The 111,992-nt window shown below is 73.2% G+C and carries 104 protein-coding genes, 2 pseudogenes and 1 riboswitch; of the genes and pseudogenes, 74 read left to right on the top strand and 32 right to left on the bottom strand.

Features of this window, described 5'->3' with window-relative positions:
* Positions 1 to 135: 135 nt before the first annotated feature.
* On the bottom strand, positions 136 to 1,365 hold the full coding sequence (locus tag ACFWP2_RS20640; RefSeq protein WP_380453319.1) for a DUF349 domain-containing protein: 1,230 nt from the start codon (positions 1,363 to 1,365) through the stop codon (positions 136 to 138).
* A 265-nt stretch (positions 1,366 to 1,630) separates the two neighbouring features.
* The gene (locus tag ACFWP2_RS20645) at positions 1,631 to 2,470 is read right to left on the bottom strand and encodes a peptidylprolyl isomerase (protein WP_380453321.1); all 840 of its coding nucleotides are present in this window, start codon (positions 2,468 to 2,470) and stop codon (positions 1,631 to 1,633) included.
* Positions 2,471 to 2,720: 250 nt separating this feature from the next.
* On the opposite strand from ACFWP2_RS20645, the gene ACFWP2_RS20650 reads away from it, so the two are divergent.
* The 8 genes from ACFWP2_RS20650 to rpsD all read left to right on the top strand — a co-directional run bounded on the left by ACFWP2_RS20650 (position 2,721) and on the right by rpsD (position 11,405).
* Entirely contained in the window at positions 2,721 to 3,428 is a 708-nt protein-coding gene (locus ACFWP2_RS20650; RefSeq protein ID WP_380453323.1) for an MBL fold metallo-hydrolase, read from the top strand.
* A gap of 11 nt (positions 3,429 to 3,439) precedes the next feature.
* Positions 3,440 to 4,702: a histidine--tRNA ligase gene (hisS, locus tag ACFWP2_RS20655; protein ID WP_380453325.1), complete on the top strand. Its 1,263-nt coding sequence runs from the start codon at positions 3,440 to 3,442 to the stop codon at positions 4,700 to 4,702.
* The gene (gene aspS / locus ACFWP2_RS20660) at positions 4,699 to 6,489 is read left to right on the top strand and encodes an aspartate--tRNA ligase (protein WP_380453327.1); all 1,791 of its coding nucleotides are present in this window, start codon (positions 4,699 to 4,701) and stop codon (positions 6,487 to 6,489) included. The genes hisS and aspS overlap by 4 nt, the downstream gene beginning before the upstream one ends.
* A 96-nt stretch (positions 6,490 to 6,585) precedes the next feature.
* A complete protein-coding gene (locus tag ACFWP2_RS20665; protein ID WP_380453329.1) occupies positions 6,586 to 7,092 on the top strand; it encodes a GNAT family N-acetyltransferase in 507 nt (168 codons plus the stop codon).
* Between the two features lie 169 nt (positions 7,093 to 7,261).
* Positions 7,262 to 8,080, top strand: a complete 819-nt coding sequence (gene ppk2 / locus ACFWP2_RS20670; protein WP_380453331.1) for a polyphosphate kinase 2 — start codon at positions 7,262 to 7,264, stop codon at positions 8,078 to 8,080.
* Between the two features lie 201 nt (positions 8,081 to 8,281).
* Entirely contained in the window at positions 8,282 to 8,896 is a 615-nt protein-coding gene (locus ACFWP2_RS20675; protein ID WP_380453333.1) for a hypothetical protein, read from the top strand.
* A 126-nt stretch (positions 8,897 to 9,022) separates the two neighbouring features.
* The gene (locus ACFWP2_RS20680) at positions 9,023 to 10,480 is read left to right on the top strand and encodes a replication-associated recombination protein A (protein ID WP_380453335.1); all 1,458 of its coding nucleotides are present in this window, start codon (positions 9,023 to 9,025) and stop codon (positions 10,478 to 10,480) included.
* Between the two features lie 310 nt (positions 10,481 to 10,790).
* Positions 10,791 to 11,405: a 30S ribosomal protein S4 gene (gene rpsD / locus ACFWP2_RS20685; RefSeq protein ID WP_196952100.1), complete on the top strand. Its 615-nt coding sequence runs from the start codon at positions 10,791 to 10,793 to the stop codon at positions 11,403 to 11,405.
* A gap of 97 nt (positions 11,406 to 11,502) precedes the next feature.
* On the opposite strand, the gene ACFWP2_RS20690 is transcribed toward rpsD, so the two are convergent.
* Both ACFWP2_RS20690 and ACFWP2_RS20695 read right to left on the bottom strand, forming a co-directional pair.
* Positions 11,503 to 11,829 carry a tetratricopeptide repeat protein gene (locus ACFWP2_RS20690; RefSeq protein ID WP_380453338.1) on the bottom strand — a complete coding sequence of 109 codons (327 nt, stop codon included), beginning with the start codon at positions 11,827 to 11,829 and terminating at the stop codon, positions 11,503 to 11,505.
* A 49-nt stretch (positions 11,830 to 11,878) separates the two neighbouring features.
* Positions 11,879 to 14,131 carry an ATP-binding protein gene (locus ACFWP2_RS20695; protein WP_380453340.1) on the bottom strand — a complete coding sequence of 751 codons (2,253 nt, stop codon included), beginning with the start codon at positions 14,129 to 14,131 and terminating at the stop codon, positions 11,879 to 11,881.
* A 221-nt stretch (positions 14,132 to 14,352) separates the two neighbouring features.
* Here ACFWP2_RS20695 and ACFWP2_RS20700 point away from each other — a divergent pair, with 221 nt between their 5' ends.
* The 15 genes from ACFWP2_RS20700 to ACFWP2_RS20770 all read left to right on the top strand — a co-directional run bounded on the left by ACFWP2_RS20700 (position 14,353) and on the right by ACFWP2_RS20770 (position 30,756).
* On the top strand, positions 14,353 to 14,832 hold the full coding sequence (locus tag ACFWP2_RS20700; protein ID WP_380453342.1) for a DUF948 domain-containing protein: 480 nt from the start codon (positions 14,353 to 14,355) through the stop codon (positions 14,830 to 14,832).
* Positions 14,833 to 14,836: 4 nt separating this feature from the next.
* Positions 14,837 to 15,259: a DUF6167 family protein gene (locus ACFWP2_RS20705; RefSeq protein WP_380453344.1), complete on the top strand. Its 423-nt coding sequence runs from the start codon at positions 14,837 to 14,839 to the stop codon at positions 15,257 to 15,259.
* Positions 15,259 to 17,928 (top strand): alanine--tRNA ligase, encoded by a 2,670-nt coding sequence (gene alaS / locus ACFWP2_RS20710; protein ID WP_380453346.1) that lies wholly within the window; start codon positions 15,259 to 15,261, stop codon positions 17,926 to 17,928. The genes ACFWP2_RS20705 and alaS overlap by 1 nt, the downstream gene beginning before the upstream one ends.
* Positions 17,928 to 18,407 (top strand): Holliday junction resolvase RuvX, encoded by a 480-nt coding sequence (gene ruvX / locus ACFWP2_RS20715; RefSeq protein ID WP_380453348.1) that lies wholly within the window; start codon positions 17,928 to 17,930, stop codon positions 18,405 to 18,407. Before alaS ends, ruvX begins: the two co-directional genes overlap by 1 nt.
* Positions 18,408 to 18,544: 137 nt before the next feature.
* A complete protein-coding gene (gene mltG, locus ACFWP2_RS20720; RefSeq protein WP_380453350.1) occupies positions 18,545 to 19,813 on the top strand; it encodes an endolytic transglycosylase MltG in 1,269 nt (422 codons plus the stop codon).
* A gap of 208 nt (positions 19,814 to 20,021) precedes the next feature.
* Positions 20,022 to 21,917: an endolytic transglycosylase MltG gene (gene mltG / locus ACFWP2_RS20725; protein ID WP_380453352.1), complete on the top strand. Its 1,896-nt coding sequence runs from the start codon at positions 20,022 to 20,024 to the stop codon at positions 21,915 to 21,917.
* Positions 21,918 to 21,951: 34 nt separating this feature from the next.
* Positions 21,952 to 22,782, top strand: coding sequence for a shikimate dehydrogenase (locus ACFWP2_RS20730; RefSeq protein WP_380453354.1), 831 nt, complete (start codon positions 21,952 to 21,954; stop codon positions 22,780 to 22,782).
* A gap of 248 nt (positions 22,783 to 23,030) precedes the next feature.
* On the top strand, positions 23,031 to 24,215 hold the full coding sequence (gene aroC / locus ACFWP2_RS20735) for a chorismate synthase (protein WP_380453357.1): 1,185 nt from the start codon (positions 23,031 to 23,033) through the stop codon (positions 24,213 to 24,215).
* Entirely contained in the window at positions 24,212 to 24,733 is a 522-nt protein-coding gene (locus ACFWP2_RS20740; RefSeq protein ID WP_380453359.1) for a shikimate kinase, read from the top strand. Before aroC ends, ACFWP2_RS20740 begins: the two co-directional genes overlap by 4 nt.
* Entirely contained in the window at positions 24,726 to 25,817 is a 1,092-nt protein-coding gene (gene aroB, locus ACFWP2_RS20745; RefSeq protein WP_380453361.1) for a 3-dehydroquinate synthase, read from the top strand. The genes ACFWP2_RS20740 and aroB overlap by 8 nt, the downstream gene beginning before the upstream one ends.
* 8 nt (positions 25,818 to 25,825) lie before the next feature.
* Positions 25,826 to 26,254: a type II 3-dehydroquinate dehydratase gene (aroQ, locus tag ACFWP2_RS20750; protein ID WP_049653999.1), complete on the top strand. Its 429-nt coding sequence runs from the start codon at positions 25,826 to 25,828 to the stop codon at positions 26,252 to 26,254.
* Positions 26,255 to 26,393: 139 nt separating this feature from the next.
* Positions 26,394 to 27,275 (top strand): AAA family ATPase, encoded by an 882-nt coding sequence (locus tag ACFWP2_RS20755; protein ID WP_380453625.1) that lies wholly within the window; start codon positions 26,394 to 26,396, stop codon positions 27,273 to 27,275.
* 124 nt (positions 27,276 to 27,399) lie between these two features.
* Positions 27,400 to 28,209 carry an Fpg/Nei family DNA glycosylase gene (locus ACFWP2_RS20760; RefSeq protein WP_380453363.1) on the top strand — a complete coding sequence of 270 codons (810 nt, stop codon included), beginning with the start codon at positions 27,400 to 27,402 and terminating at the stop codon, positions 28,207 to 28,209.
* A gap of 139 nt (positions 28,210 to 28,348) precedes the next feature.
* Positions 28,349 to 28,675, top strand: a complete 327-nt coding sequence (locus ACFWP2_RS20765) for a putative quinol monooxygenase (protein ID WP_360345515.1) — start codon at positions 28,349 to 28,351, stop codon at positions 28,673 to 28,675.
* Positions 28,676 to 28,746: 71 nt separating this feature from the next.
* Entirely contained in the window at positions 28,747 to 30,756 is a 2,010-nt protein-coding gene (locus tag ACFWP2_RS20770) for a hypothetical protein (protein ID WP_380453366.1), read from the top strand.
* On the opposite strand, the gene ACFWP2_RS20775 is transcribed toward ACFWP2_RS20770, so the two are convergent.
* Together ACFWP2_RS20775 and ACFWP2_RS20780 are read right to left on the bottom strand one after the other, a co-directional pair.
* On the bottom strand, positions 30,753 to 32,426 hold the full coding sequence (locus ACFWP2_RS20775) for a hypothetical protein (protein ID WP_380453368.1): 1,674 nt from the start codon (positions 32,424 to 32,426) through the stop codon (positions 30,753 to 30,755). The two genes, ACFWP2_RS20770 and ACFWP2_RS20775, sit on opposite strands and share 4 nt — an antisense overlap.
* A 124-nt stretch (positions 32,427 to 32,550) precedes the next feature.
* Positions 32,551 to 32,934, bottom strand: a complete 384-nt coding sequence (locus ACFWP2_RS20780) for an ArsR/SmtB family transcription factor (RefSeq protein WP_380453370.1) — start codon at positions 32,932 to 32,934, stop codon at positions 32,551 to 32,553.
* 82 nt (positions 32,935 to 33,016) lie between these two features.
* Positions 33,017 to 33,230, top strand: a riboswitch (cobalamin riboswitch).
* Positions 33,231 to 33,260: 30 nt separating this feature from the next.
* Here ACFWP2_RS20780 and ACFWP2_RS20785 point away from each other — a divergent pair.
* Positions 33,261 to 34,379, top strand: coding sequence for a HoxN/HupN/NixA family nickel/cobalt transporter (locus ACFWP2_RS20785; RefSeq protein WP_380453372.1), 1,119 nt, complete (start codon positions 33,261 to 33,263; stop codon positions 34,377 to 34,379).
* 97 nt (positions 34,380 to 34,476) lie between these two features.
* Here ACFWP2_RS20785 and rpmG read toward each other — a convergent pair whose 3' ends face one another.
* Positions 34,477 to 34,641: a 50S ribosomal protein L33 gene (rpmG, locus tag ACFWP2_RS20790; protein WP_380453374.1), complete on the bottom strand. Its 165-nt coding sequence runs from the start codon at positions 34,639 to 34,641 to the stop codon at positions 34,477 to 34,479.
* A gap of 301 nt (positions 34,642 to 34,942) precedes the next feature.
* On the opposite strand from rpmG, the gene ACFWP2_RS20795 reads away from it, so the two are divergent.
* From ACFWP2_RS20795 to ACFWP2_RS20815, 5 genes are all read left to right on the top strand, one after another.
* A complete protein-coding gene (locus ACFWP2_RS20795; RefSeq protein WP_380453376.1) occupies positions 34,943 to 36,049 on the top strand; it encodes a M24 family metallopeptidase in 1,107 nt (368 codons plus the stop codon).
* A 78-nt stretch (positions 36,050 to 36,127) separates the two neighbouring features.
* A complete protein-coding gene (gene efp, locus ACFWP2_RS20800; protein ID WP_380453378.1) occupies positions 36,128 to 36,691 on the top strand; it encodes an elongation factor P in 564 nt (187 codons plus the stop codon).
* A gap of 4 nt (positions 36,692 to 36,695) precedes the next feature.
* Positions 36,696 to 37,133: a transcription antitermination factor NusB gene (gene nusB, locus ACFWP2_RS20805; protein WP_030290257.1), complete on the top strand. Its 438-nt coding sequence runs from the start codon at positions 36,696 to 36,698 to the stop codon at positions 37,131 to 37,133.
* Between the two features lie 140 nt (positions 37,134 to 37,273).
* Positions 37,274 to 38,110 carry a thioesterase family protein gene (locus ACFWP2_RS20810; RefSeq protein ID WP_380453381.1) on the top strand — a complete coding sequence of 279 codons (837 nt, stop codon included), beginning with the start codon at positions 37,274 to 37,276 and terminating at the stop codon, positions 38,108 to 38,110.
* Between the two features lie 133 nt (positions 38,111 to 38,243).
* On the top strand, positions 38,244 to 39,161 hold the full coding sequence (locus tag ACFWP2_RS20815; protein WP_380453383.1) for a hypothetical protein: 918 nt from the start codon (positions 38,244 to 38,246) through the stop codon (positions 39,159 to 39,161).
* A gap of 149 nt (positions 39,162 to 39,310) precedes the next feature.
* On the opposite strand, the gene ACFWP2_RS20820 is transcribed toward ACFWP2_RS20815, so the two are convergent.
* Positions 39,311 to 39,814, bottom strand: coding sequence for a transcriptional regulator (locus tag ACFWP2_RS20820; protein WP_030056198.1), 504 nt, complete (start codon positions 39,812 to 39,814; stop codon positions 39,311 to 39,313).
* Between the two features lie 330 nt (positions 39,815 to 40,144).
* Here ACFWP2_RS20820 and pyrR point away from each other — a divergent pair, with 330 nt between their 5' ends.
* The 14 genes from pyrR (at position 40,145) to ACFWP2_RS20890 (ending at position 56,724) form a co-directional block, all read left to right on the top strand.
* Positions 40,145 to 40,768, top strand: coding sequence for a bifunctional pyr operon transcriptional regulator/uracil phosphoribosyltransferase PyrR (gene pyrR, locus ACFWP2_RS20825; protein ID WP_380453385.1), 624 nt, complete (start codon positions 40,145 to 40,147; stop codon positions 40,766 to 40,768).
* Positions 40,769 to 40,773: 5 nt separating this feature from the next.
* A complete protein-coding gene (locus tag ACFWP2_RS20830) occupies positions 40,774 to 41,751 on the top strand; it encodes an aspartate carbamoyltransferase catalytic subunit (RefSeq protein ID WP_380453387.1) in 978 nt (325 codons plus the stop codon).
* A complete protein-coding gene (locus ACFWP2_RS20835; RefSeq protein WP_380453389.1) occupies positions 41,748 to 43,052 on the top strand; it encodes a dihydroorotase in 1,305 nt (434 codons plus the stop codon). The genes ACFWP2_RS20830 and ACFWP2_RS20835 overlap by 4 nt, the downstream gene beginning before the upstream one ends.
* Positions 43,052 to 43,645: a hypothetical protein gene (locus ACFWP2_RS20840; RefSeq protein WP_380453627.1), complete on the top strand. Its 594-nt coding sequence runs from the start codon at positions 43,052 to 43,054 to the stop codon at positions 43,643 to 43,645. The genes ACFWP2_RS20835 and ACFWP2_RS20840 overlap by 1 nt, the downstream gene beginning before the upstream one ends.
* On the top strand, positions 43,642 to 44,799 hold the full coding sequence (carA, locus tag ACFWP2_RS20845) for a glutamine-hydrolyzing carbamoyl-phosphate synthase small subunit (RefSeq protein ID WP_380453391.1): 1,158 nt from the start codon (positions 43,642 to 43,644) through the stop codon (positions 44,797 to 44,799). Before ACFWP2_RS20840 ends, carA begins: the two co-directional genes overlap by 4 nt.
* Positions 44,792 to 48,100, top strand: coding sequence for a carbamoyl-phosphate synthase large subunit (gene carB / locus ACFWP2_RS20850; protein WP_380453393.1), 3,309 nt, complete (start codon positions 44,792 to 44,794; stop codon positions 48,098 to 48,100). Before carA ends, carB begins: the two co-directional genes overlap by 8 nt.
* 89 nt (positions 48,101 to 48,189) lie before the next feature.
* A complete protein-coding gene (locus ACFWP2_RS20855; RefSeq protein WP_380453395.1) occupies positions 48,190 to 49,293 on the top strand; it encodes a quinone-dependent dihydroorotate dehydrogenase in 1,104 nt (367 codons plus the stop codon).
* A gap of 31 nt (positions 49,294 to 49,324) precedes the next feature.
* The gene (gene pyrF, locus ACFWP2_RS20860; protein WP_380453397.1) at positions 49,325 to 50,158 is read left to right on the top strand and encodes an orotidine-5'-phosphate decarboxylase; all 834 of its coding nucleotides are present in this window, start codon (positions 49,325 to 49,327) and stop codon (positions 50,156 to 50,158) included.
* 350 nt (positions 50,159 to 50,508) lie between these two features.
* Positions 50,509 to 50,835 (top strand): integration host factor, actinobacterial type, encoded by a 327-nt coding sequence (gene mihF / locus ACFWP2_RS20865; RefSeq protein ID WP_030056187.1) that lies wholly within the window; start codon positions 50,509 to 50,511, stop codon positions 50,833 to 50,835.
* A 49-nt stretch (positions 50,836 to 50,884) separates the two neighbouring features.
* Positions 50,885 to 51,442: a guanylate kinase gene (gene gmk / locus ACFWP2_RS20870; RefSeq protein WP_380453399.1), complete on the top strand. Its 558-nt coding sequence runs from the start codon at positions 50,885 to 50,887 to the stop codon at positions 51,440 to 51,442.
* Positions 51,443 to 51,479: 37 nt separating this feature from the next.
* The gene (gene rpoZ / locus ACFWP2_RS20875; RefSeq protein ID WP_030240625.1) at positions 51,480 to 51,746 is read left to right on the top strand and encodes a DNA-directed RNA polymerase subunit omega; all 267 of its coding nucleotides are present in this window, start codon (positions 51,480 to 51,482) and stop codon (positions 51,744 to 51,746) included.
* Positions 51,747 to 51,929: 183 nt separating this feature from the next.
* Positions 51,930 to 53,159: a bifunctional phosphopantothenoylcysteine decarboxylase/phosphopantothenate--cysteine ligase CoaBC gene (coaBC, locus tag ACFWP2_RS20880; RefSeq protein ID WP_380453401.1), complete on the top strand. Its 1,230-nt coding sequence runs from the start codon at positions 51,930 to 51,932 to the stop codon at positions 53,157 to 53,159.
* A gap of 152 nt (positions 53,160 to 53,311) precedes the next feature.
* On the top strand, positions 53,312 to 54,520 hold the full coding sequence (gene metK, locus ACFWP2_RS20885; protein WP_189916754.1) for a methionine adenosyltransferase: 1,209 nt from the start codon (positions 53,312 to 53,314) through the stop codon (positions 54,518 to 54,520).
* A gap of 119 nt (positions 54,521 to 54,639) precedes the next feature.
* On the top strand, positions 54,640 to 56,724 hold the full coding sequence (locus ACFWP2_RS20890; protein ID WP_380453404.1) for a primosomal protein N': 2,085 nt from the start codon (positions 54,640 to 54,642) through the stop codon (positions 56,722 to 56,724).
* 503 nt (positions 56,725 to 57,227) lie between these two features.
* Here ACFWP2_RS20890 and ACFWP2_RS20895 read toward each other — a convergent pair.
* Positions 57,228 to 57,573, bottom strand: a pseudogene (locus ACFWP2_RS20895) (hypothetical protein); the annotation flags it as partial.
* Positions 57,574 to 57,827: 254 nt separating this feature from the next.
* Between ACFWP2_RS20895 and def the strand changes: the two are divergent.
* The 5 genes from def to ACFWP2_RS20920 all read left to right on the top strand — a co-directional run bounded on the left by def (position 57,828) and on the right by ACFWP2_RS20920 (position 62,626).
* On the top strand, positions 57,828 to 58,373 hold the full coding sequence (def, locus tag ACFWP2_RS20900; RefSeq protein WP_380453406.1) for a peptide deformylase: 546 nt from the start codon (positions 57,828 to 57,830) through the stop codon (positions 58,371 to 58,373).
* 87 nt (positions 58,374 to 58,460) lie between these two features.
* Complete coding sequence (gene fmt, locus ACFWP2_RS20905) at positions 58,461 to 59,399, top strand: methionyl-tRNA formyltransferase (protein ID WP_380453409.1); 939 nt, start codon at positions 58,461 to 58,463, stop codon at positions 59,397 to 59,399.
* 104 nt (positions 59,400 to 59,503) lie between these two features.
* Positions 59,504 to 60,937, top strand: a complete 1,434-nt coding sequence (locus tag ACFWP2_RS20910; protein ID WP_380453412.1) for an RsmB/NOP family class I SAM-dependent RNA methyltransferase — start codon at positions 59,504 to 59,506, stop codon at positions 60,935 to 60,937.
* A gap of 334 nt (positions 60,938 to 61,271) precedes the next feature.
* Complete coding sequence (locus tag ACFWP2_RS20915; protein ID WP_380453416.1) at positions 61,272 to 61,544, top strand: hypothetical protein; 273 nt, start codon at positions 61,272 to 61,274, stop codon at positions 61,542 to 61,544.
* An 83-nt stretch (positions 61,545 to 61,627) separates the two neighbouring features.
* Positions 61,628 to 62,626 carry a MerR family transcriptional regulator gene (locus tag ACFWP2_RS20920; RefSeq protein WP_380453419.1) on the top strand — a complete coding sequence of 333 codons (999 nt, stop codon included), beginning with the start codon at positions 61,628 to 61,630 and terminating at the stop codon, positions 62,624 to 62,626.
* Positions 62,627 to 62,636: 10 nt separating this feature from the next.
* On the opposite strand, the gene ACFWP2_RS20925 is transcribed toward ACFWP2_RS20920, so the two are convergent.
* From ACFWP2_RS20925 to ACFWP2_RS20970, 10 genes are all read right to left on the bottom strand, one after another.
* Entirely contained in the window at positions 62,637 to 63,086 is a 450-nt protein-coding gene (locus tag ACFWP2_RS20925) for a hypothetical protein (RefSeq protein ID WP_380453422.1), read from the bottom strand.
* Positions 63,087 to 63,127: 41 nt separating this feature from the next.
* On the bottom strand, positions 63,128 to 64,183 hold the full coding sequence (locus tag ACFWP2_RS20930) for a ChbG/HpnK family deacetylase (protein WP_380453425.1): 1,056 nt from the start codon (positions 64,181 to 64,183) through the stop codon (positions 63,128 to 63,130).
* Positions 64,184 to 64,293: 110 nt separating this feature from the next.
* Positions 64,294 to 64,641, bottom strand: a complete 348-nt coding sequence (locus ACFWP2_RS20935; RefSeq protein WP_380453428.1) for a sulfurtransferase TusA family protein — start codon at positions 64,639 to 64,641, stop codon at positions 64,294 to 64,296.
* Positions 64,638 to 65,324: a class I SAM-dependent methyltransferase gene (locus ACFWP2_RS20940; RefSeq protein ID WP_380453430.1), complete on the bottom strand. Its 687-nt coding sequence runs from the start codon at positions 65,322 to 65,324 to the stop codon at positions 64,638 to 64,640. Before ACFWP2_RS20940 ends, ACFWP2_RS20935 begins: the two co-directional genes overlap by 4 nt.
* A 114-nt stretch (positions 65,325 to 65,438) precedes the next feature.
* Entirely contained in the window at positions 65,439 to 65,984 is a 546-nt protein-coding gene (locus ACFWP2_RS20945; RefSeq protein ID WP_380453433.1) for a MarR family winged helix-turn-helix transcriptional regulator, read from the bottom strand.
* A gap of 75 nt (positions 65,985 to 66,059) precedes the next feature.
* A complete protein-coding gene (locus tag ACFWP2_RS20950) occupies positions 66,060 to 66,416 on the bottom strand; it encodes a DUF6204 family protein (RefSeq protein ID WP_380453436.1) in 357 nt (118 codons plus the stop codon).
* A 74-nt stretch (positions 66,417 to 66,490) separates the two neighbouring features.
* Entirely contained in the window at positions 66,491 to 67,420 is a 930-nt protein-coding gene (locus ACFWP2_RS20955; RefSeq protein ID WP_380453439.1) for an aminoglycoside phosphotransferase family protein, read from the bottom strand.
* Positions 67,421 to 67,502: 82 nt separating this feature from the next.
* A complete protein-coding gene (locus ACFWP2_RS20960) occupies positions 67,503 to 68,705 on the bottom strand; it encodes a serine hydrolase domain-containing protein (protein WP_380453442.1) in 1,203 nt (400 codons plus the stop codon).
* Positions 68,706 to 69,016: 311 nt separating this feature from the next.
* A complete protein-coding gene (locus ACFWP2_RS20965) occupies positions 69,017 to 69,706 on the bottom strand; it encodes an alpha/beta hydrolase (protein ID WP_380453444.1) in 690 nt (229 codons plus the stop codon).
* Between the two features lie 32 nt (positions 69,707 to 69,738).
* Entirely contained in the window at positions 69,739 to 70,068 is a 330-nt protein-coding gene (locus ACFWP2_RS20970; protein ID WP_380453447.1) for a hypothetical protein, read from the bottom strand.
* Between the two features lie 333 nt (positions 70,069 to 70,401).
* Here ACFWP2_RS20970 and ACFWP2_RS20975 point away from each other — a divergent pair, with 333 nt between their 5' ends.
* Both ACFWP2_RS20975 and ACFWP2_RS20980 read left to right on the top strand, forming a co-directional pair.
* Entirely contained in the window at positions 70,402 to 71,037 is a 636-nt protein-coding gene (locus ACFWP2_RS20975) for a TetR/AcrR family transcriptional regulator (RefSeq protein ID WP_380453450.1), read from the top strand.
* On the top strand, positions 71,034 to 72,437 hold the full coding sequence (locus ACFWP2_RS20980) for a carotenoid oxygenase family protein (RefSeq protein ID WP_380453452.1): 1,404 nt from the start codon (positions 71,034 to 71,036) through the stop codon (positions 72,435 to 72,437). The genes ACFWP2_RS20975 and ACFWP2_RS20980 overlap by 4 nt, the downstream gene beginning before the upstream one ends.
* 110 nt (positions 72,438 to 72,547) lie before the next feature.
* On the opposite strand, the gene ACFWP2_RS20985 is transcribed toward ACFWP2_RS20980, so the two are convergent.
* Positions 72,548 to 73,336 carry a class I SAM-dependent methyltransferase gene (locus ACFWP2_RS20985; RefSeq protein ID WP_380453454.1) on the bottom strand — a complete coding sequence of 263 codons (789 nt, stop codon included), beginning with the start codon at positions 73,334 to 73,336 and terminating at the stop codon, positions 72,548 to 72,550.
* A 265-nt stretch (positions 73,337 to 73,601) separates the two neighbouring features.
* Here ACFWP2_RS20985 and ACFWP2_RS20990 point away from each other — a divergent pair, with 265 nt between their 5' ends.
* From ACFWP2_RS20990 to ACFWP2_RS21000, 3 genes are all read left to right on the top strand, one after another.
* A complete protein-coding gene (locus ACFWP2_RS20990) occupies positions 73,602 to 75,113 on the top strand; it encodes a PQQ-binding-like beta-propeller repeat protein (RefSeq protein WP_380453457.1) in 1,512 nt (503 codons plus the stop codon).
* Positions 75,114 to 75,411: 298 nt separating this feature from the next.
* Positions 75,412 to 76,221 (top strand): alpha/beta fold hydrolase, encoded by an 810-nt coding sequence (locus ACFWP2_RS20995; protein WP_380453459.1) that lies wholly within the window; start codon positions 75,412 to 75,414, stop codon positions 76,219 to 76,221.
* A 37-nt stretch (positions 76,222 to 76,258) separates the two neighbouring features.
* Positions 76,259 to 76,672 (top strand): alpha/beta hydrolase, encoded by a 414-nt coding sequence (locus ACFWP2_RS21000; RefSeq protein ID WP_380453629.1) that lies wholly within the window; start codon positions 76,259 to 76,261, stop codon positions 76,670 to 76,672.
* 120 nt (positions 76,673 to 76,792) lie between these two features.
* Here ACFWP2_RS21000 and ACFWP2_RS21005 read toward each other — a convergent pair whose 3' ends face one another.
* Together ACFWP2_RS21005 and ACFWP2_RS21010 are read right to left on the bottom strand one after the other, a co-directional pair.
* Positions 76,793 to 77,359 (bottom strand): hypothetical protein, encoded by a 567-nt coding sequence (locus ACFWP2_RS21005; RefSeq protein ID WP_380453462.1) that lies wholly within the window; start codon positions 77,357 to 77,359, stop codon positions 76,793 to 76,795.
* On the bottom strand, positions 77,347 to 78,489 hold the full coding sequence (locus ACFWP2_RS21010; RefSeq protein WP_380453465.1) for a serine hydrolase domain-containing protein: 1,143 nt from the start codon (positions 78,487 to 78,489) through the stop codon (positions 77,347 to 77,349). Before ACFWP2_RS21010 ends, ACFWP2_RS21005 begins: the two co-directional genes overlap by 13 nt.
* A 190-nt stretch (positions 78,490 to 78,679) precedes the next feature.
* Here ACFWP2_RS21010 and ACFWP2_RS21015 point away from each other — a divergent pair, with 190 nt between their 5' ends.
* The 5 genes from ACFWP2_RS21015 (at position 78,680) to ACFWP2_RS21035 (ending at position 83,841) form a co-directional block, all read left to right on the top strand.
* Complete coding sequence (locus ACFWP2_RS21015; RefSeq protein ID WP_380453468.1) at positions 78,680 to 79,240, top strand: hypothetical protein; 561 nt, start codon at positions 78,680 to 78,682, stop codon at positions 79,238 to 79,240.
* Between the two features lie 124 nt (positions 79,241 to 79,364).
* On the top strand, positions 79,365 to 80,204 hold the full coding sequence (locus ACFWP2_RS21020; protein WP_380453470.1) for a VWA domain-containing protein: 840 nt from the start codon (positions 79,365 to 79,367) through the stop codon (positions 80,202 to 80,204).
* Between the two features lie 268 nt (positions 80,205 to 80,472).
* Positions 80,473 to 81,015, top strand: coding sequence for a hypothetical protein (locus tag ACFWP2_RS21025; RefSeq protein WP_380453473.1), 543 nt, complete (start codon positions 80,473 to 80,475; stop codon positions 81,013 to 81,015).
* 67 nt (positions 81,016 to 81,082) lie between these two features.
* A complete protein-coding gene (locus ACFWP2_RS21030; RefSeq protein WP_380453475.1) occupies positions 81,083 to 82,330 on the top strand; it encodes a histidine kinase in 1,248 nt (415 codons plus the stop codon).
* A 119-nt stretch (positions 82,331 to 82,449) separates the two neighbouring features.
* Positions 82,450 to 83,841 carry a pyridoxal-phosphate dependent enzyme gene (locus ACFWP2_RS21035; protein WP_380453477.1) on the top strand — a complete coding sequence of 464 codons (1,392 nt, stop codon included), beginning with the start codon at positions 82,450 to 82,452 and terminating at the stop codon, positions 83,839 to 83,841.
* Positions 83,842 to 83,955: 114 nt separating this feature from the next.
* On the opposite strand, the gene ACFWP2_RS21040 is transcribed toward ACFWP2_RS21035, so the two are convergent.
* Positions 83,956 to 84,723 (bottom strand): TetR/AcrR family transcriptional regulator, encoded by a 768-nt coding sequence (locus ACFWP2_RS21040; RefSeq protein ID WP_380453479.1) that lies wholly within the window; start codon positions 84,721 to 84,723, stop codon positions 83,956 to 83,958.
* 104 nt (positions 84,724 to 84,827) lie between these two features.
* On the opposite strand from ACFWP2_RS21040, the gene ACFWP2_RS21045 reads away from it, so the two are divergent.
* The 5 genes and pseudogenes from ACFWP2_RS21045 to ACFWP2_RS21065 all read left to right on the top strand — a co-directional run bounded on the left by ACFWP2_RS21045 (position 84,828) and on the right by ACFWP2_RS21065 (position 89,489).
* Positions 84,828 to 85,943: an ATP-binding cassette domain-containing protein gene (locus ACFWP2_RS21045; RefSeq protein ID WP_380453481.1), complete on the top strand. Its 1,116-nt coding sequence runs from the start codon at positions 84,828 to 84,830 to the stop codon at positions 85,941 to 85,943.
* A complete protein-coding gene (locus tag ACFWP2_RS21050) occupies positions 85,940 to 86,761 on the top strand; it encodes an ABC transporter permease (protein ID WP_380453483.1) in 822 nt (273 codons plus the stop codon). The genes ACFWP2_RS21045 and ACFWP2_RS21050 overlap by 4 nt, the downstream gene beginning before the upstream one ends.
* A 136-nt stretch (positions 86,762 to 86,897) precedes the next feature.
* Positions 86,898 to 87,884 (top strand): aldo/keto reductase, encoded by a 987-nt coding sequence (locus ACFWP2_RS21055; RefSeq protein ID WP_380453485.1) that lies wholly within the window; start codon positions 86,898 to 86,900, stop codon positions 87,882 to 87,884.
* A gap of 200 nt (positions 87,885 to 88,084) precedes the next feature.
* Positions 88,085 to 88,585: pseudogene (locus ACFWP2_RS21060) on the top strand (DUF4188 domain-containing protein); the annotation flags it as partial.
* A 229-nt stretch (positions 88,586 to 88,814) separates the two neighbouring features.
* A complete protein-coding gene (locus ACFWP2_RS21065; RefSeq protein WP_380453488.1) occupies positions 88,815 to 89,489 on the top strand; it encodes a C39 family peptidase in 675 nt (224 codons plus the stop codon).
* Positions 89,490 to 89,526: 37 nt separating this feature from the next.
* Here ACFWP2_RS21065 and ACFWP2_RS21070 read toward each other — a convergent pair whose 3' ends face one another.
* On the bottom strand, positions 89,527 to 90,378 hold the full coding sequence (locus ACFWP2_RS21070; RefSeq protein ID WP_380453491.1) for a hypothetical protein: 852 nt from the start codon (positions 90,376 to 90,378) through the stop codon (positions 89,527 to 89,529).
* 289 nt (positions 90,379 to 90,667) lie between these two features.
* On the opposite strand from ACFWP2_RS21070, the gene rpe reads away from it, so the two are divergent.
* Complete coding sequence (gene rpe / locus ACFWP2_RS21075) at positions 90,668 to 91,351, top strand: ribulose-phosphate 3-epimerase (RefSeq protein ID WP_380453493.1); 684 nt, start codon at positions 90,668 to 90,670, stop codon at positions 91,349 to 91,351.
* 154 nt (positions 91,352 to 91,505) lie between these two features.
* Entirely contained in the window at positions 91,506 to 92,465 is a 960-nt protein-coding gene (locus ACFWP2_RS21080; RefSeq protein ID WP_380453495.1) for a pirin family protein, read from the top strand.
* A gap of 53 nt (positions 92,466 to 92,518) precedes the next feature.
* Here ACFWP2_RS21080 and ACFWP2_RS21085 read toward each other — a convergent pair whose 3' ends face one another.
* Entirely contained in the window at positions 92,519 to 93,277 is a 759-nt protein-coding gene (locus ACFWP2_RS21085) for a response regulator transcription factor (protein WP_380453498.1), read from the bottom strand.
* A gap of 613 nt (positions 93,278 to 93,890) precedes the next feature.
* Between ACFWP2_RS21085 and ACFWP2_RS21090 the strand changes: the two genes are divergently transcribed.
* On the top strand, positions 93,891 to 94,748 hold the full coding sequence (locus tag ACFWP2_RS21090) for a LuxR C-terminal-related transcriptional regulator (RefSeq protein WP_380453500.1): 858 nt from the start codon (positions 93,891 to 93,893) through the stop codon (positions 94,746 to 94,748).
* Between the two features lie 50 nt (positions 94,749 to 94,798).
* Here the strand turns inward: ACFWP2_RS21090 and ACFWP2_RS21095 are convergent, their stop codons facing one another.
* From ACFWP2_RS21095 to ACFWP2_RS21105, 3 genes are read right to left on the bottom strand one after another with little or no spacing between them, the layout of a single operon-like run.
* On the bottom strand, positions 94,799 to 96,016 hold the full coding sequence (locus ACFWP2_RS21095; protein WP_380453502.1) for an MFS transporter: 1,218 nt from the start codon (positions 96,014 to 96,016) through the stop codon (positions 94,799 to 94,801).
* A gap of 1 nt (position 96,017) precedes the next feature.
* Entirely contained in the window at positions 96,018 to 97,580 is a 1,563-nt protein-coding gene (locus tag ACFWP2_RS21100; protein ID WP_380453505.1) for a class I adenylate-forming enzyme family protein, read from the bottom strand.
* Positions 97,577 to 98,041 carry an acyl-CoA thioesterase gene (locus ACFWP2_RS21105; protein ID WP_380453507.1) on the bottom strand — a complete coding sequence of 155 codons (465 nt, stop codon included), beginning with the start codon at positions 98,039 to 98,041 and terminating at the stop codon, positions 97,577 to 97,579. The genes ACFWP2_RS21100 and ACFWP2_RS21105 overlap by 4 nt, the downstream gene beginning before the upstream one ends.
* Before the next feature lie 180 nt (positions 98,042 to 98,221).
* Here ACFWP2_RS21105 and ACFWP2_RS21110 point away from each other — a divergent pair, with 180 nt between their 5' ends.
* Positions 98,222 to 99,853, top strand: coding sequence for an AMP-binding protein (locus ACFWP2_RS21110; protein WP_380453509.1), 1,632 nt, complete (start codon positions 98,222 to 98,224; stop codon positions 99,851 to 99,853).
* A 274-nt stretch (positions 99,854 to 100,127) separates the two neighbouring features.
* On the opposite strand, the gene ACFWP2_RS21115 is transcribed toward ACFWP2_RS21110, so the two are convergent.
* Positions 100,128 to 100,583, bottom strand: a complete 456-nt coding sequence (locus ACFWP2_RS21115; protein WP_380453513.1) for an SsgA family sporulation/cell division regulator — start codon at positions 100,581 to 100,583, stop codon at positions 100,128 to 100,130.
* Positions 100,584 to 101,103: 520 nt separating this feature from the next.
* On the opposite strand from ACFWP2_RS21115, the gene ACFWP2_RS21120 reads away from it, so the two are divergent.
* The 6 genes from ACFWP2_RS21120 to ACFWP2_RS21145 all read left to right on the top strand — a co-directional run bounded on the left by ACFWP2_RS21120 (position 101,104) and on the right by ACFWP2_RS21145 (position 107,455).
* On the top strand, positions 101,104 to 102,354 hold the full coding sequence (locus tag ACFWP2_RS21120) for a PucR family transcriptional regulator (protein ID WP_380453516.1): 1,251 nt from the start codon (positions 101,104 to 101,106) through the stop codon (positions 102,352 to 102,354).
* Positions 102,355 to 102,581: 227 nt separating this feature from the next.
* On the top strand, positions 102,582 to 103,412 hold the full coding sequence (locus ACFWP2_RS21125) for an alpha/beta fold hydrolase (protein WP_380453518.1): 831 nt from the start codon (positions 102,582 to 102,584) through the stop codon (positions 103,410 to 103,412).
* Between the two features lie 175 nt (positions 103,413 to 103,587).
* Positions 103,588 to 104,451: a helix-turn-helix domain-containing protein gene (locus ACFWP2_RS21130; RefSeq protein ID WP_380453521.1), complete on the top strand. Its 864-nt coding sequence runs from the start codon at positions 103,588 to 103,590 to the stop codon at positions 104,449 to 104,451.
* Positions 104,452 to 104,564: 113 nt separating this feature from the next.
* The gene (locus tag ACFWP2_RS21135) at positions 104,565 to 105,359 is read left to right on the top strand and encodes an alpha/beta fold hydrolase (RefSeq protein ID WP_380453525.1); all 795 of its coding nucleotides are present in this window, start codon (positions 104,565 to 104,567) and stop codon (positions 105,357 to 105,359) included.
* Between the two features lie 80 nt (positions 105,360 to 105,439).
* Entirely contained in the window at positions 105,440 to 106,432 is a 993-nt protein-coding gene (locus tag ACFWP2_RS21140) for an alpha/beta hydrolase (protein WP_380453527.1), read from the top strand.
* Between the two features lie 297 nt (positions 106,433 to 106,729).
* Positions 106,730 to 107,455 carry an alpha/beta fold hydrolase gene (locus ACFWP2_RS21145; protein ID WP_380453529.1) on the top strand — a complete coding sequence of 242 codons (726 nt, stop codon included), beginning with the start codon at positions 106,730 to 106,732 and terminating at the stop codon, positions 107,453 to 107,455.
* Between the two features lie 115 nt (positions 107,456 to 107,570).
* On the opposite strand, the gene ACFWP2_RS21150 is transcribed toward ACFWP2_RS21145, so the two are convergent.
* From ACFWP2_RS21150 to ACFWP2_RS21160, 3 genes are all read right to left on the bottom strand, one after another.
* A complete protein-coding gene (locus ACFWP2_RS21150) occupies positions 107,571 to 108,323 on the bottom strand; it encodes a hypothetical protein (RefSeq protein ID WP_380453531.1) in 753 nt (250 codons plus the stop codon).
* A 172-nt stretch (positions 108,324 to 108,495) separates the two neighbouring features.
* Positions 108,496 to 110,112: an MFS transporter gene (locus ACFWP2_RS21155; protein WP_380453534.1), complete on the bottom strand. Its 1,617-nt coding sequence runs from the start codon at positions 110,110 to 110,112 to the stop codon at positions 108,496 to 108,498.
* A gap of 236 nt (positions 110,113 to 110,348) precedes the next feature.
* Complete coding sequence (locus tag ACFWP2_RS21160; RefSeq protein WP_380453536.1) at positions 110,349 to 111,161, bottom strand: class I SAM-dependent methyltransferase; 813 nt, start codon at positions 111,159 to 111,161, stop codon at positions 110,349 to 110,351.
* Positions 111,162 to 111,479: 318 nt separating this feature from the next.
* Here ACFWP2_RS21160 and ACFWP2_RS21165 point away from each other — a divergent pair, with 318 nt between their 5' ends.
* A complete protein-coding gene (locus ACFWP2_RS21165; protein ID WP_380453630.1) occupies positions 111,480 to 111,938 on the top strand; it encodes a DinB family protein in 459 nt (152 codons plus the stop codon).
* Positions 111,939 to 111,992: the final 54 nt, after the last annotated feature.

Here is a 111,992-nt window from a genome sequence, read left to right on the forward strand (position 1 = left end):
CAAGACGCTCGGCTGGGATACCCCAGCCGAGCGTCTACGTGATCTACTCACCGTCTGAAACCAAGCGGTGTTGCGACGACCCCTTGAACCCAAGAGCGATCCCGGGGGCCTTCGTCGTTCCAGCGCGCCGAGCGATCAGCCGCTGAACTCCTCCTGGCTCCTGTGCGCCTGCTCCAGCAGGGTCTGCACGCCGGCCAGCTCGGACTCCAGCTTGGCGGTCCTGGAGGCGTTGCCGGCCGCGCGGGCCTTGTCCAGGTCGGCCTGGAGCTTGTCGGCCTTCGCCTGGAACAGGCCCACCATGCCGGCCGCGCGGGCCTTGGCCTCCGGGTTGGAGCGCTTCCACTCGGCCTCCTCGGCCTCGCGGATGGCCCGCTCGACCGTGTTCAGCCGGCCGTCCAGCTTCGGACGGATCTCGCGCGGCACGTGCCCGATGGCCTCCCAGCGCTCGTTGACCTCGCGCAGCGCGGCCTTGGCGGCCTTGAGGTCGGTGATCGGCAGGATCGCCTCGGCCTCGGCGGCCAGCGCCTCCTTGAGCTTCTGGTTCTCCACCTGCTCGGCGTCCCGCTCGCTGAACACGGCGGAACGGGCCTGGAAGAAGACGTCCTGGGCGCCGCGGAACCGCGCCCACAGCTCGTCCTCGATGTCCCGCTGGGCCCGGCCGGCGGCCTTCCAGCGCGCCATCAGGTCGCGGTAGGAGGCCGCGGTGCTGCCCCACTCCGTGGACGAGGACAGCGCCTCGGCCTCGGTGACCAGCGCCTCCTTGGTCTGCCGGGCCCTCTCGCGCTCGGCGTCCAGGGTGGCGAAGTGCGCCTTGCGGTGCTTGGAGAAGACCGAGCGGGCGTGCGAGAAGCGGTGCCACAGCTCGTCGTCGCTCTTGCGGTCCAGCCGCGGCAGGCCCTTCCAGGTGTCCACCAGGGCGCGCAGCCGGTCCCCGGCCTCCCGCCACTGGGTGGACTCGGCGAGCTGCTCGGCCTCGGAGACCAGGGCCTCCTTGGCCGCGCGGGCCTCGTCCTGGGCCTTGGCGCGAGCGGCCTTGCGCTCCTCGCGCCGGCTCTCGATCTCGCCGGTGAGCGTGTCCAGCCGCTTGGCCAGGCCCTCCAGGTCTCCGACCGCGTGCCCCTCGACGACCTGGGCGCGCAGGTGCTCCAGCGCGGTCAGGGCGTCCTTGGCGGCCAGGTCGGTGGTGCGCACCCGCTTCTCCAGCAGGCCGATCTCCACCTCGATGCCCTGGTACTTGCGCTCGAAGTAGGCGAGGGCCTCCTCGGGCGAGCCGGCCTGCCAGGAACCGACGACGCGTTCGCCGTCGGCCGTCCTGACGTAGACCGTGCCCTGCTCGTCCACACGGCCCCACGGGTCGCTGCTCATAGCGCGTCCTCCACATGACGTCGCGCCCGCGCCGGGGCGGCGCGCGTCCGTCGTCCACAGTTGATGTGCGACGGACCGAAAGAGTCCGCCGTCCCCGTCCGCCGTGCCTTGCTGCCGAGGGTGACGGCTAGGCGGGTGCGGGCACCCTATACAACGCCAACATAGGCGACCAGGACCGGTGCTGTCCGCATCCGGGCCGGGCGATTTCGGTCCGGGGCCCTGCGGGGGTGGCGCGCACGCCGCCCCCACAGGGCCCCGGGATTGGTCAACCCTTGGCCACCGTAACGGAGTTGAAGGTGACGTCGGCCATCGGGTGGCCGTCCGACGAGCCCTCCAGGGTGCCCGCGGCGGCGATCTTCTGCACCACGTCCAGGCCGTCGGTGATCTTGCCGAAGGGGGTGTAGTTCGGCGGCAGCTTGGTGTCCTTGTAGACCAGGAAGAACTGGCTGCCGTTGGTGCCCGGGCCGGAGTTGGCCATCGCCACGGTGCCGGCCGGGTAGGTCGCGCCGGCCAGGTTCTCGTCCGCGAACTTGTAGCCGGGGCCGCCGGTGCCGCCCGGGACGGTCGCGCTGGCGGTCGGGTCGCCGCACTGGAGCACGAAGATGCCGTCGGTGGTGAGGCGGTGGCACTTGGTGTGGTCGAAGTACTTCTCGCCGGCCAGGAAGGCGAAGGAGTTCACCGTGTGCGGGGCCTTGGCCGCGTCCAGCGCGACCGTCACCTTGCCGCAGTTGCTGTCCAGCGTCATGGCGTACGAGCCGCCCGCGTCGATCGCCATGGCCGGCTCGGCCTGCCACTGCTTGCCGTTGGGCGCGCCCGGCGCCGGGGCGGCGCAGCCCTCGACCGGCTTGCGGGTCGGGGTGCTCGGCTCCTCCGTGCTGGTCGGAGCGGCCTGGGCGCTGTTCGCCTTCTTGTCGGCCTTGTCGTCCGAGCTGAACGCGCCGGTGGCGATCAGGGTGCCACCGCCGGCCAGTACCACGACGGCGAGCGAGGTGCCCAGGATCGTGTTGCGCCGCCTGCGCGCGGCCTCGGCCGCGACCCGGCGCTCCAACTGGCGCTCGTACTTGTCTCGGGCGAGCTGCCGCCGCCGCTGTTCGCTGCTGACCACCGGCCGTGTCTCCTACGGATGTGCGGGAAAAGTGGATGGATTCCGGAGCGGATCATCGCATCCCTCGGCGGCCAAGTGTAGGGACCGGGCCTGTAAGAACCCGGTGAACCTGCCGGGCCGCGGCGCTCCGTCACCCCTATCTGGTTCGCAACCGGACCCGGGGCGCCGGTAGGCTGCACCTACATCACCACTGGCAGCGATCACCACTGGTAGCCGCCGCAGCCGCCCGCCGCACACCCGAAGGACGCGCGTGTTCATCGCCGGATTCCCCGCTGGAGCCTGGGGCACCAACTGCTACCTGGTCGCTCCGGCGGCGGGTGAGGAGTGCGTCATCGTCGATCCCGGCCACCAGGCGGCCCGCGGCGTCGAGGAACTGGTCCGTGAGCACCGGCTGAAGCCCGTCGCCGTGCTGCTCACCCACGGCCACATCGACCACGTGGCCTCGGTGGTCCCGGTCTGCGGAGCCCGCGGCGTCCCGGCCTGGATCCACCCCGAGGACCGGTACATGATGTCCGACCCGGAGAAGGCGCTCGGCCGCGCCCTGGGCACCCAGCTGATGGGCGAGCTCACCGTCGGCGAACCCGACGACGTGCGCGAGCTCACCGACGGCAGCGTGCTGGAGCTGGCCGGCCTGCAGCTCACCGTGGACCACGCCCCGGGCCATACCGGGGGGTCGGTGACCTTCCGGACGCCCGGTGCCGAGGACCTCCCCCCGGTGCTGTTCTCGGGCGACCTGCTGTTCGCCGGCTCCATCGGGCGTACCGACCTCCCGGGCGGGGACAGCGAGGCGATCATGAACTCGCTGGCCCGGGTGTGCCTGCCCCTCGACGACTCCACCGTGGTCCTCTCCGGCCACGGCGGTCAGACCACCATCGGCCGCGAGCGCGCCACCAACCCCTACCTCCGACAGGCAGCGGGGGCGGCCGGCGCCCCGGCTTTCCCGCGACGAGGAATGTGACGGAAGAGAAGTTGAGCACCTTCACCGCCCCCAAGGGCACCTACGACCTGCTGCCCCCCAGCTCCGCGACCTTCCTGGCGATCCGCGAGCGCATCGCCGCGCCCGCCCGCCGGGCCGGTTACGGCTACGTCGAGACCCCGGTCTTCGAGGACGTGAAGCTGTTCTCCCGCGGCGTCGGCGAGTCCACCGACATCGTCTCCAAGGAGATGTACACCCTCACCACCAAGGGCGGCGACGAGCTGGCGCTGCGCCCCGAGGGCACCGCCTCCGTGCTGCGCGCCGCCCTCCAGGCCAACCTGCACAAGCAGGGCAACCTGCCGGTCAAGCTCTGGTACTCCGGCTCGTACTACCGCTACGAGCGCGCCCAGAAGGGCCGCTACCGCCAGTTCTCCCAGGTCGGTGCCGAGGCGATCGGCGCCGAGGACCCGGCCCTGGACGCCGAGCTGATCATCCTGGCCGACGACGCCTTCCGCTCGCTGGGCCTGAGCGACTACTCGCTGCTGCTCAACAGCCTCGGCGACAAGCAGTGCCGCCCGGTCTACCGCGCCGCCCTGATCGAGTTCCTCTCGGGCCTGGACCTGGACGAGGACACCCGCCGCCGCGCCGAGATCAACCCGCTGCGCGTCCTGGACGACAAGCGCGAGGCGGTGCAGGCCCAGCTCACCGACGCCCCGATGCTGCGCGACTTCCTCTGCGAGGAGTGCAAGGCGTACGACGAGAAGGTCCGCGAGCTGCTCACCGCCAACGGTGTCGCCTTCGTCGACGACCCCAAGCTGGTCCGCGGCCTGGACTACTACACCCGCACCACCTTCGAGTTCGTGCACAACGGCCTCGGCGCCCAGTCCGCGATCGGTGGCGGCGGCCGTTACGACGGCCTGTCCGAGATGATCGGCGGCCCCGCGCTGCCGTCCGTCGGCTGGGCCCTCGGCGTGGACCGCACCTACCTGGCCCTGGAGGCCGAGGGCGTGGACCTCGACCTGCCGGCCGCCACCTCCGTCTACGCCGTCGCGCTCGGCGAGGAGGCCAAGAACACCCTGTTCGCCAAGGTGGTCGAGCTGCGCCGGGCCGGCGTGGCCACCGACCTCGCCTTCGGCGTCAAGAGCATCAAGAACGCCATGAAGTCCGCCGACCGGTCCGGCGCCCGCTTCGCCCTGATCGCCGGGGACCGGGACCTCGCCGAGGGCGTCGTCCAGCTCAAGGACATGAGCACCGGCGAGCAGACCCCCGTCGCCCTCGACGCACTCGTCACCACCCTGAAGGAGAAGCAGCTGTGATCCGCACGCACGACGCGGGCACGCTCCGCCCGGAGCACGCAGGCACCACCGTCACCCTGGCCGGCTGGGTCGCCCGCCGCCGCGACCACGGCGGCGTCGCCTTCATCGACCTGCGCGACGCCTCCGGCACCGTGCAGATCGTGGTCCGCGACCTCGACTCGGTGCACGGCCTTCGCGCCGAGTACTGCGTCAAGGTCGTCGGCGACGTCCGGGTCCGCCCCGAGGGCAACGAGAACCCGGACATCCCGACCGGCGCGGTCGAGGTCGTCGTCAGCGAGATCGAGGTGCTCTCCGAGGCCGCCCCGCTGCCCTTCCCGGTCGCCGAGTACGAGCCGGGCACGGTCAACGAGGAGGTCCGGCTGCGCTACCGCTACCTGGACCTGCGCCGCGAGGGCCCGGCCAAGGGCCTGCGCCTGCGCTCCAAGGTCAACAACATCATCCGCCGGGTGATGGAGGAGAACGACTACCTCGACATCGAGACGCCGTACCTCACCCGCTCCACCCCCGAGGGCGCCCGCGACTTCCTGGTCCCGGTCCGCCTCCAGCCCGGCCACTGGTACGCCCTGCCGCAGTCGCCCCAGCTGTTCAAGCAGCTGCTGATGGTGGCCGGCATGGAGCGCTACTACCAGATCGCCCGCTGCTTCCGCGACGAGGACTTCCGCGCCGACCGCCAGCCGGAGTTCACCCAGCTGGACATCGAGGCCTCGTTCGTCGACCAGGAGGACATCCTGGCCCTCGGCGAGAAGATCATCGGCGCCGTCTGGCGCGAGGTCCACGGCTACGAGATCCCGAACCCGCTGCCGCGGATGACCTACGCGGACGCCATGGGCCGCTACGGCTCGGACAAGCCGGACGTCCGCTTCGGCCAGGAGCTCACCGACCTGACCGAGTACTTCAAGGGCACCGAGTTCCGCGTCTTCCAGGCCCCGTACGTCGGTGCCGTGGTCATGCCCGGCGGCGCCTCGCAGCCGCGCAAGCAGCTGGACGCCTGGCAGGACTGGGCCAAGGCGCGCGGCGCCAAGGGCCTCGCCTACGTCCTCATCGACGCCGAGACCGGCGAGCTGCGCGGCCCGGTCGCCAAGAACCTCTCCGAGGAGCACCTGGCCGGCCTCGCCGCCGCCGCCGGCGCCAAGAACGGCGACGCGGTCTTCTTCGCTGCCGGCAAGGAGCGCGCCTCGCAGGAGCTGCTCGGCGCCGCCCGCCTGGAGATCGGCCGCCGCTGCGAGCTGATCGACGAGTCGAAGTGGGCCTTCCTCTGGGTCGTCGACTTCCCGATGTTCGAGCCGATCGAGGACGACAAGGGCCAGTTCCAGGGCTGGCACGCGGTGCACCACCCGTTCACCGCCCCGACCGCGGAGTCGCTGGCCACCTTCGACACCGACCCGGGCTCGGCCCTGTCCAACGCCTACGACCTGGTCCTCAACGGCTCGGAGCTGGGCGGCGGTTCGATCCGTATCCACCAGCGCGACGTGCAGAAGCGGGCGTTCGACGCGATCGGCCTCTCCGAGGAGGAGGCGGCCTCGCAGTTCGGCTTCCTGCTGGACGCCTTCAACTACGGCCCGCCGCCGCACGGTGGTGTCGCCTTCGGCCTGGACCGCATCGTCACGCTGCTGGGCGGGTACGACACCATCCGGGACGTCATCGCCTTCCCGAAGACGTCCACCGGTGGCGACCCGCTGACCGGCGCCCCGACCCCGATCACCCCGGCACAGCGCCGCGAGGCCGGCGTGGACGCCCAGCCGAAGGTCCGCGAGGACGCCAAGGGCGAGGCTCAGCCCAAGTCCTGACGTCGCGTCATCCGCTAACCTGCAACGGCCCCGGACGGCTCACCCGCCGTCCGGGGCCGGTCCACAACGATGTGTGACACAGGGAGGGTTGACTCAATGAAGGTCACAACCAGGGTCGAATGTCCGGACGATGCCCCGGCGACCAGACGCGTCCACATGGCCGCGTTCCCCGGCCCGGACGAGGCCGACCTGGTGGACGCGCTGCGCCGCGATCCCGCCTGGCTGCCCGGGCTGTCCGTGGTGGCGGTCGACGGGGCCGGGCTGGTGATCGGCCACGCGCTGCTGACCCGGCTGCGGGTCGGCGACGGCAGAGGGCTGGCGCTCGCGCCGGTCGCGGTGGCGCCCGAGTGGCAGCGCCGGGGCGTCGGCGAGCTGGTCGTCCGGGCCGCGCTGGCGGCGGCCGAGGAGGCGGGCGAGAAGCTCGTGGTCGTCCTCGGCGATCCGGAGTACTACGGCCGGTTCGGCTTCGCGCCGGCCGGGCGGCACGAGGTCACCGGCCCGTTCGAGGTGCCGGAGGAGTACTTCCAGGCGCTGCCGCTGGCGGCGTACGACGGTGCCCCGCGCGGGCTCTGCCGCTACCCCGAGCCCTTCGTCTCCGTCTAGTCGGTACCCCGAGTACCCCGAGTACCCCGAGTGCCTCCCCCTCGGGCGCCTCTCCCGGGGCCGGTCCACGAGACCGGCCCGGTCGCCACGGCCCCGCCGACCTGCGGATCCGGCCCCCGGCGCCTACGGTGAGTGCTCATCAGCATTCGACCGAACGGAGGACCCGAGGGTGGCCGAGCAGCAGCGGACCAGGCAACCGGAGAAACTGGCCAGGAAGCCGTACGAGCGGGAGCTGCTGCGGCTCCAGCAGGAGCTGGTGAAGCTCCAGGAGTGGGTGCGGGTCGAGGGCGCCCGGCTGGTGGTGGTCTTCGAGGGGCGCGACGCCGCGGGGAAGGGCGGAGCGATCCAGCGGGTGACGGAGTACCTGAACCCGCGCATCGCCCGGGTCGCGGCACTGCCCACGCCGACCGAACGGCAGAAGACCCAGTGGTACTTCCAGCGGTACGTCGAGCACCTGCCGGCCGCCGGGGAGATCGTGCTGTTCGACCGCAGCTGGTACAACCGCGCGGGCGTCGAGCGCGTGATGGGCTTCTGCACCGACGAGGAGTACTGGCAGTTCCTGCACCAGTGCCCGACCTTCGAGCGGATGCTGATCGAGTCGGGCATCCTGCTGCGCAAGTACTGGTTCTCGGTGAGCGACACCGAGCAGGAGCGGCGCTTCCGGGGCCGGTTGGAGGACCCGATGAAGCGCTGGAAGCTCTCCCCGATGGACGTCGAGTCGATCACCCGCTGGGAGGACTACTCGAGGGCCAAGGACGAGATGTTCCTCCACACCGACATCCCGGACTCGCCCTGGCACGTGGTGGAGAGCGACGACAAGCGCCGGGCCCGGATCAACATGATCGCCCACCTGCTGAGCACGGTGCCCTACCAGGAGATCAAGGTGCCGCAGATCAAGCTGCCGCCCCGCCCAGCGTCGAGCGGCTACCAGCGGTCCCCGCGCGACCTGCAGAAGTTCGTCCCGGACCACGCTGCCGGGCTCGGCTAGCCGGTCGACGGGCCGACGGGCCGACGGGCCGTCGGGCTCTCGGGCTCTCGGGCCGTCGGGCCGGACAGCGGGGCGGAGCCTCGGCGGGTCGTCCGAACGGACGCGTGGCGTTGCCGCCGTCCGGACCGGGCCGTGCGATGGACGTGCCACCCCGGCGCGGGCGCCCGACCCGGCGCCCGCCGGACGTCAGGAGACCCGCCCATGTACGTGCGCACCGGCTACTTCACCGGCGACCCGGCCCGCCTCGGCCGAACCCTCGACGGCTTCGTCGCGGAGGCCGTCGGCCTGCTCTCCGCCGAGCCCGGATACCGGGGCTACGGGCTCTTCGCCAACCGCGAGCTGGGGGTCTTCACCATGGGCTCGTGGTGGGACACCGCCCAGGCCGAGCGCGACAGCGACGCGAAGCTGGGCGCGCGGCGCGGCGAGCTGCTGACCCCGTTCGCCGGCACGGCGGCCGTCGACGTCTGGGAGGCGGCGGTCTTCGCACCGCCCGGCGAGGGTGGGCCGGGGGCCCGGTTCCGGCTGGTCCGGGCCGACTTCGACCCCGCCTCGGCCGACCGGCTGGTCGAGCTGTTCCGGGAGCAGGCCCTGCCCAACCTGGAGCGGATGGACGGCTTCGTGGGCGGCGCCCTGCTGATCCAGCGGGACCGGGGCCGGGCCTCGGTGGGGACGATCTTCCGGGACCAGGCCACCTCCGCGGCCTCCCGCACCGCGCAGGCCGAGGCGCGGGCCAGGGTCACCGCGGCGGCCGGCGTGTCGGTGCGGTCGCTGGAGGAGTTCGACGTCGTCCAGCTGGACCGGCGCCCGCCGAGGTAGCCGCGAGCCGCGGGAGCCGGGCGCCCCGGCCGCCGTCGCGCCCCGGCCGCCGTGCGCCCCGCCGCCGCGCGGCCGTGGCCGCCCGCCGAGGAACGGGCTGTCCGACGCCTCGCATAGGCTTCCGGTGTGGACGAACCGGACCTCTTCACCGCCGCAGCCGAGGAACGCCAGGCCAGGGAGCCCGGCCGGGCGCCCCTGGCCGTACGGATGCGTCCGCGCACCCTGGACGAGGTGGCCGGGCAGCGGCAGCTGCTGAAGCCCGGCTCGCCGCTGCGCCGGCTGGTCGCGGGCTCGCGCGGCCCGGCGGCGACCAGCTCGGTGATCCTCTGGGGGCCGCCCGGCACCGGCAAGACCACCCTGGCGCACGTGATCAGCCAGGCGGTCGAGGGCCGCTTCGTCGAGCTGTCCGCGATCACCGCCGGGGTCAAGGAGGTCCGGGCGGTGATCGACGGCGCCCGGCGGGCGGTCGGGATGTCCGGCCGCGAGACGGTGCTCTTCCTGGACGAGATCCACCGCTTCTCCAAGGCCCAGCAGGACTCGCTGCTGCCGGCCGTGGAGAACCGCTGGGTCACCCTGATCGCGGCGACGACGGAGAACCCGTACTTCTCGGTGATCTCCCCGCTGCTGTCCCGCTCGCTGCTGCTCACCCTGGAGTCGCTGACCGACGAGGACATCCGGGCGCTGCTGCGCCGCGCGGTGGCCGACGAGCGCGGCCTGGAGGGCGCGCTGGAGCTGTCCGCGGAGGCCGAGGACCACCTGGTGCGGCTGGCCGGCGGGGACGCCCGGCGGGCGCTCACCACCCTGGAGGCGGCGGCCGGGGCGGCGCTGGAGAAGGGCGAGTCGAGCATCACGCTGGCCACCACCGAGACGGCGGTCAACCAGGCGGCGGTGCGCTACGACAAGGACGGCGACCAGCACTACGACGTGGCGAGCGCGCTGATCAAGTCGATCCGCGGCAGCGACGTGGACGCCACCCTGCACTACCTGGCCCGGATGATCGAGGCGGGGGAGGACCCGCGGTTCATCGCCCGCCGGCTGATGATCTCGGCCAGCGAGGACGTCGGCCTGGCCGACCCGACGGCCCTGCAGACGGCGGTGGCGGCGGCCCAGGCGGTGGCCCTGATCGGCTTCCCGGAGGCCCGGATCATCCTCTCCCAGGCGGCCATCGCACTGGCCCTGGCGCCCAAGTCCAACGCCGCCTACCTGGCGATCGACGCGGCGCTGGCGGACGTCCGGCAGGGCCTGGCGGGCGCCGTCCCGTCCCACCTGCGGGACGCGCACTACGGCGGCGCGGGCAAGCTCGGCCACGGCAAGGGCTACCAGTACCCGCACGACCTGCCGGAGGGCATCGCCACCCAGCAGTACGCGCCGGACGCCGTGCACGGCCGGGAGTACTACCAGCCGACCAGGCGCGGCGGCGAGGCCCGGTACGCGGACGTGGTGGAGTGGACGCGCGGGCGGCTGCGGGGGGAGCGCAGGAGCGAGAAGCAGGCCGACCGCAAGCCCGACCCGAAGCCGGACCCGAAGGCCGACCGCAAGCCCGACTCGAAGCCCGACCGGAAGCCCGGGGAAGAAGCCGACTGATCGACGGCTATACTCGATCGGAGTGCCATGTCCCGGGACGGCGGCGGGGGAGACCCCACCGACCGGCCGCACCAGCGGGGCATCGGCGGTAGGCCTCCCCCGGGAGGCCCGCACCAGGAGCGTCGCGCACCGTTTCGGTGTCGCGGACGGCCCGGCTTCCGGGCCCTTCGTGTGACCAGCACATCTCGTGCCCGGCTCCGGAGAGCGGCTGATCCCATCGCGCAGGCGGCGGGGTTTTCTCCGGGTCGCGACATGCGACCTCCGTCAACACCTGGTGAAGCCGTATTCGTAAGCAAGGAAGGTTTGGTTCATGGCGAACCAGAAGCGTCCCAAGGTCAAGATCGCGCGCGCGCTCGGTGTGCCGCTGACCCCGAAGTCCGTCAAGTACTTCGAGGCCCGCCCGTACCCGCCCGGCCAGCACGGCCGTGGCCGCAAGCAGAACTCGGACTACAAGGTCCGTCTGCTCGAGAAGCAGCGTCTTCGCGCCCAGTACGACCTGAGCGAGAAGCAGCTGTCGCGTGCGTTCGACCGCGCGAAGAAGGCCGAGGGCAAGACCGGTGAGGCGCTCGTCGCCGAGCTGGAGACCCGTCTGGACTCGCTGGTGCTGCGTTCGGGCATCGCCCGCACCATCTACCAGGCCCGCCAGATGGTCGTCCACGGCCACATCGAGGTCAACGGTGGCAAGGTCAACAAGCCGTCGTTCCAGATGAAGCCGGGCTTCGTGGTGACCGTCCGCGAGCGCTCCAAGGAGAAGGTCCCCTTCCAGGTCGCCCGTGAGGGTGGCTACGCGGGTGAGGGCCAGACCCCGAAGTACCTCGAGGTCAACCTGAAGGCCCTGGCCTTCCGCCTGGACCGTGCGCCGCAGCGCAAGGAGGTCCCGGTGATCTGTGACGAGCAGCTGGTCGTCGAGTACTACTCGCGCTGACCCGGCTTCGCTCTTCGCGAACACCAGCGAGCCCCCGTCGCCTTTCGAGGCGGCGGGGGCTCGTCCCGTTCTTCCCCGGTGTCGCCGTGCGCCGCCGTCAGACGCTCTCGCCGGTCATCGCGGCGGCCAGCCGCAGGTGCGGGCGGGCCTCCTCGGCGCGGCCCTGGCGCTCCAGGGTGCGGCCGAGCATCAGCCGGGCGTAGTCCTCGGCCGGGTCGGCCTCCAGGATCCGCAGCAGTTCGGCCTCGGCGCGGCGGAGCTGGGCCGAGTGGAAGTAGCTGCGGGCCAGCAGCATCCGGACGGAGAGGTTGGTCGGCTCCTCGGCCAGCACGCCTTCGAGCGTGCGGGCGGCGTCGGTGTACGCCTTGGAGTCGAAGTAGAACTTCGCCATGCGGTACTCGTCGGCGGTGTTGTAGAGGGCCATCGTATTTCCTTCCGGGCAGTTCCTTGCCTCCTCAAGCAATCGGCAAGTTTCAACTATTCCGCACCCGCGAGGAGGCCGGCGCGGGCGGCGCCGCGCGGGGGCCCGGCGCCGGTTCCGGGCCCTCCGTCGAGCCCCCGCCGCCGAGCGCCCTGGTGACCGCCGCGTCCAGGTCCAGCCGGGCGCCGGCCTCGTAGCACTCCTCGTACTCCCGGGTGGTCAGCCCGGCCCGGGCCCGCTCGGAGCACTCCCGGTGCGGGCCGAAGAAGTTCCGCGAGCCCAGGAACGGGTTGCCGACCGTGCGCCAGATCCGGTGCGCGGCCCCCTGCAGCACCCGGGCCTCGCGCAGGTCGCCCGGCCGGCCCGGTCTGCTCGGCTCGGTCTCCAGCAGCGCCAGCAGGTCGATGCCCAGCACGATGCCGAGCAGGTCGCGGAAGAGGTGGTTCAGCCGCACGCACTCCCGGGCCAGCGCCCGGGCGGGCTGCACGGCGCCGTCCAGCCAGTGCGAGTACGCCATCGCGTAGAGCACGTACCCGTAGGCCCACTGCTCGCCGTGCTCCTCGCACAGCTCGCGGGCCTGGCCGAACCAGAGCTCGCCGCTGTCCAGGTCGCCCTGGAAGAGGTGGGCCAGGCCCAGCTCCAGCATGGCCATCACCACGTTGCTGTTGAGCTCGCCGATGGTCCGGTAGTGCCAGAGCGCCTCCTCGAACAGTTCGGCGGCCCGGTCGGGGTCGTCGCCGACCAGGGCGACGCAGCCCTGGCGGTGGACGGCGTAGGCCAGCGCGCGGTCGTCGCCGGTGTCCAGGGCCTGCCGGCGGCACTCCTCCAGGGCCGGGCGGGCGAAGCCGAGGTCGCCCTGGAGGGTGGCCGTGTAGCCGGTCACCCAGAGGGCCTTGGCCCGGGCCTCGGTGGGTTCGCGGTCCAGCGCGAGCGCGCGGTCCAGCCAGTGCCGGCCCTCGCCGAGGTGGCCGCAGCCGATCCAGTAGAACCAGAGCGTGCCGGCCAGCAGCAGGGCGACCTGTTCCTCGCCGGGCTCGGAGAGGCAGAACTCCAGCGCCGCGCGCAGGTCGGCGTGGGCGAGCGCGGTGCGCTCGGCGGTCTCCGCCTGCCGGGGGCCGAACCACTCGACCTCGCCCCAGGCGGCGACGCCCAGGTACCAGTCCCGGTGGCGGCGCAGCAGCCGCGGCTCCTCGCCGGCGGCGCGCAGCCACTGACCGCCGTACTCGCTCAGGGTGTCCAGCAGCCGGAAGCGCACGCCGAAGGAGCTGTCCTCGCTCAGCACCACGGACTTGGCGACCAGCTCGTCGAGCAGGTCGAGGACCTCCTCGGCCTCGATGCCCTCGCCGGCGCAGACGTACTCGGCGGCCTCCAGGTCGAAACCGCCGGCGAAGACCGACAGGCGGGCCCAGAGTAAACGTTCCTGCACGGTGCACAGCTCATGGCTCCAGCCGATCGTGGTGCGCAGCGTCTGGTGCCTGGGCAGAGCCGTCCGGGAGCCGCCGGTGAGCAGCCGGAAGCGGTCGTCCAGCCGGGCGGTGACCTGCTCCACCGACAGCGCGCGGAGCCGGCCGGCGGCCAGTTCCAGGGCCAGCGGGATGCCGTCCAGCCGGCGGCAGAGCAGCGCGACCGCCTCCGCGTTGGCCTCCGTCACCGCGAAGGAGGGAAGCACCGCCCGGGCCCGCTCGGCGAACAGCCGTACCGCGTCCGGCAGCGCGTCCGGCAGCGCTTGCGGCAGCGCGCCCGGCCGCACCGGGCCGACCGGCAGCGGCGCGAGCGGCAGCAGGTGCTCGCCGGAGGCCCGCAGCGCGGTGCGGCTGGTGGTCAGCAGCCGCAGGCCGGGGAGCGCCCGCAGCAGCGCGTCGGCCAGCTCGGCGCACGCCTCCACCAGGTGCTCGCAGCCGTCCAGCACCAGCAGCGGGCGCCGCCCCGCCAGCCGCTCGGTCAGGACGTCCAGCGGCGGACGGGCGGTGTCGTCGGTGAGGTGCAGCGCCTCCAGGACGGCGTGGCCGAGCAGCAGCCGGTCCTGCACCGGGGCCACGTCCACCAGCCACGTGCCGTCCGGGAAGGCGCCGGCCGCCCGGGCCGCGGCGCGCAGGGCCAGCCGGCTCTTGCCCACGCCGCCCGGCCCGGTGACGGTCACCAGCCGGGCCGAGGACAGCAGCGCGGCCAGGGCGGCCAGCTCCTCCTGCCGCCCGACGAAGCCGGTCAGCTCGGCCGGCAGCCGGCCGGGCCCCGGCTCGTGCGGCCGCGGCTCGTGCGGCCCGGCCGCGGGCCCCCCGGGTCGCGCTCTCCAGTCCCCGGCCAAAGGCTGCTCCCCGTGCTCCAGGCCGGACCGGTCGAGGTCCGGACGTGCGTCGGGCCGTACGGGCGACGGCCTGCCAGGCAGAACGAGGTGACCGATCGGTAGGTTACGCGCGCGGATCGCACACCCGACCGGATCGCCGGGGAAAGAACCCGGTCCGGAAACGGAGCCCGGGCGCGATAGGGTTCCCTTCGAAGAACTGCAAGGCGAGGGAGCGCGCAAAGGTGTCCGTGGGAGAGCTGGCCGGATTGCTCGTCGCCGTGTTCTGGGCGGTCCTGGTCACCCTGCTCGCCGTGGTGCTGGTCCGCCTCTCCCGGGTGCTCAAGGAAGCCGCGGTCCTGGTCTCCGCGGTCACCGAACAGGCCGTTCCGCTGCTGACCGACGCGGGCGCCGCGGTGCGCAGCGCCAACGAGCAGCTGGAGCGGGTGGACGAGATCACCGCCAACGTGCAGGACGCCGCCGCCAACGCCAACGCGCTCTCCTCCACCGTGGCCGCCACCCTGGGCGGACCGCTGGTGAAGGTCGCGGCGTTCAGCTACGGCGTGCGCAAGGCCGTCGCCCGGCAGCAGGGCGGTCCGCCGCCGGTGCCGGCGCAGGCCGGCGAGCGCGAGGAGCTGGCCCGGCTGATCCGGGCCGAGGTGCGCGCCGCGACCGCGCCCAGGAGCGGCCTGTTCTCCCGGGTCCGGCGCGCGGTGAGGGGCTGACGGCATGGCACGCATCTTCTGGATGGCGGTCGGCGCCGGCGCCACCGTCTGGGCCATGAAGAAGGCCAACGAGGCGGCGCAGCGGCTCACCCCCGAGAGCCTCTCCGGCACCGCGGCCCGCGGTGCGCTGCACCTGGGCGACCTGGCCAAGCAGTTCGCCCAGGACGTACGGGCCGGCATGGCCGAGCGCGAGGAGCAGCTGAAGGACGACCTCGGGCTGCACGGCACCGCCGTGGCGGAGCCCCGCGGTGCCCGCCGCGTCCTGCGCGGCGAGCCGCAGTACCGAGCTATCTCGGCGGCGCCCGGTAGCCCGGCCGCCGCCCTGCCCCCGTCCCGCAGCTCCCGTACCACCCCCCAGACCACTGAAGAAACGCCCCGCCGTGCCCTGCCGCCGCGGGGCGGCACCCCGAACCGGAAGGACCACTAATGGAGTCGGCTGAGATCCGCCGCCGCTGGCTGCGCTTCTTCGAGGAGCGCGGCCACACCGTCGTTCCGTCGGCGTCCCTGGTCGCCGACGACCCCACCCTGCTGCTCGTCAACGCCGGCATGGTGCCGTTCAAGCCCTACTTCCTGGGCGAGGTCAAGCCGCAGTTCTCGCGCGCCACCAGCGTCCAGAAGTGCGTGCGCACCCTGGACATCGAGGAGGTCGGGAAGACCACCCGGCACGGCTCCTTCTTCCAGATGTGCGGCAACTTCTCCTTCGGCGACTACTTCAAGGAAGGAGCCATCAAGTTCGCGTGGGAGCTGCTCACCACGCCCGTCGCGGACGGTGGCTACGGCCTGGAGAAGGAGAAGCTCTGGATCACCGTCTACAAGGACGACGACGAGGCCGAGCAGATCTGGCGTGACGTCATCGGCGTGCCCTCGGAGCGCATCCAGCGCCTGGGCATGAAGGACAACTTCTGGTCGATGGGCGTCCCCGGCCCGTGCGGCCCGTGCTCGGAGATCAACTACGACCGCGGCCCCGCGTACGGCGAGGAGGGCGGCCCGGCCGTCAACGGCGAGCGCTACCTGGAGATCTGGAACCTGGTCTTCATGCAGTACGAGCGCGGCCACGGCGACGGGAAGGACGGCTTCGAGATCCTCGGCGACCTGCCGAGCAAGAACATCGACACCGGCCTCGGGCTGGAGCGCCTGGCCGCCATCCTGCAGGACGTCGACAACCTCTTCGAGATCGACACCAGCCGGATGATCCTCGACCGCGCCGCCGAGCTGACGGGCCACACCTACGGCGCCGACCACAAGTCGGACGTCTCGCTGCGCGTGGTCACCGACCACATCCGCACCGCGCTGATGCTCGTCGGCGACGGCGTGACCCCCGGCAACGAGGGCCGCGGCTACGTGCTGCGCCGCATCCTGCGCCGCGCCATCCGCAACATGCGCCTGCTGGGCGCCACCGAGCCGGTGGCCAAGGAGCTGATCGACGTCGCCATCAAGGCGATGGCCCCGCAGTACCCGGAGCTGGAGTCCGACCGCAAGCGCATCGAGACGGTCGTCGTCGGCGAGGAGGTGGCCTTCCTGCAGACGCTGAAGGCGGGCACCAACCTGCTGGACGTCGCGGTCACCGAGACCAAGCAGGCCGGCGGCGCCGTCCTCTCGGGCGAGCAGGCGTTCAAGCTGCACGACACCTACGGCTTCCCGATCGACCTCACCCTGGAGATGGCCGAGGAGCAGGGCCTCCAGGTGGACGAGGCCGGCTTCCGCCGGCTGATGCAGGAGCAGCGCGACCGCGCCAAGGCGGACGCCAAGGCCAAGAAGATGGGCCACGCCGACGTCGCCGCGTACCGCGAGGTCGCCGACAAGTCCGGCGCCAGCGTCTTCACCGGCTACGCCCTGACCGAGGGCGAGGCCACCGTGGTCGGCCTGCTGGTGGACGGCGTTCCGTCGCCGGCCGCCTCCGAGGGCGACGAGGTCGAGATCATCCTCGACCGCACCCCGTTCTACGCCGAGGGCGGCGGCCAGCTCGCCGACCAGGGCCGGATCCGGCTGGAGTCCGGCGCGGTGGTGGAGATCCGCGACGTGCAGCAGCCCGTCCCGGGCGTCATCGTGCACTCCGGCGGGGTGCTGTTCGGCGAGGTCGTGCTGGGCGCCTCGGCGTACGCCACGATCGACATCGAGCGCCGCCGGGCGATCGCCCGCGCCCACTCGGCCACCCACCTGACCCACCAGGCGCTGCGCGACGCGCTCGGCCCGACGGCCGCCCAGGCCGGCTCCGAGAACGCCCCCGGCCGCTTCCGCTTCGACTTCGGCTCGCCCGCCGCCGTTCCCGGCAGCGTGCTGGTCGACGTCGAGCAGAAGATCAACGACGTGCTGGGCCGCGAGCTGGAGGTCACCGCCGAGGTCATGACGATGGACCAGGCCCGCAAGGCCGGCGCCATCGCGATGTTCGGCGAGAAGTACGGCGACGAGGTCCGGGTCGTCACCATCGGCGACTTCTCCAAGGAGCTGTGCGGTGGCACCCACGTCGGCAACACGGCCCAGCTGGGCCTGGTGAAGCTGCTCGGCGAGTCCTCGATCGGCTCCGGCGTGCGCCGCGTGGAGGCGCTGGTCGGCTCCGACGCGTACCGCTTCCTGGCCCGCGAGCACACCGTGGTCTCCCAGCTCACCGAGCTGGTCAAGGGCCGCCCGGAGGAGCTGCCGGAGAAGATCTCGGGCATGCTCGCCAAGCTCAAGGACGCCGAGAAGGAGATCGAGCGCTTCCGCGCCGAGAAGGTGCTGGCCGCCGCGGCGGGCCTGGCCGACTCGGCCGAGGACGTGCACGGCATCGCCGTGGTCGCCGCGCAGGTCGCCGACGGTGTGGGCGCGGACGAGCTGCGCAAGCTGGTCCTGGACGTGCGCGGCCGCCTGGGCTCGCGCCCGGCCGTGGTCGCCGCCTTCACCGTGGCGAACGACCGTCCGCTGACCGTGATCGCCACCAACGAGGACGCCCGCGGCCGTGGCATCAAGGCCGGCGAGCTGGTCCGGACCGCCGCCAAGACCCTCGGCGGCGGCGGTGGCGGCAAGGACGACGTCGCCCAGGGCGGCGGCTCCAACCCGGCCGCGGTCGGCGAGGCCATCGCCGCGGTGCGCGGCCTGGTCGCGGAGCGCGCCAGCTGATGGAGCAGGAGGAGAGGCCCTTCCGGCGTGGGCGGCGGATCGCCGTCGACGTCGGGGACGCCCGGATCGGGGTCGCGTCCTGCGACCCCGACGGGGTGCTCGCCACGCCCGTGGAGACCGTCCCGGCCGGGGTGAAGTCGCAGGCCAGGATCGCCGCCATCGTCGACGAGTACGGCGCGATGGAGGTGATCGTCGGGCTGCCGCGCTCGCTCAGCGGCAAGGAGGGCCCGGCGGCGGAGAAGGTCCGGGCGTACGCGGCCCGGCTGGCCGACCGGCTCTACCCGGTGCCGGTGCGGCTGGTGGACGAGCGGATGTCGACCGTCACCGCGACCCACGGGCTGCGTGCCTCGGGGGTCAAGGCGAAGAAGGGCCGCTCGGTGGTGGACCAGGCCGCCGCGGTGGTGATCCTCCAGACCGCCCTTGAGTCCGAACGGGTGAGCGGACGCCCGCCCGGTGAGAGCGTCGAGGCGGCCGGTTGACCGGTCTGATCTAACGTCCCGTTGAGGGGTCCGTGCGGACGCGTCCGCACGGACCCCTTTTCGTTCGCTTCCGTATCCGTTTTGGATCGATTCATGTCGATCCGGATCGATCTGGGACCGCCGAGGGGGCGCGAGCCATGACCGACCAGGACTTCTATCCGGGGCTCACGCCCGGCCATCTGGGCGCGCCGGTGCTCGAACCGGAGGGCCGTCCGCCGGGCGCGCCCCGTCCGCGCTTCGATGCGCCGGATCCGCACCGACGGCGCAACGGACTGGCCTGCGGGCTCACCGCGCTCGCGCTGATCGCGGTCTTCGGCGGGATCGGGCTGACCGGCTACACCTGGTTCCAGGCGCAGCGCAGGCCCCCGGCCGCCGCCGACTTCGCCGGGCAGGGCACCGGCAGCGTGCAGGTCTCGGTCCCGGAGGGCGCGGGCCTGTCCCAGATCGCCTCCGCGCTGGTCCGCAACGGGGTGGTGGCCAGCTCGCTCGCCTTCACCCGGGCCGCGAAGGGCAGCGCCGCGGCGGCCGGACGGATCCAGCCCGGGACGTACACGCTGAAGCAGAAGATGTCGGCCGCGGCGGCGCTCGCCATCCTGATCGACCCGGCCAACGCCAACGGCCTGACCATCCCCGAGGGCTGGCGCGGCTACCAGATCTACGCGGCCATCGACCGGAAGCTGAACCTGCCCGCGGGCACCGCCCAGAAGACCGCCCAGGAGCAGGGCGCCGAGCTCGGCCTGCCCGAGTTCACCAACGGCAGCCCGGAGGGCTACCTGTTCCCGGCGACGTACAGCGTCACCGACGCCACCACCGCCTTCGACCTGCTGAAGCAGATGGTGGACCGGGCCGGCAAGGAGTTCGGCCGGGACGACGCCGCCGTGGTCGCGCAGAACCTCGGGCAGAGCGTGTACGGGCTGATCACCGTGGCCTCCATGGTCCAGGGCGAGGCCGACAACACCGAGGACATGGGCAAGGTGGCCCGGGTGATCTACAACCGGCTGGCCAAGGGCATGCCCCTGCAACTGGACTCCACCATCAACTACGCGCTCGGCCGGTCCACCCTGAACACCTCGGTGACCGACACCAGGCTGGACTCCCCGTACAACACCTACCTGCACGCCGGGCTGCCGCCGGGCCCGATCTCCAACCCCGGGCGGCAGGCGATCCTGGCGGCGCTGGACCCGACCCCGGGGGACTGGCTGTACTTCGTCACCGTGAAACCGGGGGACACCCGCTTCACCGACAGCTTCGACGTGCAGCAACGCAACGTGGCCGAGTTCAACGCCAACCGGGCGGCGGCCAAGCCGAGCGCCCCGGCCACCGGCCCGGCTTCCCCGGCGGCCTCCGGTCCGGGGGCCGCGGGCGGGGCCGGTGCGCCTTCCGGCCCCGGTGCGGGGACGCCGTGACGGTGTCGGGGGCGCCGTAACGGTGTCGTGTGCCGACGGTGAGATCGCTCACTGACGGTGCGTCCGCCCGGGCGGGGGTAAGGCTGCGGTACGGTAACGTCTCCCTCCAGGCGCTGCGCTAGCACGCCGGTTCGAGAATCAGCCGGGACGACGCCGTCCCGGGCGGCCGGTTCGATCCTCCGGTCGTCACCGTCGGTTAAGGGGATCGATGACCGATCTGGGTGGGGGCTACGGCCCCCAGGGCGAGCCGTGGCACCCCGGTGATCCCGGGTACGACGGCCGGCAACCGGTCCCCGGCCAGCACGACGGCCAGTGGCAGCAGCAGTACCCGCAGCAGGGCCAGGCGGCCCCGCAGCAGCCGTACGGGGACGTGCAGCAGGGGTACGCGCAGCAGTCGGCGGCGCCGCAGATGCAGCAGCAGATGATGGCGCAGCAGGGCTACCCGCAGCAGCAGATGCCCCAGCAGCACGCCCAGCAGCACACGCCGCAGCAGGCGTCGATGCAGCAGCAGGGCTACCCGGGCGGTCAGCAGGGCTACCCGCAGCAGATGCCGCAGCAGGGCTACCCCCAGCAGGGGTACGCGCAGCCGCAGCAGCCGATGCAGCAGGGGTACGGGCAGCAGCAGATGCCCCAGCAGCACGCGCCGCAGCACGCCCAGCAGCAGACGTCGATGCAGCAGCAGGGCTACCCGCAGCAGCAGGCACCCCAGCAGCCGGCCCAGCCGCAGGCACCCCAGCAGCAGGCCCGGCCGCAGCAGCCGGCCCCGGCGCCCGCGCCCGCCTCCGGCCCCGGCCCGGACGGGATCGACTGGGAGGCCGAGGCGGCCGCGCTGGAGGCCGGCACCGACCCGGTCGGCGCCGCGCGCGAGGGCGGGACGGACGAGTGGGACGGCCACGAGGACGTCCGCCACGAGGACGACGGCTACCTCGACGAGCACGCCGAGGCGGGGGAGGCCGGCTTCCTCGGGGAGCAGGACGACTCCCGCGAGGCCCAGAAGAAGCGCAAGGAGAAGGGCAAGAAGTCGGGCCGCCGCAACGGCGGCGCCTGCCTGCTGGTCGCCCTGGTGCTGCTCGGCGCCATGGGCGGGGCCGGCTGGTGGGGCTACGGCTTCTACCAGAGCCACTTCGGCCCGCCGCCGGACTTCACCGGCGAGGGCAGCGCCCCCGTCCAGGTGGAGATCAAGAAGGGCGCGGTCGGCGGCCAGATCGGCAAGGCCCTGAAGGACGCCGGCGTGGTCAAGAGTGTCGACGCGTTCACCAAGGCCTGCAACGCCGAGCCCAAGTGCGGCACCATCCAGTACGGCTACTACGGGCTGAAGAAGGAGATGCCGGCCGCCGCCGCGCTCAAGGAGCTGCTCGAACAGGCGGGCGGCGCGGCGATCGTGGTCCCGGAGGGCAAGAACTCCACCGAGATCTACGCCCTCGTCGACACCAAGCTGAAGCTGCAGCCGGGCACCACGGCGGGCGTCGCCAAGGCCCAGGTCAACGACCTCGGCCTGCCGCCGTACGCGAACGGCAACATCGAGGGCTTCCTCTGGCCGACCCGCTACAACATCGCCGACGGCATGAAGCCCGAGGACCTGCTCAAGCAGATGGTGAAGAACGCCACCGAGAAGTACGCCGGCCTGGACGCCCAGGCCGCCTCGGTGGGGCTGAAGACCGGCTACGAGGTGCTCATCGAGGCGAGCATCCTCCAGCGCGAGGGCAACAACAAGGAGGACTTCGCCAAGATGGCGAAGACCATCCAGAACCGGCTGGCGGCCGGCGGCGAGATCAACCACCGGCTCGGCATGGACACCACCCTCCAGTACTCGCTGAACCGCAAGGACCTCGACAAGAAGGACATGGACGACGCGTCCAACAAGTACAACACCTACATCAACCCGGGCCTGCCGCCCGGGCCGATCTCCAACCCGGGCGACGACGCGCTCACCGCGGTGCTGCACCCGGCGGACGGCAAGTGGCTGTACTTCATCGCGATGTCCCCGACCAACACCCGGTTCGCCGAGACGAGCAAGGAGCACTACGCCAACGTCAAGGAGTACTGCCAGTCGGCCGGGCAGAACTTCGACGAGGTGCGCGGCCACTGCACCACCAAGAAGTGACCACGGCCGCAGGACAGTTCGCGGAGAGGCAGCGTTGACCAGCAAGCACCGTGCGGCCGTACTCGGCTCGCCGATCGCCCATTCGCTCTCGCCGGACCTGCACCGCGCCGCCTTCGCGGCGCTCGGGCTGGACGGCTGGCGCTACGACCGCTTCGAGGTCGACGAGGCCGGGCTGCCCGGGTTCGTCGCCGCGCTGGACGAGGCCGAGTGGGCCGGGCTGTCGCTGACCATGCCGCTGAAGCGGGCGGTCCTCCCGCTGCTCGACGAGGTCAGCGCGACGGCCCGCGCGGTGGACGCGGTGAACACCGTGGTGTTCACCGCCGACGGCCGGCGCACCGGGGACAACACCGACGTGCCCGGGCTGGTCAACGCGCTGCGCGAGCGCGGGATCGCCGAGGTGCCCGAGGCGGCCGTCCTGGGGGCCGGGGCCACCGCCTCCTCGGCGCTGGCCGCGCTCGCCCGGATCTGCACCGGCGAGGTGACGGTCTTCGTGCGCAGCGCCGAGCGGGCCCGGGAGATGCACGAGCTGGGCGAGCGGCTGGGCGTGGCCGTCCGCACCGCCGACTGGGCGCGGGGCGCCGAGGCGCTGGCCCGGCCGCTGACCGTCTCCACCACGCCGGTCGGCGCGACCGACGTCTTCGCCGACGCGCTGCCCGCCGAGCCGGGCGCGCTGTTCGACGTGCTGTACCACCCGTGGCCGACGGCGCTGGCCGCCGCCTGCGCCGGGCGGGGGGCGACCGTCCTGGGCGGGCTGGACCTGCTGGTGCACCAGGCGGTGCTGCAGAGCGAGGCCTTCACCGGGCAGCGGCCCGGGCCGCTGGCGGCGATGCGCGAGGCGGGGGAGAAGGCGCTCGCCGGGCGCTGAGCCCCGGCACCGGGCGCCGGGGGCCGACAAGGCCCGGGTTCCGACGGCAGGCCCGGGGTTCCGGGCGTGGCCCCGGGGCGTGGGCCCCGTGTTGCCGGGTGGTTCCCGGCCGGATCGTGGCCGGTTGCTGTCCGTCACGCGGACTGTGCTCCCGGGTGCTGCTGGGGCATGAAAGGATTCAGGCACAAGGCACGCCCGGGGCGGGCCCCGGCGGTGCCGAGGTCCGGTCCGCTGATGAAGGAGCTCCGTTGGGTACGTTGCGCTGGCTGACGGCGGGGGAGTCGCACGGCCCCGCACTCGTCGCGACGCTGGAAGGCCTGCCCGCCGGTGTACCGGTCACCACCGCTGTGGTGGCCGACGCGCTGGCGCGCCGCCGGCTCGGTTACGGCCGCGGGGCGCGGATGAAGTTCGAGCAGGACGAGGTGACCTTCCTCGGCGGCGTCCGGCACGGTCTGACCATGGGCAGCCCGGTCGCGATCATGGTCGGCAACACCGAGTGGCCGAAGTGGGAGCAGGTCATGTCGGCCGACCCGGTCGACCCCGAGGTGCTGGCGGGCCTGGCCCGCAACGAGGCGCTCACCCGCCCCCGGCCCGGCCACGCCGACCTGGCCGGCATGCAGAAGTACTCGATCGACGAGGCCCGGCCGATCCTGGAGCGCGCCAGCGCCCGGGAGACGGCCGCCCGGGTCGCGCTGGGCGCCGTGGCCCGCGCGTACCTGCGCGAGGTGGCCGGGATCGAGATCGTCAGCCACGTGGTCGAGCTGGCCGCCGCCAAGGCGCCGGCCGGCGTGCTGCCGCTGCCCTCGGACGAGGCCAGGCTGGACGCCGACCCGGTGCGCTGCCTGGACGCCGATGCCTCGAAGGCGATGGTCGCCGAGATCGACCAGGCCCACAAGGACGGCGACACCCTGGGCGGCGTGGTCGAGGTGCTGGCGTACGGCGTGCCGGTGGGCCTCGGCTCGCACGTGCACTGGGACCGCCGCCTCGACGCGCGGCTGGCCGCCGCGCTGATGGGCATCCAGGCGATCAAGGGCGTCGAGGTCGGCGACGGCTTCGAGCTGGCCCGGGTGCCGGGCTCCAAGGCGCACGACGAGATCGTCCCGACCCCCGAGGGCGTCAAGCGCACCTCCGGCCGCTCCGGCGGCACCGAGGGCGGCCTGTCCACCGGCGAGGTGCTGCGGGTGCGCGCCGCGATGAAGCCGATCGCCACCGTGCCGCGGGCGCTCCAGACCCTGGACGTGCGCACCGGCGAGCCGGCCAAGGCGCACCACCAGCGCTCCGACGTCTGCGCGGTGCCGGCCGCGGGCATCGTCGCCGAGGCGATGGTCGCGCTGGTGCTGGCGGACGCGGTGAACGAGAAGTTCGGGGGCGACAACGTCTCCGAGACCCGCCGCAACGTGCAGGGCTACCTCGACCACCTGATCATCCGATGACGAAGCCGGTCATCGTGCTGGTCGGCCCGCCCGGCAGTGGCAAGTCCACCGTCGGGCGGGTGCTGGCCGAGCGCCTGGGCGTCGGCTTCCGGGACACCGACGCCGACGTCGAGGCGACGGCCGGCAAGCCCATCCCGGACATCTTCGTCGACGAGGGCGAGCCGCACTTCCGCGCGCTGGAGGCGGCGGCCGTGCGCGCGGCCGCCGAGGGGCACGACGGGGTCCTGGCGCTCGGCGGCGGCGCGGTGATGGCCGAGGCCACCCGCGCGCTGCTGCGCGAGCTGCCGGTGGTCTTCCTGGAGGTCCCGCTCGGCGACGCCGTCAAGCGGGTCGGCCTGGACGCCCCGCGCCCGCTGCTGGCCGTCAACCCGCGGGCCCGCTGGCGCGAACTGATGGAGGCCCGCCGCCCCCTGTACCTGGAGGTGGCCACCGCCGCGGTCGACACCGCCGGGCGCACCCCGGAGCAGGTCGCGGACGCCGTACTGGAAGCACTGGAGCTGAAGACCCCCCATGACTGACACCACCGTCAGGATCCACGTCGGCGGCAGCGCCGGCCACGACCCGTACGACGTGCTGATCGGGCACCAGCTGCTCGGCGAGCTGACGCCGCTGATCGGCACCCGGGCCAAGCGGGTCGCGATCATCCACCCGGAGGCGCTGACCGCCACCGCCGACGCGATCCGCGAGGACCTGGCCGGCGAGGGCTACGAGGCCATCGTGCTCCAGGTGCCCAACGCCGAGGACGCCAAGAGCGTCGAGGTCGCCGCGTACTGCTGGTCGGTGCTCGGGCAGACCGGCTTCACCCGCAGTGACGTCGTCGTCGGCCTCGGCGGCGGCGCCACCACCGACCTGGCCGGCTTCGTCGCCGCCACCTGGCTGCGCGGGGTGCGCTGGGTCTCGATGCCCACCACGCTGCTCGGCATGGTGGACGCGGCCGTCGGCGGCAAGACCGGCATCAACATCGCCGAGGGCAAGAACATGGTCGGCGCCTTCCACCCGCCGGTGGGTGTGCTGGCCGACCTCGACACCCTGGAGACCGTGCCCCGGCACGACTACGTCTCCGGCCTGGCCGAGGTCATCAAGTGCGGCTTCATCGCCGACCCGGCCATCCTCGACCTGATCGAGGCCGACCCGGAGGGCGCGAAGACCCCGGCCGGGCCGCACACCGTCGAGCTGATCCGCCGGGCCATCCAGGTCAAGGCCGACGTGGTCTCCGGGGACCTCAAGGAGTCCGGCCGCCGCGAGATCCTCAACTACGGCCACACCCTCGGCCACGCCATCGAGCGCAACGAGCGGTACAAGTGGCGGCACGGCGCCGCGATCTCCATCGGCATGGTCTTCGCCGCCGAACTCGGCCGCCTGGCCGGGCGGTTGGACGACGAGACGGCCGACCGGCACCGCACCGTGCTGGCCTCGGTCGGCCTGCCGCTGAGCTACCGGGCGGACGCCTGGCCGAAGCTGCTGGACGCGATGAAGATCGACAAGAAGTCGCGCGGCGACCTGATCCGCTTCATCGTCCTGGACGGCCTGGGCAAGACCTCCGTGCTGGAGGGCCCCGACCCGTCGCTGCTGGTCGCCGCGTACGCGGAGGTCTCGGCGTGACCAGGGTGATGGTGCTCAACGGCCCCAACCTGGGCCGGCTGGGCAGCCGCGAGCCGGACGTCTACGGCGCCACCTCGTACGCCGGGCTGGTCGAGCGCTGCACCGCGCTGGGCAAGGAGTTCGGCTTCGAGGTCGAGGTGCACGAGACCAACTCCGAGCAGCAGATGGTGGAGTGGCTGCACGAGGCGGCCGACGGGCAGGTGCCGGTGGTGATCAACCCCGGCGCGTTCACCCACTACTCGTACGCGATGCGGGACGCCGCCGCCCAGCGCACCGCGCCGCTGATCGAGGTGCACATCTCCAACCCGTACGCCCGGGAGACCTTCCGGCACACCTCGGTGATCGCCGCGGTGGCCTCCGGCACCATCGCCGGCTTCGGGCTCGGCTCCTACGAGCTGGCGCTGCGCGCGCTGGCCGAGCGGCTCACCACCCGCTGAGGGTACGGGCGGTGGCCCGGCGGCGGACTGTGCCCGCCGCCGGGCCACCGTGTAGTGTCCCTGCCGAGAGGTGTCGGGAGGTGCCGTGACGCAGTACGCCGGAGGCGGGCAGGTCCCGCCGCGTCCCGTCGCTCCACCGGTGCCGCCGGGGAGCGGGACACGGGGGACGATATCGGGGGCGCCGCTCTCCCCTCCCTCCGCGCCGCCGGTCCGGCCGGCGCCCACCGCCCCCGCGGCTCCCGTCGCTCCCGGGCCCGCCCCCGCGGCTCCCGTCGCTCCCGGGCCCGCCCCTGCGGCCCCCGTCACTTCGGGGCCCGTCGCTCCCGGGCCCGTCGCGCACCAGGCCCCCGCGTCCGCTCCCGTGCCGAGCGCCCCGGTGCCCGCCGGCGGCACCGGACACTTCGTGCTGCCGTCCGGCGCGCCCGTCCAACTGCCCGCCCACCCGCCGCGGCAGCACGCGCCCACCGGGCCGATCGCCGTCCTGCTGATCGGACCGGCCGGGGCCGGCAAGACCACCGTCGCCCGCCACTGGGCCGAGCGGCGGCCCACCCCGACCGCGCACATCAGCCTGGACGACGTCCGGGAGTGGGTGCAGTCCGGCTTCGCCAACCCGCAGTCCGGCTGGAACAACGCCTCCGAGGCGCAGTACCGGCTGGCCCGTCGCACCTGCGGCTTCGCCTGCCGCAACTACCTGGCCAACGGCATCTCCTGCATCATCGACGACGCCGTCTTCCCGGACCGCCCGGCGATCGGCCTCGGCGGCTGGAAGCGGCACATCGGCCCCGGCATGATCCCGGTCGTCCTGCTGCCCAGCCTGGACTCCGTGCTGCACCGCAACGCCCGGCGCAGCGGCAACCGCCGCCTCGGGGACGAGGAGGTGGCCCGCATCCACGGGCGGATGGCCGGCTGGTACAACTCCGGGCTGCCGATCATCGACAACTCCTACCTGGACGTCGCCGGGACGGCCGCCGAGCTGGACCGCGTCATCCTGGCCCGGCTGATGGGCATCCCGGTCCGCTGAACCGCCGCTCGCCGGCCCGCCGGTCTGCCGCTCCCGGCCCGCTGACCTGCGGCGGCGCGGAACTGTCGGCGCCGGCTGCGATGATGGACGGGTCCTGTCGCAGCGCCCGGAGGAGCTGACGCCCGTGCCCGAAGGCCACATCATCCACCGCCTCGCCACCGAGAACCGGAAGGCCTTCGGCGGCCGCCCGGTACGGGTCTCCAGCCCGCAGGGCCGGTTCGCCGACGAGGCCAAGGTGATCGACGGGCAGCTGCTCACCGGCGCGGAGGCCACCGGCAAGCACCTCTTCCTCGGCTTCGAGGAGGGCGCCTGGGTGCACGTCCACCTCGGCCTCTACGGCGGCTTCACCTTCGGCACCGGCCCGGCGCCCGAGCCGGTGGGGCTGGTCCGGCTGCGGCTGGAGAACGAGGACGGCTACGCCGACCTGCGCGGCCCCAACACCTGCGCGCTGGTCACCGAGGCCCAGAAGGCCGCCGTCGCCGCCCGCCTGGGCCCCGACCCGCTGCGCGCCGACGCCGACCCGGAGGCCGCCTGGCGCCGGATATCGGGCAGCCGCACGACCGTCGCGGCCCTGCTGATGGACCAGAAGGTGCTGGCCGGGGTGGGCAACGTCTACCGGGCCGAGGTGCTGTTCCGCCACGGCATCGCCCCGCACCGGGCCGGGCGCGACCTCACCCGCCGGGAGTGGGACGCGCTCTGGGCCGACCTGGTCGCCCTGATGCGCGAGGGCGTCACCGCCGGCCGGATCGACACCGTCCGTCCCGAGCACACCCCCGAGGCGATGGGCCGTCCGCCCCGGGTGGACGACCACGGCGGCGAGGTGTACGTCTACCGGCGGGCCGCCATGCCCTGCCTGGTCTGCGGCACCGACGTGCGGACGGAGGAGCACGCCGCCCGCAACCTCTTCTGGTGCCCGGGCTGCCAGGCGGCGTGAGCGGGAGCCGATCGGCGGCGCGTGCCGCCCCGGTGTCCCGGACAGCCCTTCTGACCTGCGACGATGGACGGGGTGCGCGCCGATCCGCGCGCCCCCTGTCCGCACGGCCACGTGTGAGCGTGGAGCGAAAGGAAGTCCCATGATCTTCATCACGGTCAAGTTCCCGGTCCGCCCCGAGCGCGCCGACGAGTGGCTGAGCCTGGTCGACGAGTTCACCCGGGCCACCCGCGAGGAGCCCGGCAACCTCTTCTTCGAGTGGTCCCGCAGCGTCGAGGACCCCAACGAGTTCGTCCTGGTCGAGGCGTTCCGCGACGGCGAGGCCGGCCGGGAGCACGTGGAGTCGGCGCACTTCGTCAAGGCCATGGAGGACCTGTCGTACGCGGTGGCCGCCAAGCCGCGGATCGTCTCGACCGAGATCCCGGGCATGGACGGCTGGGCGGAGATGGGTGAGATCACCCCCCGGTGACCTCCGAGTGCCCCTCCGGCCGGGTGCCCAGCCCGTAGGCTGGGGCCCGGGCGGCCGGAGGGAGCAGGCGGATGGAGCGGCGCGAGGTGGCCAACACCGTGTCAGGCACCACGGTGGGCGGCCACGTGGTGCAGGCCGGGAGCATCGGGTCGCTGCACCTCCACCAGCCGCCGGAGGTGGCGACGCCCCATCAGACCAGGCCGCCGCGGGAGACCTTCGTCAACCGCGAGCCGGAGACCGCCGTGCTCACCGCCGCGTTGCGGCGGGTCGACGAGGGCGGGCTCGCCGTCGTGGCCTTCACCGGACTGGGCGGGGTCGGAAAGACCGAGCTGGTGGTGAAGTTCGCCACCGAGCGTGCGGCGCACTTTCCGGGCGGCGTGCTGTACGCCGACCTCAAGGCCTACCGGCACCGGGCCGGGGTGGACCTCGCCGGGGTGCTGGAGATGTTCCTGCGCGCGCTCGGGAAGGAGCCGCCGCGGGAGGAGGCGGCGCGTTTCGCCGAGTTCCGCACGGCGACCGCCGAGAAGCGCTGCCTGATCTTCCTGGACAACGCCGAGCATGCCGCCGAGGTCCGCGCCCTGTACCCGTCGACGGGGCTGATGGTGGCCGCGAGCCGGGAACGCCGGCTGAGCGCGCTGCGCCTGGACGGGGCCGAGGTGCGGGAGTTGGACCGGCTCAGCGCGGCGGCCGGTGCGGCGCTGGTGCGTGGCTGGCTGGGGCCCGAGCGGGGCGCGGACGGAGAGATCGCCGCACTGGTCGAGCGCTGTGCGGGACTGCCGCTCGCGCTGAACGCGGTAGGGGGTCAGCTGCTGGGCCGCTCCCGTCTGAAGGTCGGCCAGGTGGTGGCCGAACTGCGGGACCAGGAGCGGAGGTTGACCGTGCTGGACAACGAGGAGGGAAACCTCCGGCTGACCTACGACCCGGTGTACGAACGGCTCTCGCCGCAGGCCCGCGCGCTGTACCACCTGATCGGCGTGCATCCCGGTCCCTTCGTGTCGGCGGAACTCGCGGAAGCGGTGGGCGTCGAACGGGCGGAGGAAGCCCTGGACGAGCTGCACCTCGTGCACCTGCTGGACGAGGTGGTGGACGCGGCCCCGGGGGACCGCTTGCAGGCCCACGACGTGGTGCGGACGCACGCGTACGCCTGTGCACGCGAACTGCCGGACCGGGACGGGCTCCTGGAACGGGACGTGGCGTACTTCCGGAGCCGGGCGTCGCTCGCCGACCGCGCGATCGGCAGGAACAGGCTCCGGTTGCAGGACCCGAGCGGTGACGACCTGCCCGGCTTCGCGTCGGACGCCGCCGCCCTGGAGTGGCTGCACGCCGAGCGCGCCAACCTGCGCGCGGTGGTGGAGGCGGCGGCCGAGAGGGGCTGGCACGGGGAGGTGTGGCGGCTCTGCGAGTCGCTCTGGCCGCTGTACCACGGGCGCAAGCTCTACGACGACTGGATCGCCACCCACCGGCTCGGCGTCGATTCGGCGCAGTGGGACAGCCGGCCGGACGCGGTGGTCAGGATGCGCAACCAGCTGGCCCGCGCCCACCACGAGCGCGGGGAGTACCGGTCGGCCGCCGAGCAGTTGGCGCTCGCCACCGAGCAGGTCCCGCTGGTGACCGACCGCCAGGTGGTGGGCGTGCTCTACGAGACGGACGGTCTGCTCTGCCTGGCCGACGGCCGCCCGGGCGACGCGGTGGAGCGGTTCACCCTGGCCCTGGCGGAGAACCGGGGCGACGACCACGGCGAGATCGTCCAGAGCTACAACCTGGCACAGGCGCTGATCGCCGACGGCCGGGCGCAGGAGGCGCTGGCCGTGCTGGCCGGGGCTACCGCCCACGCCGAGCGGACGGAGGACGGTGACATGCTGATGAAGCTGCCGCTGGTCCGCGCCCGGGCCCACCGGGCGCTCGGGCAGCCGGACCTCGCCGTCGCCCACGCGCGGGACTGCGCCCGGCGGGCCGAGGCGCGGAGCCAGTACGCGAAGGAGGCGCAGGCCCACACCCTGCTGCTCGCCCTCGCCGAGGAGCTGGACGACGCGGAGCTGGCGGAGAGCAGCCGCGCGCGGCTGCGGGAGCTGTCGGACTAGCCGGTACGGAACGACACCCGGGTGCGGTGCCCGCCGGTGCGGACGGTGAGCCCGTGCTCGGGGAGGCCGGCCGGGTCGCCGCCGTCGGCGAGCCAGCAGGCGACGGCGGAGCCGAGCAGCAGCGGGTCGAGGCCGGGGTCGGGCCGGCCCCAGTCCGGTTCGGCGCGGGCCTCCAGCAGCGGGCCGGTGCGCAGCCGGAGCAGGTGGCGGGCCGGGCCGAGGGCGGCCACCGCGACGGCGAGGCCGGGCAGTTCGGCGGCGGTGTCGGCGAGCCAGCGGGCGGCGGGGCGTTCGGCGTGGGCCTCGGTGCGGGCGAGCACTTCGGCGGTGTAGCGCAGGGCGTCGCCCGGGTGCTCGTCGGTGAGGGCGTGGAAGCCGCGCGGGGTGTGGTCGTGCGGGTCGAAGGGGTAGCGCCGCAGGCTCACCTCCGTGCCGTCGGTGCTGCCCTGGACGTCGTACGCGGTGGGCCGTTCGGTGCCCCCGGGGCAGGGGACGGGCCGGGGATAGGGCGGCAGGGCCGGTTCGCCCCGGGGTTCGTCCAGGTCGTCCAGGAAGGAGTAGAGCAGCGGACGCAGCACCCGGGCGGATTCGCCGCGGTGGGCGAGGGAGCGGTCGGTGATCTCGCGCAGGCCGGCCGGGTCCTGGGCGGCGAGGGCCGGTTCCAGCTGGGCGGCGAGGTCCGCGTCCGGGTCGAGGGCGGGTGCGGCCTGGCCGAAGGCGTAGCCGGGGGAGTGCGGGTCGAGTTCGGCGGCGCCGGTGGCGACGAGCAGGGTGCGGTGCTCCAGGGCGGCGCCGTAGACGGTGACCGAGCCGTGGTCGCCGATCACGCAGTCGGCGGCGACCAGCGCGGCCTGCCAGCCCTGGTGGGGCGGGATCAGGCGCAGGCCCATCCGGCGGGCGTCGTCGAGCAGTGCCTCGGGGTCGTGGCGGCTCCACACGTTGGGGTGCAGGACGACGGCCACCGTGTACTCGTCGGCGGGCAGTTGGCGGACCAGCCGCTGGGGCAGGTCGGGGTGGCGGCCGAATAAGGAGTGCTCGCTCCAGGTGGAGCTGACGACGACGAGCCGTCGGCCGTCGACGGCGCCGAGCGCGGTGCGGTAGGCGTCCCGGGAGCGCCGGCTGGCGAGCATCCGGTCGAAGCACGGGTCGCCGACCACCCGGGCGACGTCCAGCGCCTCGGGGCAGGAGGTCCGCAGCCGGTCCAGCTGTTCGGGGTGGGAGAGCCCGAGGACGTCCACGAACACCCTTCCGCGGTGGGTGAGTTCGTTGCGGGACAGGCCGGCCGAGCTGACCGTGTCGCCGGTGGACTCGGTGACCAGGCGGTTGTAGCCGGCGCCGTGCGGGAGGACGACGAGGCGGGCGTCCAGCCGGTGCATGGAGGAGTGGACGGCGCAGGCGACGGCCAGGTCGAAGCGGCGGCGGACGGCGTCCTCCCAGTCCAGCACGGTGAAGCCGGGCAGGCCGTGCAGGTACTCGTCCAGGGCGCGGTCGGCGAAGGCGGAGCCGGGGTTGACGGTGAAGTAGCGCTCGACGCCGTCCGGGCTCAGCAGGGTGAGGACGTCCAGGACCCGGGTGGCCGAGGTGAGGGTGCGGGCGACCGCCAGCACGCGGGCCCTGACCGGTCGGGTGTTCCACCGGTCGGCGGGCCAGGCGTGGGGGTGGGACGGCACACCATGATCGTACTCATCCGCTCCGCTCGCGGCGCGGTTCCGAGTGCCGGTCAGGGGATCGGGGGGTCAGCGGGTCGGTCCGTGGCCGCGGGTCGGCGGGTCGGCGGGTCGGCGGGTCGGCGGGTCAGCCGGTGGCCGCGGTGGGCTCGTGGTGTTCGGCGGCGGCGCACTCGTCGAGGAGGGGGCGCATGGCCTCGTCCACGAGCCGGTAGCGCACCACCCGTCCGTCCCGGTCGCCGGTGACCACGCCCGCCGTGCGGAGCAGCCGCAGGGCCTGGGAGACGGCGGGGTCGCGCATGCCGGTGGCGACCGCGAGGTCGGAGACGGCGAGCGGGCCGGCCCGGTGGAGGGCGAGCAGCAGGGCGAGCCGGCCGGGGTCGGCGAGCAGGGAGAACCGCTCGGCCCAGGACCGGACGTGGGCCGGGTCGCCGATCGCGGCGATGGCCTCGCAGACCCGGTGTCCGTCGATGGTGCGGTGGCCCGCGCGGTCGGCCGGTACGAGATGCATGGGGGCATTCTCGCAGGCGGCGGCCTGTGATCCTGGACACCTGCGCAGGTGCGCAGCCTTGCACGGGTCGGGGCGCGGCCCCTACGGTGTTCCCCGCCGTGGTGCTCGGGAAGACCGGTGACGGACCCTCAGGGGTCCCAGCCCGGAGCGGCCCTCGCCACTGTGATCGGGTCGTTCCTTCGTCCGCGGAGGAGCGTCGTCCGTACCCATCGAGCCACTGGGCGCCTCCCGCGCCTGGGAAGGCGGGTGCGGGCGTCCCGTAAGCCAGGAGACCGGCCACGGCATCTCACGAGGTTTTCCACGAGGTGCTGGAGCGTGATCCGCAGATGACCCTGCCCGAAACCGTTGCCGCCGGGGCGAAGCCGGCCCCCTCCGTGCTGCCCAGCTTCAAGTGGCGGCGCGAGGACACCGTCCGAACGGCCGGGCTGATGGCCGTGATCGTGGCCATGCACGTGGTGGCCTTCGGCACGCTGATCTTCCTGGTCGCACCCGAGAAGTACGCGGTCGGTACCCAGGTCTTCGGGGTGGGCCTGGGTATCACCGCGTACACCCTCGGCATGCGGCACGCCTTCGACGCCGACCACATCGCGGTGATCGACAACACCACCCGCAAGCTGATGGCGGACGGCAAGCGGCCGGTCTCGGTGGGCTTCTGGTTCGCCCTCGGGCATTCCTCGATGGTGGTGCTGATGGCCGCCCTGGTGGCGGGCGGGGCCCAGCTGGCGAACACGCTGATGGACGACGAGTCGGCCACCCACAAGTGGCTCGGCGTGATCGGGACGACCACCTCCGGCGTGTTCCTCTACCTGATCGGCGCGCTCAACCTGGCCGCGCTGCTCGGCATCGTCAAGGTGTTCCGTTCGATGCGGGCCGGGCAGTTCGACGAGAAGGAGCTGGAGACGCACCTCGACTCGCGCGGCTTCATGGCCCGGGTGCTGAACCGGGCGACCCGTTCGATCACCCGGCCGGGGCAGATGTTCCCGGTGGGCATGGTGCTGGGCCTGGGCTTCGACACCGCGACCGAGGTCACCCTGATGGTGATGGCCGGCTCGGGCGCGGCCTCCGGGCTGCCCTGGTACGCGATCGCCTGCCTGCCGCTGCTGTTCGCGGCCGGGATGAGCCTGTTCGACACCCTGGACGGGACGTTCATGAACTTCGCGTACCAGTGGGCCTTCGCCAACCCGGTGCGCAAGGTGTACTACAACCTGACCATCACCGGGCTGTCGATCGCGGTGGCCTTCGTCATCGGCACCATCGAGCTGGTCGGGGTGCTGCACGAGAAGCTCGATCTGACCGACCCGGTCAGCGGGTTCATCGCCGACATCTCGCTGGACAACGTCGGCTACGCCATCGCCGGGCTGTTCGTGGTGGTCTGGGCGGTGGCGATCGGCTACTGGAAGCTCGCCCGGGTCGAGCAGCGCTGGACGCCGGACCAGCAGGCCTGAGCACGCGCGACGCGCCGAACGGCGCCTCCCCGGGGTTCGGGGAGGCGCCGTCGTCCGTTCTCCGGGACTCCGCGGAGGAGTCCTCCCGGGTCGGGGTTCAGCGCTCCTCACGGAAGTCGACGTGCCGGCCGGCGGCCGGGTCGTACTTGCGCAGGACCAGCCGGTCCGGGTCGTTGCGGCGGTTCTTGCGGGTCACGTACGTGGAGCCGGTGCCGGCGGTGGAGCGGAGCTTGATCACCGGGCGAAGTTCGCTGCGGGCCATCGGGCGTCCTCCTGGGGGCTGGGGGCTGGGGGCTGGGGGCTGGGGGCTGGGGTGTCGGGCTGGGGCCGGGGTGTCGGGCCTCGGCGTCGGATCGAGGCCGTACACCGAAACGGATGTCGTTTCCATCTGGCGCCACCCGCTCCAACGCGGGCCCGGTCCGGCCCATTCCCGGACTGCGGGGCGGCGGGGCGGCGAGGGCGGCGGACGGCGCGGTCGCGCAGGGGGGCGCGCAAGGGGTATTGGGGGTTCTGCCGGGGGTGCTCGGCGGGCGCTTCGGGCCGGGGGTTCGTAGGCTCGACGCATGGCGGATGCGTACGCGGGGCGGCGGGAGCGGGTGAGGGAGCACTGCAGTGCGGCCGGGGCCGATGCGGCGCTGATCACCCGTGCGGCGAACGTGCGGTACCTGACGGGCTGCGCGCCCTGCGGGGCCAGCCTGCTGCTGACCAGAGAGCGGGCGCTGCTCGCGCTGCCGGACGACCTGCCGCCGGACGACACCGGGGAGCACCTGATCGCCCCGGACGTCGCCCGGCTGCCGGTGCCGGCGGGGTCGGACACCGCGCTGGCCGCCGCGGTCGTCGCCGCGCGGTCCGGGGTGGCGGGCCTGGCGGTGGAGGAGCACGACCTGACCGTCAGCCGGCACCGGGCGGTGGGGGGCCTGACCGAGGGGGCCCGGCTGGTGGACCTCGGCCAGACGGTCGAGCGGCTGCGGGTGATCAAGGACGAGCACGAGATCGCCGACCTGCGGATCGCGGCCGAGATCGCCGACCAGGCGCTGGGCGAGCTGCTGGAGTCGATCCTGGTCGGCCGCACCGAACGGCACCTGGCGATGGAGCTGGAGCGCCGGATGATCGACCACGGCGCCGACCGGGCGGCCTTCCCGGTCTCGGTCGGCACCGGCAGCCACTCCGGCCAGCCCGCCCACCAGCCGACCGACCGCCGGGTGGAGGAGGGCGACTTCCTGACCGTGGTGATGGGCGCCCAGTACCGTGGCTACGGCGTCTCCACCGCCCGCACCTTCGTGATCGGCGCCGCCCCCGCGCCCTGGCAGGTGGAGCTGCACCGGCTCGTCTTCCGGGCCCAGCGGGCCGGGCGGGAGGCGCTCGGACCGGGCGTGGAGCAGTGCGTACCCGACCGGGCCGCCCGGCAGGTCCTGGAGGCGGCGGGCCACACCGAGGCCTCCCCGCACCCGGTGGGTCACGGCATCGGGCTGGAGATCCGGGAGGCCCCGCGCCTCGGTCCGTCGGACATGGGTAAACTGGACAGCCGCGTACCGGTCACCGTCGGTCCGGGGGTCCACCTCCCGGGCAAGGGCGGCGTCCGGATCGAGGACACGCTCGTCGTGCGCCCCCTCGAAGAGGGCGGGCCCGAGCTGCTCACCATCACCACCAAGGAGCTCCTCGCCCTGTGACCGCGGCCCCCCGAGGGCCGTGGGCGGCAGGACGCAACCCCTTGGTTCCTTGACAGCTATACAGGAGTTAGTGCGCCCGTGGCTTCCACGAACGATCTCAAGAACGGCATGGTCCTCAAGCTGGAGGGCGGCAAGCTCTGGTCCGTCGTCGAGTTCCAGCACGTCAAGCCCGGCAAGGGCCCGGCCTTCGTGCGTACCAAGCTCAAGGAGGTCCTGACGGGCAAGGTCGTCGACAAGACCTTCAACGCCGGCACCAAGGTCGAGACCGCCAACGTCGACAAGCGCGGCATGCAGTTCTCGTACAAGGACGGCGAGAACTTCGTGTTCATGGACATGGACACCTACGACCAGCTGACCGTCGAGCCGGCCGTCGTCGGCGACGCCGCCAAGTACCTGCTGGAGGGCTTCGAGGCCCTGGTCGCCACCAACGAGGGCGCCGTCCTGTACATCGAGCTCCCGGCCGCCGTCGAGCTGACCATCGCCCACACCGAGCCGGGCGTCCAGGGCGACCGCTCCACCGGTGGGTCCAAGCCGGCCACCCTGGAGACCGGCGCCGAGATCGCCGTCCCGCTCTTCGTCACCACCGGTGAGAAGGTCAAGGTCGACACCCGCGACGGCAGCTACCTCGGCCGGGTGAAGTAAGTCCGTGTCGGCCGCACGCAGCAAGGCCCGTACCCGGGCCTTCCAGATCCTCTTCGAGGCCGACCACCGCGGGGTCGACCCGCAGCAGGTCCTCGCCGACTGGGTGGCCCGCGCCCGCGAGCCCAAGCCCGACGAGGGCACCCCGCAGGTCGGTGAGTACACCATGGAGCTCATCGAGGGGTACGTCCAGCACGCTCGTCGCATCGACGACCTGATCGAGCAGTACGCCGTGGGCTGGACGCTCGACCGGATGCCGATCGTGGACCGCAACGTCCTGCGGCTCGGTGCGTACGAGCTGATCTGGGAGGACGGCGTCCCGGACGCCGTCGTCCTGGACGAGGCCGTCGAGATCGCCAAGGAGTTCTCCACGGACGACTCCCCGGCCTTCGTCAACGGCATGCTCGCCCGTTTCCTGGAGCTGAAGCCGAGCATCCGCCGGTAGTCAGGTCGACCTCGCGGACGGCCGCCGGACCCGAACAGGTGTCCGGCGGCCGTTTCGCGTTTCACCCGATCGGCGTAGGGTGTGGACCTACTCGCCAGTAACTTGGCGTCCGGAACCACGCCTGAAGGGCAGGCCCCCACATGACCACGGCGATCCGCAGCGAGTTCGACCAGGGCATCGCCCTGACCAGGCACCCCGAGGAGGCCGGCCGCTACGAGGCCGAGCTCGGCGCCGGCTGGCAGATCGGCGGCGGGGTGAACGGGGGACTGCTGCTCGCCGTCGCCGGACACGCGCTGTCGCTGGAGCACGGCACCCACCCGGACCCGATCTCGATCAGTGGTTACTACCTGTCCGCCTCCACCCCCGGCCCGGCCACCGTCCGCACCGAGGTGCTGCGCACCGGCCGCGGCCTGTCCACCGGCACCGCCTCGCTCAGCCAGGACGGCGTCGAGCGGCTGCGGGTGGTGGCCAGCCACGGCGACCTCGCCACCGCCGACGGCGAGGTGCGCACCAGCGCGCGGCCCCCGCAGCTGCCGCCGCCGGACCAGTGCATCGGCGTCGAGCACGCGCCCAGGGAGCTGATCACCCAGGCCGCCCTGCTGGAGCGGTTCGACCTGCGGCTGGACCCGGCCACCGTCGGCTGGGCGCTCGGGCAGCCCTCCGGCAACGGGCGGATCCAGGGCTGGTTCCGGCTCGCCGACGGCCGGGAGCCCGACCCGCTGCTGCTCCTGCTGGTCGCCGACGCGCTGCCGCCGGTCACCTTCGACCTCGGGCTGCCGGGCTGGGCGCCCACCATCGAGCTGACCGTCCACCTGCGGGCCAGGCCCGTGCCCGGCTGGCTGCGGGTCACCCACGCCACCCGCAACCTGGCCGGCGGCTACTTCGAGGAGGACGCGGAGGTCTGGGACGAGTCCGGCCGCCTGGTCGCCCAGTCCCGCCAGCTGGCGCGGGCACCCCGGCCGGCCCCGGCGGCCTGATCCGCCGCCCCCGTATTACCGGTGGTTACATTCCTGTGACACGCCGTACGTGTGCGGCGCGCGCGGATGGGGAGAAAGACGGTCAGCGGCATGCCTGCCGCCGACCGTCCACCCCTGAAGCCAGGAGCCACCGATGAGTCAAAAGGGTCGCGCCCGCCGTAACTCCGACTGCACCGCCGGCGGCTCGCGGCCCGCGGTACGGGCGTCGCACCGGCCTCGGCGGCCCGAGGGCGCCGAGCAGGCCTTCGTCATCGGGGTGCTCACCAACGCCGCGGACTTCGCCCGGGCCCGGGCCTGGGGGATCTCCGACGCCCCCGACCACGAGCGCTACCTGGCCGACACCGCCGAGCTGCTGGCCGAGGCGCTGGAGCGGTTCGACAGCGTCCGCGCCCGGATGTTCCACCCGCAGGACTTCGAGGAGTTCTGCGTGCTGCACGGGCTGGACCCGGCCGAGCCCGCCGCCCGCGACCGCTACCTGGTCAACCCGGCCCTGCAGACCCAGCTGCTGGCCTATCAGGGCGAGGAGCTGGCCGGGGACTTCGTGCCCCGCCTGGTGCGCGCCCGGGAGAACGGGCTGACGCTCTGCCACGCCGACCTGCTGCTCGACGGGGGCCTGTACGGGGGCGCGGCCGCGCCCGACGAGGAGCACGCCGCCTGGGTGCGCGCCGCCTACCAGCGCGGGGGCGAGGTGTTCCGGCGGATGCTGGTCGGCGCGGGCGCCGGCGTGTACGAGCTGCGCCTGCGGGTGGACGCGCCCGGCGGGCAGCTGACCGCCGCGGCGCGGGTGCTCCAGTGGGAGGACGGCGTGGTCCGGATCAACGACGAGGACCTGGAGCTGGTCTGTGCGGTGCTCTGCACCGGGCTGGCCCTGGAGCTGCCGGGCGTCGCGGTGCTGCACGGCTCGCAGGGCTCGGCCGCCTCCTGCGGGGAGTACCTCCAGGCCTCCTGGGCCTGGTCGACCGGCGGGCAGGAGTGGGCCCCGGCGGACCGGCCGGTCCGGCTGGACGGAGTGTCGGCGCGGCCCGGCTACAGCCTGGGCACGGTCTGCTGACGCGTCGGCCGCGCCGCCGCGGTGCCCCTACACCGCGGCGCGGCCCCCGGTCCGGGGAGCCGCGCCGTGACGTTTCTGCTTGCCGACACGGGCTGAAGCTCGTGCCGGGTCGTGCCTGGATCCGCTGGCGGGAGCCGGTGCGGCGAGCCTCAGCTCGCGTCCTCCTCGCGCACCGCGCGGCGCGCGTCGGGGTTCAGCACGCCCCAGGAGATCAGCTGCTCGGTGAGGATCGACGGCGACTGGTCGTAGATGACGGCCAGGGTGCGCAGGTCGTCCTGGCGGATCGACAGCACCTTTCCGTTGTAGTCACCGCGCTGGCTCTGGATGGTCGCCGCGTAGCGCTGCAGCGGGCCGGCCTTCTCGGACGGGACCTGGGTCAGTCTCTCCAGGTCGAGGACCAGGCGCGGCGGCGGCTCGGCCGCACCGCCGGGCGTACCGCCGGGCAGCAGCTCCTGCACCGGGACGCCGTAGAACTCCGCCAGTTCGGCCAGCCGCTGCACGGTGACCGCACGGTCACCGCGCTCGTACGAGCCGACGACGACTGCCTTCCAGCGCCCCTGGGACTTCTCCTCGACACCGTGCAGGGAGAGACCCTGCTGAGTGCGGATCGCTCGGAGCTTGCCTCCGAGTTGCTTCGCGTAGTCGCTGGACATTGATCTCCCCGGACGAGATTGCTTCGCGTTCAGTGGTGGGTCACGGGCGATTGCCGACGCCGTTACCGGTGGGTCTGACGTCCGTCTCGTAACTCACTGTGAGGTTACGTAGAGTAAGGTAGTTGCGTCAAGCCGAATGGGGCAGTCGTGCGAATGGCCCGCATCGCCGACACGTCCGGAGTGTTAACCCCCGGAAGCGGAATGATGGCCGTCTGTTTGCGATCCGGCGCGCTGCTAGGATGGCTCGAAGCCCGCGCCCGGTCGGCGGGGGCCATCCCAGACATCCTTTAAGACCCGTCCCGTGAGGCGGGGAAGGAGGTCCGCTTCGGCATGACCACACACCATGAACCGACGCCCCGGCCACCGCACCAGGTGCTCGACGGCACGGACATCACCCGGGTCGTCACCCGGATAGCGCACGAGATCGTCGAGCGCGCCAAGGGCGCGGAGGACGTCGTGCTGCTCGGCATCCACACCAGGGGTGTCCACCTCGCCCGCCGCCTGCACGGCCGGCTGGCCCAGATCACCGGGCGCGAGATCCCGCTCGGCACCCTGGACATCACCATGTACCGGGACGACCTGCGGCTGAAGCCCGCCCGCGCCCTGGAACACACCGAGATCCCGCCCGGCGGCATCGAAGGCAAGCTCGTCATCCTCGTCGACGACGTGCTCTTCTCCGGCCGGACCATCCGCGCCGCGCTCGACGCGCTGAACGACATCGGCCGCCCGCGCGCCGTCCAGCTGGCCGTCCTGGTCGACCGCGGCCACCGCGAGCTGCCGATCCGCGCCGACTACGTCGGCAAGAACCTCCCCACCTCGCTGCGCGAGGCCGTGCAGGTGCGCCTGTCCGACAGCGACGGCGTGGACGCCGTCCTGGTCGGCGACCGCGACTACGCCGCCCGCAGCTCGCAGGCCCTGGCCCCCCGGCCTTCCGAACCGCACCTCCCGGAGTAACCCGCGTGAAGCGCCACCTCGTCTCCGCCGCCGATCTCAGCCGCGACGACGCGCTGCTGATCCTGGACACCGCCGAGGAGCTGGCCCAGCTCTCCGGTCGGGCCGTCAAGAAGCTGCCCACGCTGCGCGGCCGCACCGTCGTCAACCTCTTCTTCGAGGACTCCACCCGGACGAAGACCTCCTTCGAGGTCGCCGAGAAGCGCCTCTCGGCCGACGTCATCAACTTCTCCGCCAAGGGCTCCTCGGTCTCCAAGGGCGAGAGCCTCAAGGACACCGCGCTGACCCTCCAGGCGATGGGCGCCGACGCGGTGGTCATCCGCCACCACGCCTCCGGCGCGCCGGCCCGGCTGGCCCAGTCCGACTGGCTGCACGGCAGCGTGATCAACGCCGGTGACGGCACCCACGAGCACCCCACCCAGGCGCTGCTCGACGCCTTCACCATGCGCCGCCACCTCAACCCCGGCAGCGGCCACGACCTGGCCGGCCGCCGGGTGACCATCGTCGGCGACGTGCTGCACAGCCGGGTCGCCCGCTCCAACGTCCACCTGCTGAACACCCTCGGCGCGCAGGTCACCTTCGTCGCCCCGCCCACGCTGCTGCCGATCGGGGTCGAGAACTGGCCCTGCGAGATCAGCTACGACCTGGACGCCGTGCTGCCCAAGACGGACGCGCTGATGATGCTGCGGGTGCAGCGCGAGCGGATGAACGCCGCGTTCTTCCCGACCGAGCGCGAGTACAGCCGCCGCTACGGCATGAACGGCCGCCGGATGGCCCAGCTGCCCGACCACGCGATCGTGATGCACCCCGGCCCGATGGTCCGCGGCATGGAGATCACCGCCGAGGTCGCCGACTCGCCGCGCTGCACGGCCGTCGAGCAGGTCGCCAACGGCGTCTCCGTCCGGATGGCCGTCCTGTACCTGCTGCTCGGCGGAGCCACCATCGCCGACACCGCCCGCACCGACTCCGTGGAGACCTCCCAGTGACCAGCTACCTGATCCGCAACGCCAAGATCCTGGGCGGCGCCCCGCAGGACCTCCACCTCGCCGACGGCGTGATCAAGGAGATCGGCACCGGCCTGACGGTCGAGGCGGACATCGAGATCGACGCCACCGGGCTGATCGCCCTGCCCGGCCTGGTCGACCTCCACACCCACCTGCGCGAGCCCGGCCGCGAGGACGCCGAGACCGTGCTCACCGGCACCCGGGCCGCCGCGATGGGCGGCTTCACCGCCGTGCACGCGATGGCCAACACCACCCCGGTGGCCGACACCGCCGGCGTGGTCGAGCAGGTCTGGCGGCTCGGCCAGGAGGCCGGCTACTGCGACGTGCAGCCGGTCGGCGCCGTCACCGTCGGCCTGGAGGGCAAGAAGCTCGCCGAGCTCGGCGCGATGCACGAGTCCGCCGCGGGCGTCCGGGTCTTCTCCGACGACGGCAAGTGCGTGGACGACGCGGTGCTGATGCGCCGCGCCCTGGAGTACGTCAAGGCCTTCGACGGCGTCGTCGCCCAGCACGCCCAGGAGCCGCGGCTGACCGAGGGCGCCCAGATGAACGAGGGCCAGGTCTCCGGCGAGCTCGGGCTCGGCGGCTGGCCGGCCGTCGCCGAGGAGTCGATCATCGCCCGCGACGTGCTGCTCGCCGCGCACGTCGGCTCCCGGCTGCACGTCTGCCACCTCTCCACGGCCGGTTCGGTCGAGATCGTCCGCTGGGCCAAGTCCAAGGGCTGGGACGTCACCGCCGAGGTGACCCCGCACCACCTGCTGCTCACCGACGAGATGGTCCGCACCTACGACCCGGTGTACAAGGTGAACCCGCCGCTGCGCACCGCCGAGGACGTCCGGGCGCTGCGCGCCGCGCTGGCCGACGGCACCATCGACGCCGTCGCCACCGACCACGCGCCGCACCCGGACGAGGACAAGGACTGCGAGTGGGCCGTGGCCGCGATGGGCATGGTCGGCCTGGAGACCGCGCTGTCGGTCGTGCAGCAGACCATGGTCGACACCGGCCTGCTGAACTGGGAGGCCGTCGCGGACCGGATGTCCCACCGCCCGGCCCGGATCGGCCGTCTCGCCGGCCACGGCCGGCCGATCTCGGTGGGTGAGCCGGCCAACCTGGTGCTGTTCGATCCCGCGTACCGTGGTGTCGTGAACCCGGACAGCTTCGCCACCCGCAGCCGCAACACCCCCTACAAGGGCCTGGACCTGCCCGGACGGGTGCACGCAACCTTCCTGCGCGGGCGCGCCACCGTGCTGGCCGGCGAGCTCGCCGAGCAGGACGGCGCCGAGTGATGGTCCCCGCCACGCTCGCCCAGGAGCAGGCGAAGGTCACCGACTGGCCCGGCTACATCGGCTGGTCCGTCGGTCTGCTGATCGTGATCGGCCTCGTCTACTGGCTGATGCGCCAGGGCTGGAACTGGCGGCGCACCCTGCAGTCCGGCATCCCGCCGCTGCCGGCCGTGCCGACCCGCGCCGGACGCACCATCCTGGAGACCAGCGGCCGGTACCACGGCACGACCACCGCCGGGAACTGGCTCGACCGGGTCGTCGCCCACGGCCTGGGCACCCGCAGCCGCGCCGACCTCACCCTCGGCGAGGACGGCCTGCTGGTGCGGCGCCCCGGTGACGTCGACTTCTGGATCCCGGCCGAGCACCTGACCGGTGCCCGCACGGACTCCGGGATCGCCGGCAAGGTCGTCCCCTCCGGGCTGCTCGTCGTCAGCTGGACGCTCCCCCAGCCTTCGGCCGGGGGGACCCCCATGGGCACCGTTCAACTGGACTCCGGCTTCCGGGCCGACCACCCCGATGAGCACGCCGCCTGGGTCGAGGCGGTCGCTCAGCTCGCAACACGTACGAAGACGAAGACGGAAGAGGCCGCGCAATGACCGCACCTGCCCCCACCACGCAGCGCCAACGGCGGGAACGAGTGCCTGCCGTGCTCGTCCTGGAGGACGGCCGGACCTTCCGCGGACAGGCCTACGGCGCCATCGGCGAGACCTTCGGCGAGGCGGTCTTCAACACCGGCATGTCCGGCTACCAGGAGACCCTCACCGACCCGTCGTACCACCGCCAGGTGGTCGTGATGACCGCCCCGCAGATCGGCAACACCGGCTGGAACGACGAGGACGACGAGTCCCAGCAGATCTGGGTCGCCGGCTACGTGGTGCGCGACCCCGCCCGGGTCGCCTCCAACTGGCGCTCGCTGCGCCCGCTCGACGAGGAGCTCGTCAACCAGGGCGTCGTCGGCATCAGCGGCATCGACACCCGCGCGCTGACCCGCCACCTGCGCGAGCGCGGCGCGATGCGCTGCGGCATCTTCTCCGGCGAGGCGCTGGCCGACCAGGCCACCCTGCTCGCCCGGGTGCAGCAGTCGCCCGAGATGAAGGGCGCCGACCTGTGCGCCGAGGTCGCCACCACCGAGGCCTACGTGGTGCCCGCGATCGGCGAGAAGCGGTTCACCGTCGCCGCGCTGGACCTCGGCATCAAGGCGATGACCCCGCAGCGGATGGCCGAGCGCGGCATCGAGGTGCACGTGCTCCCCGCCAACTCCACCCTGGAGGACGTCTACGCCGTCAACCCGGACGGCGTCTTCTTCTCCAACGGCCCGGGCGACCCGGCCACCGCCGACCACCAGGTCGCCGTGGCGCAGGGCGTGCTGGAGCGCAAGACCCCGTTCTTCGGGATCTGCTTCGGCAACCAGATCCTCGGCCGCGCCCTGGGCTTCGGCACCTACAAGCTCAAGTACGGCCACCGCGGCATCAACCAGCCGGTGCAGGACCGCACCACCGGCAAGGTCGAGGTGACCGCCCACAACCACGGCTTCGCCGTGAACGCCCCGCTGGACAAGGTGAGCGACACCGCCTACGGGCGGGTCGAGGTCTCCCACGTCTGCCTCAACGACGACGTGGTCGAGGGCCTGCAGGCACTCGACGTCCCCGCCTTCAGCGTGCAGTACCACCCCGAAGCGGCCGCCGGTCCCCACGACGCCGCGTACCTGTTCGACCGCTTCGTGAAGCTCATGGAGGGCCAGCGTGCCTAAGCGCACTGACATCAAGTCCGTCCTGGTGATCGGCTCCGGCCCGATCGTGATCGGCCAGGCCGCCGAGTTCGACTACTCGGGTACGCAGGCCTGCCGGGTCCTGAAGGCCGAGGGCCTGCGGGTCGTGCTGGTCAACTCCAACCCGGCCACGATCATGACCGACCCGGAGATCGCCGACGCCACCTACGTCGAGCCGATCACCCCGGAGTTCGTCGAGAAGATCATCGCCAAGGAGCGCCCCGACGCGCTGCTGCCGACCCTGGGCGGCCAGACCGCGCTCAACACCGCGATCTCGCTGCACGCGGCGGGCACGCTGGAGAAGTACGGCGTCGAACTGATCGGCGCCGACGTCGAGGCGATCAACAAGGGCGAGGACCGCGAGCTCTTCAAGGGCGTCGTCGAGGCCGTCAACGCCAAGATCGGCCACGGCGAGTCCGCCCGCTCGGTCATCTGCCACACCATGGACGAGGTGCTGGCCGGCGTCGACACCCTCGGCGGCTACCCGGTCGTCGTGCGCCCCTCCTTCACCATGGGCGGCGCCGGCTCCGGCTTCGCCCACAACGAGGAGGACCTGCGCCGCATCGCCGGCCAGGGCCTGACCCTCTCGCCGACCACCGAGGTGCTCCTGGAGGAGTCCATCCTCGGCTGGAAGGAGTACGAGCTGGAGCTGATGCGCGACAAGCACGACAACGTCGTGGTCGTCTGCTCCATCGAGAACTTCGACCCGATGGGCGTGCACACCGGTGACTCGATCACCGTCGCCCCGGCGATGACCCTCACCGACCGCGAGTACCAGATCCTGCGCGACATCGGCATCGCCGTCATCCGCGAGGTCGGCGTCGACACCGGCGGCTGCAACATCCAGTTCGCCGTCAACCCCGACGACGGCCGGGTCATCGTCATCGAGATGAACCCGCGCGTCTCCCGCTCCTCGGCGCTCGCCTCCAAGGCCACCGGCTTCCCGATCGCCAAGATCGCCGCCAAGCTGGCCGTCGGCTACACCCTGGACGAGATCCCCAACGACATCACCGAGCAGACCCCGGCCTCCTTCGAGCCGACCCTCGACTACGTCGTCGTCAAGGTCCCGCGGTTCGCGTTCGAGAAGTTCCCGAGCGCCGACGCCACCCTGACCACCACCATGAAGTCCGTCGGCGAGGCCATGGCCATGGGCCGCAACTTCCCCGAGGCGCTCCAGAAGGCGCTGCGCTCGCTGGAGAAGAAGGGCTCCCAGTTCTCCTGGAGCGGCCCCGTCGGCGACAAGGCGGAGCTGCTGGCCAAGGCGGTCGTGCCGACCGACGGCCGGATCAACACCGTGATGGAGGCCATCCGGGCCGGCGCCACCCCGGAGGAGGTCTTCGAGTACACCAAGATCGACCCGTGGTTCGTCGACCAGCTCTTCCTGCTCGACGAGATCGCCGGCGAGCTGGCCGAGGCCGCCGAGCTCACCCCCGAGCTGCTGCGCCATGCCAAGCGGCACGGCTTCTCCGACCAGCAGATCGGCGAGATCCGCGGCCTGAAGCCGGACGTGGTCCGCGAGGTGCGCCACGCCCTCGGCATCCGCCCGGTGTTCAAGACCGTCGACACCTGCGCCGCCGAGTTCGCCGCCAAGACCCCGTACTTCTACTCGTCCTACGACGAGGAGAACGAGGTCGCGCCGCGCACCAAGCCCGCCGTGATCATCCTGGGCTCCGGCCCGAACCGCATCGGCCAGGGCATCGAGTTCGACTACTCCTGCGTGCACGCCTCCTTCGCGCTCGCCGAGGCCGGGTACGAGACCGTCATGGTCAACTGCAACCCGGAGACCGTCTCCACCGACTACGACACCTCCGACCGGCTCTACTTCGAGCCGCTCACCCTGGAGGACGTGCTGGAGATCGTCCACGCCGAGCAGCAGGCCGGCCCGCTCGCCGGTGTGATCGTCCAGCTCGGCGGCCAGACCCCGCTGGGCCTGGCCCAGGCGCTCAAGGACAACGGCGTGCCGATCGTCGGCACCCAGCCCGAGGCGATCGACCTCGCCGAGGAGCGCGGCGCCTTCGGCCGCGTCCTGCGCGAGGCCGGCCTGCCGGCCCCCAAGCACGGCACCGCGTTCTCCTTCGAGGAGGCCAAGGCGATCGCCGACGAGATCGGCTACCCGGTCCTCGCCCGCCCGTCCTACGTGCTCGGCGGCCGCGGCATGGAGATCGTCTACGACGAGGCCTCGCTCGCCTCCTACCTGGAGCGGCACGCCGGTCTGATCTCCGAGCACCCGGTGCTCATCGACCGCTTCCTGGACGACGCGGTGGAGATCGACGTCGACGCGCTCTACGACGGCACCGAGCTCTACCTCGGCGGCGTCATGGAGCACATCGAGGAGGCCGGCATCCACTCCGGCGACTCCGCCTGCGCGCTGCCCCCGATCACCCTCGGCGGCTTCGACATCAAGCGCCTGCGCACCTCCACCGAGGCCATCGCGCGCGGTGTCGGCGTCCGCGGCCTGATCAACATCCAGTTCGCCATGGCCGGGGACATCCTCTACGTGCTGGAGGCCAACCCCCGCGCCTCCCGGACCGTCCCGTTCACCTCCAAGGCGACCGCCGTGCCGCTGGCCAAGGCCGCCGCCCGGATCTCGCTCGGCGCCACCATCGCCGAGCTGCGCGCCGAGGGCCTGCTCCCGGCCGAGGGCGACGGCGGCACCCTGCCCGCCGACGCGCCGATCGCGGTCAAGGAGGCCGTGATGCCGTGGAGCCGCTTCCGCGACATCCACGGCCGCGGGGTGGACACCGTGCTCGGCCCGGAGATGCGCTCGACCGGTGAGGTCATGGGCATCGACAGGGTCTTCGGCACCGCCTACGCGAAGGCGCAGTCCGGTGCGTACGGCGCGCTGCCGACCAAGGGCAAGGTCTTCGTCTCGGTGGCCAACCGGGACAAGCGCAACCTGGTCTTCCCGGCCCGCGCGCTGGTCAACCTCGGCTTCGAGGTGCTCGCCACCGCCGGCACCGCCGAGGTGCTCCAGCGCGGCGGCATCCCGTCCACGCTGGTGCGCAAGCACAGCGAGGGCGAGGGCCCGAACGGCGAGAAGACCATCGTCCAGCTGATCCACGACGGTGAGGTCGACCTCATCATCAACACGCCGTACGGCACCGGCGGCCGCCTCGACGGCTACGAGATCCGCACCGCGGCCGTGGCCCGCGCGGTGCCCTGCCTGACCACCGTCCAGGCGATGGGCGCGGCCGTCCAGGGCATGGACGCGCTGCTGCGCGACGAGGTCGGGGTGATGTCGCTCCAGGAGCACGCCGAGCTGATCAACGCCGGCCGCAAGTAGCACCACCGCAGTGGGGGGCACCGGAGCCGGATTGGTGCCCCCCACTCGTGTGCCCGAATCCGTTCTCCGCTCCGGGAGTTGAACCCCCCTTGTACAAGCTTCTGTTCGACCTGGTCTTCAAGAAGATGGACCCCGAGAAGGCCCACCACCTGGCCTTCTTCTGGATCCGCCTCGGCTCCTCGGTGCCCGGCCTGCGCACCCTGGTGCGGCTGGTGCTCGCCCCGCGCGACCGGGCCCTGCGCACCCGCGCCCTCGGCCTGGACCTGCCCGGCCCGTTCGGCCTGGCCGCCGGCTTCGACAAGAACGGCGTCGGCATCGACGGCCTGTCGATGCTCGGCTTCGACTACGTCGAGATCGGCACCATCACCGGCGAGCCCCAGCCCGGCAACCCGGCGCCCCGGCTGTTCCGCCTGGTCGAGGACCGCGCGCTGATCAACCGGATGGGCTTCAACAACCAGGGCTCGGCCCGGGTCGCCGCCCGGCTGGCCGCCCGCCCGCACACCAGCTCCACCCCGGTGATCGGCGTCAACATCGGCAAGACCAAGGTGGTCGAGGAGGCCGACGCCGTCGCCGACTACGTGAAGTCCACCGAGCGGCTGGCCAGGTACGCCGACTACCTGGTGGTCAACGTCAGCTCGCCGAACACCCCCGGGCTGCGCAACCTCCAGGCCGTGGACCACCTGCGACCGCTGCTCGCCGCCGTCCGCGAGGCCGCCGACCGCACCACCGCCCACCACGTGCCGCTGCTGGTCAAGATCGCCCCCGACCTGGCCGACGAGGACGTCGACGCGGTCGCCGACCTCGCCCTGGAGCTGGGCCTGGACGGCATCATCGCCACCAACACCACGATCGGCCGCGAGGGCCTGCGCACCGACGCCGCGCGGGTCGAGGAGATCGGCATGGGCGGCCTGTCCGGCGCCCCGCTCAAGGCCCGCGCCCTGGAGGTGCTCCAGCGGTTGCGCGCCCGCACCGGGGGCCGGCTGACCCTGGTCTCGGTCGGCGGCATCGAGACCGCCGAGGACGCCTGGCAGCGGATCGTCCACGGCGCCGACCTGGTCCAGGGCTACAGCGCCTTCATCTACGAGGGCCCGTTCTGGTGCCGGCGGATCCACAAGGGCCTGTCCGCCAAGGTCCGCGCGGGCGGCTTCCGCAGCCTGGCCGACGCCGTCGGCAGCGCCGTGCGCAGCTCCTGAACCCCCTCCCACCCCTCCGGAAAGAGACGACATGACCCTCGCCCCGTTCGGCGCCCGGCTGCGCCAGGCCCTCGACACCCGCGGCCAGCTCTGCGTCGGCATCGACCCGCACGCCTCCCTGCTCGCCGCCTGGGGGCTCGGCGACGACCTCGCCGGGCTGGAGACCTTCAGCCGCACCGTGGTCGAGGCGCTGGCCGACCGGGTGGCCGTGCTCAAGCCGCAGGCCGCCTTCTTCGAGCGCTTCGGCAGCAAGGGCGTCGCGGTGCTGGAGAAGACCGTCGAGGAGGCCCGGGCGGCCGGCGCGCTGGTCCTGATGGACGCCAAGCGCGGTGACATCGGCTCCACCATGGCCGCGTACGCCGAGGCCTTCCTGTCGCCGGGCAGCCCGCTGTTCTCGGACGCGGTGACGGTCAGCCCGTACCTCGGCTTCGGCTCGCTGCGCCCGGCCCTGGACCTGGCCCGGGAGCAGGGCTGCGGCGTGTTCGCGCTGGCGCTCACCTCCAACCCGGAGGGGGCCGAGGTGCAGCGCGCGGTGGGCGCGGACGGCGAGCCGGTCGCGGCCTCGGTGCTGCGGCAGCTGGCGGCCGAGAACGAGGGCGCCGCGCCGCTCGGCTCCTTCGGCGCGGTGGTCGGCGCGACGCTGGCCGACGCGGGCGTGGAGCTGGCCATCAACGGCCCGCTGCTGGCCCCCGGCATCGGCGCCCAGGGCGCGACCATGGCGGACCTGCCGCGGGTGTTCGGCGCCTCGGTGATCAACGTGGTGCCGAGCGTCAGCCGGGACGTGCTCAAGCACGGTCCCTCGGTGCCGGCCCTGCGGGAGGCCGCGGAGCGCTTCGTCGGCGAGTTCGCGGACGCCGTCAAGTAGCGGAACCCGTCCTTCAGGTAGCCGTGCGGTGACCCTGCGGAGTGTCCGCAGGACCGCGCGGTGACCGCGGAGTCGACGTGAGCGCGGTCACATCCGCACCGCCAAAGTCTCGCAATCGCGGTCATTTTGCCCTGGAAAGTCCTGGTCGGCCTTGGCTGACCAGGACTTTTCGTGTTCTTTTCCTGACGCGGCGCCGCAATCCGGGTAGTGTCCGGCGATAGGTCATCGGCGAGCCGCGGTTTTCGTGGCTCCCCGCAGGTCAGGGCCTTGTGGTTCCCCTTGCGCACGGTGTCCTCGGTACCGAACCAGTCCTAGCTCAATCCATCCATCCACACCCTGAGGTGAACGGCGTGGCCCTTCCGCCCCTTACCCCTGAACAGCGCACCGCCGCGCTCGCCAAGGCCGCCGAGGCTCGCCGGGAGCGCGCCGAGGTCAAGAACCGGCTCAAGCACTCCGGCGCCTCCCTGCACGAGGTGATCAAGGCCGGAAAGGCCGACAACGACGTCATCGGCAAGATGAAGGTCTCGGCCCTGCTGGAGTCCCTTCCGGGCGTCGGCAAGGTCCGTGCCAAGCAGATCATGGAGCGCCTCGGCATCAGCGAGAGCCGGCGTGTCCGCGGCCTCGGTACGAACCAGATCGCTTCCCTGGAGCGGGAGTTCGGCGGTGGCGCCGCCTGACCGTGCCCCCGTGGTCCCAGGATCCCCCGCGATCCGGGATAATCGGTGCATGAGTGAGCGTCCGCGGCTGACCGTGCTCTCCGGCCCTTCGGGGGTCGGCAAGAGCACGGTCGTCGCTCATATGAGGAAGATGCACCCCGAGGTCTGGCTCTCGGTGTCGGCGACGACCCGCCACCCGAGGCCGGGCGAGAAGAACGGGGTCCAGTACCACTTCGTCGACAACGACGAGTTCGACAAGCTGGTCGCCAACGGCGAGCTGCTGGAGTGGGCCGAGTTCGCCGGGAACCGCTACGGGACCCCGCGGGCGGCCGTGCAGGAGAAGCTGGAGCGCGGCGAGCCGGTGCTCCTGGAGATCGACCTCCAGGGCGCCCGGCAGGTGCGCGAGTCGATGCCCGAGGCGCAGCTGGTCTTCCTGGCCCCGCCGAGCTGGGACGAGCTGGTCCGTCGGCTGACCGGCCGGGGCACCGAATCGCAGGACGTGATCGAGAAGCGGCTGGAGGCGGCCAAGATCGAGCTCGCCGCCGAGCCCGAGTTCGACACGACCCTTGTCAACACCTCCGTCGAGCAGGTAGCGGCCGAACTGCTAGCCTTGCTCGGTGTAGCCTGACCTGTCTGTCTTTTCCACCCTTTCGGAAGGTTTTAGCGTGTCCTCTTCCATGACCGCGCCCGAGGGCATCATCAACCCGCCGATCGACGAGCTGCTCGAGGCCACCGACTCCAAGTACAGCCTCGTGATCTACGCCGCCAAGCGCGCGCGCCAGATCAACGCGTACTACTCCCAGCTCGGCGAGGGCCTGCTGGAGTACGTCGGCCCGCTGGTCGACACCCACGTGCACGAGAAGCCGCTGTCGATCGCGCTGCGCGAGATCAACGCGGGCATGCTGACTGCCGAGGCGATCGAGGCTGCCTGAGGCGGTCGCTGAATTTCCGGGAGGGCCCGGCGGAATCGTTTCCGCCGGGCCCTTCGGCGTCTCCTCACGTGCTCTCCTCGCAGGTCTTCCTCACGTGCCTTCCGCACGTGGTGGGGCACCGTGCGGGTGGCGGCTGAGGGGCCGTAGGGTGGGCGGGTTCCCGATGTGGAGAGAGGCCGGTAGATGACTCTGAGTGCGGACGCCCCCCGCGTGGTCCTCGGCGTGAGCGGCGGGATCGCCGCGTACAAGGCGTGCGAGCTGCTGCGCCGCTTCACCGAGTCCGGCCACCAGGTCACCGTGGTGCCGACCGCCGCCGCGCTGCACTTCGTCGGCGAGGCGACCTGGGCGGCGCTCTCCGGGCGCCCGGCCGCCACCGAGACCTGGGAGCGCGTGCACGAGGTGCCGCACGTGCGGATCGGGCAGCAGGCCGACCTGGTGGTGGTCGCCCCGGCCACCGCCGACCTGATCGCCAAGGCCGCCCACGGCCTCGCCGACGACCTGCTGACCAACACCCTGCTCACCGCCCGCTGTCCGGTCGTGGTGGCGCCCGCCATGCACACCGAGATGTGGGAGCACCCGGCCACCCGGGACAACGTGGCCACGCTGCGCCGCCGGGGCGTGATCGTGCTGGAGCCGGCCGTCGGGCGGCTGACCGGCAAGGACACCGGGAAGGGCCGGCTGCCCGAGCCGTCGGCGGTCTTCGACGCCTGCCGGGCCGTGCTGCGCCGCGGCGGGGCGGTGCCGACCGACCTGGCGGGCCGGCACGTGGTGGTCTCGGCCGGCGGCACCCGGGAGCCGCTGGACCCGGTGCGCTACCTGGGCAACCGCTCCTCCGGCAAGCAGGGCTACGCGCTCGCGGTGACGGCCGCGGCGCGCGGGGCCAGGGTGACGTTGCTCTCGGCCAATGCCGAGCTGCCGGATCCGGCCGGGGTGGACGTGGTGCACGTCTCGACCGCGCTGGAGCTGCGCGAGGCGGCGCTGAAGGCGGTCCGGGACGCGGACGCCGTGGTGATGGCCGCGGCGGTGGCGGACTTCCGGCCCGCCGAGTACGCGACGGGCAAGATCAAGAAGGTCGAGGGGACCGAGCCGTCGCCCGTCGCCCTCGTCCGCAATCCGGACATCCTGGCCGAGCTGTCGGCCCACCGGGCCCGTTCGGGTCAACTCGTGGTGGGTTTCGCGGCGGAGACCGACGACGTGCTCGCCAACGGTCGGGCCAAGCTCGCCCGCAAGGGCTGTGACCTGCTCGTCGTGAACGAGGTGGGCAACGGCAAGGCCTTCGGTACGGACGTCAACGAGGCCGTGGTGCTGGGTTCGGACGGCAGCGAGACGGCCGTTCCGGTGGGTCCGAAGGAGGCGCTCGCGGACGTGGTCTGGGATCTGGTCTCAAAGCGGCTGGAAACGGGCGGCAACTGATCGGAACCGCTCGCATGGCGGTCGAGAAATCCCGAAGCGGGTGACGTTCGACGGAACCAGACCGTTAGACTCCAGGAATCAAGTCTTTCCGGAGTTCCCCGGGTCGCCCCGGGGAACTTCAGTCAGCAGCCGCTGCAACCCCAGGGAGCGCTGTGTCTCGCCGCCTGTTCACCTCGGAGTCCGTCACCGAGGGACACCCCGACAAGATCGCTGACCAGATCAGCGACACCATCCTTGACGCTCTCCTGCGGGAGGACCCGACGTCCCGGGTCGCCGTGGAGACGCTCATCACCACCGGCCAGGTGCACGTGGCCGGCGAGGTGACCACCAAGGCGTACGCGCCGATCGCCCAGCTCGTCCGGGACAAGATCCTGGAGATCGGCTACGACAGCTCCAAGAAGGGCTTCGACGGCGCCTCCTGCGGCGTCTCGGTGTCCATCGGTGCCCAGTCGCCCGACATCGCGCAGGGCGTCGACACCGCGTACGAGGCCCGGGTCGAGGGTGACGAGGACGACCTGGACAAGCAGGGCGCCGGTGACCAGGGCCTGATGTTCGGCTACGCGTCCGACGAGACGCCCGAGCTCATGCCGCTGCCGATCACCCTGGCGCACCGCCTCTCCCGCCGCCTGACCGAGGTGCGCAAGAACGGGACCATCCCCTACCTGCGCCCCGACGGCAAGACCCAGGTCACCATCGAGTACGACGGCGACAAGGCCGTCCGCCTGGACACCGTGGTGGTCTCCACCCAGCACGCCAGCGACATCGACCTGGAGTCGCTGCTCACCCCGGACATCCGCGAGTTCGTGGTCGAGCCGGAGCTGAAGGCGCTGGCCGAGCAGGGCATCAAGCTGACCACCGAGGGCTACCGCCTGCTGGTCAACCCGACCGGCCGCTTCGAGATCGGCGGCCCGATGGGCGACGCCGGCCTCACCGGCCGCAAGATCATCATCGACACCTACGGCGGCATGGCCCGCCACGGTGGCGGCGCCTTCTCCGGCAAGGACCCGTCCAAGGTGGACCGCTCGGCCGCGTACGCGATGCGCTGGGTGGCGAAGAACATCGTCGCCGCCGGCCTCGCCCGCCGCGCCGAGGTGCAGGTCGCGTACGCGATCGGCAAGGCCGAGCCGGTCGGCCTCTTCGTGGAGACCTTCGGCACCGAGACCGTGCCGGTCCTCGCGATCCAGAAGGCCGTCTCCGAGGTCTTCGACCTGCGCCCGGCCGCGATCATCCGCGACCTGGACCTGCTGCGCCCGATCTACTCCCAGACCGCGGCGTACGGCCACTTCGGCCGCGAGCTGCCGGACTTCACCTGGGAGCGCACCGACCGGGTCGAGCAGCTCAAGGCCGCCGTCCAGGACTGACCCGCCGCGTGTCGTCCTGCGTGTGTAGCGCAACGCTCGTGTGAAGCGGCGCCCGCCCCCTCCGGGGGGTGGGCGCCGCTTCGTGCATTGTCGGTGTGACCTGGTAGTACTTGGTGGCGATGAGCAGCACAGGGGAGAACGGGGCCGCCGAGCCGGAGCAGCTGGCGTTCATCCGGGAGACGGTCAAGCGGGCCAAGCCCCGGACGTGGAAGGGTGCCAAGCGGGCCGAGCACCTGCCGGTGGCCCGGGTCGTGGTGGACAAGGGCGTGCTCACCATCGACAAGTTCTTCGACTACGAGGTGCCGGCCGGCATGGCCGAGGACGCCCAGCCCGGAGTGCGGGTACGGGTGCGGTTCGGGGCGCGGGTGGTGAAGGGCCAGCGCGAGGGCGGGGAACTGCACGACGGCTTCATCGTCGCCCGGCTGGAGAAGAGCGACTTCGCCGGACCGCTCGCCCCGCTGGCCCAGGTGCTCTCGCCCGAGCCGGTGCTCACCCCGCAGCTGCTGCGGCTGTGCCGGACCGTCGCCGACCGGTACGCCGGGACACTGGCCGACGTGCTCCAGCTGGCCGTCCCGCCCCGGCACGCCAAGGCCGAGGCCGAACCCTCGCCGCCGCCGCTGCCCCGCCCGGCCGCCCCGGCGCCCGGCGGCTGGCAGCGCTACCCGGCCGGGCCCGACTTCCTCGCCTCGCTCGCCGGGGGCGGCTCGCCGCGCGCGGTCTGGGCGGCGCTGCCCGGCCCCGGCTGGCCGTACGAGATCGCCCGGGCGGTGGCCGCGACCCTGGCGGGCGGGCGCGGCGCGCTGGTCGTGCTCCCGGAGGGGCGCTCGGTGGCCCGGGTCGACCAGGCGCTGACCGAGCTGCTCGGCCCCGGGATGCACGTCGCGCTGGAAGCCGACCTCGGCCCGCGCGAGCGCTACAAGCGCTGGCTCGCGGTGAGCCGCGGCTCCGTGCACGCCGTGATCGGGACCAGGGCCACCATGTTCGCGCCGGTCCGGGACCTCGGGCTGGTCGTCGTCTGGTCGGACGGGGACGGCAGCCACAGCGACCCGCGCGCCCCGCACCCGCACGTGCGCGAGGTGGCGCTGCTGCGTGCCGCCGAGGAGGGCGCGGCCGTACTGCTCGGCGGGCACGCGGTGACGGTGGAGGGCGCGCAGCTGGTCAGCACCGGCTGGGCGCGCCCGCTGGTCGCGGACCGGGAGACGGTGCGGCAGGTCGCGCCCAGGGTGCGGACCGTCACCGACCAGGACCAGCACCGGGACGCCGCCGCCCAGGCCGCCCGGCTGCCCTCGGTGGCCTGGGAGGCCGCCCGGGAGTCGCTGGCCGCCGGGCACCCGGTGCTCATCCAGGTGCCGCGGCGCGGCTACGTGCCCCGGCTCGCCTGCGGGCGCTGCCGGACCCCCGCGCGCTGCCGGCGCTGCGAGGGGCCGCTGGAGGCACCCTCGGCGGACGCCTCGCTGTGCTGCGGCTGGTGCGGGGAACCGGAGAACGACTGGCACTGCCCCGAGTGCGGGTCCTTCCGGCTGCGGGCCCAGGTGGTCGGGGCCCGGCGGACGGCGGAGGAGCTGGGCAAGGCGTTCGCGCGCATCCCGGTGAGGACCTCGGGCCGGGAGGCCGTGCTCACCACCGTGCCGGACGAGCCCTCGCTGGTGATCTCCACGCCCGGTGCCGAGCCGGTGGTGGAGGGCGGCGGCGGGTACGGGGCCGCGCTGCTGCTGGACGGCTGGGCGCTGCTCGGCCGGCCGGACCTGCGGGCGGGGGAGGAGGCGCTGCGACTCTGGCTCACCGCAGCCGCCCTGGTGCGGCCGTCGACGGACGGCGGGACGGTGGTCGTGGTGGCCGAGCCCTCGGCCCGCCCGGTGCAGGCCCTGGTGCGCTGGGACCCGCTGGGGCACGCCGGGCTGGAGCGGGACGAACGGGCCCAGCTGCACTTCCCGCCGGTGTCCAGGATGGCCTCGGTGAGCGGGAGCCCGGCGGCGGTGACGGACCTGCTGAACCTGATCCGGCTGCCCGAGGAGGCGGACGTGCTCGGGCCGGTGCCGGTGGCGGCACTGCGGGGGGAGGAGCAGGAGCGCGCGCTGCTGCGGGTGCCGCCGGGGCAGGGGGCCGCGCTGGCGGCGGCGCTCAAGGCGGCGCAGATCGCGCGGATCGCGCTGCGGACGGCGGAGCCGGTGCGGGTGCGGGTGGATCCGACGGACATCGGCTGAGCGGCGCGTCGGTGGGGTGGCTGGGACGCCTCGTGTCGGGCTTCGGGTCCGGTGGGGCGGCGGGGCGGCGGACCGGCGGACCGATGGGGCGGTGGACCGGTGGGGCGGGGTGAGTGGGCCACCCCGCCCCGGACGGCCCGGGCTGCGGCGGCTCGGTCAGCCGCGCAGCGGGATGCCGGGTCGGTCCGCCTGGGGGCGGTCGACGGGGGTGCCGCGGTCGGGGGTGCCGCGGTCGACGGGGGTGCGGTCGACGGGGGTGCGGTCCATCGGGACGCGGTCGATCGCGGTGTGGTCGATGGTCGCGCGGTCGAGGGCGGTGCGGTCCATCGTGGTGCGCTCCAGGGCGCCGCGGTCCAGGCTGCTGCGGTCCAGGCCGCCCTGGCGGGCCGCCGGGACGGTCGTGGCCAGACCGGTGCGCTCGGTGCCGGTGGGCAGCTCGTCGACGCGGTCCGGGCGGCTCTGGCCCGGGACGCCGCCGCTCGCGGCGAGGAGCTCGCTGGTCGGGCGGCGCATGCCGTAGCGCCGGTGCACGGCCTGCTTGGTGACCCCGAGGGCGGAGCCCACCGAGTCCCAGGAGAAGCCCAGCGCCCGGTCGAACTCGACCGCCGCGGCCACCAGGGTCTCCACGCTCTCCCGCAGCTCCTGCGCCAGGCGCACGGTCGGCGCCGGCGCCCGCCCGTACACCACGAAGCCGGCCGAGGTACTCGGTCGGCGCGGACGGTAGACGTTGCCCAGTTGAGCGGTGAGCGTCCGCAGCGCGTCGACCTGCCGCCTCACCCGCTCGATGTCCCGCACCAGCAGGTGCAGGCTCGCCCGCGCCCGGGCGTCGTGGTTGATCTGCTCGGCCATGGCCTACGTGCCACCTTCCGTACGGTTCGGGTCGGCCGGCACTCGGTGTCCCGTGCGCCCGGCCCCGGTCAATCTCTCTTGACCAACGCCGAAGCGGGGGCCGGGGTAACGCGGCTAGCGCGGTCGGGCCGTTCCGGTCGCCGATCAGGGCCTCCGGGAAGCCCCCGGCGGGCGGCCGCGCGGGTTGCATAGACTGGCGGGTGAACCAGCGGCCGACCGCAGCCCGCGCCCCTACGGACAGGAGCCCGTACCCCGTGGCGATCCAGCCGATCCGTCTCTTCGGAGACCCCGTCCTGCGGTCCACCGCCAAGCCGGTGACCACCTTCGACAAGGAACTGCGCAAGCTGGTCCAGGACCTCACGGACACCATGCTGGACGCCCCCGGCGCCGGCCTGGCCGCGCCCCAACTCGGGGTCTCCCTGCGGGTGTTCACGTACCACGTGGACGGCGTCACCGGGCACCTGATCAACCCGGACCTGTCGCTCAGCGAGGAGGAGCAGGACGGTCCCGAGGGCTGCCTGTCGCTGCCCGGCCTGCGCTACGACACCAAGCGCGCGTACGGCGTGGTGGCCAGGGGCTTCAACATGTACGGCGATCCGGTGACCCTGGAGGGCACCCAGCTGCTCGCCCGGTGCATCCAGCACGAGACCGACCACCTGGACGGCATCGTCTTCATCGACCGGCTCGACCGCGAGCAGCGCAAGGCCGCGCTGAAGGCGATCCGGGAGGCGGACTGGGGCGGTGGGCCGGCCCCGGTGGTCAAGGTCTCGCCGCACAGCACCTTCGGTTCCGCCCGCTGACGTCCGCCGGTTCCGCCCGCCGGTTCCGCCCCGACTCCGGTCGGGTTCCGTCGGTCACTTGAACTTCCTTTTGCAGAAAGGCCCTTGATGCGTCTCGTTTTCGCCGGCACCCCCGAGGTCGCCGTTCCCGCCCTGGACGCCCTGCTCGCCTCGGACCGGCACGAGGTCGTCGCGGTGGTCACCCGCCCGGACGCTCCGGCCGGGCGCGGACGCAAGCTGGTCGCCAGCCCCGTCGCCCAGCGCGCCGAGGAGGCCGGGATCGAGGTCCTCAAGCCGGCGAAGCCCAGCGACCCGGACTTCGTCGCCCGGCTCACCGAACTCGCCCCCGACTGCTGCCCGGTGGTCGCCTACGGCGCCCTGCTGCGCCCCGGCACGCTGGAGATCCCCAAGCACGGCTGGGTCAACCTGCACTTCTCGCTGTTGCCCGCCTGGCGCGGCGCGGCCCCGGTCCAGCACGCGGTGCTGGCCGGCGACGAGGTCACCGGCGCGTCCACCTTCCTGATCGAGCAGGGCCTGGACTCCGGCCCGGTCTACGGCGTGATCACCGAGGAGATCCGCCCGGCCGACACCAGCGGCGAGCTGCTCACCCGGCTCTCGGTCTCCGGCGCGCGGCTGCTCGCGGCCACCATGGACGGCATCGCGGACGGCTCCCTGCACGCGGTGCCGCAGCCGGCCGAGGGCGTCACGCTCGCGCCGAAGATCACCGTCGAGGACGCGCGGATCGACTGGAACCACCCGGCGCTGCGGATCGACCGGGTCGTGCGCGGCTGCGCGCCGGCGCCGGGCGCCTGGACGGAGTTCCGGGGAGAGCGGCTGAAGGTCACCGGGCCGGTCCGGCTGCTGCCGGACTCCGCCGAGCTGGCGCCGGGCGAGGTCGCGATGGTGGGCAAGAACAGCGTCCGGGTCGGCACCGGCAGCCACGACGTGGAGCTCGGGGAGGTGCGTCCGCAGGGGAAGAAGGAGATGCGGGCCGCCGACTGGGCCCGGGGCGCGCGACTGGAGGCGGGGGAGCGCTTCGGGAGCTGACGCTCCCGTCTGACGCTACTGTTCGTATGAGTCGTTGACAACCACTGATAACCACCGATAACCACCGATAACCACCGCAGCACCTTGAGCACCTTGAGGCACCCGTGACCACCCCCAGCGCCAAGCGCGCCCCCCGCCCGCACCGCCGCCCGAAGAAGGACCCGGCCCGGATCGTCGCGTTCCGCGCCCTGCGCGCCGTCGACGAGCGTGACGCGTACGCCAACCTGATCCTGCCCTCCCTCCTCCGCGAGGCCGAGCAGAAGGGCATGGACCGGCGCGACGCCGCCCTCGCCACCGAGCTGGTCTACGGCACCCTGCGCCTGCAGGGCACCTACGACGCGATCATCGCCGCCTGCATCGACCGGCCGCTCGGCAAGGTCGACCCGCCGGTGCTGGACGTGCTCTCGCTCGGCGCGCACCAGCTGCTCACCACCCGCATCCCCAGCCACGCGGCCGTCTCGGCGACCGTCGAACTGGCCCGGGTGGTGCTCGGCGACGGCAAGGCCAAGTTCGTCAACGCCGTGCTGCGCCGGATCAGCGCCCACGACCTCGACGCCTGGATCGAGCAGGTCGCCCCGCCGTACGACAAGGACGCCGAGGACCACCTGGCGGTCGTGCACTCGCACCCGCGCTGGGTCGTCTCCGCGCTCTGGGACTCGCTCGGCCGCTGGCAGCCGGACGCCTCGGGGCGCACCGCGATGGAGGAGCTGCTGCAGGCCGACAACGAGCGGCCCGAGGTCACCCTGGTCGCCCGCCCCGGCCGCGCCACCGTCGGCGAGCTGGCCGACGCGCTGCCGGAGGCCGAGCCGGGCCGCTGGTCCCCGTTCGCGCTGCGGCTCGCCGAGGGCGGCGACCCGGGATCGATCGCGGCGGTGCAGGAGAACCGGGCGGGCGTCCAGGACGAGGGCAGCCAGCTGGTCGCGCTGGCGCTGGCCTCGGCGCCGCTGGACGGGCCGGACCGGATCTGGCTTGACGGCTGCGCCGGCCCCGGCGGCAAGGCCGCACTGCTCGGCGCGCTCGCCGCCGAGCGGGGTGCGGCCCTGGTCGCGAGCGAGAAGCAGCCGCACCGCGCCCGGCTGGTGGCGCGGGCGCTGGCCGGCAACCCCGGCCCGTACACCGTGATCGCGGCCGACGGAACGCGCCCGGCCTGGCGGTCCGGCGGCTTCGACCGGGTGCTGGTCGACGTGCCGTGCTCCGGCCTCGGCGCGCTGCGCCGCCGCCCGGAGGCGCGCTGGCGGCGCCGGCCGGCCGACGTCGCGGCCTTCGGCCCGCTCCAGCGGGACCTGCTGCGCTCGGCGATCGAGGCCACCCGGGTCGGCGGCGTGGTCGGCTACGCGACCTGCTCGCCGCACCTCGCGGAGACCCGCGCGGTCGTGGAGGACGTGCTGCGGGGCGAGAGCGGCCGGGTCGAGTGGATCGACGCGCGCCCGCTGCTGCCCGGCGTCCCGGCGCTCGGCGAGGGGCCGGACGTGCAGCTGTGGCCGCACCTGCACGGGACGGACGCGATGTACCTGGCGCTGCTGCGGCGCACGGCCTGACGCGTTCCGGCGTCGCCTTCCCGGCCGGGGGTGCCTCCTCGGTGGGGAGGGCGGCCCCGGGCGGGTGGCTGTGGCGGGGTGGCTGTGTGTGTGGGAGAGAGAACTGACCTCCCCATGTGGGGGGTTGACGTTCCGTCGGGTGTGGGCTTCCATGGTTCCCGTGTAGCCGCTCGGCTGCATGATCTTTGGGGGGCAGGCTTCGTCGCGTCGCGCGGCGGAGCCGGGGAGGCAACCCCACAAGACATGCGGCGCGATGCGGCTGTTCGCGTTGTGTGTTCTCGTTCTGCGGATGCGTTCCCCGGCGGCTGCCCTTCCCGACCGTGGGAGGCGAGCGATGTCGTCGGAGCTTCAGCGATCACCCGAGGGACCCGCCGGTCCGCAGAGCGCCGTTACGGAACCCCGGGCCCGCAGGACCGCGACGGACGGCCGCACGCTCGATCTGATCGCCCTGATGGGGATCCTGGCGGTGTGCACCCTGATCTGCCTGCTGGCCGGCACCGGGGCGCTTCAGGCCGTCATCGGCGCGGCGGGCGTCCTGTTCGCCGCCTGGCGGACGCCGCGGCGGTCCGGGCGGGAGGAGGGCCGTCGGCGCGGGCCCCGGGGGTGAGGGCGGCGGTGCCCGGCGTGACGGGGTCGTCACGGCCGTGGGCGGCTTGCATCTCCCGTGGGGGGAGGTAGCAGGGTGGTGCCATGAACGGCGACACGACGTACACCATCGGTGAGCTGGCCCGGCGGACGGGGCTGACGGTCAAGACCGTCCGCCACTACTCGGACCAGGGGATCGTGCCGCCGGCCGACCGCAACCCGGCCGGCCACCGGCGGTACGGCGCCGACGCCGTCGCCCGCCTGGAACTGGTCCGCACCCTGCGGGAGCTCGGGCTCGGACTGTCCGCGATCCGGCGGGTGGTGGAGCGCGAACTGACGCCGGCCGACGTCGCCGCCGCGCAGGCGGAGGCGATCGACGTCCAGATCCGGGTGCTGCGGCTGCGGCGGGCGGTGCTCGGGACGGTGGCCAGACTCGGGTCGACACCTGAGGAGTTGACGCTCGTGCACCGATTGGCCCGGCTCACGGAGGACGAACGGAAGAGCCTGATCGGGGAGTTCCTGGCAGGGGTGTTCGGCGGGATCGGGAGTGGCGGCGGGCGGTTCGCCGCTGCGGCGCGCTCGTTGACGCCGGAGCTGCCGGAGGAACCGTCGGTCGAACAGGTCGAGGCCTGGGTGGAGTTGGCGCGGCTGGCGGGGGACGCCGGGTTCCGGGCGCTGCTGCGCGGGCTGGCCGAGGCGGAGGCCGCCGAAGGGGAGGCCTCCGAGGGGGCGGCCTCCGAGGGGGCGGCCGCCGAGGGAGAGGTGGGGTCTGGGGAGGTGCGGGCCGCTTCGGGCGTGCCGCGGCCCGGACTGGCGGTGGCGGTGCGGGAGTTGGCCGGACCGGCGGTCGCGGCCGGGGTGGAGCCGGAGTCGGCGGAGGGGGCGGCCGTCGTCGCGGCGCTGGTGGAGCGGTACGGGCGGTGCTGTGCGGGGGCGGTGCCGGGGGATGCCGGGGCGTTGCGCGAACGTCTGGCGGAGCGGCTGGGGGCGATGGCCGATCCGCGGCGGGAGCGGTACCTGGAGTTGCTGGCGGTGGTCAACCGGTGGGACGCGCCGGAGAGCTGGGCGGCCGAGGTGGACTGGGCGGTGCGCGCCGTGGCGTGAGCCGGTGCGGCTACCGGCGATTGGGGCCCTGGAAGGCGGTGAGGAAGGCGTGGGCCTGGGCGCGGAGGTGATCGACCGGGGGGTCCTCGCAGATCACCTCCAGGCCGAGTCCGGTCGCCCGGCCCAGGTCGTAGTAGGACTGGTAGGCGAGGTACGGGCGGTGGTCGTCGGTGGGGTCGAGGCCGACGGCGAAGGTCGCGAAGTGGGGCTGCCGCTCGCCGGCGGCCGGGGCCGATCCGGCGCGGGAGAGCTGCCATTCGAACTCGTACGGCTCGGGTTCGGCGGGCAGGTCCAGCAGGGCCTGGGCGAGGCGGCGGACCTCGTCCGGGTTCGAGAAGGGGATCGACTCCGACCAGTCGGGGGCCGAGGCGAGCAGTTCCCAGGCGTCGCCGGTGTGGCCGACGGTCAGGGCCCACTCGCCGTCCGGGTCCTGCCAGTGGCAACTGATGATCGGGTCCACGGCGGTCAACCTCCCTGTGGCGCTGGATCGTTCGTACCTCCTCATCGTGGCACACCGGGAGGCCAGGAGACCTCGGCCGCGTGCTGTCCTCGAGCCCGTTGCCAGGCCTCCTGGAGCGTGCGGTAGCCGAGGACGGTGATGCCGTGTTCGGTGAGCAGCCGGCGGGCCTCGGGGGAGACGAGGAACGCGTGGTCGGTGTGCCGGATGCGCCGATCGTCGTCCGGGGCGGGGTGGTTCGGGCGTGCTGTCGGGCCTGCTGTCGGGTTTGTCCTCGGGCCTGCGGTCGGGTTCGTGGCCGGGTCCGTGGTCGAGGCAGTCCTCGGGGCGGCCGTGCTCGGGTGCAGGGCCCACTCGGTGAGGCCCGGGGGGAGTGCGGCGAGCAGGCGGGCGTAGTGGGCGGGCTTGTCGTCCAGGGGGACGGTGAAACTGTCGAGGAAGCCGTGGTCCACCACCGGCAGGCCGTGCTCGCGCATCCGGGCGAGCGCGGGCGGCAGCCAGACCCGGACCGCCAGACCGTACGCGGCGCCGAGGGCGAGGGTGAGGTCGAGGACGTCCTCGCGGCCGCCGTCGGCCAGGCAGTGGAAGTCGAGATGGGTCGGAGCGAGGCCGGCCGCCGCCACCGCGTCGATCTGGGCGCGGAACTCGCGTTCGATGTCGTCGAGCCGGGCCTGGGCGAGCAGGTCGGCGCGTCCGGCGGGGGTGGGGGCGAAGAACCCTCCGGAGGCGTCGAGGAGGGAGGGCACCCGGTCACGGGCGGTGAGCGGGCCCCAGCGGCGGTCCGTGGACTCGCAGACCAGCGTGAGGTGGACGCCGAAGGGGACCTCCGGGTGCCGGCGCAGCAGCCGGAGCGCGTGCGGTGCGGCGGCGCAGGGCGTCATCAGGCTGCACGAGGCCGCGATGCCGTTCCGGACGGCGTCGATCACGGCGAGATTGACGGATTCGTCCAGGCCGAGGTCGTCGCAGTTGAGCAGCAGGAGGCGGGCGTCGGGCGGGTGGCCGAGGAGGTGGTTGGTGGTGGGGTGCGGGTGCGGGTGCGGGTGCGGTTGTGGGGGCAGGGGCAGGGGCAGGGGCGCGGGTGTGGCGTCGGCTGCGGGCATGGGCCGCAGTCTGGCCCGGCGGTGGGGGTGGACGCGCGGGGTTTTCCGGGGGACGCGGTCGGTCGGGTGTCGGCGGGCCGGGCGTCGAGCGTCCGGCGGGGGCGGGTCGGTCAGTCGGTGGCCGGGGCCGGGTGCCAGGGGCGGTCGGGGCGGGTCCGGACCGGGGCGGAGGTCAGGCGCAGCGCGTACACCTCGCGGTCGGTGGCCTCGTACGGGACCTGGCCGAGGTACGCGTGGCCGGTCAGGTGGCACCAGGCGGGGAGGTCGAGCGGGGCGGCGGGGTCGGTGGTCTGGATGTGGACCACCGCGCCGGCCGGGAGGTGCGCGATCCGCGCGCGCAGCCGGAGCAGCAGCTGGACGCAGAGCAGGCCGGTGCCGTCGACGGTGAGGTCGGGGGTGACAGCCTGGGGGGCGGCGGCCTTCTCGGCGTCGGGGGCGGCGGCGTCGGGTGCGCTCATCGGGGGGTCTCCTGGGTGATGCGCCAGAGGCGGCGGGGCAGTTCGCCCTCCTCGAAGGGATGGACGTCGGTCAGGCGCCAGCCCTCGGCGAGCGCGTCGACCAGCTCGCGGGGGAAGAAGTGGACGGCGAAGCCGCCGTGCTCCCAGATGTCGTCCCCGTGGCCGGTGCCGGCGCCGTAGTGGGCGTCGCCGGTGTGGCGGACGGTGTAGACGAAGGTGCCGCCCGGCCGCAGGACCCGGCGGACCTCGGCGACGAGCGCCTCGACCTCCTCGGTGGAGAGCGCCATGCAGAGCAGCATGTGGGCGAAGACCGCGTCGACGGAGGCGTCGGGAAGGGGCAGCGGATCGCGGACGTCGTGGGCGAGGACCGAGAGCCGGTCGGCCAGGCCCTGGTCCGCGGCGGCGGCGCGCAGCTGGTACAGCCCGGTCGGGCTGAAGTCGGCGGCCAGCACGTGGAAGCCCGTACGGGCGAAGTGCAGCGCGTCGCGGCCGTGGCCGGCGCCGAGTTCCAGCACGTCCCGGGCTCCGGCGGCGGCGAACTCCTCGGCGGCGTACTCGGCGGGGGCGGAGGGCTGCTCGCCGTACATCCCCGGGTTGGCGGTGTAGGTCTGCTGCCAGTGCGCGCGTTGGGCGTCGGCGAGCGTGCGTTCCTGGCCGGACCCGGTGCCGGGGGTGTCGGTCATGGTGCTGCCCTTCGCGGGGTGGGGGTGGTGCGGGTGGTGCGGGTTGTACGGGTGGTGCCTGTGGTGCGGGGCCAGCCTAGGACGTGGGGCCGGGCGGGGGCGCGGGCGGGTGGGTCAGCCGAGGCGCTGTCCGGGAGCGGTGCCGCCGAGTCGGGTGAGCAGGGTGGACAGCCGGCCGAGGTCCTCGGGGCTCCACTGCTCGGCCGCGAAGTGGTCGGCGGCGACCTGGCGGGCGGTGTGCAGCATCTCGGCCAGCCGCTCACGACCGGTCGGGGTGAGGGCGGCGTAGGCGACCCGGGCGTCGCGGGCGGCGGTCTCGCGGGCGACCAGGCCGATCCGCTCCAGCGGCGCGAGGCCACGGGTCACGCCGGAGGCGGTGAGGCCGAGGGCTTCGGCGAGGTCGACCCGGCGCATCCGGCCGCCGGGGGCCTGGGAGAGGTGGAGCAGCATGGTGAAGTCGGCCAGGCTGACACCGTGCAGGCCGCTGAGGCTCGCGTCGAAGCGCTTGACCAGAGCCGTCTGGGCGCGGACCAGCCGCAGGGCGGTGTCCAGCGGGTCGGGGCCGGGGCCCGTCGTGGCCGGTGCGGTCGCGTTCTGCGGCACGTGTCCCACCTGCTTCGGCTGGTCTGGCCGGGCCGGCTGGTCGGGATGATCTGTCATTGCCACCTCCTTGATTGCTCAAGTATATCCCGAGGGGGAGCCGTCAAGGAGGTGGCGCAGGGGGAGGGGGTCGGGTCAGCGAGCGGTGTTGGCGGCGCGGCGCTGACGCTTGCCGAGTGGCGCCTGGGAGAGGTCCTCGGCCTGGGAGCGGAGGTTCTTGTAGCCGTAACCCCGTTCGGTGAGCCAGTCCCGTGCCGACTGCTCGGCCCGCTCGGCGGCCTCCAGGATGTCCTCCTCGGCTTCGCCCTCGTCGAGGAAGCGGAAGGTGAAGGCGGCCCGTGCGGAGAGGTCGTAGCTGAGGTGGCCCTCGCGGGTGAAGGCGGCGCGCAGCACGTCGTGTTCGGGGGCGGCGGCGAGCAGTTCGGCGCGCTGCTCGTCGGTGAGGCCGTCGAAGACGCCGCGCACCATGATGCGGAAGGTTCGAGTGGTCATCCCCCGACCATAGGCACTCCGGGCTGCCGGCCGCCAACGCGATTTCCTCGGCCTCCGTGGGCGTGGGGCGCCGGTCAGGCGGGGGTGAGCGCTTCCGCGAGCCCCTCCGCGTACCGGACGAGCCGGGTGAGCTCGGAGCCTCCCCGGGCGCGTCGGAATCCCTGCCGCCGACCGTGGAAGGCGGCCTGGACGGCGTGGAGTTGGGCCCAGCGGCGGGTGCGTTCGCGGTCCAGCTCGGCGGCCTCGGTGAAGACGTCGAGCGCACGGAGAAGGGTGCGACGCACGTCCGTCGTGCCGAGCAGGGTCAGGGCGTGGACCTTGAGCAGGGTGCCGCCGTCGTAGGCACGGTCCCCCACGTAGCCCTTGGGGTCCACGGCCAGCCAGGGCGCGCGCTCCGCCCGCAGGATGTTGCGGGGATGGAGGTCGCCGTGGACGAGCACCTCCGGCTGGGTGCGGGCGAGTTCGCGGACGGTCGCGAGGGCGGCGGCCGCCGCGCGGTCCGACAGGGCGTGGGGCAGGGAGGCCGCGTCGGTGCGCAGCGCGGCCTCCCAGCCGGCCGCCTGCTCGCTCAGCCGGGCCAGGCCCGGTGGCGCCGGGACGGCGAGCCGACGGCTGAGCCGCCCGGCGGCCGTCAGCACCTCGTCGCTGTCCCGGACCTCCGCGAGCGTCGTCGGGCTCGCCCGTTCGAGCAGCATCGCGAAGCGCTCGTCGTCCCGTGCGTACAGCCGGACGGCTCCCCGGCCCGCCCACACCTCGAAGGCGTCCGGCTCGTGCACGTTGCCGGGGTGGGGGAACGACAGCTTCAGTACGGCGGTGCGCCCGTGTGCCTGACGGACCGGGAGGATCAGGCCGACGCCGCCGTGGACGGCCGAGCCGTCCGGTACGCAGTCCCAGCGTTCCAGCAGTTCGGCGGCGAGGCCGGGGAGTTCGGCGATCCAGGCAGCGCCGGGTGCGCCCTCGCGGTCGACGGTGGTGCGGGCGAGCCCGTCGGGGACGGTGATCATGCGGGTTCCCTCCCGGTGTCGGGGCGGTGGGGGTGAAGGGGCGAGGGGTGAGAGGTCCGGTGCGGCAACCGGCCGGTCGGGCTCAGGGGGCGAAGGGGCCGAAGGTCGTGGCGGCGAGGCGGAGTGCCGGCGCCGGAGTGCCGTCCCCGGTGCCGACGGAGTAGACCAGCCGCCTGCGCAGGTCCGGGGTGGAGAAGACGCCGTCGGCGTACCCGAGGTCGTGCCCGGTCTTGCCCCAGACCACCGTGCCGTCCCGCAGGGGGATGGCCATCAGCCCGGCGCTGTAGCAGGCCAGCCCCTTGTCCGGGCCGAACCGGCACTCGCCGGCCCCGCGTACGGGCACCAGCCGGCCGGAGGCGTCCCGTGGCAGGGTGAGCAGGTCGTTCAGCTGCTGGGGCGGCAGGAGTTCGCCGTCCAGCAGGGCGCGCAGGAAGCGGTCCAGGTCGGCCGGGGTGGACACCATCGACTCGGGGTTGCCGCCCTGCTCGGAGACGTCCGTCGGCTCGCCGGCGTTGTCGGCGAAGTAGCCGGCCAGGTGGGGGTCGGGCATCGTTGGCCTGCCCTCCGTCACCTGGGTGTGCCGCAGGCCGAGCGGCTTCAGGATGCGGGCCGTCACCTCCTCCTTGATCGTGTGTCCGGTCACCTGCTCGATGATCCGGCCGGCCAGCCGGTAGTTGAAGCTGTTGTACTCCTGCTCGGTGCCCGGCTCGAAGACCGGGCCGGCCTCGGGGAGGCCCTTCTCCGGGTGAGGGCGGAGAGTCCGCTGGACGACCTGGTCGAGCGTCTCGATCACGAACCGGTTCGCGATCAGGCCGTCGTGGTCGTCCTCCTCGACCTCCGGGCCCTCGACGGCCTGCGGTAGTCCGCTGGTGTGGTCGAGGAGTTGGCGGACCGTGATGGGCAGCGTGAAGCTCGCGGGCAGCGTGCCGGGCAGGTACTGCTGGACGGTGCCGTCCAGGGAGATCCGCTGCTCGGCGGCGAGCTGGAGCACCACGGCGGCGACGAAGGGCTTGTTGATGCTGCCGATCCGGAACGCGGAGTTCGGCGCCACCGGCCGCCCGCTCACCGGATCGTCGGCGCTGCCGCGCCAGACCAGGCCGTCGACCGTCACCCGGGCGACCGCGCCCGCCGCGGGATCCCCCGGACGGGCGGCGATCGCGGCATCGAGGACTGCCGGATCCGGACCCGCGGGTGGCGTCCGGCCGACGGCGGATGCGGCGGGCGCGGACGTGAGGATGAGGGCGGCGAGGCCGAGTACGAGGGAGGCGGGCCTGGTGGCGGCCATGTGTTCTCCGGGGTCCCGAGGGCGGATGGGGGGCGGAGTGATCCGCCCTGGAGTACACGAGACTGACGGGTGTTCAGTTGCATCCGGCCGGCGCGGAGATCGAGAGACGGAACACGGAACACGGTGGAGACTCCCTTCCGCGGCGGCCCGGGTGGCCGCCGTCGCGGTGACTCCAAGACTGATCGCCGGAACCCCGTTCGCGCATGTGCCGATCGGCAGGAATCCTGCCGGAACGCGACCGGGCCTCCCCTGCCGATCGGCAGGGGAGGCCCGGGGAGCGGGTGCGGCGGGTGCGGCCGGCGGGAGGGCGGCTACACCCGCGCCGGGAGCCGGGTGCAGACCGCCCCGGTCATCAGCGGAGCCGGCTCGGCCCCCAGGACGGCCAGGGTGAACGCGGTGGTCAGCGCGCTGATGTCGCGGGACTCGCGGATCAGCAGGTGGTTGGCGCCCGGCGCCTCGTACCGCGCGAGGTCCGGCACGACCCGCCGGGCGCGCAGCGCGTACTCCAGGGACTGGGTGGCATTCGCCGAGCTGTGGTCCCCGGTGCCGTGGACGATCAGCACCCGCCGCCCGGCCAGCTGGTCGACCGGATCGCCGCTGGGCAGCCAGGGGGCGATCCCGGCGACGCCGACCACCGACGGGTGCCCGGCGCACCAGAAGGCGGCCCGCCCGCCCAGCGAGTTGCCGATCAGGACGACGGGCCTGCCCGGGTACAGCTCGGTGAGCTCGTCGAGCGCCCAGCGGGTGTCGACGGCGGTGTCGGCGTCGGCGCCGTTCCAGCCGCCGTGGCGGTAGCGCAGCAGGTGCACCGCGAGGCCGTGCGGCCGGCCGCGGTCGGTGAGCTCGGTGGCCAGGTCCCGCAGGCCCAGCTCGGCGACCCTCAGCGGTGCGCGCCGGCTGCGGATGAAGCCGCCCGGCAGCAGCAGGGCGACGCCGTCGACCGGCCCCTCTCCCTGCCGCTGGGTCAGCTCTGCGGTGCGCGGGCGCTGCGCTCGGAACACGCGAAATCCCTCCTGATGTGTACAGGCGGATTCTACGGTTCCGACGACGGGTCCCGGTGCGCCAGGAGGGACCACAGGACCCAGCCGGAGACCCCGGTGCGCACCACCATGACCTTCGCCCAGCGGGCGCCGAGCGGCGACGTCCAGGTGTCCACGACCTCGACCCGGTCACCCGAATGGGCGAGTCCGATGACGGTGTCCTCGCCGAAGTGGTCGACCCGGACGTTGGCGGCGCCGGCCGACACCTCCCACCACCCCGCGCCGAGCTCGGGCGGCAGGTCGGTGCCCGCCGTGACGGCCGCCGGGATGAGCAGGATGCCCAGCGCGACCACGGTGGCCGCCGCGCGGCCGATCACGGTCACGGGAGCCTCCTCCGGGAGACGGGCGCGGGCAGCGGGGACGGGGGCGAGATCGAGGGAGGCATGTACAGCAGAACGATCCGGCCGGGCGTACGCGTACTGCCCGGTGCCGAGGTGTACCCGGTCGGCTCAGCACCACGCGGGGGCCGGGTGGAACGGCGGCTCGGGGCGGCCCCGCGAGGCGTTTCAACTGTCCTTCCCTGGCGAACGGTTGGCGTGCCGTGGCGGACGACTGGCGCGCCGGTCGGCGGAGCCGGACGGGGCGGAGGCGTCGGGGCGCGAGAGATTTGCGTGAAAGGGTGGTAACACTGTTTCCCATCGGTTACGTTGTTACCCATGAGCACGCCCTACCAGGACGCGCAGCGAACCGGCCAGGATGCCGTGCGCGCCGTGATCCTCGACCGAGCCATCGCCCTCCTCGTCGCCGAAGGCCCCGCCGCGCTGACCGTGCGCCGGATCGCCGCCGAGATCGGCTCCTCGACCAAGGTGCTGTACACGATGTTCGGCGGGAAGGAGGGGCTGCTGGACGCGTTGTACCGGGAAGGCTTCGCGCGGCTGCGCCGGGCGCAGGAGCAAGTTCCGTGCGGGGAAGACCCGTTGGCGTACCTGACCGAGCTCGGCCGGGTCTACCGGGAGCTGGCGATCGCCGAACCCGCCTACTACCGGGTGATGTTCGAGCAGCCGGTGCCCGGATTCCGACCTGGCGCCGAGGCGTTGGCCTTGGCGGACGGTGCGTTCGACGCCTCGGTCGCGGCCGTGGAGGCCTGCATCGTGGCCGGGGTCTTCCGGCCCGGCGACGCCCATGAGATCTCCAAGCTCTTCTGGGCGGCCACCCACGGAGCGGTGAGCCTGGAGCTCGCCGGCCACTTCGCGCCGGCCGAGGCGGGGGCACGCTACGAGGCGCTGATGGCCGCGCTGGGAAGGGCGTTCGGCGCCGGCACTCCATCACTTGACGAGAGGGCGACACCATGAGTCCCGACAATCCGGGCCACGGCGGCACGAGCCGCAACCGCTACCTCTGCGGGAACTTCCGCCCGGTGACCGAGGAGGTCACCGCCCACGACCTGCCCGTCACCGGCCGCATACCCGCCCACCTCGACGGGCGCTACCTGCGCAACGGCCCCAATCCGCTGGGCATCGAGGACCCGGCCGCGCACCTGTGGACCCTCGGCGCGGGCATGGTGCACGGCGTTCGGATCCGGGACGGACGCGCCGAGTGGTACCGCAACCGCTGGGTCCGCTCGGGCGCGGTCTCCGGCCGGCTCGGTGAGCCCCGGCGCGGCACGCCCGTCGACGAGCGGCTGGACATCTCCCCCAACGTGCAGGTCGCGGGTCTCGCCGGGCGCACCTACGCGCTGATCGAGGGCGGCATCCGCCCGTACGAACTCACCTACGAGCTGGACACGGTGGGGCCGTGCGAGCTGGGTGCCACGCCGGAGGGGTACAGCGCCAACGCCCATTCGATCCTCGACCCGCACACCGGGGAACTGCACTCGCTGGCCTTCCGGTACGGCTCCGAGCAGGTGCAGCACATCGTGATGGACGCCTCCGGCGCCGTCCGACGCAGCACGCTGATCGAGGTGCCCGGCAACCCGTACATGCACGACTTCGCGCTCACCGAGCGGTTCGTGCTGCTGTACGACACGCCGGTGGTGTTCAGCGCGGCACACCTGGCCACCGGCGTGCCCTTCACCTGGGACGAGCGGCGCGCCGCCCGGGTCGGGGTGATGCCGCGCGAGGGCGGCGCGGTGCGGTGGTTCGAGCTCGCGCCGCACCTGGTCGGGCACACCCTCAACGCGTACGAGCGGTCGGCGGATTCACTGGTGGTCGACGTCGTGCGGCACCCGCCGGGGATCGACCTGCGCACCATCGGCGCGAGCAGGCCCACGCTCGACCGCTGGACGATCGACCTGGCGGCGGGGACGGTGCGGGAGGAGCGGCTGGACGACCGGGTCCAGGATTTCCCGCGCGTCAACTCCCGGCACACCGGGCGCCCTTACCGGTACGGCTACGCGGCAGCCGTCGAGCTGTACGCGTCCGCGGCTGGCCCCGGGGTCGACCGACCGGAGGAGGGTTTCAGCAACGCCCTGTTCAAGCACGACCTGAGCCGGGGGACCGTCGAGGCCCATGAGTTCGGGCGCGACGGGGCGGTGGGCGAGGCGGTGTTCGTCCCCGCCGAGTCGCCGGCGGCGGAGGACGACGGCTACCTGATGGCGTACGTCCACGACCCGGTCAGGGGCGCGGCGGACCTGGTGATCCTCGCGGCCCAGGACTTCACCGGCGAGCCCGTCGCCCGTGTCCACCTGCCGGTGCGGGTCCCGCTGGGCCTGCACGGCAACTGGGTGCCGGGCGGGGAACCGGGCCGTCGCTGAGGGGCAAAAATGAGCCCGCCGTGGACGGGAGTGTGCTCAGCGCGGTCGAAGGCCGCCCGGGCGGGGAGCCGGAAACAGGGAGCGGGGAGCCGGCGGCGGCCCGGGCGGGGTCATCGGGGCCGGGTGGCCCGGAGCGAGTAGGACTGCGGGGCGGGCGAGCCGGCCGGGACGCGGAAGTGGCCGTGGGCGTGCTCGTGGAGGAAGTCCAGGCGCAGGCCGGCCCCGGCCAGCGCGGTGACGACCTCGCCGAGGCCGTGCTGCCACTGCACGGTGACGGTGGCGTCCAGCCGGGCGTCCGGGTCGGCGTAGGTGCCGGGGTAGTCGACGACGATCGGGGTGCGCTCGAAGTAGTCCTCCTCGAAACTGCGCCCGTCGTCGGAGAGGACGTCGGCCACCGGGTGGTGCTCGGCGAGGTAGAGGAAGCCGCCGGGGGTGAGGAGGGAAGCGACCGTCCGGGCCCAGCGGGTGAGGTCGGGGAGCCAGCAGAGCGCGCCGTAGCCGGTGTAGACGATGTCGTACGTCCGTCCGTCGAGCGCCTCGGCGGCCCCGTAGACGTCGGAGGTGACGAACCGGGCGTCGTCGGCGCCGATCCGGGCGGCGAGGTCGGCGGCGGCCGCGACGGCCGGGGCGGAGAAGTCCAGCCCGGTGACGACGGCGCCGCGGCGGGCCCAGGAGAGGGTGTCGAGCCCGAGGTGGCACTGGAGGTGGAGCAGGGTGCGGCCGCTGACGTCGCCGACCTCGGCGGGCTCGTAGTCCCGGAGGGTGTCACGGCCCGCGACGAAGCCGGGCAGGTCGTAGAACGGGCCGGCGGCGTGGACGGGTACGCGCTCGTCCCAGTTCGCGCGGTTGGCGGTGCGCCAGTCGGGCGTGGCGGGGGTCGTGGTGGGAGTCGCGGTCATGTCGGGCAACGCTAGCCAGCGCCCCGGGGGCGGGCAATCGATTTCCGGGGCCGGAGCCGGGGCCGGGGCCGAGGCCCGAGCCGGGGCGGAAGGGCGGCGGGACACGAAGGAGGATTCGTCACGATCCCGGCGTCCGGGGCCTGGTATGTGCGGGTCATGGCCGGGGTTTTCCCTGCTCTTTGTTCCGGATCATGGCGCGCTCTGCAACGATCCGATGATCGTCGCCCCGACGCGGTGGGCGGCGCGTCGCAGGGGAGAGACCGGCATGGCCGTTCGGGCCGAGGACAGTGTCGTCCGGGCGAGGTGGGGAGCCAGGTTCGCCTGGGACAAGGAGACCTGGATGGTGGTCTCCGGCGGGGTGCTGGGGGCGATGTTCGCGAGCATGGGGCTCGCGGTGCTGTTCGGCCCGGCGAACGGCTTCGGCGGCGACAGCCTCGCGTTCATGGGGATCATCAGCATCCTCGGGCTGATGCCCTGCGGTGCGGGCTTCGTCTGGGCGCTGATCCACCCGAGGACCGGGCTCCCCTCGGCCGCCGCCGGGGCGCTGCTGGGGCTCGCGATCTTCGTCGGCTTCGCCGGGGACGGCCTCAACGACTCCTGGAAGGCGCCGCTGGACCGGCCCTCCACGATCCGCGCGGTGGGCAGCTGGACCAGCGGGAACCTCGTGGTGCGGGTCCGGCCGGACCTCGTGGTGGCGTACCGCAGCGCCACCGGGGCCGTCGCCTGGAGCTGGTCCCCGCCCGGGCAGGACACGGTGTGCGCGATGAGCCGGGGCACCGGGCCCGACGGGACGGGCCAGGGCGGCGCCCTCGGCCTGATCGGCCACTCGCCGCACGACCGGCCGTGCTCCGCCGTCACCGCGCTCGACCTCGCCGACGGCAGGGAGGGCTGGACCGCCACCGTGGACGCGCCCGCCCGGGACGGCGACGACGCCACGCCGGACGTGGTCGCGGTGGCCGGGCAGCAGGCCCTGCTCCAGGAGAAGGCCGGCTGGCGCGCTGTGCGGCTCGCGGACGGCCGGGACGTCTGGCACAGCGCGGTCGATCCCGGCTGCGCCCCGCTGCAGGTCGCGGGCGGCGCCGGGGACGCCGTCACGGTCGCGCAGTGCGGTGACGCCGCACCCGTGCTGCGCTCGCTGGCCCCGGCGGACGGCCGGGAGCAGCAGCGGATCGCACTGCCCGCGGCGGGCGGGCTGAAGAACCTGGCGGTGGTGTCCGTCGACCCGCTCGCGGTGTGGGTGGACGCCCAGGCCGAGCGCGGCACCCACGCGGTGCTCAGCTACGACCGGACCGGCCGGCAGCGGGCGGCGATACCGGTCGCCGGGGACGAGTACGACCTGGACGTGATGCTGGGCGGGCTGCACGCCTTCGACGAGTTCAGCGCCCGGCCGCTGTTCGGCGGGGTGGTGGTGGGCGACCTGTTCGTGGTGCCGGGGGAGAAGCCCGGCGACATCGGCATCAGCGGTGGCAAGCACCCGAGCCGGACCGCCACCGGCCGGCTGCTGGCCTACTCGCTCACGGACGGCGGCAAGCGCTGGACGGCGGGGCTGGACGACCAGGTGACCGGCCTGGTGGTGGACGGCGGCTCGGTGTGGGCGATGACCCGGGGCCGGGTGACCAGGGTGGAGGTGGCGACCGGGCGGCAGAGCGCCGTGCTGGACGTCAACGACACCGCGTCGCTCTACCCGGTGGACCTGTCGGTGTCGGGTCCGGAGCGGTTCACGGTGGTCGCGGAGGACGGGACGCGGGACGAGCCGCCGGTGCGGGTGCTGAGCTGAGGGCGCGCGCCGGGAACGGAGACCGGGGACGGAGACCGGGAACGGACGCCGGGAACGGACGCCGATGACGGATGCCGGGGACGGACCGTCACCGCAACGGGCATGGCCAGGGCAGTTGGTGACGCAGGGTGACCGCCAGCGCCGTGGTCGGCGGCCGGATCACGCCTGGCCGGGCGCGCGGAGACGGTCCTCGCGCTCCGCCTCGCCCCTCCGGCGGGCCCGCCAGCGGAGGACCTGAGCCTTCCGGGCGGTTGTGTCACGCTGGTGGGGGAGCACCGCCGAGATCGGGAGACTCGTGATGGCCGAGATCAGGGTGAACGGGGTGGCGCTGCACTACGAGGCCCGTGGTGAGGGCCCCGGCGTCGTCCTGGTGCACGGTTCCTGGAGCGACGCGGACTCCTGGGCGCGGGTGCTGCCGGGCCTGGCCGAGTCCACCACCGCGGTCGCCTACGACCGCCGGGGGCACAGTCGCAGCGAGGATCCGCTCACCCAGGGTTCGGTGCACGAGGACGCGGCCGACCTGGCCGGGCTGATCCAGGAGCTGGGCCTGGCGCCCGCCTTCGCCTACGGCGACTCCTACGGCGCACTGGTCACCCTCCGGCTCGCCACCGCCCGGCCCGACCTGCTGCGCGGGATCGCCGTGCACGAGCCGCCGGGGACCGGCATCCTGCTCGCCGACCCGGACCTGCGCCCGATCGGCACCGACTTCGCCGACCGGGTAGCCGCCGTCCGGGAGCTGCTGGAGCAGGCGGAGTCGGCCGCCGCCGCCGAACTGTACGTGGACAGCCTCGCCTTCGGCCCCGGCGCCTGGGAGCAACTGCCCGCGCCGGTCCGGCACGCCTACATCCGCAACGCGCCCACCTACCTGGACGAGCTGCGCGACCCCGACGCGCTCGACCTCGACCTGACCGGGCTCTCCCGGTTCGGCGAGCCCGCGCTGCTCACCCAGAGCGACGACAGCGCACCGATGTTCGGTGAGGTGCTGGACCTGATCGACCTCGCCCTGCCCAAGGCGGAACGCCACCTGTACGAGGGCGCCGGGCACGCCCCGCACCTGGCGCAGCCGGAGGAGTGGGTGCGCGTGGTGCTGCCGCGGGCGCTGGGCTGAAAGTCGAGGAATCCCGGCACCGTTCGCCGGGTTGACGGTGTGTCAGAGGCAGTCGGCGCCGGTCTCGCGCTTCCCGTGGGGCTCCACGGACACGCTGGTCGAGGGCCGGGCGGCCGCGCTGGAGCTCACCCGGCAGCGGCTGACCGCCGAGCAGACCTGGCCGTTCGACCCCGCCACCGCGACCGGGCTCGGCAGCCTCCTGGTCTGCCTGGACTGGCCGCGCGAGCGGGTACCGCCGGCCCCGCCGGCGCACCGCAGACTGCCCGACGTGCCGGTGCTGCTGCTCGGCGGCGACCGGGACCTCTCCACACCGGTCGAGTGGCTGTACCAGCAGGCCGAGTCGGCTCACGACCCGCAGATCGTGATCGTGCCGGGCGCGGCGCACTCGGTGCAGAACCGGGCGGCGAACCCGGCCGGGCGGCAGGCGGTGTACGACTTCCTGCTGAAGTAGCGGGAGCCGTCGGCGGGTGGGCCGTTCCGCACAGGGGACGGAACGGCCCACCGCGGACCCGACGGCCCGGGCAGCCTGAACGGCCTACGGCCCCGACGGCCTGAACGGCCCGCGGCCGCACTACCGTTCGCCGGCGCCCCAGCCGTCGTCCGGCAGGGTGCGGTCCGGCTCGGGACACTCGACGTGCTCGAAGCCCCACAGCACCGCCTTGTGCAGCACCCACTCCGGAAGCGGCGGCTGGTCGTAGCCGTCGCGGTCGGTGAGCACCAGCTCGACCCGGACCTCCTCGGCCGGCGAGAACTCCAGGTTCCGCTGGCCCGGGAGGTTCTCGTACGTCACCGTCCGCCAGCTGTGGCCGGTGGCGGTCAGCGCCGCCATCAGGTCGGTCTCGGTGACATGGGTGTCGAGCGTCACCGAACCGCCGCCCGGTCGGGGGAGGTCGAGCTCGCCGTGCCAGACCGGGAGGGACAGCGCATGGAGCCGGCGGCAGCGGCAGAACACCGTCTGCACGTCGCCCCAACTGAAGGCGTGCGGCCACCGGTTGCCGCGGCGGATGCGGCCGCCGTCCCACGGATCGCCGTAGTGGGCGGCCAGTTCGGGCAGTGAGGCGCCGTAGCGCAGCTCGCCGAGGATGCCGGTGGTGGCCAGGCCGGTGACGAGCGGGAGGAAGCCCGTCAGCCCAGGCACCCGCGCACCGCCTCGATCAGACGGTTCGCCCGGGCGTCGCCGTGGCCGATCATCCGGTTCGCGACATAGCCGAAGCCGACGCCGAACTCGTCGTCCCCGAAGGCGAACTGGCCGCCGGCGCCGTCGTTGCCGAAGCTGCGCGCGCCGAGCAGCGGGCGGAAGCCGGGGGAGTCCAGCAACAGGCCGGAGCCCCAGCGGGCACCCATGTCGAAACCCAGGAAGCCCGGGCCGGAGGAGACTTCACGCACCGCGTCGGTGACGGTTTCGGGCGAGAGCAGGCGGGGCGAGTCGTCCAGTCCGGTGGCCGCCGCCGCGTAGAGGCCGGCCAGGCCGGTGGCCGAGGCGACGGCGCCCGCGCCGGGCAGCTCGATCGCGTGCAGCTGCGGGTCGTTCCAGCCGTGCGGCACGTCCAGGCCGGGGAAGACCAGGGCGCCGTTCATGGTGACGATCCGGGTGAGCAGATGCTCCGGGCCCGGCATCGGACGGCGGCCCTCGTCCTCCACCAGCCGTGCCAGGCGCGGCAGTTCGCTCTCCGGCAGGCCGATCCGGACCGGCAGTCCGAGCGGCTCGGCGACCTCCTGGCGCAGGAACGTGCCCGGGGTCAGCCCGGTGATCCGGCGGATCACCTCGCCGACCGCGAAGCCGAACACATGGCCGTGGTACTCATGGGTGGAGCCCGGCTCCCAGAGCGGCTGCTGCGCCTCGATCGCCCGGATCACCGGATCCCAGGCGGCGACCTCCTCGAAGGAGAGCGCCGCGTCCAGGGCCGGGAGGCCGGCGCGGTGGCCGAGGATCATCCGGGTGGTGACGGCCTGCTTGCCGTTGCGGGCGAACTCCGGCCAGTAGCGGGCGACTGGTGCGTCCAGGTCGAGCCGGCCCTGCTGGGCGAGCAGGTGCGCGGAGAGGCTCACCGGACCCTTGGCGCAGGAGAACACCGGGACGACGGTGTCCTGCGTCCAGGCCCGGCCGGTGCGGTCGTCGGCCGTGCCGCCCCACAGTTCGACCACCTTCCGGCCGCCCGAGTACACCGTGACGGCGGCGCCCAGTTCGGGGAACTCGGCGAAGTTGGCGGCGAAGGCGTCCGCGACGGCGCCGAAGCGTTCGTCGGCCCAGCCCTGGTGCTGCTGCATGATGTGGTGCCCCGTTCTGCCCTGTACTGCCCTGCACTGCGGTGTGCTGCGGTGTGCTGCCGTGTACTGCCGTCAAGATCGACCGAACCACGCTACGGGAGCCCGGCGGCCGTGACGAGGGGATTTCGCCAGGCCGGGGCTGGTGGGGCGGATGTGGCAGACTCGCCTGCCGACATGGAGGAGGGAGCAGATGGATCGCGAGGCGCTGACCGCGCTCTGGGAGCGGCGGTGGCCAGGCTCGGAGCCCGTCGGATACGAGATACACAGGCGGGAGCGGGACGTCTGGGTGCGTTTCCACAGCCTGCCGGAGTCCAAGCGCTACCCCGACGACGAGCGCGAGTACGCGATCCTCCTGGAGCGCCACAACACCGTGCTGGACGAGCTGTTCACCGGCGCCGAGGTGTACGTCCTCACCCCGCGGTGGACGAGCCGGGCGAGCGTCCCCCGGATGCGCCGGGACGCGGAGCACTGGCGCACCTGGCTCCAGTCGGACGACCCGGAGCCGGAGTTCCGCACCTACTGCCACGTGTTCGTGGAGCGCAGACCGTGGCGGCGGGGCAGCCTGGACGGGCTGCTGCGCCGGGTCGCCGACGAGCGGGAGGGCGGGGTGATCATCACCGGCACCGGCATGCGGCGCCTGTACCACCCGTACGACGGTGGGGCCGATGTGTACCTGGCTTCGACGGAGGAGCGGGACCGGTTGAAGGAGCGGCACGCCGACTGGCTGTCGCGGTACCCGGGAGGGTGGTGAGCGGCCCGGGACGGCCCGGGCAAGGGCTTGCCGCCGCTCCGGTCCGAGCCGCACAGTGTCCGGGGCGCGCTGACGATCACGTGCCCCGGGGGCCCCGGCCGCCGCACTGAGCGAGGAGCGACACATGGCCGTCAGCCTGAGCAAGGTCGAGCAGAGCGCGCCCGCGCTGGTCAACCTCTACAAGACCGCGAGCGCCTCGGTGGAGCGGCGCGGGCTGGGCGGCCAGCAGGTGGCGGTCTACCTGGTGATCGACTACTCCGGCTCGATGAAGCCCTACTACCAGGACGGCAGCGTCCAGGCGCTCGCGGACCGCGTGCTGGGGCTGTCGGCCAACCTGGACGACGACGGGAGCGTGCCGGTCGTCTTCTTCTCCACCGAGGTCGACGCCGAGACCGAGATCGCCATGGCGGACCACGCGGGCTGGATCGACCGGATCGTCGCGGGCCTCGGGCACATGGGCAGGACCGGCTACCACCTGGCGATGGACGCGGTGGTCCGGCACTATCGGGAGAGCGGGTCCACGGCGCCGGCCCTGGTCCTGTTCCAGACGGACGGCGGGCCGATCGACAAGGGCGCGGCGGAGCGGCGCCTGTGCGAGGCGGCGAAGCTGCCGATCTTCTGGCAGTTCATCGGGTTCGGCGATCCGGACAGCCGGCAGTTCGACTTCCTGCGGAAGCTGGACGAACTGGCCGTCCCGGAGAAGCGGCCCATCGACAACGCCGGCTTCGTCCATCTGGGTCGCGACCCCCGGAAGGTCTCCGACCAGAGGCTGTACGACCTGCTGCTCGCGGAGCTTCCGGTGTGGCTCGAGGCCGCCCGGGCCCAGGGCATCGCGCCGCAGGGCCCGGCGCTGCGGGTGCCGCGTGCAGCGGCCGGTCCTGCCGCGCCGGCTGCTCCCGCGGCGGAGCAGCCGCGGCGCGGGGGCCTCCGGGCTGCCCTGACCGCGTGGCTGACCAGGCGGTGAAGCCCGGGGGCACGGGCTTCGACGGCCCGGCCAGGGGCGGCCGTGTGCGGCACCGCCCGCGCGTGCTGCCGGGTTTGTCTGGGACCAGGGGCTCATGTGCCCGGGACCTACGGCGGGTCATAGTGAAGAAGTGAAGCGCAGGCGAATGACACGCTGTGAGAAGCGTTCCGGTCATTCGTCCGGGAATTCCCGCCCCCGTGCGAGACGCGACAGGGAGAGGTAGAAAGAGAGAAAGGCCTGAAAGTGCGAAGCCCTTGGGGAGTCGACTATGAACGGTCGTATCACGTCAGAACCCATCGTCAGCGTCACCGTGCATCTTGTCCAGTCGGACGGGACGGCGGTGCGCACGGACCTCGCTTACGGATTTCTCTTCGGGCCGAAGACGGTGCTCGTACCCGATCCGCCCAAGGCGGCCGGTGACCCGTGGCAGCGCCTCGCGGTCCACATCAGGGAGGAGCCGGATCCCGGTGGCGGCTCCGAGCTGCTGAGAGTGGTCGGTATCGGCCTGGCCGCTCTGACCAGTGATACGACCCGGACGGCGGCAGCCCTCCTGGCACTGCCTGATCCGTCACGACACGCGGACACCTTGCCGCCGCGTATCACCCAGGATGCGCACGTCGAAAGCCTTCGGCGCCATCCGGGCGATCTGTGGGCCACGTATGCCGCACTCGGTTACCCGATTCATCGGCCGGAGCTCGCAATTCCGGTGGAGCCGTGGTGGCCCGACAGCGCGGTGAGTGAATTGCCGGAATTCGCCAGCGCGCTCTGCTGCTGGGGCTCGTGCTGCTCGCAGGAGCTGCGGTTCCAATAGGAAATGGACAGCTTCTTCCACATGGCAGGGCTGGCTGTTGCCGTGTAGTGAGGATGCAGGGACAGCGATGAACGAAGGGATCCTGGGTCGGTCCGGAAGGCGTGAGTGGCCGAAGGTCGCTATAATCCAGGACGCCGCACTGGCGTTCGTGATCGCCATTTTGGACATATCCTATTTCGGGAACATGTTCAAGCCGACAGTGAGCTGGCTGGACCATCTGTTGGTGCTGCTCTTCACCGTGCCCGAGATCGTCGCACTGACATTTCGTCGACGGTGGCCGTTGACGGTTTTCGGCATCGTCTGGGCCGTCTCCGTCGGCGCGATCGTGCTGTCCCTGGCAAGCGACGTCAACTACACGCCGATCTTCGGAGTGTTTCTCGCGCTGTACACGGTGGCCCGGCAGGGCGACCGGCCCGCCGCCCTCGCCGCACTCGCGTTGACGGCCGTCCCCGCCGCGCTGACCATCTGGTACCCGATCACGGAGATGAAGGTCGTTCCCGGCGACGAGATGACGGTGATCATCAGTGACATCGCCTTGACGCTGCCGTTCGTCGCCCTTGCCTGGGGCACCGGCCGTTGGGCCCGGGCCAGTGCGGCCGCGACCGAGCGTGATCAGCGTGAACTGGAGGAGGCCCGCCAGACGGTCCGTGCCGAGCGGGTCCAGATCGCCCGCGAGTTGCACGACATCGTCGCCAACGCGGTGGCGGTCATCGTCCTGCAGGCCGAGACGGCCCGTACCACCGCACCCACCGAGCCGGCCCGGCTGACCGACGTGCTGGCCGGCATCGAAGCGCTCGGCCGCACCGCCATCGCCGAACTGCGCCGCATGCTCCGGCTGTTGCGCACCGCCGACGTGCCCGTCACGGAGGCCGCCGACCGGCGCGGGCTGGCCGACCTCGCACCGCTCCTGGACGACGCCCGGCGGGTCGGCATCCGGATCGAGCTCGAAGTGGAGGGCACCCCGATCCACCTGGACGACAGCGTCGACCAGACCGCCTACCGCCTCGTCCAGGAGGCCGTCACCAACATCATCAAGCACGCCGGTACCGGCAGTCACGCCTCGGTCCGGATCAGCTGGTCCGACGTGCTGACCCTCGACGTGGTCGACGACGGCGCGGGCCGTCGCCCCGAGGCCCGACGGGAGCTCTCGACCGGCCACGGCCTGCTCGGACTCGCCGAGCGCATCGCCCTGTTCGGCGGGGAGCTGACCGCCTCGCCCTACCGTTCGGGCTTCCGGGTCACCGCCACCCTGCCGCTCTCCCCGGTCCCGGACCAGGGGGCGGACCCGTCGAATCCGGCCCCGAACCCGCCCTGACCGCACGCCCTCCGGCCGTCGGACATTGTTTCGCCGGATGAGGAACGGTGTCGCTGCCGTCTACCGAGCCCCCGACCTGGGCAGGCTCGGGCGGACAGTGCCAGCGAAAGGGGCCCGAGATGGCCGCAGTTCACGAATCCGTCCTGGACGCGATCGGCGGGACGCCGCTGATCCGCCTCGCCCGGCTCGGCGCCGGGATCGCCGCGCCGATCTACGCCAAGGCGGAGTTCCTCAGCATCGGCGGCAGCGTCAAGGACCGCGCCGCGCTCTCGATGGTGCTGGCCGCCGAGCGGGACGGCCTGCTGAAGCCGGGCGGGACGATCATCGAGGCGACCTCCGGGAACACCGGCATCGGCCTGGCGATCGTCGGCCGGCAGCTCGGGTACCGGGTGATCGCCGGGGTGGCCGACAAGTCGTCGGCCGAGAAGTCCGACATCCTGCGCGCGTACGGGGCCGAGGTCGTCCTCGCGCCGACCGCCGTGCCGGCCGAGGACCCGCGGCACCTGTTCAACGTCGTGCAGCGGCTGGCCGAGGAGATCCCCGGCGCCTGGCTCGCCAACCAGTACGACAACCTGGCCAATCCCGACGCCCATGTCCGGACCACCGGCCCCGAGATCTGGGAGCAGACCGGCGGCCGGGTGACCCACTTCGTCGCGGGCGTCGGCACCGGCGGCACCGTCACCGGCACCGGCGGCTACCTCAAGGAGGTCTCCGGCGGCGCCGTGACGGTGGTCGGCGCGGACCCGGAGTCCTCCACGTACGGAGGCGGGGACGGCAGTCCGTGGTACGTCGAGAGCATCGGGCACTACCTCCACCCCGACACCGTCGAGGACCGCCGGCCGCAGGCCCTGCGGTCGGAGGTGATCGACTCCTACCAGCGGATCCCGGACCGGGAGTCGCTGCTGACCGCCCGTCGGCTCTCCCGGGAGGAGGGGCTGCTGGCCGGGCCGTCCTCGGGCGCGGCCGTCGCGGCGGCGCTGCGGGTGGCGCGGACGCTCGGGCCGGACGACCTGGTCGTGGTCGTGCTGCCGGACTCGGGGCGCTCGTACCTGTCCAAGGTGCACAGCGACGCGTGGCTGCGGGAGTGGGGCTTCCTGGAGGAGGACGCGGACGGCCTGCGGCCGGTCCTGGAGACCCTCCCGCCGCTGGTGTCGGTGCCCGTCGACGCGACCGTGGGCGAGGCCGTGGAGGCGCTGCGCGATGCGTCCTGCGGCGTCGCCCCGGCGGTGCTGGCGCGGGCGGCGCGCCCGTACGGGCTGGCCGCGACGGAGGTGGTCGGCTCGGTGGACCTGACCGCGCTGGCGGCGGCGCTCGCGGAAGGCGCCGCCAAGCCGGGCGACCCGCTGGACGCGCTGCTCGGGCCGACCCTGCCGGCGGTCGGCGTCGGGCAGTCGCCGGCCGAGGCGCGGGCGGTGGTCGGGGGTGCGCATCGGGCGGCCATGGTCCTGGTGGACGGCCGGGTGGCCGGGGTGCTGCCGAGGGAGGTGCTGGCCTCACTCCCTTCGGCCTGAGTCTCTTGGGCCTGCTCCCTTCGGCCTGCTCCCTTCGGCCTGACCCCCTGGGGCCTGACCCCCTGGGGCCTGACTCCCTTGGGCCCGGCTCCCTTCGGTGCGGCTCTCGTCGGTTCAACTCCCGTCGGCGGGCGCCAGGATGGCCGAGATCACCCGGTTCAGGGTGCGGTCGAAGGCCTGGTCGGGGTCGGCGGGCGGACCGGCGGTGGCGAACGCGTGGGCCAGGTGCGGGTATTGACCGCTCGCCGCCGCCTGGCCGAGGTAACCGACCATCTCGGCCTGCCATTTGGCGCCTGCCGCGGCTGTCTGCTCGTACTGCGCGAACTGGCAGATGAAGCCGTTGAACAGGGCCATCGCCTCCATCCGTACGCCCCCGCCGAGGCCGGTGGGGGCGGTGACGGCGAGGAAGTGGTCGGTGTAGCGCAGGGCGTTGGGGCCGATGCCGGGACGGGCCAGCACCAGTGCGGGCGCCCAGGGGTGGCGCCGGAAGACGGCGAGCTGCTGGTGGGCGAGGCCGGTGAGGTCGGCCCGGACGTCGCCGCTCGGCTCGGGCGGCAGCCGGTACTCGGCGGCGACCGCGTCGAGCATCAGGTCGAGCAGGTGCTCCTTCTTCGGCACGTAGTTGTAGAGCGACATGGTGCCCGCGCCGAGCGCCGCCGCGACCCGGCGCATGGAGGCGGCGTCCAGGCCCTCGGCGTCGGCGATCTCGATGGCCGCTGCGGCGATCGAGTCCCGGCTGTGGGCCGGGCGCGGGCCGCGACCGGTGCGCTCGGGGCGCAGCCAGATCAGTTCGGGGGCCTCGGGCGGCGTGGGCCTGCCGGACGGCTCAGGCCTGTCTGACGGATCAGGCCTGCTGGACGGATCGGGGTTGCTGGACGGCACTGGAAGATCACCTCGCGCTCCCATCTTAGATACGTACGGCGTACGTAGTACGCTGGCGCCCAAGCGTGCTTCTACGTACGCTGTACCTAGAGAGGGGCAGAGCCATGTCCGACACCACCCGGCCCGCCATCGAGATGGCGGGTGTGGCGAAACGCTTCGGCACCACCGAGGCGCTGCGCGGCCTCGACCTCACCGTCCCGGCCGGTACCGTCTGCGGCCTGCTCGGCCCCAACGGCGCCGGCAAGACCACCGCCGTCCGCGTCCTCGCCACCCTCGTCGCCCCCGACCGCGGCACCGCCAGGGTCGCCGGACACGACGTCGTCCGCGCCGCCGAGGACGTCCGCCGCGCCATCGGCCTCGCCGGGCAGCACGCCGCCGTCGACGAGGGCATCACCGGCCGCGACAACCTCCGGCTGCTCGGCCGGCTGCACCACCTCGGCGCCCGCCGGGCCCGGGAGCGCGCCGACGAACTGCTCACCCGCTTCGGCCTCACCGAGGCCGCCGACCGGCTCGTGCGCACCTACTCCGGCGGCATGCGCCGGCGCCTCGACCTCATCGCCAGCCTGGTCACCAGCCCGCCGGTGCTCTTCCTGGACGAGCCCACCACCGGGCTCGACCCGCGCAGCCGGCAGGCGATCTGGGACACCGTCAAGGAGTTGGCCGTCGGCGGCACCACCGTGCTGCTCACCACCCAGTACCTCGAGGAGGCCGACCGGCTCGCCGACGACATCGTGGTGGTCGACCACGGCGCCGCCATCGCCACCGGCCCGCCCGACCGGCTCAAGGCGGCGATCGGCAGCGAGGTCTCCGTCACCCTGGCCGACCCCGGGCAACTCGCCTCCACCGCCGTCGTGCTGTCCGCGATGACCGGGGGCGACGCCCGGGTGGACGTCGCCGAGCGGACCGTCACGGTGCTGACCACGCCCGGTGTGTCCGTCCTGCTGCCCTCGCTGGTGCGGGAGTTGGACGGTGTCGGGGTCGTCGCGGAGGACGTCGCGGTGCGGGCGCCCTCGCTGGACGACGTGTTCCTCGCGCTCACCCAGGAGGCCTCGGATGCCGGGGAGACCGGGCCCGCCCGCGATGCCGCGCCCGCCCGAGACATCAAGCCCGCCCGAGACATCAAGCCCGCCCGAGACATCGAGCCCGCCCGCGACGCCGCGAAAGCCCAGGAGGCCTCGGACGCCGAGGTGACCGCGAACACCGGAAGGGCCGTCCGATGACCCTGGCGCACACCGCCCCCGCGCGACCGTCCGGTGCCGGCCGGCTCGCCTCCGACACCTGGTCCTCGATGCTCCGCGTCCTGCTCAACTACCGCCACTCGCCGGGCCTGTTGGCCGCCTCCCTGGGCGTGCCGGTGGTGATGGTGGTGGTCTTCGGGTACGTCCTCGGCAGTGCCATGCAGGTGCCGGGAGGCGGCGACTACCGGGAGTTCCTGATGCCCGGCCTGTTCGCCATGGTGGCCACCAACGGCATCATGCCGACCATGGTCGGCGCCGCCCGCGACGTCGCGCGCGGAGTCACCGACCGGCTGCGCTCCATGCCCGTCTCCCGCACCGGGCTGCTGCTCGGCCAGACCCTCGCCGACCTGCTGGTCAGCGTGGTCGTCCTGGCGCTGCTGGCCCTGGTCGGGCTCGCCGCCGGCTGGCAGGCCCGGAACGGACTCGCCGACGCGGCAGGGGCGTTCGCGCTGCTGCTGCTCTTCCGCTTCGTGATGACCTGGGTCGGCACCCTGTTCGGCCTGGCCGTCGGCAAGGAGGAGGCGGCCGGCCAGCTGTCCGTGGCGGTCTTCCCGCTGGCGATGGTCACCAACGCCTACGTGCCGACCGGCGGCATGCCCGGCTGGCTGCGGTTCCTCGCGGACTGGAACCCGGTCAGCGCCGTCGTCCAGGCCTGCCGGGAGCTCTTCGGCAACCCCTCGGCGGCCGGAGCCGCCTGGCCGACGCAGCACGCCGTCCTCGCCGCGCTGCTCTGGAGCGCCGTGCTGCTGGCGGTCTGCATGCCGCTCGCCGTAAGGAAGTTCGCCACCCACGGGCGGTGATCCGGGGCGTACCGGCAGGCGATCCGGAGCGTTCCGGCAGGCGATCCGCCGGGTTCCGGCACATGATCCGCCGGGTTCCGGCACTCCCGCCAAATGTGCTGGACAGCGGAGCCGGTGTGGTCTTGGGTGGGGCGCCATGGAGTACACCCACCTCGGCCGCACCGGCCTGACCGTCTCCCGCCTCTGCCTCGGCACCATGAACTTCGGCCCCCACACCGAGGAGGCCGAGGCCCACCGCCTCATGGACACCGCCCATGAGCGCGGCATCAACTTCTTCGACACCGCCAACAGTTACGGCCGCGACAGCGAGGGCCGGCTGCGGGGCCGTACCGAGGAGATCATCGGCCGCTGGTTCGCCAAGGGCGGCGGCCGCCGCGAGCGCACCGTCCTCGCCACCAAGGTCTACGGCGACATGGGCGTCTGGCCCAACGAGAGCAGGCTCTCCGCGCTCGCCATCCGCAAGGCCGTCGAGGCCAGCCTGCGCCGCCTCCAGACCGACCACATCGACCTCTACCAGATGCACCACATCGACCGGGACACGCCCTGGGAGGAGATCTGGCAGGCGATGGAGGTCCTGGTCGCCCAGGGCAAGATCGTCTACGTCGGCTCCAGCAACTTCGCCGGCTGGCACATCGCCCAGGCCCAGGAGACCGCCCGCGCCCGCCACTTCCTCGGCCTTGTCAGCGAGCAGTCCCTCTACAACCTGCTCGACCGCACCATCGAGCTCGAAGTCGTCCCCGCCCTCCAGCACTACGGCCTTGGACTGCTCCCGTGGTCCCCGCTGCGCAGCGGCCTGCTCGGCGGCATCCTGCGCAAGGAGCGCGAGGGCACCCGCGACCGCAGCGCCATGCCCCACGCGAGCGAACTCCTCGCCAAGCACCGCGACCGCATCCAGGCCTACGAGGACTTCGCCGCCGAACTCGGCGCCGACCCCGCCGACCTCGCCCTCGCCTGGCTCCTCTCCCGCCCGGCCGTCACGGCCCCCGTCATCGGCCCCCGCACCGCGGCCCACCTCGACGCCGCCATCGGCGCGCTCGACCTCGAACTCGACCAGAAGACCCTCGACCGCCTCGACGAGCTCTTCCCGGGCCACCGCCCCGCCCCGGAGGACTACGCCTGGTAGGCCACCCGGGGGAGGCCGTCCGCGCCCCGGCCCCGGCCCGCTGCGGGCCGGGGTGCGGCACCCCAGGTCACGGATGGTGTCAACTTGCCCGCGCAGTAGCCGAATTGTGAGGGTGGCGAGCCTTGACCGGGTGGTCCGGCGCTGGTGTAGTCACCGCTGACACAGGCAATGGGCAAGGGTACGGGGAGGCAGTTTTGGCCTTGTTCGCGAAGCCGCAGCCGGGCTTCACCACCGCCGCCGCCACCGGCGACACCGTGGTGCTGCTGATCGGCATGCGGATCAACCGGTTCTGGGCCGTGCACCACTGGGGCCCGGTGATGTTCGCGATGCTCCGGATGCTGTACGAGCTGCGCCGCGCCCCCGAGCGCGGCCTGCGCGGCCGCATCCTGCTGACCGCCTCGCCGCGCACCTACTACGTCGTCCAGTACTGGGAGTCGAAGGAGAAGCTGTACGGCTACGCGAGCGCGCCGGACGGCTTCCACCACACGGCGTGGGGCATCGCCAACCGCAAGCAGCGGGAGGGCAAGGCCCGCGGGCACGTCGGGCTCTGGCACGAGACGTACATCGCGCCGCCGGGCGGGTACGAGTCGATCTACTTCGACATGCCGCCGTTCGGTCTGGCCGGTGCCACCGGCTCGCTGCCGGTGGAGGCGCGCGGTCGGCACGCGGCGCAGCGGCTGGCCTACCGGGAGCCGGCTACCGAATCGGTGCCGGAGTCGGTGCCGGAGTCGGTTTCGGAGTCGGCGCCTGCGAACGCCGTCGCGGAGCCGGAGAACGGCGGCGCCGAGCCGGAGAACGGCGGCGCGGAGACCGGGGCCGGCCGCGCGGGAGGGTCCGAGGTCGGGGCCGTGTCGGCCCCCGGCGCCTGAGTGCGGCCGCGCCGGGAGTGTCGTGAGCCGCCCGGCCGCCGTGCCGTGAGAGCGTCGGGGCATGGTGGATCGGGGCGACGCGCGGCCGCAGGCGCCGGCGCGGTCGGTGCGGGTGGTGCACGAGGTGCCGTACCACGCGCAGTGGGAGTCGGCGGAGTTGGTGCGGGAGATCGTCGACGGGCGGCTGGAGGCGTCCGCCGATCCCCGCTGGGGACAGTCCGGCGCGGCCACCGCGGAGGAGTACGCGTGGTGGTCCTGGCGGCTGTGCGGGGTGGCCTGCCTGCGGATGGCGCTGGCGCACTGGTGGGGCGTGACCCCGGCGGCGATGGCACTCGCGGGTGAGTGCGTGGCGGCCGGCGCGTACCTGCGGGACGGTGACAGCCTGCGCGGGCTGATCCACGCGCCGTTCGCCGAGTACGTCGGGCGGCGCTGGGGACTGGCCGCGCGGGCAAGGGAGTTGACGCCCGAAGAGGTGTCGGCCGAGGTGGCCGAAGGCCGGCTGGTGATGGTCTCGGTGCACCCGTCGATCCGGGAGCCGTACGGGCCGGAGCCGGTGCGGCGCGGCGGGCACCTGGTCCTGGCGGTGGGTGCCACGGACACGGCGTTGCTGATCCACAACCCCTCCGGGTTCCCCGGGGAGTCGCAGGCCTTCGCGCGCGTGCCGTGGCGGTCGTTCGGGCGGTTCTACGCCGGGCGGGGGATCGTGCTCGGCCCGCCCGCGGTGTCCTCACCCTGACGTCGTCCTCGCCCTGACCGGTGCCGCGGACCGGTCGTCACTGGTTGTCCGGCAGCCCCATCGGGTTGATCGGCAGCTCACCTCGACAGAGCGCCGATATCGGCTTCAACGCCGCTGCCAGCCGGTCGAGTTCGGCGCGCGGATAGTCGTCCCAGACCCGGGCGGCGGCCAGGTCGGTGGCGGCCTCCAGGGTCTGGTGGCGGATCCGGCCGAGCTCGGTGACCGTCCCCTCGGCGGTCAGCCAGCCGCGCTCGACCAGGCGTTCGGCGGCCGCCTCCCACTCGGCGTCCGTCCACCCGCGCAGCGGCTGGATCATCTCGCGCCGCATGTCCATCGCGCAGCGGACCACCAGCGCCTCGCAGCCGTCCAGCCCGGCCGCGACCAGGGCGGCCACGTGGCCGTCGCCGCGGTGCTCGCGCATCACGGTGGCGGCCTGCCAGAGCCGCTCGTACAGACCGCTCGGGCGGGGAAGCGCGGCGTTGGCGCAGGCCAGCACCCGGCCGGCGCAGTCCAGCCGGGTGGCGGCCTGCTCCAGGGTCTCGGCGACCAGCTCGACCTGCTCCCTGTCGACGTGTTCCAGCAGCCGGCCCAGGATCGTCGCCGAGGCCTTCAGCCGGGCGGTCAGCGCCTCCTCCGGGCTCGCGTGGTTCCACACCTCCGGCAGGGCGCGCTCGACCATCGCGGGGGAGAAGTTGAAGAAGGCGGCGGTCACCGGCGGGGCGTCCACCGCGCCGAGCGGGGCCGAGCGGGTGGCGAAGTAGCCGTGCAGGCGACCGTGCAGACCGGCCTCCTCGAAGGCGACGCGGCTCTCGGGCAGGAAGTAGGTGACGGCGTGCACCGGCTCGAAGAGCCACCACAGCGCGCGGGCGGGGTGGACGAGATCGGTCATCGGGAGACCTTCCTCGGACGGAGCTCCGGGCGGGCCGGGGAGCTCGGCTGGTCGGGGCGGCCCGGCGGGAGCCGCGGCGGTGGTCGTGGCCGGCCGTCGCGGGGGGCCGTGGCCCGTTCAAGGGCTGATGACCACGGTGAGGGCTCCGGTAACCCTCGCGGGGGTGTGATGACGGTCACACGGAGGCGGCGCTGTGCGCCCGGCGGCGGCACCGCGCGGGATGATGGGATGAGGTGCCCGCTCCGGGGGCGCCCAGCCCTCGCAGGTCCTCGTACGAAGGTAGTCGGTCATGGCCCAGATCAACCCCAGCATCCTGTCCGCGGACTTCGCCAGGCTCGCCGACGAGGCCGAGGCCGTCCGGGGTTCCGACTGGCTGCACGTGGACGTCATGGACAACCACTTCGTGCCCAACCTGACGCTCGGCGTCCCGGTGGTCGAGTCGCTCGCCCGCGCCACCGACACCCCGCTCGACCTCCACCTGATGATCGAGGACCCGGACCGCTGGGCCCCGCAGTACGTCGAGGCCGGCGCCGGCTCGGTCACCTTCCACGTCGAGGCCGCCGCCGCGCCCGTCCGGCTCGCCCGCGAGATCCGGGCCAAGGGCGCCCGCGCGTCGATGGCGCTCAAGCCGGGCACCCCGATCGAGCCGTACGAGGACCTGCTGCCCGAGCTCGACATGGTGCTGATCATGACCGTCGAGCCCGGCTTCGGCGGCCAGGCCTTCCTGGACATCATGCTGCCGAAGATCCGACGCACCCGGGAGCTGATCGCCAAGCACGACCTGGAGCTCTGGCTCCAGGTCGACGGCGGCGTCGCGGCGAGCACGATCGAGCGCTGCGCGGAGGCGGGCGCGGACGTGTTCGTGGCCGGCTCGGCGGTCTACGGGGCCGAGGACCCGGCCGAGGCGGTCCGCAAGCTGCGGGACCTCGCCGACAAGGCGGCGGCGGACGCCTGGTGGGCCTGCGGGCACTGAGGCCGGCCGGGGCCGGCCGGGTCGGCTGTCCGGCGGCGACGGCACCGCCGGATGGCCGGGCGCGGGTGGAGGAACACCACACCGTGGCGGATGATCGGTGACGATGTCCCCGAGGACCGTGCCCGGCCCCTCTCCGTACGGTGGTGGAACCGCGATGAGCAACCTCGACCTCAAGCCCGCCCCGGCCAGCTGCGGCCGCGAGGCCAGCACCGGCCCGGTGAAGGATCTGCTGACGGCCCGTCAGTTCCCGCTCGGCGGCAGCACGGTGGTCCGGCGCCTGCTGCCCAACCTGGGCCGCCGGATGGTGGGCGCCTGGTGCTTCGTGGACCACTACGGGCCCGACGACATCGCCGACGAGCCCGGCATGCAGGTCCCGCCGCACCCGCACATGGGCCTCCAGACGGTCAGCTGGCTCCACCAGGGCGAGGTGCTCCACCGCGACAGCCTCGGCAGCCTCCGGACCGTCCGGCCGTACGAGCTGGGACTGATGACCTCCGGCCGGGCGATCTCCCACTCCGAGGAGTCCCCGCGCCCGCACGCCCGCCACCTCCACGGCGCCCAGCTCTGGGTCGCCCTCCCGGAGGCCGGCCGGCACGTCGCCCCCGCCTTCGAGCACCACCCCGACCTGCCCGTGGTCACCGCCCCGGGCCTGCGCGCCACCGTCATCCTCGGCACCCTCGACACCGCCACCTCGCCCGGCACCACCCACACCCCGCTGGTCGGCGCCGACCTCGCCCTCACCGACGGCGCGGACCTCCGCCTCCCGCTCGTCCCCGACTTCGAGTACGCCGTCCTCGCCATGTCCGGCCGCGTCGACGTCGACGGCGTCCCGGTCGAGCCCGGCTCCATGCTCTACCTCGGCTGCGGCCGCCCCGACCTCCCCCTCCGCGCCCACGGCGACGCCGCCGTCCTCCTCCTCGGCGGCGAGCCCTTCGACGAGAAGATCGTCATGTGGTGGAACTTCATCGGGCGGTCCACCGAGGAGATCGTGCAGGCGCGGAACGACTGGACGTCCGGCACCCGCTTCGGCGAGGTCCACGGCTACGCCGGCGACCGCCTCCCCGCCCCGGAACTCCCCACCGTCCCGCTGAAGGCGCGAGGGCGCGAGCGCTGACCCGCGGAGGGCGGGGTGAGGGGCGCGCGGCGCCGTTCAGGCCGCCGTGCCGTTCAGGCCGCCGCGTCGATCAGGCCGAGTTGGGCCGCCCGCACGCCGGCCTGGAACCGGGAGCCCGCGTCGAGCTGGGCGAGCAGGGCGGCCACGTGCCGACGGTAGGTGCGCACGGACAGGCCCAGCTCCCGGGCGGCCCGCTCGTCGGTGTAGCCCTGGCTGATCGCCTGCAGGACGCGCACCGAGCATTCGTCGGCCGTCCAGCTCCGGTGGGCGGGCGCGAGGTCGGTGGACTGGGCCCAGACGGCGTCATGGAGGAGGGAGATGACCTGGACGGCCTCCGGGCCGGAGATCACGGTGAGTGGCGCGTTGCGGTCCGAGGCCAGCAGGCCGACCAGGCCGTCGGTGACCACGGCGGTGGGCAGCCCGCAGGGGGAGACCCGGATCCGCGCTCCGGCGGTGGAGAGCTCGGTCAGTCTGGCCAGGGTCTCCTCGTCCCGGAGCAGCGTGCTGGTGATCAGCATCCTCACCTCGCCTCCCCGGGCCAGGAGTTGGGTGTGCAGCCGGTCCAGGAGCGGGTCGTTGAACTCGCGCGGCCCGTCGGCGTAGCTGGTCTGGACCCTGACCACGCGGTGGCTGCACTGCTGGATCAGGCGCGCGGCGACCGAGCGGGCGTCCTCGGCGGCCGCGTCGGGGCGGGGGCCGGGCACGCCCCCGGAGAGCCGGCCGGCCATCTCCGCCACCTGCAGTGCCAGGTCGCGCAGTGCCGGCAGGGTGGGAGAGCCGAGGTTCTCGAACGACTTTCCGATGCTGGACAATTGCCTCTCCGCAGGTCCGTATGGCCGAGCTCGTCCGGGCGCGCGCGGCGGCCCGGCGGTCGGCGGTGGTGGTGGGAGGTGGGGGCCAACGGTCGGGCGCGCGGGCCCGGTCGGACGCGCGGGCCGTGGCGGGCGCGACGTGCGGGCGGGCGCGACTTTCCGGGCGGTCCGAAGGCCAGGGCCGCCGCAGCGAGGCGTGCGGGGCCGGTCCGGTCGGCGCTGTCAGCCCCGGCCGAGGTCTGTGGGCGGGCCCGCGGTCGTGGTCGGAATGTCGACCAGGGCAGCTGCGAACATCCGGCGGACGGTACTCATGGCGGTCCCCCCTCGAGTCCTTCTGGTTGTCGGTTCGTGATCAACCGCAGCCACTCCAGCATGCCCAGTCGCAGGCGCCACTTCCCATCGCCCTGAGCTATCTTCTTTCGGCCTGCACACATTCGCCAGGGGGTATCACGTGTTAAATCGGGTAATTCCGGGCGCGGCTCGTGCGCCACTCAGCGAATCCGCCGAAATCCTCTACGACTTCACGCTCCGGCAGCCCTCTCCGCCGACCCCCGCCGAGGCGGGGCTCGATCTGAACCTGACCATCGGTCAGGTCGACCGGGCGGTAGTGGAATTGATCGGCCTGAAGCTGCTGCGGGCCGGTGCCGCCGCCGCCGGCCGGCTGGTGGCGGTGCCCCCGGAAGCCGCCCGCATCCGGATGCTGGCACCGGTGCTGCAGGATCTGGCACGGCAGCAGCGGGAGGCCGACCGGCTCTGGTCCACCTACACCGGCCTGGTGGACGCCTATCAGGAGAAGGTGCTCCGGAGTGCCCGGTCGTCGCCGATCGAGCCCGTGCTGGGTGTCGGCGCGGCGCGTGGCGTGATAGCCGAGCTCGCGGCGGCGAGCAGGCACGAGGTGGTCGCCTCCCAGCCCGGCGGAGCCCGGGACCAGGGGGCCCTGGCGGAGTCGCTGGAGCGAGCCGATGAACTCCTGGCGCGCGGTGTCAAGCTGCGCACGCTCTACCAGCACCCCGCCAGGCACAGTCAGCCGACGCTGACCTTCGTCGAGTACGTGACCGGCCAGGGGGCGGAGGCGCGGACCACCAGCAACGACTTCGTGCGCCTGATGATCTTCGATCGGACGGTCGCGTTGATCGAGCTGCGCGACGATCCGCTGAGCGCGGCGGTGGTGCGCGATCCGAGCGTGGTCGACTTCATGCACGCGGCCTTCGAGTTCGCCTGGTCGAGCGCGCTGCCGCTGTCCCCCGGCTATGACCGCAGCATGGTGGAGATAGCGTCGGACGACACCAAGGCGATGATCATCAGCCTGCTGGTGGACGGCACCGACGACCGCGCGATCGCCCGCCGCCTCGGGATCTCCATGCGCACCTGCCAGCGCCACATCTCCGAGATCATGCGGCGGCTCGGCGCGAAGAACCGGCTGCACGCCGGCTACCTCCTGCACCAGCTGCAGGACCGCGAGATCCACTGACGCGCGGTCCGGACGGGACCTGCCCGCCCGGGGGTCGGTCCGGTGCTCCGTCAGCCGCGGGCACGGGCGACCGGGACGATGCAGAGCAGGGAGACGGCCGCCACCGCGGCGGTGAAGACGGCGGCGGTGTCGAGCAGGGTGGTGGCGCCGAGCAGGAGGCCGGTGCCGACCACCGGCAAGGACAGCCCGAGGTAGGCGGAGGTGAAGTAGCCGGAGACCAGTCGGCCGGCCTGGTCGGGACGGGCGTTGGCGGAGAGGAAGGCCAGGCCGGAGCGGAAGGCGAGTCCGGCGGCCGCGCCGAAGACCACCGCCCCGACGAGGAGGAGCGACAGCGAGACGGCCGGGATCGCCGCGACGATCAGCGCCAGCCCGGCCGGGAGGACGGCCATGCCGCTGATGACGCCTGTCCGGGGTGTGACCCTGCTGCCCCAGACCTGGGCCAGCGCGGCCGCGGTGAAGGCCGTGCAGGGGGCGACGCCGACCATCAGGTGGTCGGTGATGTGCAGGCCGTCCCGGACGAAGGTGCCGGCCAGGGCGGCGAGCAGGCCGAGGGCCGCGAACGGGCCGAGCGCGGCGAGCGCCGAGTAGGCGAACGCCGACCGGTGTTCGGCCGGGATGCGCAGGCGCTGCGGGCGGAGGGAGACCGGTCCGGCGGCGCGGACGACGGTCTCCGGCAGCGCGAGCACGGCGAAGCCGGGCAGCAGCAGGGCGGCCAGCACCAGGTACGGAAGGAGCATCGGGCCGGAGGCGTACTGGACGAGGACGCCGGAGAGCATCGGTCCGATGCCGAGGCCCGCCATGTTGGTCGCCGAGGCCACCAGGGCCGCCTTGCGCCGGTCGGCCAGCAGCTCGCCGAGGTACGCCGTCGCCGTGCCGGAGGACAGGCCCACGGCGAAGCCGCACAGCAGCCGTCCGCCCAGGATGCCGGGCAGGGTGGGCGAGGCGGCGAACAGGGCGCAGCTGAGCAGGCCCAGGCAGAGGGCTGCCAGCAGGATCGGGCGGCGGCCGATCCGGTCCGACAGGCCGCCGAACAGCAGCAGCGTGCAGAGCGTGCCGAGCGCGTAGGTGGCGAACACCGCCGTCACCAGCAGCGGGGTGAGCCCGAGCTTGTGCGCGTAGAGCGGATAGACCGGGGTGGGAACGGTGGCGCCCATGATCAGGGTGCACATCAGCCAGGTCACGACCCAGGCGGCTCGGGTCCGTCGGCCGGGGTCCGGGACGCCCGCGGCGGGTCCCGGCCCCGACGGGAGGGTCTCCTCGACTGCCATGTCAGGGTCGTCCGTGGGCTCCGTCGGCAGCGTAGGTCCGGCGCATCGCCCGCTTGAGGGCCTTGCCGGTCACGCCGGTGAACTCGTCGCTCCCCTTGGTGAGGATCCGGTCGGCGGGCAGCAGGGCGGCGGCGCTCAGGACCTCGTTGATCCGTGTCAGCAGCTCGTCCAGGTCGGCGGCCGGGTCGGCGGGTTCGACGGCCAGCACCAGCTCCCCGGTGTCATCCGACTTCACCAGCGAACAGTCCTGCAGCCCGGGGAAGTTGCGTAGGATCAGCTCCTCGGTCTGGGTGCTGTAGACCGTGCCGCGGCTGGTGGTGATGGCGTCCGTGGTGCGGTCGACGTGGTAGAAGCGGCCGTCCTCGTCGCGGAAGGCGAAGTCGCCGGTGAGCCAGTAGCCGCGCACCCGGTTCTTCTCGCTGAGCAGCGAGTTGTTCCAGTAACCGGCCGTCACCGTCGGCGACTTGAGGCCGAGCCGGCCGACCGCGAACGGGCCCAGCGGTTCGTCCTGGTCGTCGAAGACCTGGGCGTCTATCCAGGGGAACGGGCGGCCTATGCAGCGGCCGTAGCGGTCGCTGGTCGGCGTGTGCACCTGGCGGAACATGGCGAAACCGAACTCGGACGAGCCGAAGTTGTCGATGAACAGGGACCCGGGCCGCTGCTGCCCCGAGCGGTCGGTGTGGTTGCCGAGCGCGACCAGCTTGCGGATGTGCTGCTCGTGGTTGGCGTCGCCGGTGCACATCCAGTACGAGATGGAAGCGAAGTCCGCCGGGTCCGGGTCCAGTCGGCAGAGGTCGACGAAGACCTTGGGGAATCCGACCACCAACTGCGGGCGGAAGGCGGCGAACCGCTCGACCAGCCGCTTCGGGGAGCGCTCGGTGGCGAGCATGACGTCCAGGCCGCGCAGCACGCCGGACATCAGCACCGAGATCGCCGAGGCGTGGCTCTGCGGCAGCACGGACAGGATGCGCTCGCCGAGGTCCGCGCCGGCCTGCTGCCTGATGCCGAAGAAGAAGCCGAAGTGGTTGAACTGCACGGCCTTCGGCACGCCGGTGGTGCCGGAGGTGTGGGCGATCAGCACCGGGTCGTTCTCGGTGTGCTGGAAGTACGTGACCTGGTCGGGCGAGTACGGGTCCGCCTCGTAGTACGGCAGGTCCAGCGCGTCCTTGGCCAGCCGCCGGGGGTCCGAGACCACGGCCACGGCGCCGACCCGCTCGATGAAGGCGCGGGCGGTCTCCGGATCCAGTGAGCTGTTCAGGAAGACCGGGATCGCCCCGAGTTTGGTCAGCGCGATGTAGTGGATCAGGTACCGCGCGCTCTCGTCGAGGAAGACGGCCACCGGATCCTTGGCCCGGATGCCGTCGTGGTGGAAGCCGGCCGCCACCCGGTCGGTCAGCTCGTCCAGCGCGTCCAGGGTGAACCCGTGCAGCTGCTCGCCGCCGGGCGTCAGGTACGGCACGTCCAGTTCGATCCGGCTCTGCGCGGCACCTCTGGTCGCGGCCGCGGCCAGGCGGAAGAGGTTCCCGGCCCCGAGTCGGGGGTCGTCAAGCAGACCAGTGCTCATTCTTCGCTGTCGCCCCTCGTCGCGAGCCAGTGCCGCAGGCCGGCCTGGATGTCGTCAGGAATGGGAACGGCCCGGTGCGTCTCCAGGGAGGCGAACACCAGGACCGTCTTGAACCGCGCACGCACCTCGCCGGCGTCGGCGCTGCGGTACTCGTAGCCGATGGTGAGCGACTTGGTGCCGACCCGCTCCACCGCGAGCTCCAGCGTCAGGCTGTCGCCGAGGCGGCTGGGCGCGAGGAAGTCGCACTCCAGCCGGACGGTCGGCACGCCGAGCAGACGCTTGGTGAACAGGGCGGTGTAGTCGACGCCGAGGCAGCTGCGGAACCAGGCCTCCTGCACCTCGTTCAGCAGCACCAGGTACTGCGGGTAGAAGACGATGCCGGCGGGGTCGCAATGGTGGAAGTAGATCCGGCGTTCCAGCCGGAACCGCCGGCCTTCCGGTTCTCGACTGGCCGGCTGCATGACCGCGTCTCCCTCTCCGAGCCCGATCTTCGCCGCCACTCTCACCCGGCTCCCGGCGGTCCGGCTCGCGGCTGGCAGGAAGTTGCCACGTCCTACCCGTGCCGCTGGCAGGAAGCGGTCGATTCGAACGTCCGAACCGTCTCCGGACCCGAGTGTGGACCCTCGAGTCCCGGAGGAGCCATGGACGCATCGATCCCATCCGCGCACGTCGACACCTTCGCCCGCGACCACCTGCCGCCGGTCGAGGAATGGCCCGAGATCCTCGTCGACCTGCCCGAGCTGCGCTACCCGCGGCGGCTCAACTGCGCGGCGGAGCTGCTCGACGGGACGATCGGCCGGTTCGGCGGGGACCGGCCCTGCCTGCTGGACCAGGCGGGCACGGTGTGGTCCTACGGACAGGTCGCCGAGCTGGTCAACCGGACGGCCGAGGAGCTGGTGCACGGCTACGGCCTGCGGCCGGGCAACCGGGTGCTGCTGCGCGGACCCAACTCGCCGTGGCTGGCGATCTGCTGGCTGGCCGTCATGAAGGCGGGCGGCGTCGCCGTCACCACCATGGCCCTGCTGCGCGCCGTCGAGCTGCGCGAGGTGATCGCCAAGGCCGAGGTGCGGTTCGCGCTGTGCGACGAGCGGTTCACCGAGGAGCTGGAGCTCGCCTCCGGGGACGACCTGACCGTGATCCGGTACGACGTGCACGACGGCGGCGAGCTCGGGCGGCGGGCCAAGGCCCGCACGGGCGTGTTCCCGGCCGTGCGGACGGCTGCCGACGACGTGGCGCTGATCGCCTTCACCTCGGGTACCAGCGGTGTGCCGAAGGCCACCGTGCACTTCCACCGGGACGTGCTGGCCATCGCGGACACCTTCTCCGCCCGGGTGCTCCGGCCCGAGCCGACCGACCTGTTCGCCGGCAGCCCACCGCTCGGCTTCACGTACGGGCTCGGCGGTCTGCTGATCTTCCCGCTGCGCGCGGGCGCGGCCAGCCTGCTGCTGGAGGAGACCGCGCCGGACAAGCTGTTCCGGGCGGTGGCCCGGCACCGGGTGAGCGTGCTGTTCACCTCGCCCACGGCCTACCGCCGGGTCCTGGACGCGCTGGACGACTACGATCTGGCCAGCCTGCGGCTGTGCGTCTCGGCCGGCGAGGCGCTCTCGCTGGCGACCTGGCAGGCCTTCGAACGGGCCACCGGACTGCGGCTGGTCGACGGCATCGGCTCCACCGAGATGCTGCACGTGTTCATCTCGGCCGCCGGCGAGGACATCCGGCCGGGCGCCACCGGCCGGGTGGTCCCGGGCTTCCGCGCGCGGGTCGTGGACGAGAGCGGGGCCGAGGTGCCGGACGGAGTGCCGGGCCTGCTGCAGCTGAAGGGCCCGACCGGCTGCCGATACCTGGCGGACCCTCGCCAGCGGGCTCAGGTGCGGGACGGCTGGACGTTCACCGGTGACGTCTTCATCAAGGACGCCGACGGCTACTTCTGGTACCAGGCGCGCTCCGACGACATGATCGTCAGCTCGGGCTACAACATCGCCGCGCCCGAGGTGGAGAACTCGCTGCTGCGGCACCCGGCGGTCGCGGAGTGCGCGGTGGTGGGCGCGCCGGACCCGGGACGCGGCGAGATCGTCAAGGCGTACGTGGTGCTCGCGGCCGACTACCGGCCGGGAGAGGAACTCGCCGCCGCCCTGCAGTCCTTCGTCAAGAGCGACATCGCGCCGTACAAGTACCCGCGCGCCATCGAGTTCACCGCCGACCTGCCGCGCGGCAACACCGGAAAGCTCCTGCGCAGCGCCCTGCGGGAGAGCTCCGGAAGCCGTAGCCGGTGAGGTCGGCTGCCCGGGGGGCAGGCTTCCGTGAGAGCGCCTCGGCCACCGGCTCCCGGGGTGCTCGCACTCCTTGAGGAAGCCGCCCGTGCCGCGGGCGAGGTCGATGGTGGCGGCGGTTGTCGACCCCCGGGCGCCTTGCCTGCCATCTGCTGACGCCGGCGGCCGCCTCCTCACCCCGGAGCCGCCCGCTGTCCCGCTGAAGGCCCGCGGGCGCGAGCGCTGACCGGTGGCGCCCGGGCCGCCGTTCGCCGGTGGGGCGGCGGGGCGGCCGGGGTCAGCGGGTGAGGCCGTCGAGGTCGGTGGGCCAGTCGAGGAGGGTGCCTTCGGTGCCCTGGGGGACGAGGGTGAAGGTCTCGCGGCGGAGCCAGCGGCGGACCTGGCGGGTGGGGAGGTCGACGAGGGCGATCTGGTCGCGGTTCCTGAGCATGATGCGCAGGGCGGCGCGGCCGTGGCAGGTGCAGGGGGGCCAGATGCGGACGTCGCCGAGGCCGGTGGGCTGGTGGAGGCCCTCCCAGAGGAGGTCGCGGCCGAAGCGCCAGGTACCGGCTTCGGCGGCGGGGCCGAGGAATTCGAGTGCGACGGCGAGCGGGTCGTCGCCGCGGTAGCCGAGGCGTACCGGGACGTCGACGGACTCGTGTTCGCCGAGGACGAGCCGGGCGTCGAGGGTCAGGTCGGTGCCGGCGGCTTCCGGGTGGGGCTGGGGATCGGAGAGGGGATGGTGGGCGGGCACGAGGGTTTCTCCTGGCGGTGGCGTGGGGGGAGGAGTGCGGGCGCCGGACGGCCGGGGCACTGGTGGCCGGTGGCGGTGCGGCGCTCTCGCCTCGGGCCCTGGGAGCTGCCGGGGGCAGGGGGAGGCGGAATGGCTCCCAGCCTAGGAGGCGGCGGCGAGGTGGATGTTCCGGCCGTGCACCGCGAGGTGACGATCCGCGCACCGTTCGCCCGGTGGCCATGGCGGGGTGGGTGCTCCTTGGTGTCAGGTGGGTGTGGCCCTGGGGTCGGGGAGTGGTGTGGTCGGCGGTCGGTCCGTTGGCTGTAGGGCCGACCTTCGTTGCCTCAACCACGGTGTGGGGAAGGGGAGTTCGGGTTACCGCGTCGTTCCCCGGGTTCGTGCGGGGAGCCGCTTTCGGCTGTCGGTGCCGCCCGCGGCGGCGGCCGTCCGGGCCTGGTGGAGACGCCGGATCCTCGGTTTGTTGAACGTTTGTCCATCCCGTTTCGCTCCTTGTATGAATGGCGCCGGGAGGCTTTTGATCATGCAGAGGTGGATCCAGCGCTCGCGTTCGGGAGGCGAGGCGCTGCAGACGTTGGTGGACGGCCTGGCCGAGGAGCTGGGGCGCTCGGTCGTTCTCGACGACCCCTTGGTGCGGTTGATCTGCACCAGCCGGCACTTCGGCGACGAGGACCGGGTGCGCGTGCGCACGCTGCTCCAGGGCATCGCGGACGACGAGGCCATCCGCTACGTGCTGTCGCAGGGGGTCGCCCGGTGGACCCGCCCCGGCGTCCTGCCCGGCCGCGACGACCTGGGGCTCCAGCCCCGTTACTGCGTCCCGATCCGGGAGCGCGGCCACGTGCTGGGCATCCTCATGGTCGTGGCGGTGGGAGAACCCCTCACCACGGCCGAGACCGAGGCCATCGACCGGGTGGCGCGCGCCGTGGCGGGCGAGATGTACGCCGAGCGGCTGGCCTCGGACGAGAACGAGGAGCACATCCGCGGGCTGGTGAGCCGGCTGGTCGGCTCGGACTCCACCACGCGCTGCGCCGCGCACCAGCGCGTGGTGGACGACGGTCTGCTGCCGGCCGGCCCGCACGTGGTGGTGACCAGCGTGACGGTCTCCGGGCAGTACGGGCCCTCCGGCCAGACCGAGGTGGCGCTGCGCGCCGCGCTGGAGCCGTACCGGCGGACCCGTACGGCCCGCGGCCTGGCGATGGTCGACCAGGACCGGGCGGTCCTGGTGCAGGTCTTCGAGCGGGAACCGGCGGAGGAGGACCTGGAGCAGCAGTGCCGCGCCGTGGTCCGCTCCCTGACGACCTTCCTGGGCCCGGAGCCGGCCGTGGCGGTGGGCGTGGGCGGGCGCCGTACGGCGCTGGCCGACGCGTGGATCTCCTACGACCAGGCCCGGGTGGCGGTGCGCGCGGCCCGCCGGCTGCCCCGATTGGAGGGCGTCGGCGACTGGGAGCGGCTCGGGGAGTACGCGGTGTTCCTCCAGCTGCCCGAGAGCGCGCTCGACGACTCGCTCCTGCCCAAGCCGCTGCGGCGCCTGCTCGAGGGCGGCGGCAACGCCCGGCTGGAGGAGACCCTGCGCTGCTACCTGGACAACGCCGGTTCGGTGCCCAAGACCGCGGAGGTCCTGGAGCTGCACCGCACCTCGCTGTACTACCGCCTGCGCCAGATCCAGGAGATCACGGGTCTGGACCTGGACGACGGCGCGCACCGCCTCCAGCTGCACCTGGGGCTGCGACTGCGGGACCTGCTGCAGGTTCCGGCGGAGACGGCCTACCGCTAGGGCGCGGCGTCGGCGCAGATGGCGTTCCCGCAGGTGACGTCGCCGCAGCGCGGTGTTGCTACAGAGCGATGAAGCTTCGTCGGGCAATCCCTACGTCGGTCGGTGGTCAACGGGTTCAGCCCACCGCGAGAATCCTCACTACGAGCTGCCGCTCATCCCCCGGCGACCTGCGGGTTCCGGACTTCCCGGGCCCGACGAGCCGATACGAACGGACAAGAACGAGCACCATGCACCAACTCATCACGAACGACGGTGTGCGCCTGGACTACCGCGACAGCGGCGGCGACGGGGTCCCGCTGGTGATGCTCCACGGCTGGGCGCAGACGCAGGAGACGTTCCGCCACCAGTTCGAGGGGCTGGCACCGGGCCGGCGCGTCGTGACGGTGGACTTCCGCGGCCACGGCCGTTCCGGCAAGCCGCGCCACGGCTACCGCATCGCGCGCCTGGCCCGCGACGTCCTCGGCCTGCTCGACCACCTGGGCCTGGAGACCTTCGACGCGCTGGGCTCGTCGATGGGTGCCTCGGTGTGGTGGAGCTTCGTCGACCAGCACGGCACCGGCCGCATCCGCCGGCTCGTCCTGGTCGACCAGCCGGCCGCCGTGGCGGCGGTGCCCTGGACCGCACCGGCCGAGCACCGCGAGTCCGGCGCCGTCTTTGACGTGGCGGGGCTGCTGGAGCTGTGCGCCGCGCTGGCCGGCCCGGACGGGGCCGAAGTCCGCGAGGGCTTCGTCCGCTCGATGTTCAGCGGTTCCACCGACCCGGACCTGCTGGCCTTCGTGACCGGGCAGATCCGCGCCACTCCGGCGTACGCGGGCGTCCCGCTGCTCTTCGACCACTGCGTCCAGGACTGGCGCGACGTCCTCGACTGCATCGACGTGCCGACCCTGGTGCTCGGCTGCGAGGGGAGCCACGTGGACCCGGCGTCCCAGCGCTACCTCGCCGAGCGGATCCCCGGGGCCCGCCTCCACGTGTTCCCGAAGAGCGTGGCGAGCTCGCACTTCCCGTTCCTGGAGAACCCCGCCGCGTTCAACGCCGTCGTGGAGAAGTTCCTCTCCTGAACGCCCCGCCGCCGCCAGTGTCACCTCAACCGGGCGCCGGACGGCGGGCGGTCCTTCCCAACACCTCGTACTGAACCCCGCGAAGTACTGAACCTCACGAAGTACTGAACCCCGCGAAGTACTGAACCCCACAAACCGGTCGGAGCCTCCCGTGATCCCGTCGGGTCCCTCACCCATGCCCGAAGCCGCGCACCACCAGCCCGCGCACCACCTGCCCGATCAGGCCGTCGGCGCCTGCATCGACGTCCTGTCCCCGCCGCCCGGGGCCGATCCCGAGGACTGCCTCTACGTCACGCTGCACCTCCAGGGACCGGCCTCGGTCCGGCGTCACGCGGTCAGCACCGTACTGGCTCCGGGGGACCTGCTGATCGGCACGTCGCCGCATCCGGCGGGGCTGCTGCGGGAGGCCGGGTGCCGGATGGTGCGCTTCCGGCTCCCGTGCTTCTACCTGGCGGTGCGCCACGGTGACGTGCGGCGTACGGGCGGGCTGGTGGCGCGGGGGAACGAGGGGGTCGGCGCGCTCGCCTCGCAGTTCCTGCGGACCCTGGCCGCCCGGGCCCGGGACCGGGCCGGGGCACCCGGGGCACGGCCGGGCGACCACCTCGCGCGCAGCGTCTCGGACCTGGTGGCGATCCTGGTGACGGAGCTGCTGGAGCGGGAGGAACCCGAGCAGCCGGGCGGCGGCTCGGCGGAGCTGCTGGCGCGCATCCGGGCCCACATCGAGGAGAACCTCGCCGATCCGGACCTCGCGCCGGAGTCGATCGCCCGGGCGCAGCACATCTCGGTGCGCTACCTGCACAAGCTGTTCCAGCAGGACGGGATGACCGTGGGCCAGTGGGTGCGGCAGCGGCGGCTGGACGCGTGCCGCCGGGAGCTGGAGCGTCCGTCCCGGCGGCAGACCAGCGTCTCCGCGGTCGCGCACCGGTGGGGCTTCGTCAGCCACTCCCACTTCAGCCGGGCGTTCCGCGACGCCTACGGGGTGTCGCCCCGCGAGTGGCAGGCCTACGCGGCCCAGACCGACGGCCGCCGTCCCTCCTGAACCCTCCCGCACGACCGCTTCCATGCTCCGTCGATCCCACCGATGCCGTCGATCCCGCTGATCCCGCCGATCCCGCCGATGCCCCGCCGCCCGGCGCCATCCGAAAGGCCGCCATGTCCTCCACCCGGCCCACCGTCGTGCTCGTCCACGACGGCTGCTCCGACGCCAGCACCTGGTTCGGCGTCGTCGCCGAACTCCACAGACGGGGCCTGACCGTCCTCGCCGTCGCCAATCCGTTGCGGGGGCTCGCCCATGACGCCGCCTACCTGGTGTCCGTGGTGGCGGGCATCGAGGGCCCGGTGGTCCTGGTCGGCCATTCCTACGGGGGTGCGGTGATCACGGAGGCCGGGGCGGCGGCGTCGAACGTCGTGGCGCTGGTGTACGTGGCGGCCTACCTGCCCGACGTGGGGGAGAGCTACCAGGCGCTGTCGGACCGGTTCGCCCCCGCGCCGCTGATCTCCCGGCTGCGGCGCACTGAGTTCGCGACCGGCGGCGCCGCGCGGGAGACGGAGTTGACCGTGCCGGAGGAGTGCTTCCGGCCGCTGGTCGCCGCCGACCTCGACGCGGAGGTGGCGCAGGTGCTCGCCGCACTCCAACGCCCGGCCGCCGAGCGGGTGTTGACCGACGAACCGACGGTGGCGGCCTGGCGCACGACGCCTTCCTGGGCCCTGGTGACGGGGGCCGACCAGGCATTGCCGCCGTCGATCCAGCGCTTCACCGCACAGCGGGCCGGCGCCACCGTCCTCGAACTGCCCGAGGCCTCCCACAGCGTGGCGGTCTCCCGGCCCACGGCCGTCGCGGAACTCATCCAGGACGCGACCATGCCGGGTCGTGTACGGTCTATGAATCTCCCGATCCAGGAGACCGGACCCACGGAACGACGAAGCGGTCGCCACCGGACCGGTTGAGCGGTTCGGCCAGGCGCGCCAGGCCGTGGTGTGCTCCCCGTACACGGTCAGGCCTTTCCGATCACGCCAGGAGCCAAGCGTTGTCCGACCCCACGCCCTCTCAGGTCCGGAGACCGGTGCTCGACCGGGCGCTCCAGGAGTTCCTGGACACCCGGGCCGGAGCGGCGGAGACGGAGCTGCCGGACCTCTCCTTCCTCGCCCTCGACAGCCTGCCGAGCATCAGCTCGGACGAGGACCCGGACGACCCGTACGGCACCGTGACGGAGTGGTTCGCGCTGCCCTGCGGGCCGACCGGGCGGGTGCGCGTCCAGGTGACCAGGCCGGTCGGCGCCGTCGAGCCCAGCCCCGTCGTGCTGTTCCTGCCCGGCCTGGGCTGGTCGCTCGGCGACGCCGACTGCTACGCCCGGCTGGTGCGGGAGTTCGCCCTGGGCACGGACGCCGCCGTCGTCTACGTGGACTACGCCCGGGCGCCCGCCGCCCGCTACCCGGTGGCCGTCGAGCAGTGCCACGCGGTGGCCCGCTGGATCCACGAGCACGGCCACGAGATCGGACTGGAGGGGGACCGGATCGCCGCCGTCGGCGACTCGGCGGGTGCCAACCTGGTGGCGGCGCTGACCCTCCTCGCCCGGGAGCACGGCGACGTGCCGCTGGTGCACCAGGTGCTGATCTGCCCCGTCACCGACGCCGACTTCGACACCCCCTCCTACCGCGGGTTCGCCACCGGCTACTTCCTGCACCGCGAGCACATGCGCCGCTTCTGGGACGACTACCTGCCCGAGGCCTCCCGCCGCACGGAGGCCACCGCCGCACCGCTGCGCGCCTCCCTGGAACAGCTCACCGGCCTGCCGCCGGCCCTCGTGGTCACCGCCGAGGCCGACGTGCTGCGGGACGAGGGCGAGGCCTACGCGGCCAGGCTCCGCGAGGCCGGCGTCCCGGTCGTGTCGACGCGCTACCAGGGGGTGATGCACGGCTTCCTGCTCGTCGGCGGGCTCCATCCCACGGGCACCACCCGCGCCGCGCTGCTCCAGGCCGTCGACACCGTGCACATGGCACTGCACCGCCGGTCCTGGTGAGCCCGGGCGGCGCCGCGGACGGCTGAGGTCCCTGCGGGTGTGGCGGTGGCCCGACGTCCCTTCGGGTTCCCCTCGGGTTCCCTTCGGTGCGCGGACCGACCGCGGCCAGTGCGTCGTCGGAACAGGCTCCCGCCGGTGCGTTCCTAGCCTGGTGGCTGGCACCGGGACACCGGAGCCGGGGGCGAACGCCCGGCCCGCGCAGGCGAGTTGCCGCAGCCGGGCGTTCCGCACGAACGCGCCGGCCCCGGCGTGGTGCGGACGCCCCGAAGAACTCAGCGATCCGAAGAGGACTCAGTCATGACGACCAATGACACACCCACCGTCGTGCTGGTGCACGGCGCCTTCGCCGATGCCTCCAGCTTCGCCCGGGTCATCCCGCACCTGCTCGCCGACGGGCTGAACGTGGTGGCGCCGGCCGTGCCGAACCGCAGCCTGACCGGCGACTCCGCCTACATCGCCTCGGTGGTCCGGCGGATCCCCGGGCCGGTCGTGCTGGTCGGCCACTCCTACGGCGGCGCGGTGATCACCGTGGCGGGCGCCGAGGAGAACGTCAAGGCACTGGTGTACCTGGCGGGTTACGCGCTGGAGGAGGGGGAGAGCCTGGGCGAACTGCAGGGCGGCTTCCCCGACTCCGAGCTCGCCTCCGCGCTGGTGTACAGCCCGTTCCCGCTGGACGGCGGGGAGGGCGAGGGCACCGACGTCTCGGTGGAGGTCGACCGCCTTCCGGCGATCTTCGCGGCCGATGTCGACCCCGGGCTCGCCCGGGTCCTCGCCGTCACCCAGCGCCCGCTCGCCGCGGCGGCGTTCGGTGAGGCCGCGCCGACGGCGGCGTGGCGGAGCAAGCCGTCCTGGGGGATCGTCGCCGCCGCCGACCGGACCCTCAACCCCGAGGTCCAGCGGTTCGGCTACCGGCGCGCCGGGGCGACCACGGTCGAGCTCGACTCCTCGCACCTGGTCATGCTCTCCCGGCCCGAGCAGGTCGTGGACGTGATCCGCGAGGCCGTCCGGTCCGTGGCCGGCTGACCGGAGGCCGAACGCGGGACTCGGCTGTGCTCCTTCCCGGGGGATCGGGAAGGAGCACAGCCGAGTCGCGTCACGCCATCGGACCGGGGCGGTCGGACGGCATGGGACGGGCCGACTACAGGGTCCGGCGCACGCCCGCCTGCTGTTCCAGCCGGTGCAGCTGGCTGGTCAGATCCGCGTGCATGGCGTCCCGCACGGGACCGCTGCGCCCGATCCACAGCACCTCCCGGCCCCGGAGCTCCTCCAGCAGCAGGGCGTGGGCCGAGTACATCGCGACCGCCGCGAGGAGCATGCCCAGCGCTCCGGACACGTAGCCCAGCCAGGCCACGCCCGAGACGCCGTGCAGACCGGCGACGAAGTAGCGCGGTGCGGCGATCATCAGGAGCACCCACAGCACCCGCTTCGGCCTCGCCACCGAGGCCATCAGGGCGGCGAAGACCGAGAACACCAGGTTCAACACACCCAGCACCTGCGCGCCGCCGGGGGCACCCGAGGCCGTGACCAGGCCGTTGGCCAGCCAGGCGCCGGCGAACCCGCCCATCAGCGTCGCCGCGATGACGTCACGGGCGCCGAACGCGAGGATGCTGACCAGCAGTTGGAGCACGAAGGCGGAGAAGAACGTGAGCGCCACGGCCTGCCGGTGCACACTGTCGATCAGGCCGAGCTGATGGCTGCTGGCCACGGCGGAGGTGATGGCCACCATGAAGAAGCCCAGGGGCATCGGCGAGGCGATCGGCCGCATGGTGATCCGGGTCATCGCGTGCAGGTTGGGTTCGGTGCCGGTGCCGGTGCCGGTGCCGGTGCCGGTGTCGGCCGCGGTCGGGCCCGGCTTGTGCACGTGCTCGTCTTCCGTCACCACTGCCACCATCGTTCCACTCCTTGCTTTGGGTACGTGCCCTGGGCACTCGGACGTTCCGGGGCGGCCGCGGAGAGCGGCCGCCCCGGTTCCCAGAGGCTATGAGCGGGGAGGAGGAGGGACTTGTCCCGATGTGTACGGATCCTGTCGCGCCCGCGCCCGTCGGGGAGTGCGGGCCCGCCCGTCACCCGTCGCGGTGCTGCGCCATCAGGGCGTGCTTGACGGCCGGTTCCCGGGTGAGCAGTTCGCGGGCGTCGGCCTCGAAGGCGTGGTCGGTACCGGTGTAGCGCCCGTGGTGCTGGGCGCAGTGCTCCGACCACGACGTCACGGTGAACGACTCGACGAACCGCTCCGGCCGGGCGGCGTCCCGGTACAGGCCCCAGGTGACCGCGCCCGTCCGGCGCCGGGAGGACTCCACCTTCCGCATCGCCGCGACGAACGCCGGAGCCCGTTCCGCCCGCACCTGGTACGTCACGGTCACCAGGACCGGCCCGTCCTGCGGCGCCGGTTCGACGGCCAGCCGGGGTTCGGGCCACGCCTCGGAGAGCGTCGGATCGGTCCGGCCGCCGAGCAGGGGCAGCCCTCGCAGCGTCAGCACCCCGACGAGGAGGGTCAGGGCCGCCAGGAGCATCGCCACGGACAGTCCGGCGTGCTGGGCCACCTGCCCCCAGCACAGCGAACCGAGGGCGCTGCCGCCCTGGAAGACGAGCAGGTAGAAGGCCGAGGCGCGGGCCCGCACCCACGCCGGCAGGGCGACCTGGAGGCCCGCGTTCAGGGTGGACAGCGCCGTGATCCAGGCCGCTCCCGCCAGGACCAGGGCCAGGAAGGCGACCGGCACGCTCGCGCCGGCGGCCAGCGCCACCAGCGCGCCCGCGAAGACGGCCCCGGCGAGCGCCAGCGCGCCGTTTCCGCCGACCTGTCGCGAGAGCGCGGGCAGCGCCGCCGCTCCCGCGACCGCTCCCAGCCCCACGGCACCCAGCAGGAGGCCGTAACCGGCCGCCCCGAGACCGAGGGACTCGTGCGCGGACACCGGCAGCAGCGTCCACAGGGCGGAGGCGCCGGGGACGAACAGGGCGCTGCGCAGCAGGATCCGGCGGATGCGCGGTGCGCTGCGGACGTACCGGCCGCCGGCCCGCAGGGCCGCGATCAGGTGCTCGCGCTCCTGACCCGGCTGCGGCGCCCGCGCCCCGCCGCCGGGGCGCCAGGTCGCCAGCACGGCCAGGATCGCCAGGAAGGAGGCGGCGTTGACGGCGAAGGTCCAGCCGACCCCGAGGGCGGCGATCAGCACCCCGCCGAGGGCCGGGCCGACGGCGCGCGCCAGGTTGAGGTTCACCGCCCCCAGGGCCGCGGCCTGCCGCAACTCCTCCCGGGGGACGAGCGAGGGCTGCACCGCCTGCCAGGCCGGGCCGTTGAGCGCGTTCCCGCAGCCCAGGAGGAAGGTGAGCGCCAGCAGTGTCCAGGGCCCGAGCCGTCCCGTGAACGCCAGTACGGTCAGCGCGGCGGCCACCAGCGCCATGGCGGCCTGCATCGCCAGCAGCAGGCGGCGCCGGTCCACGAGGTCCGCGAGGACCCCGGCCGGCAGGGCGAGGAAGAGCACCGGCAGACCCGCGGCGAGCTGGACCAGGGACACCTGGGCCGCGCCGTGTCCGACCAGCAGCCACTGGGCGCCGACGGTCTGCATCCAGCTGCCGACGTTCGAGGTGAACTGGGCCAGCCAGAGGTCGCGGAAGACCCGCCGGCGCAGCGGCGACCAGGCCGAACCGCTCGCGGCGCCGGCCTGTCCGCCGTCGGTCCCGGTCATCGACGTACCACCTGCCCCGCCTCTTCGCACACTGCCGACGGGAGGCCCGACGACGCGACGGTACGGGGGGCGGTCGACGTCGTCGGGCGGTCCCGGGAGAGCCCCTCGCTCCCCGCCCCGGGAACGCTAGCGCCCGGCCGCGGCGGCGGGCTTGACCGTCAGCGCCCACCGTTGTGCCGCGCCTGCACAGCCGGGTTCCGGCAGGACGTGAGTCGGCAGGACGCGAGCGGGGGCGGTCAGATCCGGGTGGCGGTGACGACGTGGTAGTCCACGAGGCCGTCGCGCCAGGCGGCCAGGAAGTTGCGGGACCAGTGGGAGGTGGGGACGGCGTCGGTGAGGTAGCGGTCGAAGCCCGGCCAGACGTGGGCGCCGATGGACTCGGTGGTGACGTCCGTGAAGCCGAAGCGGGTGAGGCCGGCGGTGAAGTCGTCGAGCGGGTGGGCGATGTCGAGGCCGTCGGCGAAACTGGCGAGCAGGATCTTGAGGCGCTCGGCGACGTCCGGGCCGGGGGCGGTGAAGAAGGTGGTCACGACCAGCCGGCCGCCGGGGCGCAGGACGCGGGCGCTCTCCCGGGCGAAGCCGGTCAGCTCACGGAAGTGCTGGGCCGCCTCGACGGAGAAGACACCGTCCAGATAGCCGTCGGAGAACGGGAGTTCGTCCGCCGATCCCAGGGTGTACGCCAGCCGATCGGGGTACGTGGCCAGGGCTCTCGCGTTGACGGCCCGGGCCCGCTCGATCTGGTCCGGGTGGATGTCCACCCCCGTCACCGCCGCGAACCGGAACTCCCGCAGCGCCAGCGCCGAACCCAGCCCGCGCCCGCAGCCCACCTCCGCCAGTCGCAGCCGTTCCCTCGGCTCGGGGAACTCCCGCAACACCCGCCGGTAGAGCTGCTCCTGGCTGCGCACCCGGTCCTCGGTGGTCGGGGCGGCGAGGTCGATCCCCTGCCAGTAGCCGAAATTGATGAAGCCTCCGGCGAAGCTGGCGACCTTGGCCAGGTCATCGGTGCCGTAGGTCTTGCGCACGGTAGGGGGGATGCGGTTGTGGTCCATGGGCCGCTGGGTCTCCTGGTCGGTGGGCGCCCGGCGGTCGGGCGCGCCGAGGGTACGTACCCAAACCTGTGGTGGTCCGAACACGGTACGTGATCGGAGCGTCTCCCGCGGACAACGGTCGCGTGCTGGTGCCCCGAGGGGTTCCGGGGGCTCGGGGCGCCGGGGGCACCACCACGCGGGGCCGGGAAAAAATGACCTCCGGACGGGCCGGACGGTTCGCTACAGTCCGCGGGGACTTCCTACCACCGCGAGGAGAACGCCACCGTGAACGTCCCCGACGACCGCCCCGCCCCGCCGCTGACCGGCGGCGAGCGCGAGATGCTGCGCGGCTTCCTCGACTTCCACCGGGCGACCCTCGCCCTGAAGTGCGAGGGCCTGACCGACGAGCAGTTGCGGCTGCGCTCCAGTCCGCCCTCCACGCTGAGCCTGCTCGGGCTGGTCCGGCACATGGCGGAGGTCGAGCGCGCCTGGTTCCGCCGGGTGATCGACGGCGAGGACCTGCCGCTGGTCTGGTCCGAGGACGGCGACTACCAGGCCGCCTACGACCCCGCCGGCGCCACCCGCGCCGAGGCCTTCACCGCCTGGCAGGCCGAGGTCGAGCACTCCCGCCGCATCGAGCTCGCCGCCGACTCCCTCGACGTCACCGGCTACCAGGCCCGCTGGGACGCCGAGGTGTCGCTGCGGCTGGTGATGCTCCACCTGATCCACGAGTACGCCCGGCACAACGGCCACGCCGACTTCCTGCGTGAGGCGATCGACGGCGCGGTGGGGGCGTAGGAGCGGGCTGACCGTGTCGGGCGCCGGCCGGGGACCGGCGGCCTCGGGCGAGTG

The sequence above is a fragment of the Kitasatospora sp. NPDC058444 genome (assembly GCF_042721415.1).
Lineage (GTDB): Bacteria > Actinomycetota > Actinomycetes > Streptomycetales > Streptomycetaceae > Kitasatospora.

Excerpts from the sequence above, each read along its gene's own strand:
- ACFWP2_RS20640 (WP_380453319.1), bottom strand. The coding sequence starts at position 1,365 with ATGAGCAGCGACCCGTGGGGCCGTGTGGACGAGCAGGGCACGGTCTAC.
- ACFWP2_RS20665 (WP_380453329.1), top strand. The coding sequence starts at position 6,586 with ATGAAGGTCACAACCAGGGTCGAATGTCCGGACGATGCCCCGGCGACC.
- ACFWP2_RS20675 (WP_380453333.1), top strand. The coding sequence starts at position 8,282 with ATGTACGTGCGCACCGGCTACTTCACCGGCGACCCGGCCCGCCTCGGC.
- rpsD (WP_196952100.1), top strand. The coding sequence starts at position 10,791 with ATGGCGAACCAGAAGCGTCCCAAGGTCAAGATCGCGCGCGCGCTCGGT.
- ACFWP2_RS20690 (WP_380453338.1), bottom strand. The coding sequence starts at position 11,829 with ATGGCCCTCTACAACACCGCCGACGAGTACCGCATGGCGAAGTTCTAC.
- ACFWP2_RS20705 (WP_380453344.1), top strand. The coding sequence starts at position 14,837 with ATGGCACGCATCTTCTGGATGGCGGTCGGCGCCGGCGCCACCGTCTGG.
- alaS (WP_380453346.1), top strand. The coding sequence starts at position 15,259 with ATGGAGTCGGCTGAGATCCGCCGCCGCTGGCTGCGCTTCTTCGAGGAG.
- ruvX (WP_380453348.1), top strand. The coding sequence starts at position 17,928 with ATGGAGCAGGAGGAGAGGCCCTTCCGGCGTGGGCGGCGGATCGCCGTC.
- mltG (WP_380453350.1), top strand. The coding sequence starts at position 18,545 with ATGACCGACCAGGACTTCTATCCGGGGCTCACGCCCGGCCATCTGGGC.
- mltG (WP_380453352.1), top strand. The coding sequence starts at position 20,022 with ATGACCGATCTGGGTGGGGGCTACGGCCCCCAGGGCGAGCCGTGGCAC.
- ACFWP2_RS20740 (WP_380453359.1), top strand. The coding sequence starts at position 24,212 with ATGACGAAGCCGGTCATCGTGCTGGTCGGCCCGCCCGGCAGTGGCAAG.
- aroB (WP_380453361.1), top strand. The coding sequence starts at position 24,726 with ATGACTGACACCACCGTCAGGATCCACGTCGGCGGCAGCGCCGGCCAC.
- aroQ (WP_049653999.1), top strand. The coding sequence starts at position 25,826 with ATGGTGCTCAACGGCCCCAACCTGGGCCGGCTGGGCAGCCGCGAGCCG.
- ACFWP2_RS20765 (WP_360345515.1), top strand. The coding sequence starts at position 28,349 with ATGATCTTCATCACGGTCAAGTTCCCGGTCCGCCCCGAGCGCGCCGAC.
- ACFWP2_RS20770 (WP_380453366.1), top strand. The coding sequence starts at position 28,747 with ATGGAGCGGCGCGAGGTGGCCAACACCGTGTCAGGCACCACGGTGGGC.
- ACFWP2_RS20780 (WP_380453370.1), bottom strand. The coding sequence starts at position 32,934 with ATGCATCTCGTACCGGCCGACCGCGCGGGCCACCGCACCATCGACGGA.
- ACFWP2_RS20785 (WP_380453372.1), top strand. The coding sequence starts at position 33,261 with ATGACCCTGCCCGAAACCGTTGCCGCCGGGGCGAAGCCGGCCCCCTCC.
- rpmG (WP_380453374.1), bottom strand. The coding sequence starts at position 34,641 with ATGGCCCGCAGCGAACTTCGCCCGGTGATCAAGCTCCGCTCCACCGCC.
- ACFWP2_RS20795 (WP_380453376.1), top strand. The coding sequence starts at position 34,943 with ATGGCGGATGCGTACGCGGGGCGGCGGGAGCGGGTGAGGGAGCACTGC.
- ACFWP2_RS20810 (WP_380453381.1), top strand. The coding sequence starts at position 37,274 with ATGACCACGGCGATCCGCAGCGAGTTCGACCAGGGCATCGCCCTGACC.
- ACFWP2_RS20815 (WP_380453383.1), top strand. The coding sequence starts at position 38,244 with ATGAGTCAAAAGGGTCGCGCCCGCCGTAACTCCGACTGCACCGCCGGC.
- ACFWP2_RS20820 (WP_030056198.1), bottom strand. The coding sequence starts at position 39,814 with ATGTCCAGCGACTACGCGAAGCAACTCGGAGGCAAGCTCCGAGCGATC.
- pyrR (WP_380453385.1), top strand. The coding sequence starts at position 40,145 with ATGACCACACACCATGAACCGACGCCCCGGCCACCGCACCAGGTGCTC.
- ACFWP2_RS20840 (WP_380453627.1), top strand. The coding sequence starts at position 43,052 with ATGGTCCCCGCCACGCTCGCCCAGGAGCAGGCGAAGGTCACCGACTGG.
- carA (WP_380453391.1), top strand. The coding sequence starts at position 43,642 with ATGACCGCACCTGCCCCCACCACGCAGCGCCAACGGCGGGAACGAGTG.
- pyrF (WP_380453397.1), top strand. The coding sequence starts at position 49,325 with ATGACCCTCGCCCCGTTCGGCGCCCGGCTGCGCCAGGCCCTCGACACC.
- gmk (WP_380453399.1), top strand. The coding sequence starts at position 50,885 with ATGAGTGAGCGTCCGCGGCTGACCGTGCTCTCCGGCCCTTCGGGGGTC.
- coaBC (WP_380453401.1), top strand. The coding sequence starts at position 51,930 with ATGACTCTGAGTGCGGACGCCCCCCGCGTGGTCCTCGGCGTGAGCGGC.
- ACFWP2_RS20890 (WP_380453404.1), top strand. The coding sequence starts at position 54,640 with ATGAGCAGCACAGGGGAGAACGGGGCCGCCGAGCCGGAGCAGCTGGCG.
- fmt (WP_380453409.1), top strand. The coding sequence starts at position 58,461 with ATGCGTCTCGTTTTCGCCGGCACCCCCGAGGTCGCCGTTCCCGCCCTG.
- ACFWP2_RS20915 (WP_380453416.1), top strand. The coding sequence starts at position 61,272 with ATGTCGTCGGAGCTTCAGCGATCACCCGAGGGACCCGCCGGTCCGCAG.
- ACFWP2_RS20920 (WP_380453419.1), top strand. The coding sequence starts at position 61,628 with ATGAACGGCGACACGACGTACACCATCGGTGAGCTGGCCCGGCGGACG.
- ACFWP2_RS20930 (WP_380453425.1), bottom strand. The coding sequence starts at position 64,183 with ATGCCCGCAGCCGACGCCACACCCGCGCCCCTGCCCCTGCCCCTGCCC.
- ACFWP2_RS20935 (WP_380453428.1), bottom strand. The coding sequence starts at position 64,641 with ATGAGCGCACCCGACGCCGCCGCCCCCGACGCCGAGAAGGCCGCCGCC.
- ACFWP2_RS20940 (WP_380453430.1), bottom strand. The coding sequence starts at position 65,324 with ATGACCGACACCCCCGGCACCGGGTCCGGCCAGGAACGCACGCTCGCC.
- ACFWP2_RS20945 (WP_380453433.1), bottom strand. The coding sequence starts at position 65,984 with ATGACAGATCATCCCGACCAGCCGGCCCGGCCAGACCAGCCGAAGCAG.
- ACFWP2_RS20950 (WP_380453436.1), bottom strand. The coding sequence starts at position 66,416 with ATGACCACTCGAACCTTCCGCATCATGGTGCGCGGCGTCTTCGACGGC.
- ACFWP2_RS20955 (WP_380453439.1), bottom strand. The coding sequence starts at position 67,420 with ATGATCACCGTCCCCGACGGGCTCGCCCGCACCACCGTCGACCGCGAG.
- ACFWP2_RS20960 (WP_380453442.1), bottom strand. The coding sequence starts at position 68,705 with ATGGCCGCCACCAGGCCCGCCTCCCTCGTACTCGGCCTCGCCGCCCTC.
- ACFWP2_RS20975 (WP_380453450.1), top strand. The coding sequence starts at position 70,402 with ATGAGCACGCCCTACCAGGACGCGCAGCGAACCGGCCAGGATGCCGTG.
- ACFWP2_RS20980 (WP_380453452.1), top strand. The coding sequence starts at position 71,034 with ATGAGTCCCGACAATCCGGGCCACGGCGGCACGAGCCGCAACCGCTAC.
- ACFWP2_RS20985 (WP_380453454.1), bottom strand. The coding sequence starts at position 73,336 with ATGACCGCGACTCCCACCACGACCCCCGCCACGCCCGACTGGCGCACC.
- ACFWP2_RS20990 (WP_380453457.1), top strand. The coding sequence starts at position 73,602 with ATGGCCGTTCGGGCCGAGGACAGTGTCGTCCGGGCGAGGTGGGGAGCC.
- ACFWP2_RS20995 (WP_380453459.1), top strand. The coding sequence starts at position 75,412 with ATGGCCGAGATCAGGGTGAACGGGGTGGCGCTGCACTACGAGGCCCGT.
- ACFWP2_RS21010 (WP_380453465.1), bottom strand. The coding sequence starts at position 78,489 with ATGCAGCAGCACCAGGGCTGGGCCGACGAACGCTTCGGCGCCGTCGCG.
- ACFWP2_RS21015 (WP_380453468.1), top strand. The coding sequence starts at position 78,680 with ATGGATCGCGAGGCGCTGACCGCGCTCTGGGAGCGGCGGTGGCCAGGC.
- ACFWP2_RS21020 (WP_380453470.1), top strand. The coding sequence starts at position 79,365 with ATGGCCGTCAGCCTGAGCAAGGTCGAGCAGAGCGCGCCCGCGCTGGTC.
- ACFWP2_RS21025 (WP_380453473.1), top strand. The coding sequence starts at position 80,473 with ATGAACGGTCGTATCACGTCAGAACCCATCGTCAGCGTCACCGTGCAT.
- ACFWP2_RS21030 (WP_380453475.1), top strand. The coding sequence starts at position 81,083 with ATGAACGAAGGGATCCTGGGTCGGTCCGGAAGGCGTGAGTGGCCGAAG.
- ACFWP2_RS21035 (WP_380453477.1), top strand. The coding sequence starts at position 82,450 with ATGGCCGCAGTTCACGAATCCGTCCTGGACGCGATCGGCGGGACGCCG.
- ACFWP2_RS21045 (WP_380453481.1), top strand. The coding sequence starts at position 84,828 with ATGTCCGACACCACCCGGCCCGCCATCGAGATGGCGGGTGTGGCGAAA.
- ACFWP2_RS21050 (WP_380453483.1), top strand. The coding sequence starts at position 85,940 with ATGACCCTGGCGCACACCGCCCCCGCGCGACCGTCCGGTGCCGGCCGG.
- ACFWP2_RS21055 (WP_380453485.1), top strand. The coding sequence starts at position 86,898 with ATGGAGTACACCCACCTCGGCCGCACCGGCCTGACCGTCTCCCGCCTC.
- ACFWP2_RS21065 (WP_380453488.1), top strand. The coding sequence starts at position 88,815 with ATGGTGGATCGGGGCGACGCGCGGCCGCAGGCGCCGGCGCGGTCGGTG.
- ACFWP2_RS21070 (WP_380453491.1), bottom strand. The coding sequence starts at position 90,378 with ATGACCGATCTCGTCCACCCCGCCCGCGCGCTGTGGTGGCTCTTCGAG.
- rpe (WP_380453493.1), top strand. The coding sequence starts at position 90,668 with ATGGCCCAGATCAACCCCAGCATCCTGTCCGCGGACTTCGCCAGGCTC.
- ACFWP2_RS21080 (WP_380453495.1), top strand. The coding sequence starts at position 91,506 with ATGAGCAACCTCGACCTCAAGCCCGCCCCGGCCAGCTGCGGCCGCGAG.
- ACFWP2_RS21095 (WP_380453502.1), bottom strand. The coding sequence starts at position 96,016 with ATGGCAGTCGAGGAGACCCTCCCGTCGGGGCCGGGACCCGCCGCGGGC.
- ACFWP2_RS21100 (WP_380453505.1), bottom strand. The coding sequence starts at position 97,580 with ATGAGCACTGGTCTGCTTGACGACCCCCGACTCGGGGCCGGGAACCTC.
- ACFWP2_RS21105 (WP_380453507.1), bottom strand. The coding sequence starts at position 98,041 with ATGCAGCCGGCCAGTCGAGAACCGGAAGGCCGGCGGTTCCGGCTGGAA.
- ACFWP2_RS21110 (WP_380453509.1), top strand. The coding sequence starts at position 98,222 with ATGGACGCATCGATCCCATCCGCGCACGTCGACACCTTCGCCCGCGAC.
- ACFWP2_RS21120 (WP_380453516.1), top strand. The coding sequence starts at position 101,104 with ATGCAGAGGTGGATCCAGCGCTCGCGTTCGGGAGGCGAGGCGCTGCAG.
- ACFWP2_RS21125 (WP_380453518.1), top strand. The coding sequence starts at position 102,582 with ATGCACCAACTCATCACGAACGACGGTGTGCGCCTGGACTACCGCGAC.
- ACFWP2_RS21130 (WP_380453521.1), top strand. The coding sequence starts at position 103,588 with ATGCCCGAAGCCGCGCACCACCAGCCCGCGCACCACCTGCCCGATCAG.
- ACFWP2_RS21135 (WP_380453525.1), top strand. The coding sequence starts at position 104,565 with ATGTCCTCCACCCGGCCCACCGTCGTGCTCGTCCACGACGGCTGCTCC.
- ACFWP2_RS21145 (WP_380453529.1), top strand. The coding sequence starts at position 106,730 with ATGACGACCAATGACACACCCACCGTCGTGCTGGTGCACGGCGCCTTC.
- ACFWP2_RS21150 (WP_380453531.1), bottom strand. The coding sequence starts at position 108,323 with ATGGTGGCAGTGGTGACGGAAGACGAGCACGTGCACAAGCCGGGCCCG.
- ACFWP2_RS21155 (WP_380453534.1), bottom strand. The coding sequence starts at position 110,112 with ATGACCGGGACCGACGGCGGACAGGCCGGCGCCGCGAGCGGTTCGGCC.
- ACFWP2_RS21160 (WP_380453536.1), bottom strand. The coding sequence starts at position 111,161 with ATGGACCACAACCGCATCCCCCCTACCGTGCGCAAGACCTACGGCACC.
- ACFWP2_RS21165 (WP_380453630.1), top strand. The coding sequence starts at position 111,480 with ATGCTGCGCGGCTTCCTCGACTTCCACCGGGCGACCCTCGCCCTGAAG.